The organism is Herbidospora sp. NBRC 101105, from assembly GCF_030269205.1.
Classification (GTDB): domain Bacteria; phylum Actinomycetota; class Actinomycetes; order Streptosporangiales; family Streptosporangiaceae; genus Herbidospora; species Herbidospora solisilvae.
Window position 1 is genome coordinate 284,129 of sequence record NZ_BSSX01000005.1, and the last position, 115,046, is coordinate 399,174.

At 70.4% G+C, this 115,046-nt stretch carries 104 protein-coding genes and 1 pseudogene (1 of these 105 cut by a window edge); 50 read left to right on the forward strand and 55 right to left on the reverse strand.

Features of this window, described 5'->3' with window-relative positions:
• Positions 1–5: 5 nt before the first annotated feature.
• Together xylB and xylA are read right to left on the reverse strand one after the other, a co-directional pair.
• Complete coding sequence (gene xylB / locus QSK34_RS21830; protein WP_285586085.1) at positions 6–1,367, reverse strand: xylulokinase; 1,362 nt, start codon at positions 1,365–1,367, stop codon at positions 6–8.
• The gene (gene xylA, locus QSK34_RS21835; protein ID WP_030456334.1) at positions 1,367–2,509 is read right to left on the reverse strand and encodes a xylose isomerase; all 1,143 of its coding nucleotides are present in this window, start codon (positions 2,507–2,509) and stop codon (positions 1,367–1,369) included. The genes xylB and xylA overlap by 1 nt, the downstream gene beginning before the upstream one ends.
• Before the next feature lie 119 nt (positions 2,510–2,628).
• On the opposite strand from xylA, the gene QSK34_RS21840 reads away from it, so the two are divergent.
• Positions 2,629–3,831, forward strand: a complete 1,203-nt coding sequence (locus QSK34_RS21840; RefSeq protein ID WP_285586087.1) for an ROK family transcriptional regulator — start codon at positions 2,629–2,631, stop codon at positions 3,829–3,831.
• Here QSK34_RS21840 and QSK34_RS21845 read toward each other — a convergent pair.
• Positions 3,800–4,012, reverse strand: coding sequence for a hypothetical protein (locus QSK34_RS21845; protein WP_161479701.1), 213 nt, complete (start codon positions 4,010–4,012; stop codon positions 3,800–3,802). The genes QSK34_RS21840 and QSK34_RS21845 overlap by 32 nt on opposite strands.
• Positions 4,013–4,110: 98 nt before the next feature.
• Here QSK34_RS21845 and QSK34_RS21850 point away from each other — a divergent pair, with 98 nt between their 5' ends.
• Complete coding sequence (locus tag QSK34_RS21850; protein WP_161479700.1) at positions 4,111–4,614, forward strand: VOC family protein; 504 nt, start codon at positions 4,111–4,113, stop codon at positions 4,612–4,614.
• On the opposite strand, the gene QSK34_RS21855 is transcribed toward QSK34_RS21850, so the two are convergent.
• The 8 genes and pseudogenes from QSK34_RS21855 to QSK34_RS21890 form a co-directional block, all read right to left on the reverse strand.
• A complete protein-coding gene (locus QSK34_RS21855) occupies positions 4,611–4,985 on the reverse strand; it encodes a hypothetical protein (protein ID WP_285586088.1) in 375 nt (124 codons plus the stop codon). The genes QSK34_RS21850 and QSK34_RS21855 overlap by 4 nt on opposite strands.
• Positions 4,982–5,371, reverse strand: coding sequence for a hypothetical protein (locus tag QSK34_RS21860; protein WP_285586090.1), 390 nt, complete (start codon positions 5,369–5,371; stop codon positions 4,982–4,984). The genes QSK34_RS21855 and QSK34_RS21860 overlap by 4 nt, the downstream gene beginning before the upstream one ends.
• A gap of 35 nt (positions 5,372–5,406) precedes the next feature.
• The gene (locus QSK34_RS21865) at positions 5,407–6,168 is read right to left on the reverse strand and encodes an aldo/keto reductase (RefSeq protein ID WP_285586706.1); all 762 of its coding nucleotides are present in this window, start codon (positions 6,166–6,168) and stop codon (positions 5,407–5,409) included.
• A 42-nt stretch (positions 6,169–6,210) separates the two neighbouring features.
• Positions 6,211–6,615 (reverse strand): annotated as a pseudogene (locus QSK34_RS21870) (GNAT family N-acetyltransferase); the annotation flags it as partial.
• A 2-nt stretch (positions 6,616–6,617) separates the two neighbouring features.
• Positions 6,618–7,148, reverse strand: a complete 531-nt coding sequence (locus QSK34_RS21875; protein ID WP_285586091.1) for a DUF305 domain-containing protein — start codon at positions 7,146–7,148, stop codon at positions 6,618–6,620.
• Positions 7,149–7,208: 60 nt separating this feature from the next.
• Positions 7,209–8,072, reverse strand: coding sequence for a lytic polysaccharide monooxygenase auxiliary activity family 9 protein (locus tag QSK34_RS21880; protein ID WP_285586092.1), 864 nt, complete (start codon positions 8,070–8,072; stop codon positions 7,209–7,211).
• A 187-nt stretch (positions 8,073–8,259) separates the two neighbouring features.
• Positions 8,260–9,777, reverse strand: a complete 1,518-nt coding sequence (locus QSK34_RS21885) for a ferredoxin reductase family protein (RefSeq protein WP_285586093.1) — start codon at positions 9,775–9,777, stop codon at positions 8,260–8,262.
• Positions 9,774–10,307 (reverse strand): DUF305 domain-containing protein, encoded by a 534-nt coding sequence (locus QSK34_RS21890; RefSeq protein WP_285586094.1) that lies wholly within the window; start codon positions 10,305–10,307, stop codon positions 9,774–9,776. The genes QSK34_RS21885 and QSK34_RS21890 overlap by 4 nt, the downstream gene beginning before the upstream one ends.
• Positions 10,308–10,510: 203 nt before the next feature.
• Here QSK34_RS21890 and QSK34_RS21895 point away from each other — a divergent pair, with 203 nt between their 5' ends.
• Positions 10,511–12,328: a sigma-70 family RNA polymerase sigma factor gene (locus tag QSK34_RS21895; RefSeq protein ID WP_285586095.1), complete on the forward strand. Its 1,818-nt coding sequence runs from the start codon at positions 10,511–10,513 to the stop codon at positions 12,326–12,328.
• On the opposite strand, the gene QSK34_RS21900 is transcribed toward QSK34_RS21895, so the two are convergent.
• Positions 12,325–13,932 carry a TROVE domain-containing protein gene (locus tag QSK34_RS21900; RefSeq protein WP_285586096.1) on the reverse strand — a complete coding sequence of 536 codons (1,608 nt, stop codon included), beginning with the start codon at positions 13,930–13,932 and terminating at the stop codon, positions 12,325–12,327. The two genes, QSK34_RS21895 and QSK34_RS21900, sit on opposite strands and share 4 nt — an antisense overlap.
• A 469-nt stretch (positions 13,933–14,401) precedes the next feature.
• Here QSK34_RS21900 and QSK34_RS21905 point away from each other — a divergent pair, with 469 nt between their 5' ends.
• A complete protein-coding gene (locus QSK34_RS21905; RefSeq protein WP_285586097.1) occupies positions 14,402–15,169 on the forward strand; it encodes a putative protein N(5)-glutamine methyltransferase in 768 nt (255 codons plus the stop codon).
• A gap of 41 nt (positions 15,170–15,210) precedes the next feature.
• Positions 15,211–15,570 carry a PASTA domain-containing protein gene (locus QSK34_RS21910; protein ID WP_285586098.1) on the forward strand — a complete coding sequence of 120 codons (360 nt, stop codon included), beginning with the start codon at positions 15,211–15,213 and terminating at the stop codon, positions 15,568–15,570.
• Here the strand turns inward: QSK34_RS21910 and QSK34_RS21915 are convergent.
• Complete coding sequence (locus tag QSK34_RS21915) at positions 15,567–16,190, reverse strand: class I SAM-dependent DNA methyltransferase (protein ID WP_161479690.1); 624 nt, start codon at positions 16,188–16,190, stop codon at positions 15,567–15,569. The genes QSK34_RS21910 and QSK34_RS21915 overlap by 4 nt on opposite strands.
• A 47-nt stretch (positions 16,191–16,237) precedes the next feature.
• Complete coding sequence (locus QSK34_RS37950; RefSeq protein ID WP_502875540.1) at positions 16,238–16,606, reverse strand: DUF8820 family protein; 369 nt, start codon at positions 16,604–16,606, stop codon at positions 16,238–16,240.
• 584 nt (positions 16,607–17,190) lie between these two features.
• On the opposite strand from QSK34_RS37950, the gene QSK34_RS21925 reads away from it, so the two are divergent.
• Positions 17,191–17,619: a hypothetical protein gene (locus QSK34_RS21925; protein ID WP_285586100.1), complete on the forward strand. Its 429-nt coding sequence runs from the start codon at positions 17,191–17,193 to the stop codon at positions 17,617–17,619.
• Positions 17,620–17,892: 273 nt separating this feature from the next.
• The gene (locus QSK34_RS21930) at positions 17,893–22,245 is read left to right on the forward strand and encodes a galactose-binding domain-containing protein (RefSeq protein WP_285586101.1); all 4,353 of its coding nucleotides are present in this window, start codon (positions 17,893–17,895) and stop codon (positions 22,243–22,245) included.
• A 149-nt stretch (positions 22,246–22,394) separates the two neighbouring features.
• Here the strand turns inward: QSK34_RS21930 and QSK34_RS21935 are convergent, their stop codons facing one another.
• Together QSK34_RS21935 and QSK34_RS21940 are read right to left on the reverse strand one after the other, a co-directional pair.
• Positions 22,395–22,835, reverse strand: coding sequence for an ester cyclase (locus tag QSK34_RS21935; protein WP_285586102.1), 441 nt, complete (start codon positions 22,833–22,835; stop codon positions 22,395–22,397).
• Positions 22,836–22,951: 116 nt separating this feature from the next.
• A complete protein-coding gene (locus QSK34_RS21940; RefSeq protein WP_285586103.1) occupies positions 22,952–23,503 on the reverse strand; it encodes a TetR-like C-terminal domain-containing protein in 552 nt (183 codons plus the stop codon).
• Between the two features lie 60 nt (positions 23,504–23,563).
• Between QSK34_RS21940 and QSK34_RS21945 the strand changes: the two genes are divergently transcribed.
• Positions 23,564–24,517, forward strand: a complete 954-nt coding sequence (locus QSK34_RS21945) for an NAD-dependent epimerase/dehydratase family protein (RefSeq protein ID WP_285586104.1) — start codon at positions 23,564–23,566, stop codon at positions 24,515–24,517.
• Here the strand turns inward: QSK34_RS21945 and QSK34_RS21950 are convergent.
• Positions 24,495–25,049 carry a DUF6461 domain-containing protein gene (locus QSK34_RS21950; RefSeq protein ID WP_285586105.1) on the reverse strand — a complete coding sequence of 185 codons (555 nt, stop codon included), beginning with the start codon at positions 25,047–25,049 and terminating at the stop codon, positions 24,495–24,497. The two genes, QSK34_RS21945 and QSK34_RS21950, sit on opposite strands and share 23 nt — an antisense overlap.
• 192 nt (positions 25,050–25,241) lie before the next feature.
• Between QSK34_RS21950 and QSK34_RS21955 the strand changes: the two genes are divergently transcribed.
• Entirely contained in the window at positions 25,242–26,741 is a 1,500-nt protein-coding gene (locus tag QSK34_RS21955; protein WP_285586106.1) for a glycosyl hydrolase family 18 protein, read from the forward strand.
• Between the two features lie 17 nt (positions 26,742–26,758).
• The gene (locus QSK34_RS21960; RefSeq protein WP_285586107.1) at positions 26,759–27,355 is read left to right on the forward strand and encodes a YoaK family protein; all 597 of its coding nucleotides are present in this window, start codon (positions 26,759–26,761) and stop codon (positions 27,353–27,355) included.
• Here the strand turns inward: QSK34_RS21960 and QSK34_RS21965 are convergent.
• Positions 27,309–29,105: an elongation factor G gene (locus QSK34_RS21965; RefSeq protein ID WP_285586108.1), complete on the reverse strand. Its 1,797-nt coding sequence runs from the start codon at positions 29,103–29,105 to the stop codon at positions 27,309–27,311. The genes QSK34_RS21960 and QSK34_RS21965 overlap by 47 nt on opposite strands.
• 282 nt (positions 29,106–29,387) lie before the next feature.
• On the opposite strand from QSK34_RS21965, the gene QSK34_RS21970 reads away from it, so the two are divergent.
• Positions 29,388–30,545 carry a Fic family protein gene (locus tag QSK34_RS21970; protein WP_285586109.1) on the forward strand — a complete coding sequence of 386 codons (1,158 nt, stop codon included), beginning with the start codon at positions 29,388–29,390 and terminating at the stop codon, positions 30,543–30,545.
• Between the two features lies 1 nt (position 30,546).
• On the opposite strand, the gene QSK34_RS21975 is transcribed toward QSK34_RS21970, so the two are convergent.
• Entirely contained in the window at positions 30,547–31,209 is a 663-nt protein-coding gene (locus QSK34_RS21975; protein WP_285586110.1) for a response regulator, read from the reverse strand.
• Entirely contained in the window at positions 31,206–32,768 is a 1,563-nt protein-coding gene (locus QSK34_RS21980) for an ATP-binding protein (protein WP_285586111.1), read from the reverse strand. The genes QSK34_RS21975 and QSK34_RS21980 overlap by 4 nt, the downstream gene beginning before the upstream one ends.
• 141 nt (positions 32,769–32,909) lie before the next feature.
• Here QSK34_RS21980 and QSK34_RS21985 point away from each other — a divergent pair, with 141 nt between their 5' ends.
• From QSK34_RS21985 to QSK34_RS21995, 3 genes are read left to right on the forward strand one after another with little or no spacing between them, the layout of a single operon-like run.
• On the forward strand, positions 32,910–33,872 hold the full coding sequence (locus QSK34_RS21985; protein WP_161479675.1) for a Bug family tripartite tricarboxylate transporter substrate binding protein: 963 nt from the start codon (positions 32,910–32,912) through the stop codon (positions 33,870–33,872).
• Complete coding sequence (locus tag QSK34_RS21990) at positions 33,872–34,354, forward strand: tripartite tricarboxylate transporter TctB family protein (RefSeq protein WP_285586112.1); 483 nt, start codon at positions 33,872–33,874, stop codon at positions 34,352–34,354. The genes QSK34_RS21985 and QSK34_RS21990 overlap by 1 nt, the downstream gene beginning before the upstream one ends.
• Position 34,355: 1 nt before the next feature.
• On the forward strand, positions 34,356–35,855 hold the full coding sequence (locus tag QSK34_RS21995) for a tripartite tricarboxylate transporter permease (RefSeq protein WP_285586113.1): 1,500 nt from the start codon (positions 34,356–34,358) through the stop codon (positions 35,853–35,855).
• A gap of 163 nt (positions 35,856–36,018) precedes the next feature.
• Here QSK34_RS21995 and QSK34_RS22000 read toward each other — a convergent pair whose 3' ends face one another.
• Positions 36,019–36,963, reverse strand: a complete 945-nt coding sequence (locus QSK34_RS22000) for a TetR/AcrR family transcriptional regulator (protein WP_285586114.1) — start codon at positions 36,961–36,963, stop codon at positions 36,019–36,021.
• A 69-nt stretch (positions 36,964–37,032) separates the two neighbouring features.
• Here QSK34_RS22000 and QSK34_RS22005 point away from each other — a divergent pair, with 69 nt between their 5' ends.
• Entirely contained in the window at positions 37,033–38,178 is a 1,146-nt protein-coding gene (locus QSK34_RS22005) for a cytochrome P450 (RefSeq protein WP_285586115.1), read from the forward strand.
• Here QSK34_RS22005 and QSK34_RS22010 read toward each other — a convergent pair.
• Together QSK34_RS22010 and QSK34_RS22015 are read right to left on the reverse strand one after the other, a co-directional pair.
• Positions 38,175–38,459: a hypothetical protein gene (locus tag QSK34_RS22010; RefSeq protein WP_285586116.1), complete on the reverse strand. Its 285-nt coding sequence runs from the start codon at positions 38,457–38,459 to the stop codon at positions 38,175–38,177. The genes QSK34_RS22005 and QSK34_RS22010 overlap by 4 nt on opposite strands.
• The gene (locus QSK34_RS22015; RefSeq protein ID WP_285586117.1) at positions 38,456–38,851 is read right to left on the reverse strand and encodes a hypothetical protein; all 396 of its coding nucleotides are present in this window, start codon (positions 38,849–38,851) and stop codon (positions 38,456–38,458) included. The genes QSK34_RS22010 and QSK34_RS22015 overlap by 4 nt, the downstream gene beginning before the upstream one ends.
• A gap of 54 nt (positions 38,852–38,905) precedes the next feature.
• Between QSK34_RS22015 and rraA the strand changes: the two genes are divergently transcribed.
• Complete coding sequence (rraA, locus tag QSK34_RS22020) at positions 38,906–39,382, forward strand: ribonuclease E activity regulator RraA (RefSeq protein ID WP_285586118.1); 477 nt, start codon at positions 38,906–38,908, stop codon at positions 39,380–39,382.
• Positions 39,383–39,387: 5 nt separating this feature from the next.
• A complete protein-coding gene (locus QSK34_RS22025) occupies positions 39,388–39,879 on the forward strand; it encodes a DinB family protein (protein WP_285586119.1) in 492 nt (163 codons plus the stop codon).
• An 11-nt stretch (positions 39,880–39,890) separates the two neighbouring features.
• Here the strand turns inward: QSK34_RS22025 and QSK34_RS22030 are convergent, their stop codons facing one another.
• Entirely contained in the window at positions 39,891–40,835 is a 945-nt protein-coding gene (locus QSK34_RS22030) for a hypothetical protein (protein ID WP_285586120.1), read from the reverse strand.
• Positions 40,836–41,059: 224 nt separating this feature from the next.
• Positions 41,060–41,590, reverse strand: coding sequence for a DUF4365 domain-containing protein (locus QSK34_RS22035; protein ID WP_285586121.1), 531 nt, complete (start codon positions 41,588–41,590; stop codon positions 41,060–41,062).
• A gap of 176 nt (positions 41,591–41,766) precedes the next feature.
• Between QSK34_RS22035 and QSK34_RS22040 the strand changes: the two genes are divergently transcribed.
• Positions 41,767–42,156 carry a DUF2255 family protein gene (locus QSK34_RS22040; protein ID WP_285586122.1) on the forward strand — a complete coding sequence of 130 codons (390 nt, stop codon included), beginning with the start codon at positions 41,767–41,769 and terminating at the stop codon, positions 42,154–42,156.
• Here QSK34_RS22040 and QSK34_RS22045 read toward each other — a convergent pair.
• Positions 42,138–43,415 carry a C40 family peptidase gene (locus tag QSK34_RS22045; RefSeq protein ID WP_285586123.1) on the reverse strand — a complete coding sequence of 426 codons (1,278 nt, stop codon included), beginning with the start codon at positions 43,413–43,415 and terminating at the stop codon, positions 42,138–42,140. The two genes, QSK34_RS22040 and QSK34_RS22045, sit on opposite strands and share 19 nt — an antisense overlap.
• Positions 43,416–43,619: 204 nt before the next feature.
• Here QSK34_RS22045 and QSK34_RS22050 point away from each other — a divergent pair, with 204 nt between their 5' ends.
• Complete coding sequence (locus QSK34_RS22050; RefSeq protein ID WP_285586124.1) at positions 43,620–43,994, forward strand: DoxX family protein; 375 nt, start codon at positions 43,620–43,622, stop codon at positions 43,992–43,994.
• On the opposite strand, the gene QSK34_RS22055 is transcribed toward QSK34_RS22050, so the two are convergent.
• The gene (locus tag QSK34_RS22055) at positions 43,982–44,593 is read right to left on the reverse strand and encodes a phosphatase PAP2 family protein (protein ID WP_285586125.1); all 612 of its coding nucleotides are present in this window, start codon (positions 44,591–44,593) and stop codon (positions 43,982–43,984) included. The two genes, QSK34_RS22050 and QSK34_RS22055, sit on opposite strands and share 13 nt — an antisense overlap.
• A gap of 90 nt (positions 44,594–44,683) precedes the next feature.
• Between QSK34_RS22055 and QSK34_RS22060 the strand changes: the two genes are divergently transcribed.
• Positions 44,684–45,913, forward strand: a complete 1,230-nt coding sequence (locus tag QSK34_RS22060) for a sensor histidine kinase (RefSeq protein WP_285586126.1) — start codon at positions 44,684–44,686, stop codon at positions 45,911–45,913.
• Positions 45,914–45,916: 3 nt separating this feature from the next.
• Here the strand turns inward: QSK34_RS22060 and QSK34_RS22065 are convergent, their stop codons facing one another.
• Complete coding sequence (locus QSK34_RS22065; protein ID WP_285586127.1) at positions 45,917–46,600, reverse strand: response regulator transcription factor; 684 nt, start codon at positions 46,598–46,600, stop codon at positions 45,917–45,919.
• Between the two features lie 82 nt (positions 46,601–46,682).
• Between QSK34_RS22065 and QSK34_RS22070 the strand changes: the two genes are divergently transcribed.
• Genes QSK34_RS22070 through QSK34_RS22080 form a run of 3 tightly spaced genes read left to right on the forward strand, consistent with a single transcriptional unit; the run spans position 46,683 to position 49,539 of the window.
• Entirely contained in the window at positions 46,683–47,717 is a 1,035-nt protein-coding gene (locus QSK34_RS22070) for a sensor histidine kinase (protein WP_285586128.1), read from the forward strand.
• A complete protein-coding gene (locus tag QSK34_RS22075; RefSeq protein ID WP_285586129.1) occupies positions 47,714–48,382 on the forward strand; it encodes a response regulator in 669 nt (222 codons plus the stop codon). The genes QSK34_RS22070 and QSK34_RS22075 overlap by 4 nt, the downstream gene beginning before the upstream one ends.
• Positions 48,383–48,414: 32 nt before the next feature.
• Entirely contained in the window at positions 48,415–49,539 is a 1,125-nt protein-coding gene (locus QSK34_RS22080) for an alpha/beta hydrolase (protein WP_285586130.1), read from the forward strand.
• A 74-nt stretch (positions 49,540–49,613) separates the two neighbouring features.
• On the opposite strand, the gene QSK34_RS22085 is transcribed toward QSK34_RS22080, so the two are convergent.
• The 3 genes from QSK34_RS22085 to QSK34_RS22095 all read right to left on the reverse strand — a co-directional run bounded on the left by QSK34_RS22085 (position 49,614) and on the right by QSK34_RS22095 (position 52,198).
• Positions 49,614–50,366: a hypothetical protein gene (locus tag QSK34_RS22085; protein WP_161479658.1), complete on the reverse strand. Its 753-nt coding sequence runs from the start codon at positions 50,364–50,366 to the stop codon at positions 49,614–49,616.
• A gap of 75 nt (positions 50,367–50,441) precedes the next feature.
• Entirely contained in the window at positions 50,442–51,536 is a 1,095-nt protein-coding gene (locus QSK34_RS22090) for a sensor histidine kinase (protein WP_285586131.1), read from the reverse strand.
• 14 nt (positions 51,537–51,550) lie between these two features.
• Positions 51,551–52,198: a response regulator transcription factor gene (locus QSK34_RS22095; protein WP_285586132.1), complete on the reverse strand. Its 648-nt coding sequence runs from the start codon at positions 52,196–52,198 to the stop codon at positions 51,551–51,553.
• A 124-nt stretch (positions 52,199–52,322) separates the two neighbouring features.
• On the opposite strand from QSK34_RS22095, the gene QSK34_RS22100 reads away from it, so the two are divergent.
• The 3 genes from QSK34_RS22100 to QSK34_RS22110 all read left to right on the forward strand — a co-directional run bounded on the left by QSK34_RS22100 (position 52,323) and on the right by QSK34_RS22110 (position 56,754).
• Entirely contained in the window at positions 52,323–53,636 is a 1,314-nt protein-coding gene (locus tag QSK34_RS22100; RefSeq protein WP_285586133.1) for an MBOAT family O-acyltransferase, read from the forward strand.
• 11 nt (positions 53,637–53,647) lie between these two features.
• A complete protein-coding gene (locus tag QSK34_RS22105) occupies positions 53,648–54,619 on the forward strand; it encodes an alginate O-acetyltransferase AlgX-related protein (protein WP_285586134.1) in 972 nt (323 codons plus the stop codon).
• Between the two features lie 113 nt (positions 54,620–54,732).
• Positions 54,733–56,754 carry a cellulase family glycosylhydrolase gene (locus QSK34_RS22110; RefSeq protein WP_285586135.1) on the forward strand — a complete coding sequence of 674 codons (2,022 nt, stop codon included), beginning with the start codon at positions 54,733–54,735 and terminating at the stop codon, positions 56,752–56,754.
• A 15-nt stretch (positions 56,755–56,769) separates the two neighbouring features.
• Here the strand turns inward: QSK34_RS22110 and QSK34_RS22115 are convergent, their stop codons facing one another.
• The 10 genes from QSK34_RS22115 to QSK34_RS22160 are packed head-to-tail and all read right to left on the reverse strand — an operon-like array spanning position 56,770 to position 67,726.
• Positions 56,770–57,483 (reverse strand): DUF1684 domain-containing protein, encoded by a 714-nt coding sequence (locus QSK34_RS22115; RefSeq protein WP_285586136.1) that lies wholly within the window; start codon positions 57,481–57,483, stop codon positions 56,770–56,772.
• Complete coding sequence (locus QSK34_RS22120; RefSeq protein ID WP_285586137.1) at positions 57,480–58,604, reverse strand: LLM class flavin-dependent oxidoreductase; 1,125 nt, start codon at positions 58,602–58,604, stop codon at positions 57,480–57,482. Before QSK34_RS22120 ends, QSK34_RS22115 begins: the two co-directional genes overlap by 4 nt.
• Complete coding sequence (locus QSK34_RS22125; protein WP_285586138.1) at positions 58,601–59,635, reverse strand: LLM class flavin-dependent oxidoreductase; 1,035 nt, start codon at positions 59,633–59,635, stop codon at positions 58,601–58,603. The genes QSK34_RS22120 and QSK34_RS22125 overlap by 4 nt, the downstream gene beginning before the upstream one ends.
• Positions 59,632–60,756, reverse strand: coding sequence for an LLM class flavin-dependent oxidoreductase (locus QSK34_RS22130; RefSeq protein ID WP_285586139.1), 1,125 nt, complete (start codon positions 60,754–60,756; stop codon positions 59,632–59,634). The genes QSK34_RS22125 and QSK34_RS22130 overlap by 4 nt, the downstream gene beginning before the upstream one ends.
• On the reverse strand, positions 60,753–62,075 hold the full coding sequence (locus tag QSK34_RS22135; RefSeq protein WP_161479649.1) for an NtaA/DmoA family FMN-dependent monooxygenase: 1,323 nt from the start codon (positions 62,073–62,075) through the stop codon (positions 60,753–60,755). The genes QSK34_RS22130 and QSK34_RS22135 overlap by 4 nt, the downstream gene beginning before the upstream one ends.
• Entirely contained in the window at positions 61,996–63,573 is a 1,578-nt protein-coding gene (locus QSK34_RS22140; RefSeq protein ID WP_285586140.1) for a dipeptide ABC transporter ATP-binding protein, read from the reverse strand. The genes QSK34_RS22135 and QSK34_RS22140 overlap by 80 nt, the downstream gene beginning before the upstream one ends.
• Entirely contained in the window at positions 63,570–64,349 is a 780-nt protein-coding gene (locus QSK34_RS22145; RefSeq protein WP_285586141.1) for an ABC transporter permease, read from the reverse strand. Before QSK34_RS22145 ends, QSK34_RS22140 begins: the two co-directional genes overlap by 4 nt.
• Entirely contained in the window at positions 64,346–65,269 is a 924-nt protein-coding gene (locus tag QSK34_RS22150; protein WP_285586142.1) for an ABC transporter permease, read from the reverse strand. The genes QSK34_RS22145 and QSK34_RS22150 overlap by 4 nt, the downstream gene beginning before the upstream one ends.
• Positions 65,266–66,897, reverse strand: coding sequence for an ABC transporter substrate-binding protein (locus QSK34_RS22155; RefSeq protein WP_285586143.1), 1,632 nt, complete (start codon positions 66,895–66,897; stop codon positions 65,266–65,268). Before QSK34_RS22155 ends, QSK34_RS22150 begins: the two co-directional genes overlap by 4 nt.
• 58 nt (positions 66,898–66,955) lie before the next feature.
• A complete protein-coding gene (locus tag QSK34_RS22160) occupies positions 66,956–67,726 on the reverse strand; it encodes an SDR family NAD(P)-dependent oxidoreductase (RefSeq protein WP_285586144.1) in 771 nt (256 codons plus the stop codon).
• 88 nt (positions 67,727–67,814) lie between these two features.
• Here QSK34_RS22160 and QSK34_RS22165 point away from each other — a divergent pair, with 88 nt between their 5' ends.
• Both QSK34_RS22165 and QSK34_RS22170 read left to right on the forward strand, forming a co-directional pair.
• Positions 67,815–68,393 (forward strand): TetR/AcrR family transcriptional regulator, encoded by a 579-nt coding sequence (locus QSK34_RS22165; RefSeq protein WP_285586145.1) that lies wholly within the window; start codon positions 67,815–67,817, stop codon positions 68,391–68,393.
• A gap of 128 nt (positions 68,394–68,521) precedes the next feature.
• Positions 68,522–70,192, forward strand: a complete 1,671-nt coding sequence (locus tag QSK34_RS22170; protein WP_285586146.1) for a choice-of-anchor P family protein — start codon at positions 68,522–68,524, stop codon at positions 70,190–70,192.
• A 58-nt stretch (positions 70,193–70,250) separates the two neighbouring features.
• Here the strand turns inward: QSK34_RS22170 and xynA are convergent, their stop codons facing one another.
• From xynA to QSK34_RS22190, 4 genes are all read right to left on the reverse strand, one after another.
• Complete coding sequence (gene xynA / locus QSK34_RS22175) at positions 70,251–71,216, reverse strand: endo-1,4-beta-xylanase XynA (RefSeq protein WP_285586147.1); 966 nt, start codon at positions 71,214–71,216, stop codon at positions 70,251–70,253.
• A 291-nt stretch (positions 71,217–71,507) separates the two neighbouring features.
• Positions 71,508–72,299, reverse strand: a complete 792-nt coding sequence (locus QSK34_RS22180; protein ID WP_285586148.1) for an alpha/beta hydrolase — start codon at positions 72,297–72,299, stop codon at positions 71,508–71,510.
• Complete coding sequence (locus QSK34_RS22185) at positions 72,296–73,117, reverse strand: alpha/beta fold hydrolase (RefSeq protein ID WP_285586149.1); 822 nt, start codon at positions 73,115–73,117, stop codon at positions 72,296–72,298. The genes QSK34_RS22180 and QSK34_RS22185 overlap by 4 nt, the downstream gene beginning before the upstream one ends.
• A 54-nt stretch (positions 73,118–73,171) precedes the next feature.
• Positions 73,172–75,895, reverse strand: coding sequence for an AAA family ATPase (locus QSK34_RS22190; RefSeq protein ID WP_285586150.1), 2,724 nt, complete (start codon positions 75,893–75,895; stop codon positions 73,172–73,174).
• A gap of 155 nt (positions 75,896–76,050) precedes the next feature.
• Between QSK34_RS22190 and QSK34_RS22195 the strand changes: the two genes are divergently transcribed.
• A complete protein-coding gene (locus QSK34_RS22195) occupies positions 76,051–77,328 on the forward strand; it encodes an esterase-like activity of phytase family protein (RefSeq protein ID WP_285586151.1) in 1,278 nt (425 codons plus the stop codon).
• Positions 77,329–77,524: 196 nt separating this feature from the next.
• Complete coding sequence (locus tag QSK34_RS22200; protein WP_285586152.1) at positions 77,525–83,161, forward strand: ThuA domain-containing protein; 5,637 nt, start codon at positions 77,525–77,527, stop codon at positions 83,159–83,161.
• Between the two features lie 42 nt (positions 83,162–83,203).
• Here QSK34_RS22200 and QSK34_RS22205 read toward each other — a convergent pair whose 3' ends face one another.
• Positions 83,204–84,388, reverse strand: coding sequence for an ROK family transcriptional regulator (locus tag QSK34_RS22205; protein WP_285586153.1), 1,185 nt, complete (start codon positions 84,386–84,388; stop codon positions 83,204–83,206).
• Positions 84,389–84,519: 131 nt separating this feature from the next.
• On the opposite strand from QSK34_RS22205, the gene QSK34_RS22210 reads away from it, so the two are divergent.
• From QSK34_RS22210 to QSK34_RS22255, 10 genes are all read left to right on the forward strand, one after another.
• The gene (locus tag QSK34_RS22210; protein WP_285586154.1) at positions 84,520–87,330 is read left to right on the forward strand and encodes a PQQ-dependent sugar dehydrogenase; all 2,811 of its coding nucleotides are present in this window, start codon (positions 84,520–84,522) and stop codon (positions 87,328–87,330) included.
• Entirely contained in the window at positions 87,330–89,432 is a 2,103-nt protein-coding gene (locus QSK34_RS22215; protein ID WP_285586155.1) for a ThuA domain-containing protein, read from the forward strand. Before QSK34_RS22210 ends, QSK34_RS22215 begins: the two co-directional genes overlap by 1 nt.
• Positions 89,433–89,564: 132 nt before the next feature.
• Positions 89,565–90,821, forward strand: a complete 1,257-nt coding sequence (locus QSK34_RS22220; protein ID WP_285586157.1) for an ATP-binding protein — start codon at positions 89,565–89,567, stop codon at positions 90,819–90,821.
• A 103-nt stretch (positions 90,822–90,924) separates the two neighbouring features.
• Positions 90,925–91,677: an SDR family oxidoreductase gene (locus tag QSK34_RS22225; RefSeq protein ID WP_285586158.1), complete on the forward strand. Its 753-nt coding sequence runs from the start codon at positions 90,925–90,927 to the stop codon at positions 91,675–91,677.
• A gap of 4 nt (positions 91,678–91,681) precedes the next feature.
• Positions 91,682–92,065 carry a cupin domain-containing protein gene (locus QSK34_RS22230; protein WP_285586159.1) on the forward strand — a complete coding sequence of 128 codons (384 nt, stop codon included), beginning with the start codon at positions 91,682–91,684 and terminating at the stop codon, positions 92,063–92,065.
• Positions 92,062–92,250, forward strand: a complete 189-nt coding sequence (locus QSK34_RS22235; RefSeq protein WP_285586160.1) for a hypothetical protein — start codon at positions 92,062–92,064, stop codon at positions 92,248–92,250. Before QSK34_RS22230 ends, QSK34_RS22235 begins: the two co-directional genes overlap by 4 nt.
• Complete coding sequence (locus tag QSK34_RS22240; RefSeq protein WP_285586161.1) at positions 92,247–92,945, forward strand: alpha/beta fold hydrolase; 699 nt, start codon at positions 92,247–92,249, stop codon at positions 92,943–92,945. Before QSK34_RS22235 ends, QSK34_RS22240 begins: the two co-directional genes overlap by 4 nt.
• 1 nt (position 92,946) lies before the next feature.
• A complete protein-coding gene (locus QSK34_RS22245) occupies positions 92,947–93,825 on the forward strand; it encodes an RNA polymerase sigma-70 factor (protein WP_161479630.1) in 879 nt (292 codons plus the stop codon).
• A complete protein-coding gene (locus tag QSK34_RS22250) occupies positions 93,822–94,454 on the forward strand; it encodes a sigma factor (RefSeq protein WP_285586163.1) in 633 nt (210 codons plus the stop codon). Before QSK34_RS22245 ends, QSK34_RS22250 begins: the two co-directional genes overlap by 4 nt.
• On the forward strand, positions 94,451–94,885 hold the full coding sequence (locus QSK34_RS22255; protein WP_285586164.1) for an Ohr family peroxiredoxin: 435 nt from the start codon (positions 94,451–94,453) through the stop codon (positions 94,883–94,885). Before QSK34_RS22250 ends, QSK34_RS22255 begins: the two co-directional genes overlap by 4 nt.
• Here QSK34_RS22255 and QSK34_RS22260 read toward each other — a convergent pair.
• Both QSK34_RS22260 and QSK34_RS22265 read right to left on the reverse strand, forming a co-directional pair.
• A complete protein-coding gene (locus tag QSK34_RS22260) occupies positions 94,857–96,038 on the reverse strand; it encodes an ROK family protein (protein WP_161479627.1) in 1,182 nt (393 codons plus the stop codon). The genes QSK34_RS22255 and QSK34_RS22260 overlap by 29 nt on opposite strands.
• 9 nt (positions 96,039–96,047) lie before the next feature.
• On the reverse strand, positions 96,048–96,509 hold the full coding sequence (locus tag QSK34_RS22265) for a lamin tail domain-containing protein (protein ID WP_161479626.1): 462 nt from the start codon (positions 96,507–96,509) through the stop codon (positions 96,048–96,050).
• A gap of 78 nt (positions 96,510–96,587) precedes the next feature.
• Between QSK34_RS22265 and QSK34_RS22270 the strand changes: the two genes are divergently transcribed.
• Together QSK34_RS22270 and QSK34_RS22275 are read left to right on the forward strand one after the other, a co-directional pair.
• A complete protein-coding gene (locus tag QSK34_RS22270) occupies positions 96,588–97,043 on the forward strand; it encodes a PPOX class F420-dependent oxidoreductase (RefSeq protein ID WP_285586165.1) in 456 nt (151 codons plus the stop codon).
• A 2-nt stretch (positions 97,044–97,045) separates the two neighbouring features.
• The gene (locus tag QSK34_RS22275) at positions 97,046–97,672 is read left to right on the forward strand and encodes a DUF6461 domain-containing protein (RefSeq protein WP_285586166.1); all 627 of its coding nucleotides are present in this window, start codon (positions 97,046–97,048) and stop codon (positions 97,670–97,672) included.
• Between the two features lie 32 nt (positions 97,673–97,704).
• Here the strand turns inward: QSK34_RS22275 and QSK34_RS22280 are convergent, their stop codons facing one another.
• The 6 genes from QSK34_RS22280 to QSK34_RS22305 form a co-directional block, all read right to left on the reverse strand.
• Positions 97,705–99,171, reverse strand: a complete 1,467-nt coding sequence (locus QSK34_RS22280; RefSeq protein ID WP_285586167.1) for an MDR family MFS transporter — start codon at positions 99,169–99,171, stop codon at positions 97,705–97,707.
• Positions 99,172–99,346: 175 nt separating this feature from the next.
• Positions 99,347–100,438 carry a CU044_5270 family protein gene (locus tag QSK34_RS22285; protein ID WP_285586169.1) on the reverse strand — a complete coding sequence of 364 codons (1,092 nt, stop codon included), beginning with the start codon at positions 100,436–100,438 and terminating at the stop codon, positions 99,347–99,349.
• Entirely contained in the window at positions 100,435–100,995 is a 561-nt protein-coding gene (locus QSK34_RS22290; protein ID WP_285586170.1) for an RNA polymerase sigma factor, read from the reverse strand. Before QSK34_RS22290 ends, QSK34_RS22285 begins: the two co-directional genes overlap by 4 nt.
• A gap of 31 nt (positions 100,996–101,026) precedes the next feature.
• Positions 101,027–101,599 (reverse strand): hypothetical protein, encoded by a 573-nt coding sequence (locus tag QSK34_RS22295; RefSeq protein ID WP_285586172.1) that lies wholly within the window; start codon positions 101,597–101,599, stop codon positions 101,027–101,029.
• Complete coding sequence (locus tag QSK34_RS22300) at positions 101,596–102,315, reverse strand: ABC transporter permease (protein ID WP_285586173.1); 720 nt, start codon at positions 102,313–102,315, stop codon at positions 101,596–101,598. Before QSK34_RS22300 ends, QSK34_RS22295 begins: the two co-directional genes overlap by 4 nt.
• Entirely contained in the window at positions 102,312–103,016 is a 705-nt protein-coding gene (locus tag QSK34_RS22305; protein ID WP_285586174.1) for an ABC transporter ATP-binding protein, read from the reverse strand. Before QSK34_RS22305 ends, QSK34_RS22300 begins: the two co-directional genes overlap by 4 nt.
• A gap of 110 nt (positions 103,017–103,126) precedes the next feature.
• Here QSK34_RS22305 and QSK34_RS22310 point away from each other — a divergent pair, with 110 nt between their 5' ends.
• The 7 genes from QSK34_RS22310 to QSK34_RS22340 all read left to right on the forward strand — a co-directional run bounded on the left by QSK34_RS22310 (position 103,127) and on the right by QSK34_RS22340 (position 111,821).
• Positions 103,127–103,945, forward strand: a complete 819-nt coding sequence (locus tag QSK34_RS22310; protein WP_285586176.1) for a sensor histidine kinase — start codon at positions 103,127–103,129, stop codon at positions 103,943–103,945.
• Positions 103,942–104,580, forward strand: coding sequence for a response regulator (locus QSK34_RS22315; protein ID WP_285586177.1), 639 nt, complete (start codon positions 103,942–103,944; stop codon positions 104,578–104,580). The genes QSK34_RS22310 and QSK34_RS22315 overlap by 4 nt, the downstream gene beginning before the upstream one ends.
• 200 nt (positions 104,581–104,780) lie before the next feature.
• Positions 104,781–104,870, forward strand: coding sequence for a K(+)-transporting ATPase subunit F (gene kdpF / locus QSK34_RS22320; protein WP_034385538.1), 90 nt, complete (start codon positions 104,781–104,783; stop codon positions 104,868–104,870).
• Position 104,871: 1 nt separating this feature from the next.
• Complete coding sequence (kdpA, locus tag QSK34_RS22325) at positions 104,872–106,518, forward strand: potassium-transporting ATPase subunit KdpA (RefSeq protein WP_285586179.1); 1,647 nt, start codon at positions 104,872–104,874, stop codon at positions 106,516–106,518.
• The gene (gene kdpB, locus QSK34_RS22330; RefSeq protein ID WP_285586180.1) at positions 106,518–108,521 is read left to right on the forward strand and encodes a potassium-transporting ATPase subunit KdpB; all 2,004 of its coding nucleotides are present in this window, start codon (positions 106,518–106,520) and stop codon (positions 108,519–108,521) included. The genes kdpA and kdpB overlap by 1 nt, the downstream gene beginning before the upstream one ends.
• Positions 108,521–109,303: a potassium-transporting ATPase subunit C gene (locus QSK34_RS22335; RefSeq protein WP_285586182.1), complete on the forward strand. Its 783-nt coding sequence runs from the start codon at positions 108,521–108,523 to the stop codon at positions 109,301–109,303. The genes kdpB and QSK34_RS22335 overlap by 1 nt, the downstream gene beginning before the upstream one ends.
• Positions 109,304–109,307: 4 nt before the next feature.
• Positions 109,308–111,821 carry a DUF4118 domain-containing protein gene (locus QSK34_RS22340; RefSeq protein ID WP_285586183.1) on the forward strand — a complete coding sequence of 838 codons (2,514 nt, stop codon included), beginning with the start codon at positions 109,308–109,310 and terminating at the stop codon, positions 111,819–111,821.
• Here QSK34_RS22340 and QSK34_RS22345 read toward each other — a convergent pair.
• A complete protein-coding gene (locus QSK34_RS22345) occupies positions 111,785–112,213 on the reverse strand; it encodes a hypothetical protein (RefSeq protein WP_161479616.1) in 429 nt (142 codons plus the stop codon). The genes QSK34_RS22340 and QSK34_RS22345 overlap by 37 nt on opposite strands.
• A gap of 218 nt (positions 112,214–112,431) precedes the next feature.
• Between QSK34_RS22345 and QSK34_RS22350 the strand changes: the two genes are divergently transcribed.
• On the forward strand, positions 112,432–115,046 hold the 5' portion of the coding sequence (locus QSK34_RS22350; protein ID WP_285586184.1) for a glycosyl hydrolase 115 family protein. It continues 376 nt past the right edge of the window; the window shows 2,615 of its 2,991 coding nt (coding positions 1–2,615); its start codon is at positions 112,432–112,434; its stop codon lies beyond the right edge, outside the window.

The window sequence follows — 115,046 nt, forward strand, 5'->3', positions numbered from 1 at the left end:
CGGGGTCACGCCGCGGCTTCTCTGTACCGTTCGCGCAGGCCGGGGATGGGGTCGCCCTCGAAGACGGTGACCTCACCGGAGGCCCACTCCGGCGGCTCCTCGCCACCGGTGAGCAGCCAGGCGGCCTGGCGGGCGGCGCCGTCGGCGACGTACTCCCCGGGCGGGGGCACGTGCACCGGCACACCGAACACGCTCGGCGCGATGGTGCGCACGGCCTCCGAGCGCGCGCCGCCGCCGATCAGCAGCACCCGGTTGGGCGCCAGGCCGAGGGCGTCGAGCGCGTCGGCGAGACCGCAGAGCATGCCCTCGACGGCCGCGCGGGCGAAGTGCCCCTGCGTCGCGTTGGCCAGCCGCAGCCCGTGGAAGGAGCCGGTCGCGTCGGGCCGGTTCGGAGTGCGCTCGCCCTCCAGGTACGGCACCAGCGTCAGCCCTCCGGCCCCGGGAGGCGCCCCCAGGGCCAGATCGCTGAGCTCGGCCGGACCGACACCCAGGACCCTGCCGACCGCGTCGAGCGTGCGGGCGGCGTTCATGGTGGCGACGAGCGGGAGGAACCGCCCGGTGGCGTCGGCGAAACCGGCCACGCCTCCGGAGGAGTCCGCCGACGGGTGCTCGGCGACGGCGAAGGCCGTGCCGGACGTGCCGATGGAGACGATCACGTCGCCGGGGTGGGCGCCGACGCCGAGGGCGGCGGCCATGTTGTCACCGGTGCCGGGCGCGAGCAGGGCCTGGTTGTACGTCCCGGCCTGCTCCCTCGGCCCGAGGACCTTGGCGACCTGCGGGGTGTGGCCGATGGCCAGCTTCAGCAGGTCGAGCCGGTAGGCCCCAGTGGCCGGGGACCAGTAGCCGGTCCCCGACGCCTCCCCGCGGTCGGTGGTGACGGTCGCGGGGGTGCCGCCGAGCTTCCAGGTCAGCCAGTCGTGCGGGAGGCAGACCGACGCGGTGCGCGCGGCGTTCTCCGGCTCGTGCTGGGCCAGCCAGCGCAGCTTGGTGACGGTGAACGACGCGACGGGCACGCTGCCCACCGCCTCCGCCCACTTCTCCGGGCCGCCCAGCTCCGCGATCAGGTCGCGGGCCGCCTGGGCCGACCGGGTGTCGTTCCACAGCAGCGCCGGACGGACCACCTCGCCGTTCTCGTCGAGGCAGACCATGCCGTGCTGCTGGCCGCCCACCGAGACCGACGCGACGTCGTCGAGGCCGCCCGCCTGGGCGATGGCCTCCTGCAGCGCCGTCCACCAGTGGCTCGGGTGGACCTCGGTGCCCTCGGGGTGCTTGGCCCTGCCTTCGCGGACCAGCGCGCCGGTCTCGGCGTCGCGCACCACGACCTTGCAACTCTGGGTCGACGAGTCGACCCCCGCGACGAGTGTCATTACCGCACGCCGAGCAGGTGCTCGAGGGCGAGCTGCGACAGACGGGTGAAGTGGAAGCCCTGGGCCGCCACGCCGTCGAGGTCGAACTCGTCGTTCAGCAGGTCCTGGAGGGTCTCGCCCTCGCCGAGGGTGCGGGCGCCCAGCTCGTCGACCTTGCTGGCGGCCAGCGCCTCCTGGACCTCCGGGTCGGCCCGGTAGGCCTTGGCCTTCTCCTTGAGGATCAGGTAGGTGCGCATGTTCGCCGCGACCGAGTCCCAGGCGTCCTGCTTGTCGTCGGTCCGGACCGGCTTGTAGTCGAAGTGGCGGGGGCCCTCGTAGCCGCCGTGCTCCAGCAGGTCGACCAGGAAGAACGCGTTCTGCACGTCGCCGTGACCGAAGATGAGGTCCTGGTCGTACTTGATGCCGCGCTGCCCGTTGAGGTCGAGGTGGAACAGCTTGCCGTGCCACAGCGCCTGCGAGATGGCGTGGAAGTAGTTCAGGCCGGCCATCTGCTCGTGACCGGTCTCGGGGTTGAGGCCGACCATCTCGGGGTGCTCGAGCTCGTTGATGAACGCCAGCGCGTGGCCCACGGTCGGGAGCAGGATGTCGCCGCGGGGCTCGTTCGGCTTGGGCTCGATCGCGAAGCGGATGTCGTAGCCCTTGTCGATGACGTACTGGCTCAGGATGTCCATGGCCTCCTTGTAACGGGAGAGCGCGGCGCGGATGTCCTTGGCGGCGTCGGACTCGGAGCCCTCGCGGCCACCCCAGCACACGTAGGTCTTGGCGCCCAGCTCGGCCGCGAGGTCGAGGTTGCGGATCACCTTGCGGATGGCGTAACGGCGGATCTCGCGGTTGTTGCTGGTGAAGCCGCCGTCCTTGAACACCGGGTGGGTGAACAGGTTGGTGGTCGCCATGGGCACCTTGAGGCCGGTGTCGGCCAGGGCCTTCTTGAAGTTCTCGATGGCCCGGTCGCGGTCGGGCTCCACGGCGAGCAGGTCGTCGTCGTGGAAGGTCACGCCATAGGCCCCGAGCTCGGCCAGCTTGTGCACGGTCTCGACCGGGTCGAGCGGGGCACGGGTCGCGTCACCGAACTGGTCGCGCGCCTGCCAGCCGACGGTCCACAGACCGAATGTGAACTTGTCCTCGGGTGAGGGGGTGTACACGGGGCGCCTCCGAATTAGTCTACGTTGTGGACTAAATATGGAACGGGGACTCGTGCCGGTCAAGTAGGCGTGTCTAGGATTTCGTCCAGATTTCTGGACCGGCAGTCAGGAAGGTGCGAATGGCGCAGGCCGTACGGCACGACGCGATGCGGGCGCGCAACCTCTCCCTCGTCCTGCGGGAGGTCCGGACGCATGGCTCGCTCACGCGCGCGTCCCTGGCCGAAGTCACCGGACTGACCAAGACGACCGTGTCCAAGCTGGTGGCAGACCTGCTCGACGCCGGGCTGGTGGTGGAGACCGGGGCCGTCAGAGGCGGCGAGCGCGGCCGTCCCGGGGTCGAGGTGCGGGTCAGCGGAGACCGCGTCGCGGCCCTCGGCCTGGAGCTCAACGTCGACTATCTGGCGGTCAGGGTGGTCGATCTGGCCCGCCGGGTCAGGCTGCGTCTGACACAGACGGTCGACAACCGCTTGTCAGAACCGCTCGACGTCATCGGCGACCTCCGGCGCCTGGCGCTGTCGGCGCTCGCCCAGGCCGAGGGGACCGGGTTGCGGGTCGTCGGGGCCGGTCTCGCCGTGCCCGGCCCGGTCGACGTCGAGTCGGGCGAGATCCACAACGCCCCCAACCTCGGCTGGCGGAACGTGCCCGTGGGCACCGCGCTCGACCTCGGGGTGCCGATCAGGGTGGAGAACGAGGCCAACCTGGCCGCCCTGGGCGAGCTCTGGTTCGGCGTCGGCCGGGCCGATTTCCTCTACGTTTCGGGCGAGATCGGCATCGGCGCCGGCCTGGTCGTCAACGGCGCCCTGTTCCGCGGCGCACGCGGCTTCGCCGGCGAGCTCGGCCACGTGGTCGTGACGCCGGAGGGCCCGCAGTGCCGTTGCGGCGCCCGGGGCTGCCTGGAGCAGTACGCCGGACAGGACGCCTTCTTCGAGGCGGCCGGCGACCGCAGCCCCTACGCCCACGGCATCGACGCGATCGTCGCCCAGCTCGAACACGGCGACGCCGCCACCCTCGCGGCCTGCGACAAGGCGGGCTGGGCCCTCGGGGTGGCGCTGTCGTCGGCGATCAACCTGGTCGACCCCCACACGATCGTCCTGGGCGGCATCTACGCGCCCCTGTTCCCGTGGATCGGCGGGGTCGTCGCCGAGACGATGGGCGGACGCCTGGCGCAACTGCGCGCCCAGGCCCCGCCGGTCGAGGTCTCCCAGCTCGGCTCGGAGGCGGCGGCGCTCGGCGCGGCCGGTCAGGTGCTGGAGACCGTCGTCGCCGACCCGGCCGCGCTCTCAGAGCGGCTCACAGACCGGAGGGATCCCGCCCCACGCTGATCTGCTCGGCGATCCGGCGCACCTCGTCTCCCGACAATCTGGGCGCCGGAGGAAGGTTGCGCAGCAGCGCCGCGACCACGTCGTCGACCGCGGCTCCGGCGTGGTCGCGCGCGACCTCGTGGACCGCCTGGAACAACAGCTGGTTCTCCGCGCGCTCCCGCGCCACGCGGTCGACGATCATCGTTCACGTCCCCCTTAGAAATGGCCGCCGACCACCCTAGGACCTGGGACCGACAGTTTCCCGGGAACAAGCGGAGATCCCCGGTTGCTGCTGGAGGCATGCCGGTTCAGCGACTCAACCACGCCGTGCTGTACGTCCGCGACGTCGCACGCAGCGTCGACTTCTACGAGAAGGCCCTCGGCTTCCGAGTGGTCATGGGCTTCCCCGGAGCCGCGTTCCTCCAGGCGGAGGGGTCGTCCAACGACCACGACCTCGGCCTGTTCGAAGTGGGCGCCGACGCGGGCCCCACCACCGCCGGGCGCGGCGCGGTCGGCCTCTACCACCTGGCGTGGGAGGTCGACACGCTGGCCGAGCTGGAGCGGATCCAGACCCGCCTGCTCGAACTCGGCGCACTCGTCGGCGCCTCCGACCACTCGACCACCAAGGCCCTCTACGCCAAGGACCCCGACGGGCTGGAGTTCGAGGTGTCGTGGCTGGTCCCGGCCGACCTCATCACCGAGGCCATCGCGGGCGGGAAGGCGTCGGTCCGGCCGCTCGACCTGACGAAGGAGATCGAGCGCTTCGGCGCGACGACCCCGGGCGGCATCGGGGTCTCCCGCTAGTCGGCCTCCGGGGGGACCACTCGATCGGCGTGGGTGGGATTCACCGGCGCCGCGGCATGGGAGGCGTCGATCATTATCGGCGCGGCCTGGCCGTTCGCGGCGATCAGCCAGGCCAGGACCGGCTCCGTGCCGTCGCCGTGCCGGAGCCGCCATCCTCCTCCCGGGATGGCGGCGATGGCGCGTCGCGTCTGCTCCAGATGCGAGAAGTCCGGCCAGTCCGTCACCGCGCGCATCTTTCCCAACTGGGGATCGACCACCAACGCGACACCAGTGGTCGAATCCCAGCCTTCCACCGGGACGCTTCTCGCCGGCTCGGTCTCCGTACCGCCGAAGACGGCGATCCAGCCCGTGGAGTTGAACGTGTACGTCATCTCGATCCCTGACTCGGTCGAGCCGGCGGGGTCACCCGGTCGGCGAGACTCATATCGTTGAAGAACACGAAGCCCATCAGATCCACCGTTACCGGGGTGGCGCCTCCGGAACTGGAGATCAGCCACGCCACCACGGCGCCGGGGCCGTCGTCTTCGTCGTCCAGTTCCCACCCTCCACCTGGCAGGGCGGCCATGAACTGCTCCGCTCGCTCCAGGTGGGAGAAGTCCTCCCAGTCGGTCACCGGCCGCAGCCGCCCCTGTTCGGGGTCGACCACGTAGGCGACACCCGTCTCGGTGTCCCACCCTTCGACCGGACGAGCCCGGCCAATCAGCTTCGCCGTCCCGGAGAAGAACGCGGTCCACCCGGTCATGTTGACGTAGAGCATTGATCACCTTCTGCCGCGTCGCGTCGCCACTAAGGTCAGCTGAGCCGTTTCCATTGGGCCTCGGTGAGCTGGATCGCACCGGCCGCGACGTTCTCCTCCAGGTGGGCGATCTTCGACGTACCGGGGATGGGCAGGATGACCGGAGAGCGGGCCAGCAACCAGGCCAGGCCCAGCTGGGCCGGGGTCGCGCCCGACTCGGCCGTGAGCCCGTCGACCGCGGGCAGCACCGGCCGCCACGGGAGGAAGGCGATGCCGGCCGCCTCGCAGGCGTCCACGACGGCATCGTGCTCTCGGTCGAGCAGGTTGTAGCGGTTCTGCACGCTCGCCACCTCGACGATCTCGCGCGCCTGCGCGAGCTGTTCGACGGTGACCTCGGAGAGCCCGATGTGGCCGATCTTGCCCTGGTCGCGGAGGTCCTTGAGGGTGCCGACCTGGTCGGCGAGCGGAACCTCGGGGTCGATCCGGTGGAGCTGGAGCAGGTCCAGCCGGTCCATGCGCAGGCGCGTCAGCGCCGCGTCCACTTGGGCGCGCAGTACCTCCGGCCGCCCGTCGAGCCGACCGGGCTGCGCGACTCCGACCTTGGTGGTCACGAGCAGTTCTTCTCTGTACGGCCACAGGGTGCGGGCCAGCAGCTCCTCGTTGGCGCCCCAGCCGTAGAGGTAGGCGGTGTCGATGAGCGTGACGCCGAGGTCGACGGCGCGTCTGACCACGTCGCCGTCGTTCTCGGACAGGTGCATGGCGCCGAAGCCCAGCCGCCGGACCCGGAGTTCGCCGGCGATCAGGAACTCGTCGTACAGATTGCGCCAGAACGAGGTCTCGCCGGTCTGGACGAAACCGGCGCGTTGCAGCACTCGCCGGGAGCCCCGGTTCGCCACGTCGGCGCCGGCCCTCAGGCTGCGCAGGCCGTAGCCCTTCGCGCGGTCGCACAACTCCCGGACCGCCGCGGTGGCCACGCCTCGGCCGGTCGCCTTCTCGGCTAGGCGGAAGCCCAGTTCGGCGGTGCCGTTCTCCAGGTCGTACAGGTTGAAGCGGCCCAGGATCTCGCCGTCGTCGGCGACCAGCACGTGGAAGCGCAGCGTGCCCTTGGCCTGGTCGTCGAGCACGGCCTGGTGATGGACGGGGAACGTGGTGAAGTAGTCGTCGCCCCGGTCCTCGACGGTTCGGGCGAAGAAGGCGCGGTTGTCGGTCTCGAAGGTCAGGAGCCGATCGGCGTGATCGGCACGCAGAAGCTGGAGTTCCGGCATGCCTATGAGTCAAGCAGGTCCAGCATGTAGGTGATCTGCGCCGACCGGGCGACGTCGATCTGCTCGGCCAGGTCGCGTGCTGCCGGGTTGGCGCCGCTGCCCTTCTCGTAGCGGGCGAACTGGATCGCGTCGTCCTGGTGGGCGATGAGGGCGTTCAGCAGTTCGCGGGGGAAGTCGGCGTCGGCGGTCCTGCGCAGCCGGGTCAGGTCCTTCTGGGCGTCGATCGCGGTGCCGCCGTGGGCGTGGTGGGCCTCCTGGTCCATCGTCAGCGGCTGTTCCCACTGGAGGAGCCACGTCGTCATCGTGCTCGTCTCGGTCGCCTGGGTCGCCCGCATCGCGGCGGCGAGCTGCTCGACCTTCTGGGGCAGCTCGCGGCTCTCGGCGAGCCGGGCCAGCTCGTGGCCCTGTTTGTTGTGCGCGACCATCATCTGCAGGAACATGACGTCGGCCGCGTTGACCGGGGCTTCTTCCTGGACGCCGGGCGGGGCGCAGGCCGTACAGGCAAAGAAGAGAACGATGAGCAGCCGGCGCATGCCCGCCTCCTTCGACGGCGGGCCGCGTCCGTCGGACGCGGCCCGCGTTCACTCACGGGATCAGACGCGCTGCCACAGGGCGGGCACGTTCGGCGGCTCCCAGCCGACGAGCGAGGTGTGCGGCTGGCGGCACTGGTAGGTGACACCGCCGTAGGTCACCCGGTTGCCGGTCTGGTAGGCCACACCGGGCGCCCAGGTGCCGCCGGGGTTCTGGGTGGGCGTGACCGTCGGGGTCGGCGTGGGTGTGGGGGTCGGGGTGACGGTCGGCGTCGGCGAGGGGGTCGGGTTCGGGTTGCCGCCGCCGAAGACCACGTCGGAGCAGGTGTAGAACGCCTCGTTGGAGCCGACCACCCGCTGCCAGATGGAGTAGAGGATGTGGCGGCCGGTCCGCTGCGGGATGTTGATGGTCCAGTTGGTGAACGTGGTCGGGTTGAAGTTGTTGAACGTCTGGATGTGCACCAGGTCCGACCACTTCAACGGCATCGACGGGTTCCAGCCCTCGCGGGTGATGTAGAACTCGAAGTTGCTGTTCGAGTGGGGCGCGGTGGCGTGGTAGGTGATGGTGCGCGGCCCGGCCGAGAACGGCGTGGCCGGCCAGTCGGTGCGCTGGAGGTCCAGCCCCCGGTACTTGTCACGGCCCGCGCTGCAGAGCTTCCCGTCGGGAATGAGCTGGCGGTGCCGGCCACCCGCTTCGAGCAGGCTGACCTCGTTCCAGTCGTAGAAGGCCTGGGTGCCGCCGGCCGCGACGGCGGCGGCGCAGGCGGCCGAGTCGGGCGACTCGGGGCCCTCGTTCTTGCACTGGTAGACCCGGCTCGGGGGGTTCGACATGGTGCCGTGGGCGCTGGCGGGCGCGGACGGCAGGACTACGAGCAGCGAACCGGCCATCAGGCCGGCGGCGGCTGCGGCCACCTTGTTACGTAACACCTGGCTCTCCTCCGTGGAGCGGATACGCGAACTCCGGCCACCTCATGAGGAGAGCCGGAGCCCATGGCGGAAGGATCAGCGGGGGAACGCGGGGTGACGGCCGCGGACTTCAGCTTTCTATAAAGAAACCTTCCTAAGAGAAGGATCACTCAGACTTCCTGACTCCGCAAGTCCGAGTTTCGGCGGCCTAGAAGTCGAAGTTCTCCAGGTGGATCTGCTGCTTCGGCACGCCCGCCCGCCGCAGCGCGTTGAGCGCCTTCTGCGTCATCCCGCGCGGCCCGCACACGAACACGTCGTAGTCGGCCAGATCGGGAATGGCGCGGGACAACGAGCGGCCCGTCAGCGGAACCGTCAGGTCCTCGTTCACCGTGTAGTGCACCCGCGCGCCCCGGGCCGCCGCGATGGCGTCGAGTTCCCCGCGCAGGACCAGGTCCTCGACCGTCCGGGCCAGGTAGAGCAGCGTCACCTGGCCGGGCATCGACTCGAACAGCGCCCGCAGCGGGCTGATGCCCACACCCCCCGCGATCAGCAGGACCCGGTCCGAACGCCCCCGGGCGGCGGTCAGCGCGCCGTAGGGGCCCTCGGCCCAGACGCGGGTGCCGGGGGCCAGGGAGAACAGGGCCCGACTGTGGGCGCCGGCCGCCTTCACGGTGATGCGCAGGTGCCGGCCGCTCGGCACCGCCGACAGGGAGTAGGGATTGGCGGCCCACCACATGCCCTTGGTCAGGAAGCGCCACCGGAAGAACTGGCCGGGCTCGGCGCCCAGCGACTCCAGGTCGTCGCCCGCGATGTAGACGGAGACCACGTCGGCCGACTCACGCCGGATCCCGGCCACCCTCAGGCGGTGCCGCCGGGATCGGATCACCGGCACGGCGAAGCGGTACCAGAGGAGGAGCGCGGCCACGCCCAGGTAGAGGCCCCGCCAGGCCCACGCGCCGACGCCTCCGAAGGACGGCCCGGTGAGCTGGTGGGCGAAGCCCAGGTAGATGGCCAGGTAGGTGAGGAAGTGGGCGTGGTGCCAGGCCTCGTAGGACATCCGCGACCGGATCGCCCGTGCCGAGATCAGACCCACGGCCAGCAGCAACGCCAGGGAGACGGTCGCTTCGAGGATGCCCGGGCCGTACAGGACGAGACCGAAGGTGCCCTCCCACACGCCAGAGCTGACCGCGCGGGCGGCCATGGCGAAGACCATGTGCGCCACCGACAACGCCAGCGTGCCGCGGCCTCCCAGGGCGTGCCAGCGGGAGAGGCGGTCCGAGCCGATCGTCCGGTCGAGGTAGGGGATGCGGGCCATGAGGGCGACCAGGATCGCCGCGCCGTAGCCGGCCAGCAGGCCGGTCAGGCGGCCCAGCCAGGCCAGGCCGTCGGCGGTGGAGGCGACTTCGGGCAGGTCGGCCCAGCAGCCGGCGGTCGCCACGACCGCGCCGGTCCAGAGCAGGGTGCCGACGAAGCTTCCCGGGCGACGCCGGGGAACCGGCTTCCTCTGAACGGCGGGCCGGGACCGGCGGCCGCGCTGCCTCTGTGCGGGGACCGGGTGCAGGCTGTCCGTCGCGGGGCCGTCGCCGCTCGCCCGCTCCCGGCGGGCGGGGCGGGGCCCGGCCGGGATCGGTCGCAGGCTGCCCGTGGCCGGTCCCTCCTCGTCGAGCAGGGACACCCAGCGGGCCTCCGACGGGGGGCGGAGCAGGGACTCCCAGTGGGTCGTCATCTCAGATCGGCCAGCGTCGCTTCGCGGGCGGCCGAGAGGGTCTTGGCGTACTGCTTCGTCGCCTCGTTCGCGCCGGATGTCTGTTCGCCTTTCGCGACCAGCAGGGACTGGGTCAGGAAGTCCTTCAGGTGTTTCCGGAACAGCTTGTCGAACGGCTCCGCGTTGAGACGTTGCGCTATCAACAGGTCGCTCTTCGTCACCATACCGGGCATGTCATGACCCTCGTGGACGTTTGTCGGCGGAAGCCCCGCTTCACGCAACAACCCACGTAGCCCCTCAAGTTGCTGCTGCTGTTCGGCCGCGACCTGGGACGCCATGGCCAGCACTGACGGGTTCGCTGTGCGTTCAGGCGCCAGGTCCGTCAGTGCCAGCACCGACTCGGTCATGGGGATCTCGAGCTGGATCCAGGCCACGTCCGTCGGGTTGAACGCGGCCGAGGGCCGCGCCACCGCAGAGGGCTGCACCGCCGCCGCAGCAGGAGCGTGAACCTGCGGGGCGGCGCAGCCCGGCACCAGGAGGGCCGCGAGCACGACCGCCCAGGGTGCGCCAGTCGTCAGTCGCACCTCACGTACCTCCCGGTGGGACTCAGTCGTTCTGAAATACCTCTTCTGTTACTGGAGACCCGCAGGTCACGGCAGAACAACAAAAAACCACCGAAAAGGTCAGTAGATTTTCGTAACCCCGGGCCCCGCCACGGGGTCTCCGAAGCACGGCCCTCAGAAGGGGATGCAGCATGCCAGCGAGGAGCGGACCCGACACGGCGATGGTCGCGGCGGCACGCGACGGGGATCAGGCTGCCCTCGACCGCCTGGTCGCCGATTCGCTGCCGCTGGTCTACAACATCGTCGGCCGGGCGCTGAACGGGCACAACGACACCGACGACGTCGTCCAGGAGACCCTGATCCGGATGGTCCGCGGGCTGCCGGGGCTGCGGGACCTCGACGCCTACCGGTCGTGGCTGGTGGCCATCGCGGTCCGGCAGGTACGCGACCACGAAGCCGAGAAGCGCACCGCCCAGCACCGCAGGACCGACCTCGACACGGCGACCGAGGTGGCCGACCCCGCCTCCGACTTCGCCGGGCTGACCATCCTCCAGCTGGGGCTGACCGACCAGCGGCGCGAGGTCGCCGAGGCGACCCGCTGGCTCGACCCCGACGACCGGGCGCTGCTGTCGTTGTGGTGGCTGGAGGAGACCGGGGAGCTCGGGCGGGCCGACCTGGCGTCGTCGCTCGGGTTGTCGGCCAAGCACGCGGCCGTGCGAGTGCAGCGCATGAAGGAGCAGATCCAGATCGCGCAGTCGGTCGTGCGCTGTCTCAACGCGCGCGCCCAGTGCCCCGAGCTCCGGGGCATGTTCCTGGGCTGGGACGGGGTGCCCTCGCCGTTGTGGCGCAAACGGTTCGCCCGGCACATCCGGGGGTGTACGTTCTGCGGCCGCCGCACCCAGGGCATGGTCCCCCTGGAGCGGTTGCTGCTCGGGCTGCCCCTCGTGGCGGTGCCGGCCGGGTTCATGCTCACCAAGCTCGTGCCGGTCACGCTCAAGACGACGGCCGTGGCGGCCAAGAACGTCTGGATCCCCCTCACGGCCGCCGGGGCGGCGGCGGTGACGGCCGGGGTGTTCGTGCTGCAGCCCTGGACGAGCGAGGCGCCGCCCCGGCCCGTCGCCGTTCCGCCACCCGTGGTGGTCACCGAGAGCCCGGCGCCGTCGAAGACGCCCGTCCGCGAGCCGAGCCCGAGCCCGTCGCCGAAACCGTCGAAGAAGCCCTCGCCCAGACCGTCGAAGACCCAGCAGCCGCCGCCTCCGCCACCCGCCGCCCCCGCGGTGAAGAAGGGCGTCGGGGTGTGGCCGATGAACGGGGTCAGCACCTCCCTGGCCAAGTCGGGGGCCCGCTGGTACTACACCTGGGCGACTCACCAGAACGGCGTGCGGACCCCGAGGAACGTGGAGTTCGTCCCGATGATCTGGGGCGCCGACAGCGTCACGCCGAAGGCGCTCGCGGAGGCCAAGAAGGCGGGTCCGTACCTGCTGAGCTTCAACGAGCCCGACCTGGCCCAGCAGTCGAACATGACCGTGGAACGTGCGCTGGAGTTGTGGCCGCAACTGGAGAAGGCCGGGAAGATCCTCGGCTCCCCCGGCGTGGCCTTCGGCGGCGACACCCCGGGCGGCTGGCTCGACCGCTTCATGAAGGGGGCCAAGGAGAGGGGCTACCGCGTCGACTTCGTCACCCTGCACTGGTACGGCGGCGACTTCCGGGCCGCCGCCGCGACGCAGCAGCTCAAGAGCTATCTGCAGAAGGTCTGGCAGCGGTACAGGAAGCCGATCTGGCTGACCGAGTACGCCCTGATCGACTTCTCCGGCGGCGCCAAGTACGCCAGCGACGCCGAACAGGCCGCCTTCCTCGCCGCCTCGTCGAAGATGCTCGCGTCACTGCCCTATGTGCAGCGGTACGCGTGGTTCGGCCTCCCCGCCAAGGAGGCCGAACCCAACAGCGGCCTGTTCACCGAGGACGGCGTCGCGACCCGGGCCGGCAAGGCGTTCCAGCAGGCCCGTTAGCGGACGAAGCCGTTCACGATCAGCGGCAGCGACGCGTCGAGGCCGGCCACGTTGAGCGCGTTCGGGTCCTGGTGGTCGACGACCGAGTAGCCGGCCGCCGTCATGGCGGCCACGACCACCCGGGCGTCGCGGTTGACCGTCTTGCGGTAACGCGCCAGGGCGTCGGCCGGGGCGCCCCGGCCCGCCCACGTCTCGTTGTCGGTGAAGACGACGACGCCGTCGACGTTCATGCGCTCGCCGAGCAGGTGCTTGAACGGCAACGACAGGTCGGTGCCGCCGCCCGACGGCCGCCACTTGGCGATGTCGCGGAGGTTGGTCCGCGCGCTCACCTTCGAGGCGTGCACCTTCGTGTCGACCTCGATGGCGTGCACGTTGCCCTTCTCGATGCGCGCCAGCATGACCGCCATGGCCGACCCGACCTCGTAGGGCGTGCCGACGGGCGAGCCGCCGACCACACACTGCGCGTAGGCCATCGAGCCCGACGAGTCGACCGCGAGCAGCAGCCTCTTCCCGGTCGGCTGGACGAAGCCGAACGACTTCTCGTACGCCTCCTCCAGCGCGTCGAGGATCGCCGGGACCGGCGTCCACGTCGTGCCGTCGCGGCCCTGGCCCGAGGCGTAGACGCGCATCGCCAGCCACACGTCCAGCGGGTGGATCCGCGCCTTGCGGAGCTGGTGGAAGGCGGTGAGCCGGGCGACCACGCGCCGGGTGGCGTCGCCGAGCGGCACGAGCGTGCCGATGCGGGTCATCCGGGCGAGGTTGCGCAGCAGCGCGGTCATGCCGATGGTGTCGACGAGGTGGTCCCAGACCTTCGGCTCGGTGAGCATCGCGTCGGGCAGGAACTCCCACGGCACGTCGAGCCGGGTCGCCTCCTCGACCGTGGTGACGGCCTTGGCGGTGAGGAACCGGTCGACCGAGGGCAGCGCCGCGCGGGCCACGTCGTCGGCCACGTTGCCGGCGATCCAGCCGAACAGCACCTTGCGCTGGTCGGTGTCGCCCGCCGGGTGGGCCATCCGCAGCACGTCGCGCAGCGCGAACGACTCACCCGACGGGGTCTTGCGCTGACCCGCCTTGCAGACCTTGAACGCCACGTCGTCGGCCTCGCCCTGCAGGAACCACGAGCCGAGCGCGGACCGCAACGAGCGGCCCATCACCGGACTGGTGCCCCGCGAGGTGCGCTTGCCGCCGAGGTTCTTGTAGTAGCCGAAGAAGGTCGCGAGGTGGTCGGTGGTGCGGGCGACCTTGGGCAGCGCCGCCTTGGCGGCCCGGCGGGTCGCCTCGTCACCACGCGCGTACGCCGCCGCGAGCGCGAAGAGGGCGGGCTGGTTCTTGGGCGCGCGGGGCGGGCGGGCGGTGGAGATCTCGGTGAGCAGCTCGACCACACGCGGGCCGTCGGTGTGCAGCGCCTTGTAGAGGACGCCGACGTTGATCTCGGTCAGCTTGCCGCCGTCGACGTAGTAGGTGCCGCCCGTGGTGCCGAGAATGAGGAAGTCCTCGACCCGCTGCCACAGGTCCTTCTCGTACACGACGCCGCCGGCGGCGTTGCGCACCTTCTTCGCGCCGATCTCGGAGACGTCGGCGAGGGGGTCACGAATGTCGTTCACGGCGATTCCTCCGTAATGGAAAAGTGGACGGATATGGTGGCGCCGACCGATGTCACGGAGCTCTTCCATTTGAGCTGGAGCTCGATTTCTCGAACCCGCGGGATTCGAACCCGCAACCACCGCGTTGAGATAACCGACCGGCTTCGACCCGTCCGACGCCGGTGCGAGAATGGCGCGGATATGGTGCTGACAACCGGCATAAGCGCTCTCCCGCTGAGCTACCGGGGCAGGTGGCACCCCGGGCGGGATTCGAACCCGCGACCTCTCGATCCGAAGTCGATAACCGATTGTCTTCGACCCGCGCCATTCGCGAACCGACGTTAAAGACGGTACAGATCACCGTTCAATTCGCCCACCCGTTTTCTGGGCCCGGCCGGGCGTGCGGTAGGGTGATGGCGTTTCGTAGTCAGCTCTCGGATGAGGAGGTGAGACCCATTCCCGCCCAGTTCCGCCAACGAAGGCAGGTCTCGTGTCCCTCTCATCGGTCGTCTCCGAACTCCGTACCGCCGGCTGCGTCTTCGCCGAAGACGAAGCGCGGCTGATCCTCTCCACCGCCGGCTCCCCCGAAGAAGTGCGCCGCATGATCGGCGAACGGGTGGCGGGGCTCCCCCTCGAACAGGTGCTCGGCTGGGCCCGGTTTCGCGACCTGCGTGTCCTCGTCGATCCCGGGGTCTTCGTACCCCGGCGGCGGACCGAGTTCCTGGCCGGTGAGGCCATCGCGCGGGCCCGGCCGGGGTCGGTCGTCGTCGATCTCTGCTGCGGCACGGGCGCCGTGGGGGCCGCCGTCGCCGCCGAGGTGCCGGGGGTGATCCTGCACGTCTCCGACATCGACCCGGCGGCCGTCGCCTGCGCCCGGCGGAACGTGCCGCAGGCGCTGGTCCACCAGGGCGACCTCTACCAGGCGCTGCCGCTCCTCCTGCGGGGGCGCATCGACGTGCTGGTGGCGAACGCGCCCTACGTGCCGACCGAAGAGGTCGACTTCCTCCCGCCCGAGGCGCGGCTGCACGAACCCCTGGTGGCCCTCGACGGGGGTGAAGACGGGTTGGAGCTGATCAGGCGGGTGTTCCGGCTGGCGCCCGAATGGCTGGCGCCGGGCGGATCGGTGCTCGTCGAGACCTCCGAGGAGCAGGCGGCCGGGGCGTGCTCGGCGGTGCTGAAGGCCGGGCTGGAGCCCTTCATCACGTCTTCCGAGGAGCTTGACGCGACTGTCATCGTCGGGCAAATGCCGATTCGATAACAGGTGTTTCCGCCGGTCCCCAACAACGTCAGATTGTCTCCATGAACGACACCGCCCCGCCGCTCCGCGAGCGCGACCGCTCCTCCGTGATCATGGCCGTGGTGCTCGCGACCCTCATCCTGGCCGGCGGGTGCGGTGTGCTGATCGGCTCCGTCGACGGTTACTACGCCAGCCGCGCCGAAGCCAGGGAACAGCTGGTCAGGAAGGGCGGAACGCTGCCCGACGTGACCGGCCTGCGGTGGGCGGAGGCCGTCGGGCGGCTCCAGGGCTCGGGTTACTGGCTGCTCAACCGGAGCGGGGTGACGATCTCCGACGAGTCGCGGTTCGTCACCCGGCAGGATCCGGTGGGGGGCACCCAGGTGCCCTTCTCCACACGGATCACCCTGTACACCGGCAATTAACCGAGCACCGCTTGGCCCGCTCGGGCCAGCAGCCAGGCCTGCGGGACCTTCTCCGTCTCCCGCGGCTCCCTGCTCCCCTGGGCGACCGGCGTGAACCCGGCCTCGGCGAGCAGCCCCGTGACCACGGCCGGGTCGAGGCGGCGGAAGTCGATGTCCCGGACCCGCAGGATCTCGTCGCCGACCTGGAAGGCGACCAGCAGCAGGCCGCCGGGCGCGAGCACCCGCCGGAACTCGGCGAAGACGCCGGGCAGGAGCTCGGCCGGGATGTGGATGATCGAATACCAGGCGACCAGGCCGCTCAGCGAGGCGTCGGGGACGTCGAGCGAGCGCATGTCGCCCTCACTGAACACGATGTCGGGGAAGGTCGCCCGGGCGTGGGCCAGCATTCCGGGCGAGAGGTCGACGCCCGAGATGTCCAGGCCGCGCCGGTGCAGCCACGAGGTGATCCGGCCGGGCCCGCACCCGGCCTCCAGGACCTTGCCGGGCGGGACGAGATCGGTGAACAGCTGGAGGACCGACTGGTCGAACGGGTTGGTCTCCAGATCGTCCATGAACAGATCGACGTATTCGGCGACGAGGGCGTCGTATCCGGCGCGGGTCTCGGTGAGGAAGTCGGGCACACCGGCACCCTAAGGGCGGACCGGCCCGGCCGGTCCGCCCCCCGGGGTCAGTCGAAGACCGGCAGTTCCACCGTCCTGCGCCATTCGCGCTGGCGATGGGTCACATAGCTCCCCGGCGCGAGCCCGGTCGCCCCGTGTTCGGGGTGCATCAGGTAGACGGGGGCGGTGGCGGCGAACACCCGGCCGTCGGGGCCGTCGGTCCAGCGGCAGGTGCCGGGGTCGGCCACCAGCACGTGGGGGTGCACCCCGTCGAGCAGGACGAGCCCCTCCGGCGGCACCGGACGCCAGTCGGAGGCCCCCAGCAGGACGGCCGGGATGACCAGGAGGTCTCCCTGAGCCTGGAGCCCTTCGAGGACCGGGATGGTCAGGCTCCGGTCGAGATGGTCGTCGAACGCGTGTCCGGTACGCGCGGACAGGTTGGCGAGTCCTGGGGACCCGGTTGGGTGTGGACGATCGCCGGGCGGTCCACCACCAGCCGCCCGCTCGGGCGGCCCGGTCCCACAGGTCGATGCCGTCGACGCCGGGGGCCCAGGGCAGGCAGTCGTAGTAGGCCGGCCACGACACGTCGTGGACGTCCGGCCAGTCGCGGTCGTGGTCGTACACGACCAGCCTGAAGGGGAGGCGGCTGCGACTGAGCGGCCAGACCACCTGCCGGCGGACCTGCTCCCTCCGGCGCTGGGTCACCACGATGGCGGCGTCGAGGTCGCGGGTCAGCTGCCGCCGTCGCCCGGAGAACAGGCGGGTCAGCGGCGCACCATCGACATGCGGGAGGCCGGCCGGGGAGGGCACCCAGTGGAACCGGGGCGGGGGAAGCCCGTTCAGCCGGTAGAGGCCCGTGATGGCGGCTTCGGCTTCGGGGCGGTCGGCGGGCTCGGTCGACAGGGCGACCCGGAGCCAGTCTTCGCGGATGGAGGCGGCGTCTCGCCGCGTCGTGACACTCACCTGATGGAGGTGGTGTCGTCCTTTCCAACGATCATGTTTTCGATCATAACCTGATCGAATGCGCTCGAACTTAACGATTTACCTCATCCTCGGGCTCGTCGTCGTCGCCGGGGTCATCTCGTTCGGCACGCTGACGTCGCAGACGATGACGTCGTTCGGGGTCGGCTCGGGTGTGGTGACCTCGATGAGCGCCCTCATCTCCTCCCTCGCCGCCGGTATCTCGGCCGTCGCGGCCTGGCGGACCAGCCTCCGGCCGCCCGCCGAGGACGACGAGGCCGTCGTGCGGCTGCTCGACATCGCCGAGCGGGCCGACGGCGAGATCAGGAAGCTGGCGCTCGCCGAGCTGAACCGGGCGATCCCGCCGCTGCTCCGCAAGCGCCTGGCCGGCCGCGACCGGGCCCCCGTCATGGCCATGCTCGACGGGCTGCTCACGCGAGAGGACGTACCGCGCCTGCGGCTGTTCCTCGCCGTCTACGGGATCTCCTGAGGAACCACTCGGCCACGGTCCTCCTCGGCGCGGAGCGGGACATGCCCGCGGAGATCGCCGCTCATCAAGCTCGCAGCGCCTCATCCGCAGGTGACTGGAACATTGACGGCCCCGTAGCACATATGTAACATTCGACCAGCACTACGCAAGAATCTTGCAATTTGTCGTCTAATTTCTCTCTGTTTCTCGCAACTCTTCAGGGAATGCACTGCGTCCGTGCTCCCGCCCCCATCCGTGTCTCCACCTGTCGACCCTGACGAGAGAAGAACGCGAATGAGAAAGCTGCACGGACCCCTGAGGCTGGTGGCGACCGTCGTCGCCGCCGGCCTCGTCGCGTCTGGGCTCCTCGCCCCGCCCGCGTCCGCCGCCGGCGGGCCCAACCTGTCTCTGGGCAAGGCCACCGCGGTGTCCAGCTCGACCGCGGGCCAGCCCGCCTCCGCCCTCAACGACGGCAACCAGTCGACCTACTGGGAGAGCGTCAACAACAGCTTCCCCCAGTGGGCGCGCATCGACCTCGGCAGTGCCACCGCCGTGGACCAGATCGTGCTCAAGGTGCCCGGCGCCTCCGCCTGGCAGACCCGCACCCAGACGCTGACCGTCCAGGGCAGCGCCGACGGCAACACCTTCTCCACCGTCGTGGCCTCGGCGAACTACACGTTCAACCCGGCCACCGGCAACTCCGTCACCATCAACTTCGGCTCGGCGACGCACCGCTACTGGCGGGTCAACGTCACCGCCAACACCGGCTGGCCGGCCGCCCAGATCTCGGAGTTCGAGATCTACGCCACCGACGGCGGCGGCAACACCGGTGGAAATCTTGCCTCCGGCCGTACGATGAGCGGCAGCTCGGTGTCGCAGAATTACGTCGCTTCGAACGCGAACGACAACAACCAGGCCACCTACTGGGAGAGCAACAACAACGTCTTCCCCGAGTGGCTCCAGGTCGACCTGGGCGCGTCCACCTCGGTCAACCGGGTGGTGCTGAAGCTCCCCGCCTCCGGCTGGGCGACGCGGACCCAGACCCTGGCCGTCCAGGGCAGCACGAACGGCACGTCGTTCACCGACATCGTCGGGTCGGCGGGCTACACCTTCAACCCGGCCAGCGGGAACACGGTGACGATCAACTTCACCGCGACCTCGACCCGGTACGTGCGCCTGAACATCACCGGCAACACCGGCTGGGCCGCCGGGCAGATCTCCGAGTTCGAGGTGTACGGCCCCACGACCCCCGGTGACACCCAGGCGCCCTCCACCCCGGGCACGCTGAGCTTCACCGAGCCGGCCGCCAACCAGATCAGGCTCGCCTGGGGCGCCTCGACCGACAACGTCGGGGTGACCGGCTACGAGATCTTCCGGGGCGGCGCGCTCGTCACGACGGTCGCGGGCAACGTGCTGACGTACACGGACACCCAGCCCTCGACGGCCACGGTGACCTATCACGTGCGCGCCCGCGACGCCGCCGGCAACACCTCCGGCAACAGCAACTCGGTCACCCGTCAGGGGCAGTCGGGCGGCGACACCCAGGCGCCCTCCGCGCCGGGCACGCTGAGCTACACCGAGCCCGCCTCCGGCCAGATCCGCCTGGCGTGGGGCGCGGCGACCGACAACGTCGGCGTGGCCGGATACGAGATCTTCCGCGGCGGCGCCTACGTCGCGCAGGTCGGCGCGGGCGTGCTCACCTACACCGACAACCAGCCCGCCACGGCCACCGTCTCCTACCAGGTGCGGGCCAAGGACGCGGCCGGCAACATCGGCCCGTTCAGCAACTCGGTGACCCGGACCGGCACCAACCCGCCGACGGGCACCAACCTGGCCCAGGGCAAGGAGATCACCGAGTCGGGGCACGTCCACACGTTCGTCGCGGCCAACGCCAACGACAACAACCTGGACACCTACTGGGAGGGCGCGTCCGGCGTCTGGCCCAGCGTGCTCACGGTCAAGCTGGGGTCGAACGCCGCCGTCACCTCGGTGGTGCTGAAGCTCAACCCGTCGTCGGCGTGGGGCTCGCGTACGCAGAACATCCAGGTCTTCGGACGCGACCAGGCCGCCACCACCTACACCAGCCTGGTCGGCGCGACGGCCTACACGTTCAACCCGGCCGCGCAGAACACGGTGACCATCCCGGTCACCGCGACCACGGCCGACGTGCAGCTCCGCATCACGAGTAACACCGGCGCCCCAGCGGGCCAGATCGCCGAGTTCCAGGTGTTCGGCACCCCGGCGCCCAACCCCGACCTCCAGGTCACCGCGCTGAGCTGGTCGCCCACCTCGCCCAACGAGACCCAGGCGATCACGGTCACCGGCACGGTCCGCAACAACGGCACCTCGGCCTCCCCGGCCGACAGCGTGAACGTCACCGTCGGCGGCAGCCTCGTCGGCACGGTCAGCATCCCGGCCCTGGCGGCCGGCGCGCAGGCCACGTTCACCCAGAACGTCGGCGCCCGCCCGCAGGGCACCTACGCGGTCGCCGCCACGGTCGACGCCGACGGCACCGTGTTCGAGCAGAACGAGGCCAACAACACCTTCACCGCGCCGACCCAGCTCACGGTCGCCCAGGCCCCCGGCCCCGACCTGCAGGTCACCGGCGTGACGTCCAACCCGGCGAACCCGGCCGTCGGCCAGGCCGTCAGCTTCACCGTCTCGGTCAACAACCGGGGCATCGACCCGGCGGGCGCGAGCACCACCCGCGTCACGGTCGGCTCGACCACCCTGAACGGTTCCACCGGCACGATCGCGGCGGGGGCCACGGCCACCGTCTCGATCAGCGGAACGTGGACGGCCACCAGCGGCGGCGCGACCATCACCGCCACGGCCGACGCCACCGGCGCGGTCACCGAGACCAACGAGTCGAACAACACGTTTACGCAGGCCATCGTGGTCGGGCGCGGCGCCGCGGTGCCGTACACCGAGTACGAGGCCGAGGCCGCTCAGCACAACGGGACGGTCCTGACCGCCGACGCGCTGCGCACCTTCGGGCACACGAACTTCGCCTCGGAGTCGAGCGGCCGCAGCTCGGTCCGCCTGAACAGCACCGGCCAGTACGTCGAGTTCACCTCGACCGTGCCGTCGAACTCGATCGTCATCCGCAACTCGATCCCGGACGCCGCCGGCGGCGGCGGCCAGGACAAGACGATCAGCCTCTACATCGACGGCACGTTCAACCGGAAGATCACCCTGTCGTCGAAGCACTCGTGGTTGTACGGCTCCACCGACGACCCTGAGGGCCTCGTGCAGACCCCCGGCGGCGACGCCCGGCGCCTGTTCGACGAGTCGAACGCCCTGCTCAGCCAGACCTACCCGGTCGGCACCAAGTTCCGCCTCCAGCGGGACGCCGGTGACGACGCCGCGTTCTACATCATCGACCTGATCGACCTGGAGCAGGTCGCTCCCCCGCTGAGCCAGCCCTCGAACTGCACCAGCATCACCCAGTACGGCGCGATCCCGAACGACGGCCAGGACGACACCCAGGCCATCCAGCGCGCGGTCACCGACGATCAGAACGGCGTCATCAGCTGCGTGTGGATCCCCGCCGGTCAGTGGCGGCAGGAGCAGAAGATCCTGACCGACGACCCGCTGAACCGCGGCAGCCACAACCAGGTCGGCATCAGCAACGTGACGATCCGCGGCGCCGGCATGTGGCACTCGCAGCTCTACACGCTCACCGAGCCGCACCTGGTCCAGGGCGGCATCAACCACCCGCACGAGGGCAACTTCGGCTTCGACATCGACAACAACACCCAGATCTCGGACATCGCGATCTTCGGCTCGGGCCGCATCCGCGGCGGACCCGGAGGAGCCGAGGGCGGCGTCGGCCTGAACGGCCGCTTCGGCCAGAACACCAAGATCACGAACGTGTGGATCGAGCACGCGAACGTGGGCGTCTGGGCCGGCCGCGACTACACCAACATCCCCGAGCTCTGGGGCCCCGGCATCGGGGTGGAGTTCAGCGGCATGCGCATCCGCAACACCTACGCCGACGGCATCAACTTCGCCAACGGCACCCGCAACTCCAAGGTGTTCAACAGCTCGTTCCGCACCACCGGCGACGACGCGCTGGCCGTCTGGGCGTCCAAGTACGTCAAGGACCAGTCGGTCGACATCGGCTCCAACAACCAGTTCATCAACAACACGATCCAGCTGCCCTGGCGCGCCAACGGCATCGCGGTCTACGGCGGCTTCGGCAACAAGATCGAGAACAACCTGATCTACGACACCGCGAACTACCCCGGCATCATGCTGGCGACCGACCACGACCCGATCCCGTTCACCGGGACGACGCTGATCGCCAACAACGGCCTCTACCGGACCGGCGGGGCGTTCTGGAACGAGGACCAGGAGTTCGGCGCGATCACCCTGTTCGCGCAGGGCGCCGGCATCCCGGGCGTGACCATCCGGGACACCGACATCGTCGATTCGACCTACGACGGCATCCAGTTCAAGACGGGCGGCGGCGAGGTCACCGCCCAGATCACCAACGTGAAGATCGACAAGTCCAACAACGGCGCGGGCATCCTGGCGATGTCCGGAGCCCGGGGCTCGGCGACCCTCACGAACGTGACCATCACGAACTCGGCCGACGGGGACATCGTCCGCGAGCCCGGCACCCAGTTCGTCATCAACCAGTGACGCCCTGACCACCTGACAGGACCAGCCGTGGGCCCGGGGGCTCACGGCTGGTTCTTTTATGTACGTTTGATGCGATGGACCTGCGCCGGTCCTCGTGTGGCGCGACTGGTCAGCGGCCGGTGACCGGCATCAAGTCGCCGGCCTGAGGTTCACGCGGCGGACTCGCCCATCTCCAGGTGCATACCGAGCTGCGAGTACAGCTCCAACTGGTCGAAGTACTCCCGGTGCGTGACGATCTTTCCGTCCTCGACGAAAGAGGCGCAGGTGCCACGCAGGGTGATGCGGCGACCCGTCGGTTCCAGATCCCGTCCGTCGGGCAGCAGGAACGGCCCCGTGTGCGTGCCGACCGCCGTCCACTCGACCACCAGGGGATTGTCAGTCTCGGTCCCCTCGTACCAGACCGCGAGATGAAGATCCGGGAAGCCCCGGAAGAACTGCTCGAACAACCACACGATCTGCTCGGATCCCTCCGCCACTCCGGCGGGCGAGACATAGGCGGCGTCCTTGGCGAAAAGATCGAGCATCCGCGGCACGTCGTGGTCGTTGATCGCGTCGGCCAGGTCACGCTTGACCTGCCACTTGTCGACCATGGATGTTCCCCTCCCTGGTCACGACATCAACCCATATGTGACGTTACCTATGGGCAGGCAGACCGCGACCCACGTGGCCGTCGCGGGCAGGTCATGGAATGCCCGCGAAGGCAAACTCAGCCCTTTCGGGTCAGCAGCGGCAGCACGACCTCGTCGACGAGCCGCTCGGCCATCCCCGGCGTGTCGCCGAGCCAGAGTGCCTCGGCGACCAGCGGGCCGATGAGCAGCCGGTCGACCATGTCGAGGATCGGGTTGTCCGCGTCGATCTCGCCCGCCGCCACGTGGCGCTCCAGCGCCCGGCGCAGCACCGCCAGCTCCGGCTCGATCATCAGCTCGTGGAAGGCGGCCCGCAGCTCCTCGTCGACGAGAACTGCCTGGGCCAGCCCGGTCAGCGGTCGCGGCACCGTCCCCCGGCGGGTCGCCTCCAGCAGGTCTCCGCGGAGCGTGCCGGTGTCGATCTCGGCCGGACGGGCGGGCTTGCTCACCTTGACCGCGGTGATGACCATCTTCGCCTTCCCGCCCCACCGCCGGTAGAGGGTGGCCGTGCTGGCGCGGGCGGCCCTCGCGATGTCGTCGATGGTCACCTCGTCGTAGCCCCGCTCGCGGACGAGGGCCAGGGCGATGCCGAGCAGTTCGTGTTCGCGCTCCTCGGTCAGGCGGCTGCGCATGAGAGCTCCTTATCGAAAACGCGTTTTCGACTGTCCGTTTTCTATCGTATCGTCGTAGGCATGGAGACAGTTCTGATCACCGGCGGGACGGGCTTCCTGGCCACCCGTGTCATCGCCGCCGCCCAAGAGGCGGGGTACCAGGTGTGCACCACCGTCCGCCACACCCCCGTCGACGGCGTGCCCTCGGTCGTCGCCGACCTCACGTCCGACGAGGGGTGGGACGAGGCCGTGGCGGGCTGCGACTATGTCCTGCACGTCGCCTCCCCCCTGCCGTCGGCCCAGCCCGCCGACGAGAACGAGGTGATCATCCCAGCCCGCGACGGCACCCTTCGCGTCCTGCGCGCGGCACGCGACGCCGGAGTCCGGCGCACGGTCGTGACCTCGTCGTTCGCCGCCATCGGCTACGGACACCCGGAGACCGACCGGCCCTTCACCGAGGACGACTGGACCCGGCCCGACGCCGACATCGCGGCCTATCCCAAGTCCAAGGTGATCGCCGAGCGGGCCGCCTGGGCGTTCGACCGGGGGGCCATGGAGCTGACGGTGGTCAACCCGACCGGGATCTTCGGCCCCGTCCTGGGGCCGCGATACGCCAGTTCGATCGGCATCCTGGCCGGGCTGCTCGACGGCGGCATGCGCGCCATCCCGAACATGTGGTTCGGCATGGTGGACGTCCGCGACGCGGCCGACCTGCACCTGCGCGCCATGACCTCGCCGAAGGCGGCCGGGGAGCGGTTCATCGGGGCGTCGGGCGACGCGGTGTCGATGGCCTACATCGCCCAGGTCCTCCGGGAGCGCCTCGGCGCGACCACCCCCACCGAGCTCCTGCCCGACGAGGTGGTCAGGGAGCTGGCCGAGACCGACGACCGCATGGCGGAACTGGCCAGGAACGTGGGGCGCGTCCGCCACCTGTCGAACGCCAAGGCCCGGTCGCTGCTCGGCTGGAACCCCCGTCCGACCGAGGACGTCATCGCCGACACGGGCCGCAGCCTCATCGAAGGCGGCTACGTGTGACCCGGCCTCCCACCAGGGGCTCGGCGAACAGACCCGTCGTGAAGGACACGCCGGTGACCTCGGCCGCCAGCGCGAGGGCCGCCGCGTCGGGGTCGGGGTGGTCGTCGGCGTAGATCAGGTCGCCGAGCGCGTCCGGGGCCGCGCCCCAGCGGGTGCCCGGTTCCCTGACCAGGAAATGGGTGCGCGACCTGCCGTCGACGCTGTGCGCGAAGTGCCCGTGGGAACGGTCGTGGCGCATCACCGAGACGGCCTCGCCGCCGTCGCGGGTCACCTCGTTCAGCTCGCCGTCGAAGGCGAACCACCAGCCGCCCACCTGGAGGGCCACCACCCAGTCACCCGCCGGGGCGACCACGACGAGGTCGCTGTGCCCGTTCGTCCCGGAGTCGCGCCGGTACAGGTCGGCCCAGGTGAGGGCGGCCACGTCGGCCACGCCGAGGCGTTTCAGGGTGTCGTGTACGTCCCATCCGCGCACCCAGGTGACGGTGTAGACCGGCCGGTTCATTAAAGCGGTGCCGTCCGCAGTAATGATCATGGCGCGCAGTCTGGCAGTCGAGTCCGACAAATCCTCCTATGGACGTATCCACGATCAACGTCAGATAATTCGACTGCTGTTGCTCGCGAGCCCCAGTCACCGTGGCCCGCACCCCACTCCCGGTGATCTGCGCTGCCCGGGCGACAGAAGGGTTTCCTCGTGAAACGTGCTGTGTTCTTGACGTTGGCCCTGGTGGCCGCACTCTTCATCCCCTCGCAGGCCAACGCGGCCAACCTGCTCGCCAACCCCGGGCTCGAATCGGGCTCGCTCTCCCCCTGGACGTGCACGGGAGGCCTCGGGTCGGCGGTGGCCTCCCCGGTTCGTACCGGAACCAGAGCGCTTGCCGGTGCGGCCGGCGCCTCCGACAACGCCCGGTGCAGCCAGAACGTGTCGGTGCGCCCGAACACGGCCTACGTGCTGACGGCGTGGGTCCGGGGCAACTACGTCTACCTGGGCGTGCAGGGCGGCGCCTCGGTCTGGACGTCGTCGGCCGACTGGCGGCTGCTGACCCTGAACTTCACCACCGCCGCCGGGCAGACCACGGCCCAGGTCTACCTCCACGGCTGGTACGGCCAGGGCACCTACTACGCCGACGACATCAGCTTCGACGGCCCCGGCGGCACCAACCCGTCGCCGTCGCCCTCGCCGTCGCCGTCACCCTCGCCGTCTCCCTCGCCCTCCCCGACGCCGACCGCCAGCCCCTCGCCGACCCCGACGGTCACCCCCACCGTGGGCCCGACCTGCGCGGTCAAGGGCAAGCCCGCCGGGAAGGTGCTCCAGGGTTACTGGGAGAACTGGGACGGCGCGGTCAACGGCGTGCACCCGCCGCTCGGCTGGATCCCGATCACCGACGCGCGCATCAAGCAGCACGGCTACAACGTCATCAACGCCGCCTTCCCGGTCATCCGGTCCGACGGGACGGTCCTGTGGGAGGACGGGATGGACGCCACCGTGAAGGTCGCCACCCCGGCCGAGATGTGCGCCGCCAAGGCGGCGGGCGCGACGATCCTCATGTCGATCGGCGGCGCCACGGCGGGCATCGACCTGTCGTCGGCCACCGTGGCCGACCGGTTCGTCGCGACGATCGTGCCGATCCTCAAGCGCTACAACTTCGACGGCATCGACATCGACATCGAGACCGGCCTCACCGGCAGCGGCAACATCAACACGCTGTCGACCTCGCAGGCCAACCTGATCCGCATCATCGACGGCGTGCTCGCGCAGATGCCGTCGAACTTCGGCCTGACCATGGCCCCCGAGACCGCCTACGTCACCGGCGGCAGCGTCACCTACGGCTCGATCTGGGGCGCCTACCTGCCCGTCATCAAGAAGTACGCCGACAACGGCCGGTTGTGGTGGCTGAACCAGCAGTACTACAACGGCTCGATGTACGGCTGCTCCGGTGACTCCTACTCGGCCGGGACGGTCCAGGGCTTCGTCGCCCAGACGACCTGCCTCAACAACGGCCTGGTCATCCAGGGCGTGACGATCCGGGTGCCGTACGACAAGCAGGTCCCCGGCCTGCCCGCCCAGATCGGCGCGGGCGGCGGCCACATGTCGCCGTCGCTGGTGTCGCAGGCCTGGAACAGCTTCAACGGCCAGTTGAAGGGCCTGATGACCTGGTCGATCAACTGGGACGGCTCCCGCAACTGGACCTTCGGCGACAACGTGAAGGCGCTGCAGGGCCGTTAGGGGGTACGTCCCCTGACATGCGGATCATGTGGGGCACGACCGCGCTGGCCTGCTGCGCCGGCGCGGTCGACCTCTTCACCTTCCTCGAACTCGGCGGCGCCTTCGCCGGCATCATCACGGGCAACGTGGTGACGGCCGCCTCGGGCAAGTGGCTCGCCGCCCTGACGGCGGTGGCCGGCTTCGGCGCCGGCGCCTACGCCTGGGCGGCGACCTTCCGCGACCGGCGGACCTTCGGCCTGATCGCCGAACTGGTCCTGCTCGTCATCGTGGCCGTCGGCTGGATCGGCACCGGCACCCACCCCGACCTGTCGGGGCGGCTGACCCTGCTGGCCCTGGCCGGGATCGCGATGGGCGGCCAGAGCGCGATGATGCTGGGCCTCCACCCGAACACGACGTACATGACCGGCGTGCTGACCACCTCCCTCCACGACCTGGCGACCGGCCGGAGGGACACCTTCGTGACGGCCCTCCGGCAGATCGGCGCGTTGGCGATCGGCGCGGCCTCGACGGCCATGCTGCTGACGGCCGCCCGCCCGTTCGCCCCGGTTCTGGCGGTCCTCCTCCTGATCACCGCGATCTTCCTGCTACCGCATAGCCCGCAGGCCGCGTCGTGAAGGCGCCGCGGCCCTGGGTGCGGCTGCGGAGCCGGGTCGCGTAGCCGAAGACCTCGGCCAGGGGCACCGTCGCCGTGATGACGACCGTGCCCGGCCGGGCCTCGGTGCCGGAGACCTGGCCCTTTCGTGCGGCGAGGTCGCCCAGCACGCCGCCCGCCAGGTCGTCGGGGACCGTCACCGTCACCTCGGTCACGGGTTCCAGGACGGCCATCCGGCACGAACGCAGCGCCTCGCGGAGGGCGAGGCGGCCGGCCGTGCGGAAGGCCAGTTCCGAGGAGTCCTTCACGTGGGTCGCGCCGTCGGTCAGGGTCACCCGCAGGCCCATGACCGGGTGGCCGCCGAGAGGGCCTTCGGCCAGGGCGTCGCGGCACCCCTGTTCGACCGCCTTCACGTACTCCTTCGGCACCCGGCCGCCGACGACCGTGCTCGCGAAGGCGAACGGCTCGTCGCACGGTTCGACGTCGATGCGGACGTGGGCGTACTGGCCCGCGCCGCCGTCCTGTTTGACGTGGCGGTAGAGCACGCCGGTCACGCCCTCCACGACGGTCTCCCGCAGGGCGACCTGCGGGGCGCCGACGCGGATGGTGAGGCCGCGGTCGCGGCGGATCTTCTCCACGGCCACCTCCAGGTGGAGTTCTCCCAGGCCGGACAGGATGGTCTGGCCGGTCTCGGGGTCGGTTCGTACACGAATGGATGGGTCTTCGTCGGCCAGGCGGGCCAGCGCGACGGCGAGCTTCTGGTGCTCGGCCCGGGTCTCGGCCTCGACCGCGACCGAGACGACCGGTTCGGTCGTCGAGGGCGGCTCCAGCACGAGCGGCGCCGCCGGGTCGGCCAGCGTCGTGCCCGTCCGCACGACCTTGGGCCCGGTGACGGCCACGATGTCGCCCGCCTCGGCGCGGTCGATGTCGATGTGCCGGTCGGCCTGGATCCGCAGGATCCGCGACACCCGCTCGGTCTTCCCGGTCGTCGTGTCGAGGACGGTGTCGCCCTTGCGCAACGTGCCCGAGTAGACCCGCAGGAACGCGGTCCGCTCGGCCACCTTGAACACCAGCCCCGAGAAGGGCCGGGCTTCGACCCTCGGCTCGGGCAGGTAGGCCACCACGGCGTCGAGCAGCGCCTCGATGCCCTGGTTGCGGTAGGCCGACCCGCTCAGCACGACGACCACCTCGCCGGAGAGGGTCAGCTCGCGCAGTGCCCTCTGGAGCGTCGCCGGGGAGACGTTCGGGTACTCGTCCAGGACGTCGGGATGTCGCTCCGCCACCTGTTCGACCAGGCCGGGCCGCCCGAGCACGAGCGGCACCGGATGCAGCCGCCGCCGGATCGCCTCGACGGTCGCGTCGAGGTCGGCGCCGGGCCGGTCCATCTTGTTGACGAACACGATCCGCGGCACGCCATACCGATCGGCCCGCCGCCAGACGGCCTCGCTCTGCGGCTCCACCCCCGCCACCGCGTCGAACACCGCGACCGCCCCGTCGAGCACCCGCAGCGACCGCTCGACCTCGTCGGAGAAGTCGACGTGCCCGGGGGTGTCGATCAGGTTGATCTGGGCGCCCCGCCAGTGACAGGTCACCGCCGCCGCGAAGATCGTGATCCCGCGGTCGCGTTCCTGCGAATCGAAGTCCGTGACGGTGGTGCCATGGTGCACTTCACCCTGCTTGTACGTCGCCCCGGTGGCGAACAGGACGCGTTCGGTGACGGTGGTCTTGCCGGCGTCGACATGGGCGAGGATGCCGATGTTGCGGAGAGTCATGGCCGTTTCTCTTTCGAGAGTGAATCCGGAAAGGACGGCGCGATGAAGCCTTCTACGAGAAGGCGGACAACCGGAATCGGGCGCGCAGCCGAAGCCGGGCACCGGAAGACACGCGGATCACCTCATGACCGAAGGGAGGAACGACGGCACGCGTGGCGTGGCGCATGATCTCCCCCTCTCTCGGTTACGGGAGGAGGGTAACGACCAGGATCTTACGGACGCGACCGATTTATTGAGGTCGATGTTTAGTTCAACCAGTCATGCAACGCCTAAAATGACGACGTGAAGGCGTCAATCTATGGAACCCCGGGGCTGACCAGCGAAGATCGCGCAGTACTGGCCGAAATCCACCAGATGCGCAAAGAGCTGCGCCATGTCCTGCGCACACCGAAGCGCTGGCAGGGCGGGCTGCGCCGATCGGCGCTCGCGCGGGCCATCCGCGGCTCCAACAGCATCGAGGGTTACCAGGTCGCCGTAGATGACGCGGCCGCTGCTCTCGACGATCAGGAACCCCTGAGCGCCGATGAGAAGACGTTTCTGGAGATCCAGGGCTATCGGCACGCATTGGGCTACGTCCTCGCCATGGGCGAGGACGACTACGCCAGCCTGAACACCACCGAACTGTGCGCGATGCACTACATGATGCTGGGCCACGACCCCGCGAAGTCGCCGGGCCGATTCCGCAAGGGGCCTGTCTTCGTCCACGACGACCGCACCGACCGTGTGGTCTATGAAGGACCCGACGCCGCGACAGTGCCCGCGCTCATGGACTCGCTGATCGAGAGCATCCACACAGGATCGGATGTCGATCCGGTCGTGCGGTCGGCGATGGCCCACTTGAACCTGGTGATGATCCATCCGTTCCGCGACGGCAACGGCCGGATGGCGCGCGCCCTCGCCACCTCCGTGCTGACCAGGTCGGATATCGGCGAGCCTGAGTTCTCCAGCATCGAAGAATGGCTGGGGGCCAACACCGATGACTACTACGCCGTGCTCGCCGTCACCGGGCAAGGCGCATGGAATCCACGCGACGACGCCCACCTCTGGGTCTCCTTCAATCTGCGGGCCCATCACATGCAGGCCCAGACCGTCGCCCGGCGCGTGCGTGAGGCGAGCGCCGTCTGGGAGGAGCTCGACGAACTCATCGCGGCGAACTCGCTGCCGGAGCGGACCTTCGACGCGATGTTCGAGGCGACGCTGGGCTGGCGGATCAGGCGGGCGGGTTACCGGAAGCGTGCCGACGTCGAGGAGCAGACGGCGACACGTGATCTGTCGGCACTGGCGAAGTCGGGCATTCTGGTGCCCCACGGAAGCGGGCGGGGTCGCTACTACACGGCCGGTGAGCCGCTGCTGCGTCTGCGCCGGGCCCAGCGGGAACAGCGCGCCCCGCTGACCGATCCCTACCCGTGGATGCGCCCGAAGCTGGCGGAACCTCGCTGAGTCAGGTCGTCCAGCGGTAGCGGTGTTCCGGGCGGCCCGCCGTCCCGTATCTCGGTCTCAGTTCCGCCTGGCCCGTCGCGCACAGATACTCCAGGTACCGCCGCGCGCTCACCCGCGACAACCCCGTCACCGCAGCCGTCTCGGCCGCCGACAGGTCGCCGCCGTTGGTGCGCAGCGCGTCGGCCACCAGGGCGCACGTCGCCGTCGACAGGCCCTTGGGCAGCACGGCCCGGTTCGTGCCGCCGAACAGGCGGTCGATGTCCTCCTGGACGGCCGGTCCCGGCATGGCGAGCCGCCGCCGGGATTGGGCGTACTGGTCGAGGCGTTCGGTCAGTTCTGCCGCGGTGAAGGGCTTGACCAGGTAGTTCACCACGCCGGCCCGCAGGGCGGCCCGGACGGTGTCCATGTCGTTCGCGGCGGTGATCATCAGGATGTCGACCGGGTGGGCGAGGCCGCGCAGGTGGTGCAGGACGCCGAGGCCGGACATGTCGGCCATATACACGTCGAGCAGCACCAGGTCGGGCCGGAGTTCCTCGACCGAGGTGATGGCCGCCCGGCCGCCGTGGGCGGTGCCGACGACGGAGAAGCCCGGGATCCGGCCGACGTACCCCACGTGGATGCGGGCCACCATGAAGTCGTCGTCGACGACGAGAACCTTGATCATCCTGACCGCCTCGGCAGCAGCGCGGTGAAGACGGCGCCGCGCTCGTTGTGCACCCTTACCCAGCCGCCGCGCCGTAGGCAGGCCTGCCTGGTCAGCGCCAGGCCCAGGCCGCGCGGGCCCGACTGCGCCGCCTTGGTGGTGAAGCCCTCGCGGAACACCTCTTCGGCCAGGTCGGCCGCTATGCCGGGGCCGTCGTCGCCGACCCTCACGTGCAGGCCCTCCTCCGTCGTCCGGACGCAGACCTCCACGGTCCCGCCCCGGCCGTCGAGGGCGTCGAGGGCGTTCGCCACCAGGTTGCCGACGACGAGGACGGCGTCGTGGGGGTCGCCCAGGGTGCCTTCTTCGACGCACGCGTCGGGGGCCAGGCGGAGGGCGGCGCCGCGTTCGGCCGCCTGGGCCGACTTGGCCAGCAGCAGGGCCGCCAGGGTCGGGTCCTTCACCTGTTCGCGGATGTCGGTGGCGTACTGGCCGCCGGCCGATTCGGTGATGTAGCGGACGGCCATCTCCTGTTCGCCCAGCTCCAGGAGGCCGACCACGGTGTGCATGCGGTTGGCGAACTCATGCGCCTGGGCGCGCAGCATGTCGGTGGTGTTGGTGGCCTCGTCCAGCTGATGGGACAGGCGGATCAGCTCGGTGCGGTCGCGTAGTGTCACCACCCAGCCGCGGTGCTGGCCGCGCACCTCGACCGGGGTGCGGTTCAGCACGAGCGTGCGGCCGTGGCGCAGCACGATCCGGTCCTCGCCGACGTCGTCGCCGGCCATGACGTCGCGGAGGCGGTCGTTCGACGGGAGGTCGTCCAACGATCCGCCGACGTCGCCGAGGAGTTCGTGGGCGGCGTCGTTGATCAGGGTCATCCGGCCGTCGAGGTCGAGGGCGACCACGCCCTCCTTCACGCCGTGCAGCACGCCTTCGCGCTGTTCGAGCAGGGCGGCGATCTCCCTGGGTTCCAGGCCGAAGGTCTGGCGGCGGACCCGCTGGGTGATGAACGCCGCCGCCGCCGAGCCCAGGACCAGCACGCCGAAGACCGTCCAGATGAGCGGCGGGAGGGCGTCGCCGAGTTCGGCGGCGACCGTCTGCTCCAGTATTCCGACGCTGGCCAGGCCGATGACCTGCCCGTCGAGGCCGAAGATGGGCGCCTTGCCGCGCACCGAGGTGCCGAGGGTGCCGGTCTGCACGCCGGTCCACTCCTGGCCGGTGGTCATCACCTCGGTGCCGTCGGTCGACAACTTCTGGCCGATCAGGGCGGCGTTCGGGTGGGCGTAGCGGATCTCGTCGCGGTTGGCGATGACGACGTAGTCGGCGCCGGTGGCCTTCTGGACGCTCAACGCGATCGGCTGCAGCGTCTGCTCCGGGTGGGGGTCGTCGAAGGCCTCCCGGACCCCGGGCAGCCCGGCGACCGACTCGGCGATCGCGAGGGCCCGCTGCTCGTGCTGCTCGTTGAGCTGGCGGCGGGTGTGCCCGACCCAGACGGTCGCGGTGCCGACGACCGTGAGCAGCACGATCACCATTTGGAGGACGAAGAGCTGGGTGCCCAATGAGGCGTTGAGCAGCCGTTTCACGCGTTCACTATAGGAGCCGTGCGGAAAACCGGGTCATGACCAATACGACCTATATGACGTCAATCACATAAAGGATCGACGGATCGTGCGGGTTCGCTCAGCATCCTCACCACGTTCAGGTAACCAGTGTGGGAGTCGGCGATGCGACGAACTCTGATATTGGCGGCGGCGTTGCTGGCCGCCGTCGCGGCATGTGGGGCCCCGTCGTCCGGCGGCGGAACCTCGGCCCTCAAGATCATGGCTCCGGCCGCGCCCGGCGGCGGGTGGGACACCACGTCCAGGACCGCCGAGCAGGCCTTCAAGTCGGCCGACCCGAACCTCAAGGTCGAGGTCTACAACGTGCCCGGCGCCGGTGGCACGATCGGCCTCACCCAGCTCGTCGGGGAGAAGGGCAACGGCAACCTGCTCATGACGATGGGCCTGGTCATGGTGGGCGCCATCGAACAGAACAAGTCCCAGGTCACGCTGGCCGAGACGACGCCCATCGCCAAGCTGACCGAGGAGTACGAGATCGTCGTCGTACCCGCGAACTCGCCCTTCCAGACCCTTCAGGACCTCGCGACCGCCTGGAAGACCGACCCCGCCAAGGTCGCCGTGGCCGGCGGTTCGGCCGGCGGCACCGACCACATCCTGGCCGGGCTGATGGCCAAGGCGGCCGGGGTCGACCCGAAGCTGGTCAACTACATCGCCCACTCGGGCGGCGGTGAGGCGCTGAACTCGCTGCTCGGCGGCAAGGTCGCGATCGGCATCTCCGGCATCGGCGAGTTCGCCGAGCACGTGAAGTCGGGCAAGCTGCGCGCGCTGGGCGTCTCGTCGCCCGACCGTCTGGAGAGCATCGACGCGCCGACGCTGAAGGAGGGCGGGCTCGACGTCGAACTCGCCAACTGGCGCGGGTTCGTGGCCCCGGGCGGGCTCGACGACGCCGCCAAGCAGTCGCTCACCGACCTGGTGACCAAGATGCACGACTCGGCGGCGTGGAAGGACGCGGTGGCCAAGAACGGCTGGATCGACGTCTTCCAGACCGGGCAGCCGTTCGCCGACTATCTGAACTCCGAGTCGGCCCGGGTGAAGGGCATCATCGCCGAGATGGGGCTCGTGTCCTGATGAGGTGGAGGAACCCGGAACTGCTGCTCGCGGGGGCCGTGCTGGCCCTCGGCGTGTTCGTCATCGTCGGCACCGCCGACGTGACGGCGGCGGCTTCGACGCTCGGGCTGGGACCGCGGTTCTTCCCGATCATCGTCGGCTCCGCCATGATCGCGACCGGCGTCTTCTATGTGGTCGACGTGCTCCGGGGTGGTCAGGGCGACCCGGAGGAGAGCGAGGACGTCGACCCGTCGGCGACGTCCGACAAGAAGTCGGTCGCCCTGATCAGCGTGATCTTCCTGGCGTTCGCCGTGTCGGTCGACCTGCTGGGCTGGATCGTCGCGGGCGCGCTGCTGTTCTTCGGGGTGTCGTGGGTGCTCGGCGCCGAGAACCGGCTGCGGGCCGGGGCGCTGGCGATCGTGCTGGCCGTGGCGTCCTACCTGGCCTTCGTGAAGGGCCTCGGCGTCACGCTGCCCGGCGGGCCGCTGGAGGGGCTGATCTGAGATGGACTCGCTCCAGCTGCTGCTCGACGGCTTCGCCACGGCGTTCACGCCGGTCAACCTCCTGTACGCCCTCGTCGGCGTCACCCTCGGCACCCTCGTGGGCGTGCTCCCCGGCATCGGCCCCGCGATGACCGTGGCGCTGCTCCTGCCGATCACCTTCAACGTGCCGCCGGCCAGCGCGTTCATCATGTTCGCCGGGATCTACTACGGCGGCATGTACGGCGGTTCGACCACGTCCATCCTGCTGAACACGCCGGGCGAGAGCTCGTCCATGATCACGGCACTGGAGGGCAACAAGATGGCCCGCCGGGGCCGCGCCGCCCAGGCGCTGGCCACGGCGGCGATCGGTTCGTTCGTCGCCGGTACGATCGCCACCGCCCTCCTGGTGGTGGCCGCCCCTCTCGTGGTCGACTTCGCGATCTCCTTCGGCCCGGAGGACTACCTCGCGCTGGCGATCCTGGCCTTCACGGCCGTGTCGTCGGTGTTGTCGCGGTCGGTCGTCCGCGGCCTCGCGTCGCTGGGGATCGGCCTGGTCATCGGCCTGATCGGCATCGACCAGCAGACCGGCCAGGCCCGCCTGACCCTGGGCATCCCGCAACTGCTCGACGGCATCGACGTCGTCGTGGTGGCCGTGGGCCTCTTCGCCCTGGGCGAGGTCCTGTACGTCGCCTCCCGGCTCCGCCACGGCCACCCCGAGGTGATCCCGGTGGGCCGCGCGTTCATGGGCCGCTCCGACTGGGCCCGCTCGTGGAAGCCGTGGTTGCGCGGCACGGCACTGGGCTTCCCCTTCGGCGCCCTGCCGGGAGGCGGGGCCGAGATCCCGACGTTCCTGTCGTATTCGGTGGAGAAGCGCCTGGCCAAGGGACACGAGTTCGGCGAGGGCGCGATCGAGGGCGTGGCCGGTCCGGAGGCGGCCAACAACGCCTCCGCCGCCGGAACCCTGGTGCCGTTGCTGACCCTGGGCCTGCCGACGTCGGCCACCGCCGCCATCCTCCTGGCCGCCTTCCAGCAGTACGGCCTCCAGCCCGGCCCCCAGCTCTTCGACCACAACCCCGCCCTGGTCTGGGGCATGATCGCGTCTCTCTTCGTGGGGAACGCGATGCTGCTCGTGCTGAACCTGCCGCTGGCCCCCGTGTGGGCCAGGGTGCTGCACATCCCCCGGCCTTACCTCTACGCGGGCATCCTGCTGTTCGCGGCCCTGGGCGTCTACGCGCTCAACGCCTCGTGGGTGGACCTGGTCGTCCTCTACCTGCTGGGCCTGATCGGCTTCGCGATGCGCAGGTTCGGCCTGCCGCTCGCCCCGGCGGTGATCGGCCTGATCCTGGGGCCGATGGCCGAGATCCAGCTCCGGCGCGCCTTGGCGATCGGCGCGGGCGACGCGACGGTCCTGGTGACCAGCCCGATCGCGGCGATCCTGCTGACCCTGTCGGCGCTGATCCTGGCGGCGCCCCTGGTGCGCCGCCTTCTGTCACGCCGCAAGCGGGAGGCAGTGCGGACCTGATTTCCACAGGCTGTGGACGGCCATCGCGGAAACGTCGGCCGGACGGGAGAACCTGACCCCATCCCGGGCGGGCGGGCGCGGCATCCGGGGTCGTCGTCCACAGGCTGTGAACAGCCGGCGGGAAACCGTCGGCCACCGATCTCCGGGCGCCCGTTGTCTCAGGTCACAGCAGCGGGCGCACCGGATGTGATGCGACGGCGTGGCAGGCGCCGAAACCCTCGGCCCTGGCCACGATGCGGCCGTTCGTGACCCGGACGGCCGTCTCCGTCGTACTCACGCCCTCCGGCCCGTAGAGCACCCGCAACGGCGGGGCGGCCCGGAGGGGCTCCAGGCAGTGCAGGGTGTCGCCGATGACGAGCTGGGCCAGCAGCGCCAGCTCCTCGCCCGCCGCCACGATGAGGGTCACGTCGTCGGAGGTGGCCCGCATGGCCTCTTCGACGGCCGACACCCGATGGGGCGCGAGGGTGACCACGACGCCCTCGGGCAGGTCGCCGGCCGGTTCGTCGACCACGTCGACCTTGGCCGCGAACGCCAGGTGGGGCGGCGGCCAGGAGTCGCCGAGGTCGAGGGCGGCGAGGTGTTCGCAGGCGCGGACCACGTCGAAGAGGTCGGTGAAGCCGCTGAACTGGCCGGCGCCGTGGAGGATCGTGAGCGCCTGTTCGGCGACGCGGACCTGCCGGCCTGCGCCCGGGTCGAGGCGTTCGAGGGTCAGGCCGAGCAGGATCGCGCTCAGCTTGACGAGCTGGGCGAACGGCTTGCGGGTCGCCTCGTCGGCCATGACCTCGGGCAGCAGGTCGCGGCCCAGCCACGCCTCCGAGCTGATCGGCACACCGGCCAGCCAGGCGCGGGCGAACTCATGGAGGGCCTCGGCCCGGGTGGTCGCGGGCGCGGCCGTCACGGCGGGACGTTCGGCGGCCAGGACCGCGAAGTAGAGCGCCCGTTTGCCGGGGAAGTTGGAGTAGACCGCGCCCCGGGTGAGCTCGGCCCGCTCGGCGATGTCGTCTATCTTCGCGTCGCGGAAGCCGTACAGGAGGAATTCGGCGCGCGCGGCGGCGAGCACCTTCTCACGGGTGAGCCGCTGGTGCTCCACACGGGACAGCCGAGCCATTTCGCCTCCGCCTTGCCGGACCGACACCGCCCAGGATAGCGTCGCCATCCAGATGTTCTTATCATCTGAATGTCCGGAGGGCTCGTGTACGAGATCGACCTCGCCGCCACCATGGGCGACCCGTTCGGCGTCTACGGCCGGGCCAGGGAGGCGGGCCCGCTCGCCGTCCTCCGGATGCCGGGCGCCCCGGAGTGGATGGTCGTCACCCGCTACGACGACATCCGGGCGGCGCTCACCGATCCCCGGCTGGAGATCCGGCCGGAGAGCTTCATGCGTCCCGACGTGCCCGACGACTGTCTCCCGTACATGCGGACCATGAGCGAGATGAACGGCGCCGAGCACGCCCGCCTGCGCAAGGCCGCCGCCCCGGCCTTCACCCCACGCCGGGCCGAGGCGTTCCGCACCCGGATCACCGAGATCGTCGGCCGCCTGCTCGACCCGCTCGACGGCGAGACCGACCTCATCCCCGCCTTCACCCGTCCGCTGCCCATGGACGTCATCTGCGCCCTGGTCGGCGTCCCCGAGGACGACCGCGAGCGGTGGCGCGCCCACGGCCGGGTCGTCGACACGCCCGGCGGCCCCGGCTTCGCCGCGGCGATCCCCGGCATCATGGACGGCGCGAAGGCGGCGGTGGCCCGGCGGCGCGCCGAGCCGGGCGACGACCTGCTGTCCGACCTGGTGGCCACGGAACTGACCGACCAAGAGCTCGTGACCCTGGTCTGGCACCTGATCCTCGCCGGCCAGACCCCCACGAACCTCATCGCCAACGCCGTGCTGGCCCTGCTCACCCACCCCGCCCAACTGGCCGTGCTCCGCGACCGGCCCGGCCTGATGCCGCGAGCGGTCGAGGAGCTGACCCGGTTCTGCGGCCCGACGATATTGTCGATCCCCCGGTACGCCCGCGAGCCTATGGACCTGTGCGGGGTCGAGATCGCCGCCGGCACCCCGGTGACCTGCGCGCTCGTGGGCGGCAACCGCGACCCCCGGGTGTTCGACGACCCCGAGGAGCTCGACGTCACCCGCGAACGCGCGCCCCACCTGGGCTTCGCGCACGGCCCGCACTTCTGCGTCGGCGCCTCGATCGCCCGGGTGACCACCCAGGTCGCGCTGACCGAACTGCTCAAGCGCGACCTGGAGCTCGCCGCCGACCCGGCGACGCTGCGCACCCCCGACCCGGGCACCTACCGGCTGACCGCGCTGCCGGTCCGGCTCTAGTGTTTGCGCTTCCCGCCGATGACGATGATCTTCTGTCGGCCGTCGGCGAAGTTCGAGGCGACCGACGCGTTCACGCTGTTGGCCGACCCGTTCACGTTGGAGAAGTTGCCGCTGTTCACGCCGTTCCTGCGATTGCGGTAATTGCCGCTGTTGTAACTGTTGCCGACGTTGGTGATGGCGCCGCGGTCCTTGGTGACGTTGGTGATGCCGGCCGACGCGATCGGCCCCGGGCCGCCGCCCATCAGGGCCGGGACGATGGCGAGCGTCGCGATGATCATCATTTGACCAGACCCCCGACCTTGGTCTTCTGAGGCCCGTTGGCGAGGTTCGCGCTGTTGGAGGAGTTGTTGCTGCTGGTCGCCCCGTTGGCGTTGGAGAAGTTCCCGCTGTTCACCGGATTCCCCTTGTTGCTGTAGTTGCCGCTGTCGACCGAGTTCCCGCTCGCGATGGCCCCGTTGACGCACAGCGTCGGCGAGTTGTCCACGGGCGAGTTGTAGTTGATCAGCCGGTTGCCGCAGACCAGGCTCGGCACCAGTCCGACCACCGAGCCCAGGTCGGCCCCGACGATCCCGCCGAGCAACGAGGGCTCGGGATCGGCGTGCGCGGCGGGCACGCCCAACACCACACCACCGGCGGCCACGAGGGCCACGAGAGCCCGAAGCAAGAACCTCATGGACCGGCACCCTAGTGACTGCACGGTCACCCATGGTGACGGCATGCGAGGATCATGCACATGTCCACCGCCGATCTTTACGACGAGCATGGCGAGGCCCTGCAGTCGTGCAGCCTCCAGTTCCGTCAGTACGGCGCCCGCCGCGCCTTCCACGGCCTGATCACGACGCTCCGCTGCCACGAGGACAACGCGCTGCTCAAGGCGATCCTGGAGGAGCCCGGCGAGGGCCGGGCCCTGGTCGTCGACGGCGGCGGCTCCCTGGAGGCCGCCCTGCTGGGCGACGTCATCGCCGGCACGGCCGCCGCCAACGGCTGGGCGGGCGTGGTCGTCAACGGCGCCGTCCGCGACGTGGTCGCCCTCGGCGCCATCGACCTGGGCGTAAAGGCGCTCGGCAGCAACCCGCGCAAGAGCCACAAACACGGTCTCGGCACCCGCGACGTCGCCGTCATCTTCGGCGGCGTGCTGTTCCACCCCGGCGCGACGATCTACAGCGACGACGACGGCATTCTGGTGACCACCCGAGGAAGATGACCGACATGACCACAGAGCAGGAACGCGCCGACCTCATCGAGTCCCTCGCCGCGCAACGCCGCTTCCTCCGCCACGCCGTCGACGGCCTGACCGACGACCAGGCCCGCCTCCGCCCGACGGCCAGCGACCTGTGCCTCGGCGGCATCGTCAAGCACGTCGCCCTGATGGAGGCCGCCTGGGCCCGCTTCGCCTCGGGCGGCGCGGCGGCGATGCAGGCCGTCCAGGTCGACTGGACGAGCCAGTTCCGCATGGAGGACGACGAGCACCTCGACGACCTGCTGGCGATCTGGGAGGGCACCGCCACCGCGACCGACGACCTGGTCCGCACCCTCGACCTCGACCAGGTCCACGAACTGCCCCGCGCACCGTGGTTCCCGCCGGGCGCGACCCGCTCGGCCCGGCGTGCCTTCACCCACCTGATCGGCGAGATCGCCCAGCACGCGGGCCACGCCGACATCATCCGCGAGACCATCGACGGCCAGAAGACGATGGGCTGACCGGACGGCGGTCAGCCCTCGTCGCGGGCCATGGGCAGCGTACGCAGAAAGCTCGAATCCACCGCGATGTCACCCTGAAGCCGCCAGGCACGGCGTTCGAAGACCAGATCACCGCTGACGGTGAAGGGTACGCGCGATCTGTAGGCGATGATCGCCCAGTCATGATCAGGGCCGTCCAGAGTCATATGGACGTTTCTGTATCGCCCGTTCACCTCGGCATGCAGAATGACCGCTCCGGACTCGTTCTCGTCACGACCGCCTTCTCTGGTGAGAGATTTGACCGTCCCGATGAGCGTTACCCGTCGTTTCGGCTCTTCTTGCCGGATGAGCCGCTCCCGTACCCGCCCCAATTGGGGGATGACCTGTCGTTCCAATTTGATGGGTGTGTCTCCGACCAGCGGCCTCTCCAGCGCGGCGGCCCACTCGAAGGACAGGTCGATGGCTCTCAGCGCTTCAGGTTCGGCCATGTCCTCGATGGCCTCGACCAGCCCTGCGCTGAGCCCCCAACGCGACGGTTCGTCGAACGCGGCGAGGTCTCGCCCTTCAGTGATGTTCCTGGTGGTCTCCAGCCCTCTGGCCAACGTCTCCATCACACGGCGTTGGAATGGCGGAGCAAGCTGGCCGGACTCGGATGCTTCGTTTTCACCGAGCCGGGAGACGACGGTGAAGACGAAACTTCCGCGTTTGGTGTGACCGAGACGAACATCGTCTTCGAGGAAATCGGTTACGGCCGCGGGCCTTCGTCCCAGATGCGAATGGTCGGGATTGGCCGCGGTGGTGGCCGCCGCACGGAGCAGTTTCCAGATGCCCTCGATGGTGAGTTCGGCCTGGCGGAGCGGAATGGTCCCGTCGGTCATCGCCTGATCGAGTCGCACGAAGAAAAGGTCGGCCCGCGTCGCGATGATGTGCTCTTGGAGGACTTCGGGATCCCAGTCGTTCACTTTGCCGATCGTCACCAGCGCGTCATAGAAGCGATCTGCGAAGTCCAGATAACTGGAGTCGAGGGGTAGGAGCAGGCGCCCTCGGAGCCTTCCGTCGTCTGAGGGGAGCGACCAGACCTCACGGACGTGATCGACCCTTGACTCCAACCGCCATGACTCCGTTGCCAGAAACTGCGATACCGCGGCAGGCGAGAGGCTGTGTGCCATCTCCAGGATCGAGGGGTCCTGAGCAGAAGCAGTCACAGGTCACCCCCCTCGCCGATCGACTTCATGATCCCGTGAAGCCCTGGTACGTCCAACAGATTACTGCGGGGCAGGTGGACGGTTTTGGTAGCCCGATCGTCCTCTATGACGCCGAGATCAGCGGCCCGCTGTACATAAAGACGGCTGCCGCTGAACAGCCCGCGCTCGTCCTGCGACAACCAGGGGCCTTCCGGCAGAAGAAGGACGCCAAGATAGGCCGGAATATAGCGCTTGGGATGGGTCAACTTGGCGAATGGCTTCGCTTCCATCCGCCAGACCAGGTGATCGTCCTTCAGCAAATGCTGCTGCGAGGTCGCCTTGAGTTGGAGTTCGAACTCGGGGGCGTAGTAGAGCTCGTATTCGGCCGACGCCGCGATCGTGATGTCGACGCCGTCGTAGTCCGTCGTGTGTTTCTTGATCGACATGCGGGCAGCCGCAACGAGCATCTGCACATACGCAAGGCTGAACTGGGCCTTGGCCTCGCTGAGAGGGAGCCCGTCGGGAACTTCGGCAGCCGGCCCGCTCATGGACCACCGAAAGCTTCCGTCATGCGGTCTCCAACCGGGACACGATCAACGATGACCGATCAAGGAGATTACTCCGTAACCGGCCTTGGAGATCCGCTTTGCCGATATCCGCCGGCGTACGGCTCACCGGCGAGCCTCCGGCTCTCGCCCGGGGGCGCGGCGGAGCATTGACGACCATGACATGGACTCAGGACGAGCTCGTCGCCATCGGAGAGGCCGAGGAGCTGGAGATCTCGCCTCAGCGGGCCGACGGCAGTTTCCTCAAGCCCGTCACCGTCTGGGTCGTCCGGCACGACGACGACCTCTACGTCCGCTCCTACAAGGGCGAGGGCGGCCGGTGGTTCCGGGCCGCGCGCGAGCGGGGTGAGGGGCACGTCAGCGCCGGTGGGGTCAGCAAGGACGTCGGGTTCGTGCTCGAGGGCGACTCGACGGTCAACGACGGGATCGACCTGGCGTACCGGATGAAGTATCGCGACCAGGACGCCGCCTACGTCGACCCGATGGTCGCCGGTCCGGCCAAGGAGACGACCATCCGGCTCGTGCCCCGTCAGGCCGCCACGCGGTAGAAGCCGGGCAGGCGGTCTCTGCTCACGTCGATCGGGTCGACCCGGATCACCGTTCCGGTGCGCAGGGCGTTGATGACCTTGCCGTCGCCGATGAAGACGGCCACGTGGCGGGTGTCCGACGGGCTGCGGCCGTAGAAGACGAGGTCTCCGGGGCGGCCCGTCGTCGACCTGGTCAGCTTCCTGAGCTGGCCGTTGGTGTTCTCGCCGCCCAGGACGTCGCGGCCGTAGGCCAGGTGGTAGACCCAGCGGGCGAAGCCCGAGCAGTCGACGCCGAACGTCACGTCGGCGCGGCACGGGAGCGGGCCGGTGTACCAGTTGCAGGTGCCGAACGACGGGCCGGGGGCCGAGCCGTGGCCGCCGCCCCACGCGTAGGGGACGAAGCCGCCCTGCCAGCCCTGCATGGCGCGGCCGTCCTTGATCGCGGTGGCGATCCGCACGATCTCCGAGCCGGGGGTGGGCTCGGGCGGGGCGCAGTCGGCGGCCGTCGTGACGGCGTTGCCCATGAAGCCGTCGGTGCCGAAGGTGAAGACGGCGCCGTCGCCCGCCGCCAGGGTGTAGCCGTCGGCGGTGGCCGCCGCGACGCCGATGATCGGCTTGGTGAGCCGCAGGGACGCCGCCGAGCCGTGGAAGGCGGCTCCGGCCAGGGCGAACACCGCGCCGTCTGCGCCGGCGAGCACCAGTCCGGCGCCCGCCGAGGTGGCGGAGACGACGGGGGCCTTCAGGTTCGAGGGCTTCTTCGGCACGGCCGCCGCGTCCCCGTACGCCCAGACCGAGCCGTCGGCGGCGACGAGCCAGTAGCCCTTCCCCGACGCGGTGGCCACGATGTCGACGACCGCGTGTCTGCGCGCCGTGAGGGTGCCGTCGGGGGCGACCACGGTGCCGTCGGCGGTGGTCAGCCACAGGCCGCCCTCGGTACGCGTCGACCCGACGACCGGGGAGGTCAGCGCGGGCGTGGTCGTGCGGGCGACCTTCGCGTCCCCGTACGCCCAGACGGTGCCGTCGGCGGCGGCGAGCCAGTAGCCCTCCCCCGACGCGGTCGCCTCGATGGCGACGGCGGGCCTGCCGGGGGAGCCGAAGAGCTTCGCGGTGCCGTAGGCATGCACGCGGCCGTCGCGGCCGGCCAGCCAGTAGCCGCCGTCGAGTGACGTGATGCCCGCGATCTCGCCCGGCGGGCACTCGTCGGGCGGGGTGGCGGCGCGGGCCGGAACCCCGACCAGCAGGGCGAGCAGCAGGACACAGGCGAGCACGATCCTTCGCATGAAGCGGAGCATGCCGGGCCATCACCGGCCTTAAGGGTCACTGGTGACGATTGGTATGACAGGGAACCGGACGGACACGTCACGACGTCTGACCCGGATGCGCATAGGGCATGCCCGGCTGATCGGCGCGGCAATCAGCGGGGGCGGGCGCCGTCCGGAATGGGCTAGGTTTCAGTTGAATCTTCAAGTCAAAAGGAAACCCCCATGAACATAGTCCTCTGGGTCGTCGCGGCCCTCCTCACCCTCGCCTTCCTCGGCGCGGGCGCGATGAAGATCGGCCGCCCCAAGGAGGAACTGGCCAAGTCGGGCCTCGCGTGGACCGAGGACTTCTCGGCCGGGCAGGTCAAGGCGATCGGCGTGGTCGAGGCGCTGGGGGCGCTGGGGCTGGTGTTGCCGGGGGTGACCGGGATCGCGCCGATCCTCGTGCCGGTCGCGGCGACCGGGCTGGCCGTCGCCATGGCGGGCGCGGTGCTCGTCCACGTGCGCCGCAAGGAGCTTCCGCAGGCCGTCCCGGCGGCTGTGCTGCTGGTGCTGGCGGCGTTCGTCGCCTGGGGACGCTTCGGCCCCTACCCGCTCTGAGTTCTCCCCAGGCTGTGGACAACCTCGCGGGCCGTGTCGTGGAGCACGATGATCGACGACGCCGCCACCGCGAGCACCGCCGCCAGCACGTCGGTGGGGTAGTGCACCCCGAGGTAGACACGGGCCAGCATCTGCCCCACCACGAGCACCGCGCCGACCGCGACCACCCAGGGCCGGCGGGCCAGCACCCAGGCGGCCACGGCCACGGCGGCCGTCAAGCAGACGTGCCCCGAGGGGAAACTCGTGTCGCCCATCTCGCCGAGCATCGAGAAGGCGACCGGCGGCCGGGGCCGGTCGAACACGACCTTCAGCAGCGCCCCGAGCCCCCACCCGGCCAGCACCACCAGCAGCGCCCGCACCGCCTCGGGCGTCCGCACGACCAGCACGAACACCCCCATGGCCAGGGAGATGACGATCCCCGCCTCGGTGCCGAAAAGCAGGTTGAGGATCAGGGCGATCCCGGTGAGAACGGGGTTTCTCACGTCGTGGACGACCTGGACCAGCGCCCCGTCGACGGCGGTCCAGGCGGGGATCTCGGCGACGACGCCGAGCACCGTCACGAGAACCAGCAGCGGCAGCCCGGCGACAAACCTGATCACCATTTCACGCTAGGGAGCACCTGGTCAGCGGCCGATGAGGGTTCGGTTAACCCTCCGTTCACTTTCCCGACCGCCTGGGACGATAGCGACATGACGCCCGAAGGGACCCCACTGCGGCAGCGTGCCCTCGCCGCGATCCTCGGGGTGACCGCCCTCGCGATCGTGTTGTTCGCGGTGCCGCTGGCGGTGCTGACCAACGACCGCTACCACGACCGGACCGCCTCCGAACTGGCCCGCAGCGCCTCCCGCCACGCCACCGCACTCCGCGACGACCCCACGGTGCTGCCCCGCGAGGACGACGAGGACATCGTCATCGGCATCTACTCCCACGAGGGCGCGCTGACCCGGGGCGCCGGCCCGGCGACCTCCCCCCTCGCCGCCCGCACCATCCGCGACGGCCTGCCCCACCAGGGCGAGGAGGGCGCCGACTACGTCGCGGCGGCCCCCATCCCGTCCGGGACGGGCGTGGTCAGGGTGTCCACCCCCTCCGAGGAGGTCGACGAGGAGGTGTACGAGGCCTGGCAGCTCATCGCGATCCTGGCGCTGGCCGCGCTCGGCGTCGGGGCGGCCGTGGCCATCTACCTGTCGCGGCGGCTGGCCATCCCCCTCGAACGGCTCACCGGCGCCGCGCAGGCCCTGGGCGACGGCGATTTCACCGTACGGGCCCCCAAATCAGGTGTCCTGGAGGTCGACCAGGCGGGCGAGGCCCTCGCGGCCACGGCCAGGCGGCTCGGCGAGGTGCTGGCCCGGGAGCGGGCGTTCAGCGGCGAGGTGTCCCACCAGCTCCGCACCGGCGTGACCGGCCTGATGCTGGGCCTGGAGTCGGCCCTCGACCGGCCCTCGCCCGAGAAGGTGGCCAGCGCCATGGCGCGGGCCGAACGGCTCCAGACCATCATCGAGGACCTGGTGACGCTCTCCCGCGACACCGGCCACGCCCCGCTCGACCTGCCGGTCCTGATCGCCGAGATCCGCGCCGACTGGGAGGAGGTGACGATCCGCGTCGACGACGACCTGCCCGAGGTGACGGCCTCGACGGCGGCGGTGCGCCAGATCCTCCTCGTGCTGCTCGACAACGCCCGGCGGCACGGCGCGGGCGAGATCACCCTGACCGTGACCGACGTCGGCGCGGGCATCGCCGTGAACGTCTCCGACGAGGGCGACGGCGTGCCCGAGGGCCGCGACATCTTCGGCCGCATCCCCCGCGACGGCCACGGCATCGGCCTCGGCCTGGCCCGCTCACTGGCCGAGGCGGAGGGCGGAAGGCTGATCCTGCGGCGCGAACGCCCGCCGACCTTCAGCCTCCTGCTGCCGAGCCGCTGACCGTCAGGCCTCCATCCGGTAGCCGCGCCCCCGGACCGTCGTGATCCGGGGCGCCCGGCCGCCGGGCTCCTCCAGCTTGCGCCGCAGCGCGAACACGTGGACGTCGAGCGTCTTGGTCGAGCCGAACCAGTTCTCGTCCCAGACCCGGTCCATCAGCTCCTCGCGCGTCACGACCTCGCCCGGCTGTCCGGCCAGCACCGCGAGCAGGTCGAACTCCTTGGGCCTGAGCGACAACTCGACCCCGTCGAGGTAGGCCCGCCGGGCCGCGACGTCGAGCCGCAGCCCGCCCACCGACAGCGCCCGCCCCGGCGACACCACGGCCTGCCGCCGCAGGTGGGCCCGCAGCCGGGCCATCAGCTCGGCCAGCCGGAACGGCTTGGTCAGGTAGTCGTCGGCCCCCGCGTCGAGGGCCACCACGACGTCGAGCTCCTCGGTCCGGGCGGTCAGCACCACGATCACCGCCTCGGGCGCGGCCAGCCGCAACTTCCGGCACACCACCACGCCGTCGACGTCGGGCAGCCCGAGGTCGAGCAGCACCAGGTCGGGCACTCCGTCGTGGGCGAGATCGATGGCCGACCGCCCGGTGACGGCCAGCACGGGGACATACCCGTTCACGCCCAGGGCCTCGACCAGTTCGGCCCCGATCACCGGATCGTCCTCGACGACGAGCACCTTCGCAGCAGCCACCCGTTCATCCTGCCGGATCAGGCCCGCCACCCCTACCTGAGAGTGACGCGGACCAGCCGCCCGCCTTTCTACCGTTGGTGCCATGAGGTTCGGACCGCTTCCCCGCGCACTGGTCGTCGTGGCCGCCGTGCTCCTGGCCATGACGGGCGACGACCAGTTCGCCCAGATCGTGGCCGTCGTGCACGCCGCGATGCTGGTCGCGGCCCTGTGGTGGCCGGTGCCGGCCTGGGCCGCGTCGAGCGTGCTGCTCGTCTGGGTGCAGCTCACCCATCCGCCGGGCGCCAACGACACGATGTACGGGTGGCTCGTGCAGGCCGGGATCGTCCTGCTGGTGGCCCTCCGAGTCGACACCAGGCTCGACGCCGGGAAGGCCGCCCTGTTCACCGCGGCCGGCGTGCTGCCGGTCCTGCCCGGCGGCCCGCTCGCCGTGGTCGCGGTCGCGGGGGCCGGGGCGGCCGGGTGGCTGATCCGCAGCCGCCGGGACACCCAGGCGGCGCTCGCCGAGGAGCGTGGTCAGCGGGCCCTCCTCGAAGAGCGGGCCCGGATCGCCAGGGAGCTCCACGACGTGGTCGCCCACCACATGTCGGTGATCGCGATCCAGGCCGACGCGGGCCCCCACCGGGTCGCCGACCCGCCGCCGGAGCTGACCGAGGCGTTCGCCACGATCCGCTCGACCGCGTTGGAGGGGCTCGGCGAGCTGCGCCGCCTGCTCGGCCTGCTCCGGGCCGAACCCGATGTCAGCCCGCAGCCGTCGCTCACGGACCTCGACCGGCTGGCCGCGGGCGCGACCCTGGAGACCACCGGTGACCTGGGGGACGTCCCGCGCGGGGTAGGGCTGAACGCGTACCGGATCGTGCAGGAGGCGCTGACCAACACGATGCGGCACGCACCCGGCGCGGCCGTCACGGTCCGGGTCGTCCGCGACGATCGCGAGCTCCGGATCGGCGTCACGAACACCCGTCCGCACGACCCGCCCAAGGCCGGGCCCGGGGCCGGGCACGGCATCCTGGGCATGCGGGAGCGCGCGGCCATGCTGGGCGGCACCCTCACCACCGGACCCACCGCCGACGGCGGCTACGCCGTCAGCGCCGTGTTGCCCCTCACGGAGACGTCATGACCATCCGCGTGCTCATCGCCGACGACCAGGCCATGGTCAGGGAGGGCTTCTCGATCCTGCTCGGCGTCCAGCCGGGGATCGAGGTGGCCGGCACGGCCGTCGACGGCGCCGACGCCGTGGCCAAGGCCGCCGCGCTGGCGCCCGACGTGATCGTCATGGACGTCCGGATGCCCGGCACGAACGGCATCGAGGCGACCCGGGAGATCACCCGCACCCTCCCGGCCCGCGTGCTCATCCTCACCACGTTCGACCTCGACGAGTACGTCTACGAGGCGCTCCGCGCCGGAGCCAGCGGCTTCCTGCTGAAGGACGCCTCCGGCGACCGGCTCGCCGAGGCGATCAGGGTGGTCGCGGCGGGCGACGCGCTGCTCGCACCGGCCGTGACCCGCCGCCTGATCAGCCAGTTCGCCCGCCAGGGCGGGGTCGCGCCGCCCGACGTCACCGAGCGGATCGCCGGCCTGACCGAACGGGAGACCGAGGTGCTGGTCCTGGTCGCCCGGGGCCTGTCGAACACCGAGATCGCCGCCGCCATCCACGTGGCCGAGCAGACCGTCAAGTCCCACGTCGGCCGCATCCTGTCCAAGCTCCACCTGCGCGACCGCACCCAGGCGGCCGTCTTCGCCTATGAGACCGGCCTGGTCACCCCCGGCCGGATGACCTTCTAAGGAACCCCCTCATGACAAGAGTTCTCTTTCGCATGCTCAGAATCCTGATCGCCCTCGTGGCCTCGCTGCTCGCCTTCGTGGCCGGGGCGCTCGTCCTCGGCGGCTACGTCCCCGCGATCCCGAAGGCCGGCATCATCGGCCCGGTCCTGACCGGCCAGTATCCGCTGCACGTCGCCCTCATCGGGCTGGCCGGCCTGCTGCTCGGGCTGCTGGCGCTGCGGCTGGGCCTGCGGCGGTGGGGCCGCGTGCTGACCGTGGTCACCTCGGTCGCGACCGCCGGGGCGGTGGTCGTGGCGGGCCTCCAGGCCAAGGCGGCCTACGAGGCCGGGACCGACGTCCAGTGGGCGGAGATGTTCACCCAGATCGCCTACCCCGGGGTGCGGCCCGACGTCACCGAGACGTTCGCCGGAGACCTCCAGGCCGACGTCTACCTGCCGCGCGGCGCCTCGGCCAGGACGCCCGCCATCGTGCTGGCCCACGCGGGCGGCTTCCACACCTTCGACCGCGGTGACCTGCGCGGCACCGGCCGCTGGCTGGCCGACCACGGCGTGGCCGCCATCGCCGTCGACTACCGCCTGTCGGCTCCGGGCGCGCCCACCTGGGACAGGGCCCCGCAGGACTTCGTCTGCGCTCTGGCCTGGACCCGCGCCAACGCGACCCGTTTCAACCTCGACGTCGACCGGTTGTCGATGGGCGGCATGTCGGCCGGCGGCGGCCTGGCGCTGAACGCCGCCTACCGTCTGCGGACCGGGGAGATCACGTCGAGCTGCGGCGACGTCCCGCCACCTCCGGCGAGCGTGGTCGGGTTCTACCCGGTCACCGACGTGTCGGAGATGTGGACCCGGAACGTCGACGGCAGCCGGAACGCGGCGGTGCTCTACACCGGCGGCAGTCCGTCGGAGTTCCCCGGCCGCTACCGCGAGGTCTCCCCGAAGACGTTCGTCCGGCCGGGCCTCATGCCGACCCTACTGGTCGTCGGAGACCGCGACCGCAGCGCCCGCCCCCAGGACGTGACCGCCTTCGCCCGGCTGCTGGAGGACAACGGCGTCCCGGTGACCACGAAGATCCTCCCGTTCGCCGAGCACTCCCCCGACGACGCCTACGGCAGCCTCCCCGCCCAGCACAGCCGCCAGATCCTCCTGGACTTCCTTTCATAGCCTTATTGATTTGGTTACCATACAAACTAAGATCCAGGGCCCCGCCGCACTCTCCCCGGCGGGGCCCTTACGCCTCACTCGTCCGGTAGCAGATAGCGCCACGACAACACGAACACACCCGACTTGGTCTCGAAGATCGGCAGGCCCGCGTCCGGAACCGGCGGGGCGGCCTTGACCAGGGCCGGGACCTCCGCGCCCGTCAGGTCCTTCTGCCACACGGGGTCGATCTGGCCCGACGGCTCCGGCACGCCCGCAGGCCACGGCGTGCGCTTGCCCTCGGCGGTCGGCACCGACTCGGCGACCACGCGGACCCGGTCGGAGGTGTAGGCCTCCTTCTTGTCGGCCGCCTTGGTCGCCAGGCCGTCGAGGAGCTTCTTGGCCTCGACGAGTTCCTTGGGGTAGAAGTCGGCGACCTGGTCGAGCGCCTCGGCCCGCACCTCGATCAGCTTGCCGTCGTCACCGGCCACGGCCAGCACGGTCGCCGGGATGTCGGTCACCATCGGCGCGCCCGGCTTCGGCGTGGCGGTGGGCGGCTGCCCGGTCAGGTACTTCCGCAACGCGTCGACGGTCTGGGTGACCTCGGCCTCGGGGATGGTCATCCGGTACGCCGCGTCGGCGATCACCAGGCCGTCGCCGTAGACGACGACCCGGGGGGCGCGCAGCACGTTCATGCTGGCGGTGACGAACCCGCCTTCGGCCCGCAGCACCGCGACCGGCGTGGCCGGGGCGCTCTTCTCCGGCTCGGCCGCGGTCGCGGTCGGTTCGCCGCCGCCACAGGCCGTGACCAGCGACAACAGGGCCACCAGCAGGGTGGTTCTCAGTCTCATGCCCCAGAGACGTAAGGCCGGTCACGGTGGTTCAGGCGGGAGTCGCATGTCACAGGATCGGGTCTGATCACGCACTCAGCTCGCACAGTGCCGCGACAGCCGCACGGTCACCACGAGCCCGCCGCCCTCCCGGGGACGGGCGGCGACCGTGCCGCCGTGGGCGGTGGCGATGGCCCGAACGATCGACAGGCCGAGGCCGGTGCCGCGCTCCGAACGGCGGCGGAACGGCTGGAAGAGGGTCTCGACGTCGTACGCGGGCACGACCGGGCCGGTGTTCTCGACGGTCAGCTCGACCCCCTTCGCGTCGGCACGCGTGGTCAGCCACGCCCGCCCGCCGGGCGTGTTGTGCCTGACGGCGTTCTCGAACAGGTTCTGGACCAGCCGTTCGACCAGCACGGGATCGCCCTCGGTCACCGCTTCGGCCACGTCGTGGCCGACGGTCACCGCACGTTCCAGGGCCTCGGCCGCCCCCAGGTCCACGACGTGTTCGACCACGTCGGCCAGGTCGAACGTGCTCGTGTCGGTCAGCGCCTGCTCCCCCTGCGCGAGCGCGAGCAGGCCGTCGATGAGCCGTTCGTGCCGTTCGTTGACGACGAGCAGCGACTCGCCCAGCCGCACCACCTCCTCACTGGCCCCGGCCCGGCCGACGGCCACGTCGACGAGGGTCCGGTTGACCGTGAGCGGGGTGCGCAGCTCGTGGGAGGCGTTGGCGATGAAGCGGCGCTGGCCCTCGTGGGCGCGGGCCAGCCGCCCGAGCACCCCGTCGAAGATGTCGGCCAGTTGCCGGATCTCGTCGTCGGGGCCGTCGTAGCCGACACGTTCGGTCAGGTCGTGGCTGAGCGCCACCCGCCGGGCCGCGACGGTCACCCGGCGGGCCGGGCGCAGCGCCCATCCGGCCGCCCACCATCCGGCCGCCGCCGCGATCAGGGTCGCCGCGAGCACGACCAGGCCGCCGAGGTCGCGCACCCGGTCCTGGGTCTGCGCCAGGTAGGCGCGCTTGACGGCCAGTTCGTAGAGCCCCGAGAACGAGGGCTTCCCGCCGTCGGAGGAGAAGACCAGCGTCGTCATCTCCTGCGGCAGCGGGCCCATCGAGCCCCGGACGACGAGGAACACGCAGCCCAGCAGGACCGCGCCGATGACCAGCATCGTCCCGCCGAACAGCAGCGCCATCCGGGCCCTGATGCTCAGAGCAGGCGATAGCCGACGCCGGGCACGGTCTCGATGACCGCCGGTTCGCCCAGCTTGCGGCGGAGCTTCATCATCGTGGTCCGCACCGTGTTGGTGAACGGGTCGGTCTGTTCGTCCCACACCTTCTCCAGGAGTTCCTCGGCCGACACCACCCCGCCCCGCGCCCGCAGCAGCACGGCCAGCACGCCGTACTCCTTGCGCGCCAGCGGCACGTACCGCCCGGCCCGGAACACCTGCCGGTGGGCCGAGTCGAGGCTCAGGTCGCCGCGCCGCAACACCGGCGGGTCGGCCGGGCCCGACCGGCGGCCCAGGGCCCGGACCCGGGCCACCAGTTCGGCGAACACGAAGGGTTTCGGCAGGTAGTCGTCGGCCCCCAGGGCGAGCCCGGCGATCCGGTCGTGCACGCCCCCGAGCGCGGTCAGCATCAGCACCCGCACGCTCCCGGCGACCGCGCGGCAGATCTCGTCGCCGTGCACACCCGGCAGGTCGCGGTCGAGCACCAGCACGTCGTAGTCGCCGGCGGCGAGCAGGGTCAGCGCGGCGGCGCCGGTGTAGGCGACGTCGGCCGTCATGGTCTCGGCCCTCAGCCCGGCCACGACGGCGTCGGCGATCATTCGTTCGTCTTCGGCGACCAGGACCCGCATCCGGCCCAGGATGTCAGAGGGCGAATAACGCGGGCATAACCAATTCTGTTTATGCCGTACAGATGACAATTCTGGTGGACTCCCGGCGATGTCATTCGCCGCGCCACTGTTTCTGTGGTTCTTCATGCCGGTCACGCTCGTGGCCTATTGGCTGCTGCCCCGGTTCCGGAACGGGATCGTCGCGGTGGCCAGCCTGGTTTTCTACGCGTGGGGCGCGGGGGCGTACACGCTCCTGCTCTTGTCGGCCATCGCCGTGAACTACGCCGCGGGGCGGGTGCTCGACCGGATCGAGCGCCGCCGCACGATCGTGCTCGGCGCGGCGGTCGGGTGGAACCTGGCGATCCTGGCGGTCTGGAAGTACGCCGGATTCGCCACCGAGCAGCTCCGCGCCCTCGGGATGGAGGGCGTGCCGCTGGTCGAACTGGCGCTGCCGATCGGCATCTCGTTCTTCACCTTCCACCACATCTCCTACGTCGTGGACGTCTACCGGCGCAGCACGCCGGCGCAGACCAGCGTGGTCGGCTTCGTGACGTACATCGCGATGTTCCCGCAGCTCGTGGCGGGTCCGATCGTCAGATATCACGAGATCTCGGGGCAGCTGGCGAAGCCCGTCGAGGGCGGGCTCGCGGCCGGGTTCCCGAGGTTCGCGCTGGGGCTGGCGAAGAAGGTGGTCATCGCCGACTCGCTGGCGCCGATCGCCGACGCCGCGTTCGCGCCCGGCGCGGAGATGTCCACCGTGACGGCGTGGGTGGGTGCGCTGGCGTACACGCTGCAGATCTATTTCGATTTCTCCGGCTACTCGGACATGGCGATCGGGCTGGGGCTGATGATCGGATTCCGGCTGCCGGAGAACTTCGACCGGCCCTATTCGGCCCATTCGATTACCGATTTCTGGCGGCGCTGGCACATGTCGTTGTCGCGGTGGTTCCGCGACTACGTCTACATTCCGCTCGGCGGCAACCGGCACGGCCCGTGGAAGACCTATCGCAATCTGCTCACCGTTTTCGTGTTGTGCGGCCTGTGGCACGGCGCCGACTGGACCTTCCTCGTCTGGGGCCTCTACCACGGCGTCCTGCTGGTCGCCGAACGGGTGCTGGGCTTCCGTCCCGGCCGTCTGGTCACGTTCCTGCTGGTCGTGTTCGGCTGGGTGGTGTTCCGCGCCGAGAGCATGCCGGCCGCGTGGCGCATGCTCGGCGCGATGGTGACGTGGCGGCCCGGCCCGCTCGACGAGTTCGTCGCCCACGCCGCCAACCCGCAACGCCTGGCCGTCTTCGCACTGGCCCTGCTCATCGTGTTCCTGCCCGGCCGCCCGCTCGGCCCGCTGGTCGCGACCGGCCCGCGCCCGCTCCGCGCGGCGGTGACCTGGCTGGCGGCCCCCTACGCCGCGCTGCTGGTCGCCGCCGGCACGTTCAGCCCGTTCCTCTACTACCAGTTCTGAGGTGTACGCCCATGCGCACCCGCCTGGCCGCCCTGCTCTTCTTCTTCGCCCCCGCCATCGCCTTCGCGGCCGGCGAACGCGCCGTGGAGATGGAGAACAAGCCGCTGCCGCCGCTGCCCGCCCTCGGCGGCGACTGGACCGCGTGGGCCACCGCCCACCTGCCCTTACGCGACGAGGCGGTGCGCGCGAACGTCTTCCTGACCGAGTCGCTGTTCGGCCACGCCCCCGCCTACGGCTTCGGCTACCCGAAGGTCATCGAGGGCGAAGACGGATGGCTCTACTTCGGCGACGACGTGACCGAGGCCTGCCGGCCGAAACGCCCGATCGCCGAGACGATCGAGGCGCTGCGCCGCCTGGGCGAACGTGTCGAGGCGGCCGGCAAACGCTTCGTCCTCACCGTCGCCCCCGACAAGACGACGGTCTCCCCCCAGTGGCTCCCGTCGCGTTTCCCCGGCCGGGACTGCCTGCGGGAACGCAAGAAGGAGTTCTGGGCCGCGCTCCGAGAGGCCGATCTCCCCTGGTACGTCGACCTGCGCGCCCCCTTGGAGGAGCTCCAGCGCACCACCGGGCAGCCCGCCTACTGGCGTACCGACAGCCACTGGACCGACCGCGCCGCCGCCACCTACGCCGCCGAACTGGCCCGCGTCCTCGACCCGGCCCTCGCGGCCGGCACCCGCCTGGAGTTCACCGGCCGCGAGTCGCGCGAGGGCGACCTGGGCCGGCTGCTCGGCTCTCCCCGGGAGGAGACGATCGACCGCCACCGGCTCGACCGCACCGGCGCGGCGCTCTACGAGCCGAAGACCGTGCTGATCGGCGACTCGTTCACCCGCAACTCGATGCCGTGGTTGCGCCCCTACTTCGCGAACCTGACCTATCAGCGCAACGACGGCCCGGTGACGTGGGACGACGCCGAGACGGTGATCGTGGAGATCGTCGAACGCCACCTGGTCGGCGGCAGCTCGCCCCTGCTCGGCCCAAACTGAAATTTTCACCCCCGCCGCCAGGTCAGCGCGGTGTTCCGGGAACCCGTCGTGTACACCTTCGCCGCGCCCGGCCAACCATGTGAGCGCTCCCGACAGCCCATGGAGGCTCGACGATGAAGAGACTGCGTCTCACGGTGGCCGTGCTGCTCGCCACCCTCGGGGTGGCCGTCATCCCGCCCCCGGCCCAGGCGGCGGTCGCCTGCTCGGTGACGTACACCAAGACCTGGGACAGCGGCGGCGGCTTCGGCGCCAACATCACCATCAGCAACGTGGGCGACCCGGTCAGCCCGTGGACGCTGCGGTTCGCCTGGCCGGGCAACCAGCAGGTGGGCCTGGGCTGGAACGGGACCTGGACCCAGTCGGGCCAGAACGTGACCGTGACGGCGCCCTCCTACGCGCAGTCGCTCGGTTCGGGCGCGAGCGTGACGGTCGGCTTCAACGGGACGTACAGCGGAGCCAACGCCGCGCCCAGTTCGTACACCCTGAACGGGGTGACCTGCGGTGGCAACCCGTCGCCTTCGCCGTCACCGTCGCCCTCGCCGTCTCCCTCGCCCAGCGACGCCCTGGCGGTGGTCACGGCGATGCAGCCCGGCTGGAACCTCGGCAACTCGCTCGACGCGACCGGTCAGGGCGAGACCTCCTGGGGCAACCCGGCGATCACCCCGCAGCTGCTGGACAACATCCGCGCCCAGGGCTTCAACAGCATCCGCATCCCGGTCACGTGGGGCCAGTACCTCGGCGGCGCGCCCGGTTACACGATCAGCCCCGCCCACCTGAACCGGGTGAAGGAGGTCGTCGGCTGGGCCCTCGCCGACGGCTTCTACGTCATGATCAACGTCCACCACGACTCGTGGCAGTGGATCAACACCATGCCGACGGACCGCACGAACGTGCTGGCCAAGTACAACGCCGTCTGGACGCAGATCGCCGCGGCCTTCCGCGACCACTCGCCCAAGCTGCTCTTCGAGAGCGTCAACGAGCCCCAGTTCACCGGCGCCTCGGGCGACGCCCAGAACGCCAGTCTGCTGAACGAGCTCAACACCTCGTTCCGCACAATCGTCCGGAACTCCGGCGGCGGCAACACCAACCGCCTGCTGGTGCTGCCGACCCTGCACACCTCCGCCGACCAGGCCAGGATCGACGAGCTGAACAGCACGTTCCTCGCCCTGGACGACCCCAACCTGATGGCCACCGTGCACTTCTACGGCTACTGGCCCTTCAGCGTGAACGTCGCGGGCGGCACCCGCTTCGACACGACCGTCCAGCAGGACCTGAACGGCGTCGTCGACCGGGTGTACAACGGCTTCGTCAGCCGGGGCATCCCCGTGATCATGGGCGAGTACGGCCTGCTCGGCTTCGACCGCCACACCGGCACCGTCCAGCAGGGCGAGAAGCTCAAGTTCTTCGAATACCTGGGCCACTACGCCCGCCAGCGCGGCATCACGACCATGTTGTGGGACAACGGCCAGCACTTCGGCCGCACGTCGTTCCAGTGGTCCGACCCCGAACTCGCCGCCCAGATCAAGTCGAGCTGGACGACCCGCTCCGGCACCGCCTCCTCCGACCAGGTCTACGTCCCCCGCACCGGCACGATCACCGCGAAGTCGCTGACCCTGAACCTCAACGGCACCACCTTCCAGGGCATCACCGGACTGACGCAGGGCGCCGACTACACGGTCTCCGGCTCCACCCTCACCCTGACGGCCTCGGCCCTGACCCGCCTGGCCGGCTCCCGCGCCTACGGCGTGAACGCCAACGTGTCGGCCCGGTTCTCGACCGGCGTCCCGTGGCGGATCAGCGTCATCACCTACGACACCCCGCAGGTCGCCCCGGCCACGGGCACGACGAGCGCCTTCGCCATCCCGACGAGTTTCCGGGGAGACCAGCTCGCGACCATGGAGGCGAAGTACGCCGACGGCACCTTCGCCGGTCCGCACGACTGGACCTCGTTCAAGGAGTTCGACGTCGCCTTCGCCCCCGACTACACGGGGAACAGGATCACCCTGACCCCGGCCTTCTTCGCCGAGGTCGCCGACGCCCGGAAGGTCACCCTGACCCTGCACTTCTGGAGCGGCGCCCAGGTGACCTACCACGTGACGAAGTCGGGCACGACGGTGACCGGCACGACGACCTGATCCACCCCGGCACGGTCAGACGACGCGCTTCTCCCCCGCCGTCACCTTCACGTCCAGGCGGTTGCCCGGCGGGGGGAAGAAGCACAGGAAGTGGTCGGTCAGGGCGCACGGCGGCAGGTGCGCCCTGTTGAAGTCGGCCTCCAGCGTCCCGTCCGGCCCCGGCGCGGGCAGCGGCAGGGTGCGGAAGCGGAAGGTCTCCTCGCCGTTCGTCAGGTCGCCGAACTGGGCCGACAGGCCGCCGGGGGCCTCGGTGACCGCGAGGGTGCGGCTGCCGCCCGGCAGGTCGACGACGACCTCGCCGACCAGGAGCAGGTCGCGGTCGCGGCCGTCGGCGGTGGGGACCGTCTCCGGGCGGGTCTCCCCGTAGGGGCGGAAGACGGCCGGGCGGATCCACGCCGGGTCGTGGGGATAGGACTCGATGCCCGTGAAGGCGCGCAGCGTCGCGGCGTCGGGGTCCCACGTGCGGATCGCGGGCAGGCCGTCGCGGATGACGAGCTGGATCCTGACGCGGCCGAAGAACAGGGCCTCCACGTCGGGGGTGATGACGACCGGGCCGGTCACGGGTTCGCCGTCGATGGTCAGGCCGTCGTCGAGGCCGGCCTTCAGCTCGACGCCGCCGCCGGTCGGGCTCCACACTCCGGGCACGCCCGGGACGACGGTCTCGCCGTCGATCCAGGTCGTGCCGGTCAGGGTGAGCAGGTCCCGCACCTCGTCCTCACGGGTGGTCATGAGAGCTCCTTCCAGGCCCGGCCGAGCAGTTCGGCCGAGCGCACGCGGTCGGCGTGGTCGTGGGTGATGGTGGTGACGAGCAGTTCGTCGGCGCCCGTGACGTCTCGGAGCACCCGCAGGCGCTCGACGACCTGGGCGGGCGTGCCGACGAACTGGGTGTCGAGGCGGTCGGCGACCAGTTCGCGGTCTTCGGGCGACCACTCGTGCGCGAGCGCCTCCTCGGGCGTGGGGAACGGGATCGCCCCGTCCCCGGTACGGATGCTGCGCACCCACAGGCCGTACGGCGCGGCGATCCGCTTCGCCTCAGCCTCCGTCTCGGCCACGACGACGTCGGCCGAGACCATGACGTGGGGCTTGGAGTGCAGCTCCGACGGCTTGAACGCGTCGCGGTAGGCCTCCACGGCCTCCAGCACCGACGACGGGCTGACGTGGTAGTTGGCCGCGAACGGCAGGCCGCGTTCGGCGGCGACCTGGGCGCTCTGGCCGCCGCTGCTGCCGAGGATCCACAACTCCAGCTCGGCGCCCTCACCCGGGTTGACGTGCGCCTCCACGCCCTCCGCCGACCGGTAGGTCCCAGCGATGAACGCCCTGATGTCGTCGACCTGCTCGGCGAAGTCGGGCGCCTCCGCGCCGGGCTGCTGGAGGAGCTGCGCCCACAGGGTGAAGATCGATTTGTTGGCGATCGAGGCGAACGAGAACGGCTTCGGGATGAGCAGGCCGTCGACCACCCGCGCCTCCTGCGGCGGTGGCGGGGGCGCGTCGGCGGCGGCGCGGAACTCCTTGGCCCGCTGGCCCGACCGGCCGAGACCCAGGTCGATGCGGCCCGGGTGGAGCGCGTCGAGGGTGCCGAACTGCTCGACGACGCCCAGCGCGGTCTGGTGCCCGAGTTGCACCGCGCCCGAGCCCACGCGGATGGTGCTGGTCGCGGCGGCGACCGCGCCGATCAGCACGGCGGGGGCCGAGCTGGCCACGCCGGGCGTGAAGTGATGCTCGGCCAGCCAGTAGCGGTGATAGCCGGACGCTTCGGCCGTGCGGGCCAGGTCGAGGGTGTTGGCGAGGGCCTGCCGGGCGTCGCCGCCGGAGACGATCGGGGCCAGGTCGAGGATGGACAGCCGGGTCATGCGAGCCCTCCCAGGGGTCTGCTGGGGATTTCGGCGCGGAGCACGGGCGCGATCTCCGCTTGGAACAGTTCGAGCGAGGCCCGGTGCCGCGCGTCGGGAAGCCCTTCGGCCTCGGCCGAGATGTGCGTCACCTCGTGGCCGAGCCGGTCGTGGTAGCGGTGGACCTTGTCGATGATCTGCTGGGGACTGCCGACCAGGATCGAGCTGCGCTCGATGGCGTCCTCCAGGTTGTGGAAGACCGGGTCGAGGCCGCGCGCGGCGAAGAACTTCAGCCGCGCGTCGAAGACCGGCCGGTACGTCTCGATCGCGTCCTGCGACTTCGGGGCGCTGTAGTAGCCGGCCGTCCCGGCGCCGACCACCACGTCCTTGGGATCGTGGCCGTGGTGCTCCCAGCGTTCCCGGTAGTAGGCGACCAGTTCGGCGTACGGCTCGACCGGGTTGGAGACGTTGGCGGAGAACAGCGGGTCGCCGTAGAAGGCGGCCAGGTCGACCGACTCGCGGCTGGTGGCGCTGCCGTGCCAGACCCTGATCGGCTGCTGGAACGGGCGGGGCAGCACCTCGGCGTCGTCGAGCGAGGGGCGGAAGCGGCCCTCCCAGGTGACCCGGTCCTCCCGCCAGAGGCGGCGGAACAGCTCGTAGCCCTCCCGGTTGCGGTCCCACTGGTCGGCCTCGGTGACGTGGAACAACTCGGCCTGGGCGGTGCCGTTGCCCTTGCCGATGATCAGTTCCAGCCGGCCGCCCGACAGGTGGTCGAGGGTCGAGTAGTCCTCGAAGGCCCGGACGGGATCGAGCAGCGCGAGCGTGGTGACCGCGGTGAAGAGCCGGATCGTGGACGTTTTCGCCGCGATGTGGCTGAGCACCACGGTCGGCGCCGACGACAGGAACGGGCGTTCGTGGCGTTCCCCGAACGCGAAGCCGTCGAAGCCCAGTTCCTCGGCCACGACCGCGCTCTCGACGATCTCGCGGAAACGCTGGTTGACCGTCTTGGCGGGGTCGTTGTGGAAGCCCAGCGTGAGCGCGAGGAACTTCACGACACCCTCGCATACCGGCTGGCCGGGCGGCCGAGCCCGAGCCGTCCACGCAGGTCGGGGGTCTCGTACGCGGTCCGGAACGCCCCCCGCGCCTGGAGCTCGGGCACCAGGCCGCGGGTGATGGCGGTCAGGTCGTGCGGCAGCACCCCCGGGCGGAGCCGGTACCCCTCGAAACCCCAGTCGAGCAGCAGGTCGGCGAGTTGGGCCGGGGTGCCCTCGAAGACGTGGGCGTCCGACTCCAGCGGGGCGCCGTCGAGCTCGTCGAGGCGGGCCTTGTGGTCGCCGAGGAAGACGACCAGGTCGGCGAAGACCTTCAGGCCGGGGTTGAGCTCGCGTACCTCCTCGACGATCCGCCGCGCGTCGTCGCGGTCTTTCGGGGTCACGTAGAGGACGTCGGCGTTCTTGGCGGCGAACTCGTACGGCGCGGTGGAGTGGCCGAGCGCGGTGATGAGCGGCTGGCCCTGCGGCGGCCGGGGAGTGATCGACGGGCCCTTCACGGAGAAGAACTCGCCCTGGAAGTCGATGTAGTGCAGCCGGTCGCGGTCGATGAACCGGCCGGTCGTGGCGTCGCGGATCTCGGCGTCGTCCTCCCAGCTGTCCCAGAGGCGGCGCACCACTTCGACGGCGTCGGACGCCTCCCGGAAGAGCGCGTCGACGAACTCCGTGTTGCCGGGGTCGAACGGCGGGAACTCGCGGCGGCCGAAGTGCGCCGCCTCGTCCGGACGCCCCGACACCCGCGGACGCCAGCCCGCGCGGCCCTTGCTGGCGTAGTCGAGGGAGGCGATGCCGATCGCCACGTGGAACGGCTCGGTGTGGGTCACGCTGGTGGTCGGGATCAGGCCGATCTTCGAGGTCAGCGGGGCGACCGCGGCGGCCAGCAGCACGGCGTCGAGCCGGCCGCGCACCTGGTCGAGGCGGTCGTCGGGGGCGTCGTACCGGGACGACTGGAGGCTGAGGGAGTCTTCGAAGGTGACCCAGTCGAGCAGGCCGCGTTCGGCCTCGATGACCAGGTCGGCCCAGTAGCCGGCGGTGAACAGCCGGTCGGGTTGAGCACCTTCGGCCCGCCAGGCGGCCGGGTGCCATCCGGCGCCGTCGAGGGCGACCGCGAGATGCAGGCTCATGAGAGCTCCTTCAGTCCGAGGTGGTGGCGCAGGGTCGGGCCGGTGTAGTCGGCCCGGAAGACGCCCTTCTCCTGGAGCAGCGGCACGACCTTGTCCACGAGGTCGTCGAGGCCACCCGGGGTGAGGTGCGGCACGAAGATGAAGCCGTCGGCGGCGTCGGTCTGCACGAAATGGTCGATCTCCTCCGCGACCGAGAGGGCGGTGCCCACGAAGGTCTGCGGGGCGGCGGTCTCGATGACGAGCTCGCGGATCGAGAGGTTCTTCTCCTCCGCCAGCGCCCGCCACTTGGCCGCCGTCTCGGCGCGGTCGCGGCGGAACTGGGCCCGGCCCTTCGAGACGTCGGTCGACAGGTCGGGCTCGATGTCGGGGAGGGGGCCGTCGGGGTCGTACCCGGACAGGTCGCGGCCCCAGATCGCCTCCAGGAACAGGATCGCGGTCTGCGGGCCGACCTGGGCGCGGCGGATCTCGGCCGCGCGCTCCTCGGCCTCCTCCTGAGTGTCGCCCAGCACGTAGGTGACGGCCGGGAGGATCTTCAGGTCGTCGGCGGTGCGGCCGTACTTGGCGAGGCGGCTCTTGACGTCGCGGTAGAACGTGCGGCCCTCCTCCAGCTTGCTGTGCCGGCTGAAGATGACGTCGGAGGAGGAGGCGGCGAACTCGCGGCCCTCCTCCGAGTCACCGGCCTGGATGATCACCGGGTTGCCCTGCGGCGGCCGGGGCACGTCGAACCGGCCCCGGATGTCGAAGTGCTGCCCGGTGTGCTCGAAGAAGCCGATGCCGCCGGGCCGGACGAACCGCCCGTCGGCCCGGGGCAGCGCGTCGGAGGCCCAGGAGTCCCACAGTTCGCGGGCCGTCTGGAGGAACTCCCTGGCGCGGGTGTAGCGGTCGGCCTCGGCCAGGTAGCCGCCGCGCCGGAAGTTCTCGCCGGTGAAGGCGTCCCAGCTCGTCACGACGTTCCAGGCGGCCCGGCCGCCCGAGAGGTGGTCGAGGGTGGCCAGCCTCCGGGCCACCTCGTAGGGCTCGTTGAAGGTGGAGTTGACGGTCGCCGCGAGTCCCAGGTGCGTGGTCACCGCCGACAGGGCCGACAACACGGTCAGCGACTCGGGCCGCCCGACGACGTCGAGGTCGTGGATGCGGCCCTTCATCTCGCGCAGCCGCAGCCCCTCGGCGAGGAAGAAGAAGTCGAACTTGCCGCGTTCGGCCGTCTGCGCGAGGTGCTTGAAGCTGTCGAAGTCGATCTGGCTACCCGACCTGGGGTCGGACCAGACGGTGGTGTTGTTCACGCCCGGGAAGTGCGCGGCGAGATGGATCTGCTTGGTCATAGTGCCCTCCTGGCACGGCTGCGAGCAGTTCTTGGGTGTACGGGTCGGCCGGCGCCGTGAAGATCTGGTGCGCGTCGCCCGACTCGACGGCCCTGCCGTCCTTCAGCACCAGCACGTGGTCGCTGACGTGGTGCACCACCCCGAGGTGGTGCGAGATGAACAGATAGGCGACCCCGAGTTCGGCCTGCAGCCCGGTGAGCAGGTCGAGCACCTGGGCCTGGATCGACACGTCGAGGGCCGACACCGGCTCGTCGCAGACGATCACGCGGGGGCGCGGGGCCAGCGCGCGGGCGATCGCCACCCGCTGCCGCTGCCCGCCGGACAACTTCAGCGGCCGCCGGTCGAGCACGCTGTCGTCGAGCCCCACCTGTTCCAGCAGCTCGACCGAGCGCTTCACCCGCTCGCGCCGGGGCGTCCCGCCGACCTCCAGGGCCTCGTCGAGGATGCGGCGTACCGAGAAGCGGGGGTCGAAGGAGCTGAGCGGGTCCTGGTAGACGACCTGCGTCTGCCGCCGGTCGACCTCGACGGTGCCCCGGTCGGGCCGGAGCAGGCCGAGCACCAGCCGGGCCGTAGTGGTCTTGCCCGACCCCGACTCCCCGACGACGCCGAGCGTCTGCCCGGCCCGCAGCTCGAAGGAGACCCCGTCGACCGCGGTCCGGCCCTTGAACGTCTTGACCAGGCCCTCGGCCCTGATCACCACGTCACCGGCGACGGTGTTCCGCGAGCCCGGCCCCGGGATGGCGTCGAGCAGGCTCTTCGTGTACGGATGTCCGGGCGCCCCCAGCACCTGCGCGGCCGTGCCGTCCTCCACGACGACGCCGTCCTTCATGACCAGGATCCGGTCGGCCAGCTCGGCCACCACCGCGAGGTCGTGGCTGATCAGCAGCAGCGCCTGACCGGCCCGTTTGCGTTCGGCCAGCAGCCGCAGGATCTGCGCCTGCACGGTGACGTCGAGCGCGGTGGTCGGCTCGTCGGCGATGAGCAGCCGGGGCCCGCAGGCGATGGCCGAGGCGATCAGGGCCCGCTGCCGCAGGCCGCCGGAGAGCTCATGCGGATACTGCTTCGCCCGCACCTCCGGCTCGGGCACGCCGACCTCGGTCAGCAGGTCGATCACCCTGCGGGGGATCTCGTGCCGGGGAGCCGCGCGGTGCAGCTTCAGCGTCTCGGCGATCTCCTTGCCGACCGGGCGCAGCGAGTCGAGGGAGACCAGCGCGTCCTGGAGGACGTAGCCGATCTTCCGCCCCCGGATCGAGCGCCACTGGCGTTCGCCGAACCCCGAGGCGTCCACTCCTTCGATCGCCAGCCGCCCGGCGGTGACGGTCGCCTCCTCCCCGGTCAGCCCGAGGAGGGTGCGCGCGGTGACGCTCTTGCCCGACCCCGACTCGCCCACGACGGCCACGCACTCGCCCGGGTGGACGGCGAGCGAGACGCCGCGGACGGCGTGCACGCCCGGGAAGCTCACGTGCAGGTCGGTCACCTCGACGACGGGTGTGCTCACGCGATCCTCCGCTGCAGCCGGCGTCCGACGACGGTGATGGACAGGACGGTCAGCGTGATCGCCACCCCGGGGAACACCGCGATCCACCACGCGACCGAGAAGTAGTCGCGCCCGGCCGAGAGCATCGCCCCCCATTCGGGCGCCGGCGGTTGCGGCCCGAGCCCGAGGTAGCTCAGCGAGGCGGCGGCCACCAGGGCGGTGCCGACCTCGATGGTGGCCAGCACCACCAGCGGCTCGAACGCGTTGGGCAGCACGTGCCGGGTGACGATCCGGCCTCTGCTGAGCCCGAGCGAGACGGCCGCCTCCACGAACCCGGCGTTGCGGATGACCATGGTCTGGGCGCGCACCAGCCGGGCGTAGCTGGGCGCGGTGTAGAGGGCGATCGCGAAGATCACGTTGACCGTGCCGGGCCCGGTGACCGTGATGACCAGCAGCGCCAGCAGCAGCGTCGGCAGCGACAACACGATCTCGACCAGGCGCATCACGATCTCGTCGACCACCCGCCCGCCCAGCGCGGCCAGCAGGCCGAGCGCCGTGCCGACGACCACCGCGAGGGCGGTCGCGCCGAGACCGGCCAGCAGGGAGGGCGCGGCGCCGTACACGATGCGGGTGAAGACGTCGCGGCCGTTGGCGTCGGTGCCGAGCAGGTGGTCGGCGCTCGGCCCCTGGAGGGCGGCCAGCGCGTCGGCGGCGTCGGGGGTGCCGCCCGTGAGCAGGCCGGGCGCGAGCGCGGCCAGCGTGACCAGGGCCAGGAAGGCCACGGCGAAGATCCTCACGTGGCACCCCGCAACCGGGGGTCGATGAGGAGGTAGAGCACGTCGACGATGATGTTGACCACGACGTACAGCACCGCCGTGAGCAGCACCACGCCCATCACGACCGGCAGGTCCTTGCCGCCGACGGCGGTCAGGGTGAGCTGGCCGATGCCCTGGCGGGAGAAGATCTGCTCCACCGCGACCATCGCGCCGACCGTCAGGCCGACCAGCCAGCCGATCAGCGTCACGGTCGGGACGAGCACGTGCCGCAGCGCGTGCCGGAGCCGGACCCCCAGGTCGGACATGCCGCGGGTGCGGGCGGTCAGCACGAAGGGCTGCTCAAGGGTGAGCTCCAGGCCCTCGCGCATCATCTGGGTGAGCATGGTCGTGATCGGCAGCGCGACCGCGATGACCGGCAGCACCAGCGTGGCGAAGCCGTCGGCGCCGACCGCGGGGAACCAGCCGAGCTGGAAGGAGAAGATCGTCAACAGCAGGATCGCGGTCCAGAACGTCGGGATCGACACCCCGATGAGCTCCAGGTTCGACGACAACCCCCGGATCCACGGCCGCCGGCGCGCGGTCAGGATCGCCAGCGTCGTCGACACCACGACGGCGACCAGCAGCGAGGCCCCCGCGAGCTGCAGCGACGGCCCGAGCTGCGCCCCGATCGCCGAGGCGACCGGTTCGTGCAGCTGGTACGACTGCCCGAGGTCGCCCCGCAGCACCCGCCCCAGATAGGTGGCGTACTGGACGAACAGCGGCTCGTCGAGCCCGTAGTCGGCGATGATCTGGGCCCGCACCTCGGGGGTGACGATGCTGCTGCCGATCAGCACGTCGACCACGTTGCCGGGCGTCAGGTGGAGGGCGGTGAAGGAGACCGTCACCGCCCCCCAGAGCACCAGCACCGAGGTGCCGAGCCGGGTGAGGATGCGGCGGATCATGCCTTCGACACCCAGGCGTCGTAGAAGACCGGGAAGGCCTGCGGCTCGAAGGTGATGTCCTGGACGTTCTTCGACGCGCCCAGCAGGTAGGTGAAGACGTAGACCGGGATGATCGAGGCCTCGGCGTTGGCCTTCTGCTGGACCTTGGCGTAGAGCGCGGCCCGCTCGGCCAGGTCGGTGGTGCGCAGCGCGTCGGTCAGCCAGCCGTCGACCTCGGGGTCGTTCCAGCGGGCCAGGTTCTGGCCGAAGAAGTCGGGGCGGGGGATGTTGGAGATCGCGAACAGGTTGCGCAGCGCGTCACCGTCGGCCCGCTGCCAGCTGAAGTCGATGAGGTCGTAGTCGCCGGCCAGCGCCTTCGGGGTGAAGTCGTTGGGCGTGACGTCGACGAACTGGACATCGAAGCCGGCCTTCTTGGCCTCCGCCTGCACCTGTTCGGCCAGCGTGCCGCGCTGCTCCCGGGCCAGCGCCTTGAGGAAGGGCCACTCGACCGTCAAGCGCTGCCCGTCCTTGGTGCGGTAGCCCTCGGCGTCCCTGGCCGACCAGCCGGCCTCGTCGAGCAGCCGGGCGGCCCCTTCGGGGTCGTACCTCCACTGCGTCTCGGTGGCCTTGTCGTATCCGGCCGTCGCCGGGGAGATCGCGCTGAACGCGGGGTCGAAGGTGCCGAAGTAGAGCTTCTCGACGACGGTGGCGAAGTCGATCCCGTCGCGGAACGCCTGCCGGACCCTCTGGTCGGCGAAGACCCCCTTCTCGTTGTTCGGGTAGTAGTTGTAGTTCCCGCCCGGGGCCTGCTTGCGGATGATGGTCAGCTTCGGGTTGGCCTCGACCTGCGTGACGTTGACCGGCGGCACACTGGCGATGGCGTCGATCTGCCCGCTGGTCAGCGCGCCGAGCCTGACGGCGTCCTCGACGATGACCTTGAACTCCAGGCGTTCGAGGTAGGCCGGGCCGGTGTGCTTGGCGATCGGCGGCGCCCAGTCGTAGTCGGGGTTGCGGTGGTAGGTGATGCCCTGGTGCGGCGTGAACGCGTCGATGACGAACGGCCCCGTCCCGACGACCTTCTTGGCCAGCGCCTCGGGCCCGAGCGCGAGCTGCTTGGGTGACTGGATGCCGAAGTAGGCGGTGGCCAGGGCCGCCAGGAAGGGCGAATAGGGCTCCTTGAACGCGACTTCGATGGTCTGCGGGTCGACGACGGTGCTCTTCTCGTACGGCCCGAACGCGGCCGCCGCGAGTTGCGACTTGGTCGCCGGGTCGACGATGTGGTCGAGGTTGGTCTTCACGGCGGCGGCGTCGAAGGGCGTGCCGTCGCTGAAGGTGACTCCGGTGCGGAGCTTGAAGGTGTAGGTGCGCCCGTCGTCGGAGATCTTCCACGAGCTGGCCAGCCACGGGTGGATGTCGCCCTTGTCGTCGAGGGCGACCAGCGAGTCGAGGACGGGCCGGGTGAAGAGGCCGGTCACGTCCTGCGGGCTGGCGTGGGGGTCGAGGTTGAGCGGCTCGGTGTTGACGCCGAAGACGAGCGAGCCGCCCTTGGCGGGGCTTCCCTGGGGGACGCTGGTCTCACCGCATCCGGCGAGCAGCGGAAGTAGCAGTAATGCGGCAAGGGGGGCGCGGAACCGGCGCACGGAGATCACCTCTCAGTTTCCTACTTTTAATGTAGGAAATGGGGGAATCTCCGTCAAGCGGGTGTGTCTAGTGCCACCCTCCGTCGACCCGCAACGTCGCGCCGGTGACGTAGGCGGAGCGGGGGCTGGCCAGGAAGGTCACCATGTCGGCGTACTCCCTCGGCAGCCCGATCCGCCCGAGGTCGACCATGGTGGTGAGCCGCCTGCCCGCGGTCTCGGCCATGTCCTCCCAGGTCTCGCCCCAGCCCGACTGCCGCCCGAGCTCGGTCAGCCGGACCTTCGCCTTCGGCGTGAGGATGCCGCCGGCGGCCACCGCGTTCGAGGTGACCCCCGAGTCCTTCAGCTCCCGGGAGAGCGAGGCGGCCAGGTTGTTGCGGGCCGCGTTGGTCGCGGCGTAGTGGGGCTGGGTGTCCATCGGGTAGTCGGACAGGGCGCTGCTGATCTGGATGACCCGCCCCCAGCCCCGCTCCCTCATGCCCGGGACGAACCTCTTGATCATCCGTACCGACGCGACGACGTTGACGTTGTAGATGTCGTTCCAGTCGCCCGCCGACAGGCTGTCCCAGGTCAGCGAGGGATCAAAGACGCCCAGGTTGTTGACGAGGATGTCGATCTCCTTCGCCGCCTCCGCCACGGCGTCGGCCCCCTCGTCGGTGGCGAGGTCGCCGATGGCGATGGTCCCGCCGATCTCCTTCGCGATCGCCTCGGCCCTGTCCCGGTCTCTGCCGTGGACGACGACCGCGACCCCCTCGGCGGCGAGGGTCCGGGCGATCTCCTCGCCGAGACCGCCGGTCGATCCGGTCACCAGGGCGCGCTTGCCCGTGAGCTGCAGGTCCATGAATGGGTTCCTTTCAAAGTGGACTGTGCAGTCCAAAATGCCACCACAAAAATGGACTGTCAAGTTCACTTTTTGCTAGAGTACCCAGGTGAGAGCACTGACTCCGAAGGGCGCCGCCACCAGGCAGCGGATCGTCGAGGGCGCCGCCAAGCTCATCCGCGACCACGGTCCTGCCAACGTGGGCCTCGACGACATCCGGGCCGCGACCGCCACGAGCAAGAGCCAGCTCTTCCACTACTTCCCCGACGGCAAAGCCGACATGCTGCTCGCCGTGGCCGCCCACGAGGCCGAACTCGTCCTCGAAGAACAGCAGCCCTACCTGAGCGACCTGACCTCGTGGGCACAGTGGGAGGCCTGGCGCGACCGCGTGATCGCCCGCTACGCCGCCCAGCGCCGCCGCTGCCCGTTGTCGGCGCTGACGGCCCAGTTGGGCCTGGCAGATCCGGCCGTCGAAGAGATCATCACGGGCATGTACGCCCGCTGGCAGCGCCACGTGGCCGACGGCGTGCGGGCGGTCCGCCCAGACGCCGACGCCGAACGCGTGGCAACCCAGCTCATCGGCGCGATCGCGGGCGGGGCGACGATGCTGGTCGCCACCGACGACATCCGCTACCTGGAGATCGGCCTCACGGAGGCCATAGAGAACCTGCGCCGGGGAGCGCCCTGAGCAATGTCACTCTAAGCATTCTCCAATTGCACAGAGTATGCAGGAGCGCTTTCTTGACAGAGAGTGATTCATCGGAGACTTTGTGTACGAACTGAGGACCGCCAGTTCGCCACGAAGGGATTCCACCTTTGCGACGCATCGTCCCTGCGGTCGTGCTCACCCTCATCCCGCTGACCGCGGTCCTGTCACCCCGGGCGGCCACCGCCGCGCCCGCCGATCCGCAGGTCGTCTTCAGTGAGGAGTTCGAGAACGGCATGGGCACGGCGCCCGTGATGGTCACCGACTACACCGGGCCCGCACCCCACGCCATGACCTACGCCGCCGACCCCGCCTGGCTGACCTCGTGCAACGGCCTCATCGCCAGCCGCCTCAACCCCGCCGTCGCGCCTCCGCTCGCGCAGCAGTGCGGCGGCTGGTGGCCGGTCGTCCGGGATCTCGCCGGCGCGCTCGGCCAGTGGGCGGGCGGCGACCCGGCCACGAACCACGCCGTCACGGCCTTCACGCACACGCCGCCCGGCTCGGGCAAGGTGCAGCTGGAGACGGAACATCCGGTGTCCATCGGGAGCGGCAACCGGTTCGTCACGTTCTCGGTCGACGCGGCGGCGGTCAACTGCAACGTGGACCATCCGCTGATGGTGTTCTACCTGCTCGACGGGAACACCGCGATCCCGACGTTCAGCCAGCCCATCGACACCTGCGCCAACCCCGGGGCGGTGATCGGCGGCATCTCGGTCGGCACCTACACGAGCAACGCGCCCGTCCTGTTCTCCGGCTCGCAGCTCGGCATCCGCCTCGTCAACACCCAGGGCGGCACCAACGGCAACGACGGGGCGATCGACAACGTGCGGGTGCTCGACGTGACCCCGGCGCTCGGCGTCTCCTACTCGCCGGGCAGCCCCGCGATCGGGCAGACCGCCACGCTCAAGCTGACCGTGACCAACACCTCGGAGCTGCGGGAGAAGAACGGCTGGTCGTTCAAGGTCGCGCTGCCCGACGGGCTGACCCCGGCGGGGACGCCGACGAGCGACTGCGCCCAGCCGTCGGTGTCGGTCGCGAACGGGGTCGTCTCCGCCGGCGGCGGCATCGGCGACGGCGTGACGAGCTGCACCATCAACGTTCCGGTGAAGGCCGGGGTCATCGGCGAATACTCGACCTGCCCGGCCGACGTCTCCGACCGGGTCGGCATGAACAACGCGACCGCGTGCGCCTCGGTGAGGTTCGTCGCGCCGGAGCACAAGTTCGACGCGCACGCCCACGCCGCCAAGGTCACCGCGCCGCTGATCGGCGGCCCGGCACTGGTCCCGTCCGACGTCACCTGCACGGCCACGCCCGGCTCCGACCACGACTCGCTGCTGACCGCGGTCCTCCCGGCCGTCGCCTCGCTCGGGGTGCTCACCACGGAGGCCTCCGGCACGGTGGGGCCCGACGGGCTGCGTACCGCCAGGGCGAAGGCCACCACCGCGAAGCTGAACCTGCTCAACGGCCTGGTCACGGCGGAGGAGATCACCGCCCAGGCGACGGCGGCCGCCACCGGGAGCGGGACGGTCACCACCTCGGGCACGACCACCTTCACCGCGCTCAAGGTCAACGGATCGGCCATCACGAACCCGCCGGTGAACCACACGATCACCATCCCGCTGGTGGCGAAGATCGTCCTCAACGAGCGGGTGCCCTACGGGAACGGCACCGGCATCAAGGTCAACGCCGTCCACGTCACGACGATCGCCGGGGTGGACGTCGTCATCAGCCACGCCCGCGCCTCGCTGACCCTGCCCGGCCAGTCCTGCCCGTCGGCCTAGTTCACAACAGGCGGAAAGCCCAGGCGCCGATCACCTGGGCTTTCCGTCGGTCGACGGGTCAGCCTGCCTGGCAGGACACCGTCGGCCACGTGTTGTTGCCGTTGCGCATGATCGTCACGCCCCAGTTGTTGCCACTGCCGTTGGGCCGTGCCGTCAGGGTCTGCGCGTTCGGGTAGGACGCGGTGATGTTCCACGTCGAGCTGATCTTCGCGGGTGACGGCACGTTCATCGTCACCGTCCAGTTGCTCGAACCGCTGACCGAGACGTTCAGGTTGTAGCGGTCACTCCACGACTGGCCCGCCGACAACGACGCCGTGCAGCCGCCTCCGCCGCCGCCACCGCCGGTGGAGGTCGGGGTGGGCTGCGGGTTGGTGCCGCCGCCGCCGATCGTGATGTTGGAGCTGCCGCTGCTCTGGTAGCCCTCGGTCGCCATGATCATGTAGTCGTGGTTGCCGAGCTGCATGCCGGCCCGCGACCACGCGTCGAAGTGGTTGCCCGCGGTGATGGTGCCGCCGGTCTTCTTCTGCTGGCGCACGCTCCAGAACTGCTTGAACGTCCGGGTGCCCTCGATCGAGGGCGCGTTGGTGCGGGTCGTCTCGTAGATGTCGTAGGTGCCGCCGTCGCTGCTCACCGTGCCCTTGAAGGTGCCGGTCGGGCGGTAGGTGCCCCAGTTGTCGACGATGTAGTACTCGATCAGCGGGTTACGAGTCCACCCGTAGAGGGTCAGGTATGCGTTTCCCGACGGGTTGAAGCTGCCCGAGTAGGACACCGTCCTGCGACCACCGGTCTGCCAGCCCTTGCCGGCGACGAAGTTGCCGGTGTTGCGCCACGAGGTGCTGTAGTTGCCGCCGGAGCCGAGTTCCATCGAGACCGTGCCCTGGGCGTCAGTCCAGAAGGAGTACCAGTAGCCGTTGTTGGTACCGGTCTGGTTGGTGGTCACGGCCGCCTGGGCGATGCCCGGCAACATCGTGATCATGGCCATCACCGTGGCCCAGACACCTACGGCCGCTAAGCCTTTTTTCATGGAAGTGCTTCCTCCCTGCCTTGGGGGCTCGGTACGACCGACGGGAGCGGATCGGTATCCCCGAAAGTGTCGGCGGGAGCACCCGGGCTGTCAACAACTTTCAGAAACATCTCCGAAATCTGAACGTGCAGCTCAGCAGCGAATACGCAGGTCAAACCCCCTCAACAGAATGACTTTGCTCGATGTAACCAGATGAACGGGACACCTCTGCCGGGCAGCGATAAAGAAACTTTCGGACTCGCAGCGAAAAGCCCGCTCCCCCACGGGCGGGGAAGCGGGCTCCGCGGAACGTCAGCGCCTGTGCTTCAGGGCCCACTCCAGGGCGTAGTCGGCGACGGCCTCCCAGCCGGGGGCGCCGCAGGTCCAGTGGTCGCGGCCCTCGAACTCGTGGTAGTCCGTCAGGGCGGGCGAGTTCTTGTAGTGCTTGGCGTTGGACCTGTTCACCGACGGCGGCATGATGTGGTCCTTCTCCCCGGCGATGAACAGCAGGGGCGCGCGGTCGGCGTCGTAGTCGACCCACGTGTCCTGGTGGCCGGGCTTGAAGTTGGCGAACAGGCCGTACTCCCAGACCCAGTAGCCGGGGGCGGCGATCGCGTACCGCTCCCAGACGGCGCGTGAGTCCTCCTCCGACAGGGTGTTGGTGAAGGCGTAGTGCCACTCCTCCGGCGTGAAGCCGACGGCGCGGTGCCGGTTGGCGGGGTTCTTCAGCGCCGGGAACAGCGACCTGGCCTGCGAGATCGGGTTGACCCGCACGCCCTCGGTCGGCGCGGAGTCGATCACGACGCCGGCCGCGCCCAGCCCCTTGGCCAGCAGCAGCTGGGTGAGCGTGCCGCCGAACGAGTGGCCCATGATGATCGGCGGCTCGGGCTCGGCCTCGATCACCGAGGCCAGGTGGGCGACCGTCTCGGTGACGGTCAGGTTGGCGATGACGTCGGGGTTCTCCCGCAGCGCCTCGACCTCGATCTCGAAGCCGGGGTAGCCCGGGGTGAGCACCTTCACGCCCTTGGACTCCAGGTAGGGGACCCACTGCTCCCAGCTCCGGGGCGTGACCCACAGGCCGTGGACGAGTACGACGGTCGTCATGAGATGAACTCCAGGAGGTCGGCGTGGAGACGGTCGCGGTCGGTGTCGGGCAGGGCGTGGCCGCTGCCCTCGTACACCTTGAGGACGGCGCCGTCGATCAGGGCGGCCGAGCGCTCGCCGCCCACCTCGAACGGCACGATCTGGTCGTCGTCCCCGTGGATGACCAGCGTCGGAACGTCGATCTTGGCGAGGTCGGGACGGAAGTCGGTGGCCGAGAACGCGGCGATGCACTCGTAGGCTGCGCGGTGCCCGCAGGCCATGCTCTGCAGCCAGAACGCGTCGCGGAAACCCTGTGCCACGTCGCCCCTGCGGTTGTGGCCGAAGAACGGGCCGTCGGCCAGGTCGCGGTAGAGCTGCGAACGGTTCGCCAGCTCACCGGCCCGGATCCCGTCGAACACCTCGATCGGCAGGCCCTCGGGATTGTCGTCGGTCTTCAGCATGAGCGGCGGCACCGCGCCGACGAGCACGACGCGGGCGACCCGCGCGGTGCCGTGCCGGCCGATGTAGTGCACGATCTCGCCGCCGCCGGTCGAGTGGCCGACGAGAGTGAGGTCGCGCAGGTCGAGGTGCTCGATCAGGCAGGCCAGGTCGTCGGCGTAGGTGTCCATCTCGTTGCCGTGCCAGGTCTGCGACGAACGGCCGTGGCCGCGCCGGTCATGAGCGACGGCGCGGTGGCCGTTGTTCGCCATGAACAGGGCCGAGGCCTCCCAGGCGTCGGCGTTCAGCGGCCAGCCGTGGCTGAACAGGACCGGGGAACCCCCGGTCCCCCAGTCCTTGTAGAAGATCCGCGCACCGTCATCCGCGGTGACAAAGGGCACTGTGGCCTCCTTGGCTCGAGTGGGGTGACTCGAGCGTCGCGCGGAGGAGGGTGCCTACGTACCACGCGATTCACGTAGTTTGTCGGCGAGTTGGCGGCGGGAGGAGATGCCGAGTCGCTGGAACACCTTCCGCAGGTGGTAGTCGACGGTGTTGGCGCTGATGAAGAGCGTGGCGGCGATCTCGGCGTTGGTGTGGCCCTGCCCGGCCAGCCGGGCGATGGTCAGCTCCTGCGTGGTCAGGTCGGGCAGCTCCGACCCGCTCCGGGCCGCCGCTTTCAGGCCGACCGCTTCGAGTTCCGCCTTCGTCCTCGGTACGAACATGTCCGCGCCGTTCCGTTCGAAGAGCCCGATCGCGAGCTGGAACTGCTCCCCGGCCTCCCGTCTGCGGCGCTGGCGGCGGAGCCATTCCCCGTAGAGAAGGTGGGTCCTGGCCAGGTCGATCTCCACGGTGGTCGTGCCGAGGGCCTCGACCGCCGAGGTGTAGCAGGCCTCGGCGGCGGCGGCGTCGCTGATCAGGGCCAGGGACCGCTGGGCCACGCCCCGGCACCACGCCGACCCGTTGGCCTCGGCCCTCGCCAGCAGCTCGTCGACGACGGGCCGGGCTTCGGCGGCGTGCCCGCTGCGGACGGCGGCCTCCACGAAGTCGGGGTACTCGATCGGCGTCACCTGCAGGAACGGATTGACGATCAGCGGCCTGAGCCGGTCGTACGCGTCGCGGTAGGCGCCTTCGGCGAGGTCGCGCAGCCCGACGGCCCCGACGGCGGTGGCGCCGACCCCGCCGAAGCCGAGCGCGTTGGCCCCCTCCGCGATCGCGAGCACGACGTGCCGGGGGGAGCCGGTCCAGCTCATCAGCGAGGCGTTGATGACGTGCTCCGCGTCGTAGCCCATCGCCAGGCGCACTTCCCGGACCTGCTCCATCGCCTCCTGCGCGAGGCGGATCGAACCGCCCATCAGCTCGGCGAGGGAGATCACCCAGAGCAGGGTGTCGAGGGCCTGCAGCGCGCCCATCTCCCGGGCGGCCGCGGCGGCGCGGGCGAGCCCCGCGCGGCGTCTGCCGTCGTCCCACAGGAACGCGCCGAGCGCGGCGATGGCCGAGCCCATGTGCATCATCTCGTGGTCGGGCAGCGTCAGGATCGTGTCGAACGCGGCCCGGACGCGCGGCACCGCCTCCTCGTAGGGCAGCAGGATGAGCGCGCCGATGCCGGCCAGGATCTCCGCGTAGGGCCCGCCGCCGGCCGCACCGGCGCTGATGCGCCGCCCCAAGTCCTCCTGGCTGATCCCGGCCGTCAGGCGGTCGCTGACGGCGCAGGCCTCATATGCCCGCAGCAGCGCGCGCCGCTCCCGTTCGAGGTCACGGCCCTGGAAGGCGTCGGCCGCCCGGACCAGCTCGGCCGCCGCCGAGGGCAGCAGCCGCGCGTCGGCCGAGAACATGGCGAGCGCGCACCGCACCACGATCGCCCGGCCCTGCTCGACGGGCCCGGCGGTGCTCTCGTCGACGTGGGCGAGCAGATCGCCCGCGACCTTCACCGCGCCCACCGCGAGCGCCGCCTCGGCCGCGCCGACCAGGCGGGAGTTCCTGACCGGCCCCGACGGGGTGAGCTCGGCGGCACGGGTGAGGATGCTGGCCCGGGACGCGAAGCCGCCTCGGCGGGCGGCCAGGTCGGCGGCGTGCTCCAGCCGGTCGGCCACCCGGGCGTCGGTGCCGACGGTGGCCTTGGCGGCATGCCAGGCTTCGAGCTCGACCATGCCCAGCGCGGCGGCGGCCTTGGCGAGCCCCCGGTGGGTGCGCCTGCGGTCGGTGCCCGACGAGGCGTTGTAGGCGGCCGACCTGACCAGCGGGTGCCGGAACCGGACGGTCTCGTGCAGCTCGACCAGCCCGATCGCCTCGGCTCGCTCGGCGACCTCGTCGTCGAGGCCCAGCTCGCGGGCGGCCGAGGTGATCAGGTCGAGGTTGCCGGTGGTGTCGGCGGCGGCGAGGAGGACCCAGAGGCGTACCCGCGGATCGGTGTGGCCGAGGCGGCGGGCGTAGTGGGCCTCCAGGCGGCGGCCGACCGGGATCGGGTCGTCGCCGAAGCCCAGGCCGGTCATGTCGCGGGCCTCTTCGGCCAGGTCGATCAGCGCGAGCGGGTTGCCGCCGGTGGCGCGGGCGATGGCCGCCGCCGACGCCGGGTCGATCGGGGCCGACAACGACCGGAGCAGCAGCGCGGTCGCCGACTCCTGGGCGAGCCCTTCGAGCAGGAGCTCGGGCACCCCGGCGAGCCGGGAGGCCAGGCCGTCCTCGTCACGGGCGGCGAACAGCAGCGCCACCGGCTCGACCGCGATGCGCCGCGCCACGAACGCCATGACGTCGAGGCTCTCCTGGTCGAGCAGGTGGGCGTCGTCGACCGCGCACACGATCGGCACCTCGCCCGCCGCCGCCGCGAACAGCCCCAGCACCCCGAGGCCGACCAGGAAGCGGTCAGGCGGCGGCCCCTCGGCCAGGCCGGAGGCGACCCTGATCGCCTCACGCTGCCGGTCGGGCAGGGCCGGGAAGTGGCCGCTCAACGGGATCGTCAGCCGCTGGATGGCCGCGAACGGCAACTCCATCTCCGACTCGAACCCGTCGAGCCGGATCAGCCGGAGCCCGGCCGCGCCGGTGGTCGTCGCCTCCAGCAGGGCTGTCTTGCCGATCCCGGGCTCACCAGTGATCAGCAACGACCCGCCATGACCGTTGCGCGCGTTGCCGAAGAGGAGTTCCAGCCGACGTTGCTCGTCATCCCGCCCGAGGAGCCTCAACACGGACCAATCACACCAGATCTCTCCGGCGGGCCGGAAGGCACGATCCCCCGACAGCCCACCCGCCGGTTTCCCTTCATCGGGATGAGGCCCACTGTTCAATATCGGTCATTACGGTGGTCGGCTGGCAATCTTGTGACATAACGGAAGGTACGCCGATGTTCCGTCCCGCCCTCGCCGGTCTGGCCCTGGCCGCCGCGACGCTCGCCGTCCCTGGTACGGCCGCGGCGAAGCCCGTCCCCGCCCCGGTCGTCGTCGCGGACGTCACCATCCCCTCGATCCCGTTGCAGGAGCTCCAGTCGTCGATCGCCGACGACCGGGGCGTGAAGCTGGGCGGCGTCGGTTCCGGGTTGTTCCCCGCCTCCCGGAGCGGCGAGTTCTGGATGGTCACCGACCGCGGCCCCAACGGGCAGCCGACGATCGCGGGAGAGAAGCGGCGTACCTTCCCGATCCCCGAGTTCGCCCCGGCCATCGCGCGTGTGTCGACCCGGCACGGCGTCGAGGTCAAGCAGTGGATCCCGATCACCGGCCGGTCGGGCCGGCCCGTCACCGGCATGTCGAACCAGGCGGGCCACGACGAGCTGCCCTACACCTGGGACGGCCTGACCAAGCTCGGCTACAACCCCAGCGGCGTCGACACCGAGGACGTCGTGGTCGACCGGCACGGCGACTTCTGGCTGGTCGACGAGTACGGCCCGTCGCTGCTGCACGTGTCGTCGAAGGGCCGGGTCATCGCCCGGTACGTGCCCGAGGGCCTGAACCTGACCGGCGCCGACTACCCGGTGAAGGACGTGCTGCCCGGCATCCTCGCGCTCCGGCCGCAGAACCGCGGCTTCGAGGGCCTGGCGATCAACGGGAACACCCTCTACCTGGCGGTGCAGAGCCCGCTGCAGAACCCGACGAAGGCCGTCGGCGACACCTCGCGAACCGCGCGCATCCTCACGTTCGACCTCCGGCGCGGCCGGGTCACCGGCGAGTACGCCTACCGGTTCGAGGACATCAGGACCTTCGACCCGTCGTACAACGGCGACCAGAGCCAGATGAAGATCTCCGGCCTGGCCCACGTAGCGGGTGACCGGATCCTGGTCGACGAGCGCACCGACCGGGTCGCGCACGTCTACGAGATCGACCTGGCCAAGGCCAAGAACCTCCTCGGCGGCCGGTACGACCAGACGTCCACCACCCCCTCGCTGGAGGCGCTGACCGACCTGACGCAGGTGCGCCCGGCGCCGAAGACGCTGGTCGCCGACCTGTCGAAGGTGGCCCCGACGCTGCCGGGCAAGGTCGAGGGCCTGGCCGTGCTCGACCCGAGGACCATCGTGGTGGCCAACGACAACGACTTCGGGCTGGGCGAGTTCGGGGCCGACGGACGCCTCGTCGACAGCGGTGTGAAGAGCCGCATCGTGACGATCAAGCTGCCGAAGCCGCTGCACTGATCGCAATCGTTACCTGATCACCCCTGTGCCCAGCGGAAACATCCGTGTTACAAACCTCATTAATCACCCGGGGAGTGGCATCTCCGGCTAACTGAATACGTGGCAGCGTGATCGGCGCGCGCGCTTTGCCTGACTGTCTCCCTCCTGTCAGGAAAGGTCTCTCATGCCTTTTCGAAGGCTGGCCAAGGTTCTCCTCTTGGCCGCTGCCCTCGTGCTGCCTTTGACGCCGCCGGTGGCCGCGCACGCCCAGGCGCAGGCCGCCGCAGCGGCGGCTGATCCCGAGTTCAAGATCCTCGTCTTCTCCAAGACGACCGGTTTCCGGCACGACTCGATCCCCGACGGCATCGCCGCGATCCAGAAGCTCGGCACGGAGAACAACTTCGCCGTCGACGCCACCGAGAACAGCGCGGCCTTCACCGACGCCAACCTCGCGCAGTACGCGGCGGTCGTCTTCCTGTCGACCACCGGCGACCCGCTGAGCAACGCGTCCGAGCGGGAGGCCCTGGAGAAGTACATCCAGGGCGGCGGCGGTTTCGCGGGCATCCACTCGGCCTCCGACACCCACTACAACTGGGAGTGGTACGGCAAGCTGGTCGGCGGCTACTTCAAGTCCCACCCGGCCACCCAGCAGGCCACCCTCAGGACCGAGGACCCGGCCCACCCGTCCACGGCGCACCTGCCGACGACCTGGACCCGGGTCGACGAGTGGTACGACTACCAGACCAACCCGCGCAGCACCGTGCACGTGCTGCAGTCGCTCGACGAGAAGTCCTACACCGGCGGCACGATGGGGATCGACCACCCGATCTCCTGGTGCCAGGACTACGACGGCGGCCGCTCCTGGTACACCGGCCTCGGCCACACCAAGGAGAGCTTCACTGAGGCCAACTTCACCAAGATGCTGCTCGGCGGCATCCGCACGGCGGCGGGCGTCGAGAAGGCCGACTGCGCGGCCTCGCAGAGCTCCAGCTTCGAGAAGGTCACCCTCGACGACAACACCTCGAACCCGATGATGCTGGACGTCGCCAAGGACGGCCGCGTCTTCTACATCGACCGCCTCGGTGACTTCCGCATCATCAAGCCCAGCGGCGCCACCGTCACGGCCGCCCGGTTCAACGTCTACACCGCCAACGAGGCCGGCCTCATGGGCCTGGTGCTGGACACGAACTTCGCCACCAACGGCTGGGTGTACGTCTACTACTCCCCCGCCGGCGTCAACGTCGACCGCCTGAGCCGTTTCACGGTCACCGGCGACACCCTCGACCTGTCGAGCGAGGTCCAGGTCCTCAACATCCCGGTCCAGCGCGCCGAGTGCTGCCACCACGGCGGCGGCCTGGCGATCGACCACAAGACCGGCGACCTCTGGCTGACCACGGGCGACAACACCAACCCGTTCGCCTCCGACGGCTACACGCCGATTGACGAGCAGGCCGGCCGCGCCGCCTGGGACGCCCAGCGCACCGCGGGCAACACCAACGACCTGAGCGGCAAGGTCCTGCGCATCCGCCCGCAGGCCGACGGCACGTACACGATCCCCGAGGGCAACCTGTTCCCCCCGGGTACCGCCCAGACCCGTCCCGAGATCTACGCGATGGGCTTCCGCAACCCGTTCCGCGTGGGCCTGGACGCCAAGACCGGCCTGCTCATGGTGGCCGACTACGGCCCCGACGCGGGCGCCGCCAACCCCAACCGCGGCCCGCAGGGCACCGTGGAGTGGAACCTCGTCAGCAAGCCGGGCAACTACGGCTGGCCGTACTGCGTGGGCGGCAACACGCCGTACATCGACTACAACTTCGGCACCCGGGTCTCCGGCCAGGCGTTCAACTGCGCGAACCTGGTCAACAACTCGCCGAACAACACGGGCCTGACCAACATCCCGCCCGCGATCTCGGCGAACATCCACTACGTCAGCCAGACCAACCCGAACAGCTTCCCCGAGCTGAACGGCGGCGCCCCCATGGCGGGGCCGGTGTACCGCTTCGACCCGGCGATCGAGTCGGACCGCAAGTGGCCGGCCTACTGGGACGGCAAGGCGATCATGGGTGAGTGGAACACGAACAAGATGTTCTCGTTCCTGCTCGACGAGCCCGGCACCAGCCAGGTCAAGATCAACCAGATCCTCGGCTCGATGGCGTTCAAGCGGCCGATGGACATCAAGTTCGGCCCCGACGGCGCGCTCTACCTGATCGAGTGGGGCTCCGGCTTCGGCGGCGACAACGCCGACTCCGGCATCTACCGCATCGACTACGTGAAGGGCACCCGCCCGCCGATCGCCCGGATCACGGCCGACAAGACCGACGGCCCGACCCCGCTGGCCGTGCAGTTCTCCAGCCAGGGCTCCAGCGACCCCGACGGCAAGCCGCTGACCTACGCCTGGGACTTCGACGGGAACGGCTCGACCGACTCGACGGAGCAGCACCCGAGCCACACCTACACCCAGGCCGGCCAGTTCAGCGCCGTGCTCACGGTGACCAACCCCGACGGCCTGACCGGCACCGCCAACCTGCCGATCAACGCCGGCAACACCCGCCCGACCGTCACCCTCGACCTGCCCCCGAACGGCGGCTTCTTCGAGTTCGGCGACCAGGTGAACTACAAGATCACCGTCACCGACCCCGAGGACGGCACGATCGACTGCGACGACGTCAAGATCCAGGCCTACCTGGGTCACGACAGCCACGGTCACCCGCTCGACCAGCACGAGGGTTGTTCGGGCACCATCCAGACCCTGACCGACAGCGGTCACGGGATCGACGACAACCTCTTCTACATCCTTGAGGCGACGTACGCCGACAAGGGCGGCCAGGGCGGTTCGCAGTCGCTGACCGGCCGGGCCGAGGTCATCCTCCAGCCCAAGCGCAAGCAGGCCGAGCACTTCTCGGGCACCGGCCGCGTCGCCGACGGGGTGGGCACCGACGCCCCGGGCGTGCAGATCGAGAACACCGGCGACACCCAGGGCGGCAACCAGAACATCGGGTTCACCCAGGACGGCGACTGGTTCTCCTTCACCCCGATCAACCTGGGCGGCATCTCCCAGATCCGGTTCCGCACGGCCTCGGCCGGCGTGGGCGGCACCGTGCTCGTGAAGACCGGCAACCCGGACAACGGCCCCGTGGTCGGCCAGATCGACATCACCCCGACGGGGGCGTGGCAGACGTACAAGGACGTCACGCTGACCCTGAACAGTGCTCCGGCGACGACCGGGCCGCTGTTCTTCGTGCTGCGCAAGCCGGCCAGCGCGGCCGCGGGCGACTCGCTGCTCAACTTCAACTGGATCGACTTCATCGGCAAGGGCGTCACCGAGAACCAGCGCCCCGTCGTGACGGTCACGGCCAGCCCGCTGTCGGGCACGGCTCCGCTGAAGGTCGACTTCACCGCCACGGCGACCGATCCCGATGGGGACACGCCGCTGACGTACAAGTGGAACTTCGGGCCGACCACCGCGACGGCGAGCAACACCTACGCGGCCCCCGGCACGCACACCGCCTCGGTGACCGTGACCGACGCCCGCGGCGCGGCCACCACCGCGTCGGTGGCCATCAGGGTCGACGCGGTGACCAGCACGTGCTTCTCGGGTCGTTCCGACGACTTCCTGGGCACGTCGCTCGACCGTGACCGCTGGTCGGTCATCCGCGAGGACCAGAACCTGCGGGTACAGGACGGCAAGGTCATCCTGCCGACCTCGCTGACCGACATCTACGGCACCAACAACACGGGCACCCCGAACATCGTGCTCCAGCCCGCGCCGCAGGGCGCGTGGACGGCCACCGCGAAGTTCACCATGGACGCCCGCAACCAGTACCAGCAGGCGGGCCTGCTCATCTACGGCGACGACGACAACTACGCCAAGATGGTGCTCCAGGCGCGCGGCACGAACGACCACGCCAACCGCGTGTTCCAGTTCATCCGCGAGGAGAACGGCGTGCCGAACGAGGTCGCCGCCAGCAACTCGCCCACCCTCGGCGACGCCTACTCCGACACCGTCTACGTGCGGTTCGTCAGCGACGGCGCCAACATCACCGCGCACTACTCGCAGGACGGCGCGACCTTCACCGCGATGACGCAGACCAAGTCGCTGGCCGGGATCGCCAACCCGCGCATCGGCCTGGTCTCGCTGGCCGGTTCGGGCACCCGCCCGATCGTCGACGCCGCCTTCGACTGGTTCCACATCACCCCCGACGACAAGGCCGTCAAGCCGGGCCCGAACGACGAGTTCGACGGCACCGCGCTCGACGTCTGCCGGTGGAACGCGGTCGTCCGTCCGGACGCCGCCACCCACCGCGTCGCCGGCGGCAACCTGGAGATCGACACCGCGCAGGGTGACATCTACGGCACGGCCAACACCGCGCCGAAGAACTTCATCCTCCAGACCGCGCCCTCGGGCGACTGGACCCTGGAGACCAAGCTCGACGGCTCGGCGTTCAACGAGCAGTACCACCAGGGTGGTCTGATCGTGCACGTCGACGACGACAACTACGTGAAGTTCGACTTCCTCACCGACAACACGGCCGGCTCGGCGGTCACCCGCCGCATCGAGCTGCGCAGCGAGGTCGGCGGTTCGGTGCAGAACCCGCAGCCCGGGGCGAACAACCTCACCCAGGGCGTCTGGTACCTGCGCCTGCAGAAGACCGGCACCACCTTCCGCGGTTCCTACTCGGCCGACGGCACCACCTGGACGAACATCGCCGAGGCCGTGACCAACACGGCGGTCGGCGCGGGCCGGATCGGCCTGTTCGCCCTGGGCGCCAACCAGACGGCGGCGAAGCCGGCCAAGTTCGACTACTTCAAGGTGACCCAGCCGAGCAGCGACACCACCGCCCCGGCCACGACCGCGACGCCGAACCCGGCGCTCCCGGCCAGCGGCTGGTTCACCAGCCTGGTCCAGGTGGCGCTGGCCGCCACCGACAACGCCGGCGGCAGCGGTGTGGAGAAGACCGAGTTCCAGCTCGACGGCGGCGCGTGGACGACGTACGTCGAACCGGTCGTGGTGACCGGCGACGGCCCGCACACGCTGAACTACCGGTCGGTCGACAAGGCCGGCAACGTCGAGCCGGCCAGGTCGCTGGCCCTGAAGGTCGACGCGACCACCCCCCTGACCACGGCGGACTTCCTGCCGGGGAACCAGGTGGCGCTGGCCGCGACCGACGCCACCTCGGGCGTGGAGAAGATCGAGTACAGCCTCGACGGCGGCGACTGGACGACCTACACCGCCGCGGTCGCCGTGACCGGCGTGGGCGACCACGAGCTCCGCTACCGGGCGATCGACAAGGCGGGCAACGTCGAGGAGACCAAGGCCGCGACGATCACGATCGAGGACACCGAGCCGACGATCGTGATCACCGGGATCGAGGGCGGCGGGACCTACGGTGACGGCTCCGACGTGACGATCGCCTGGGAGGTGGCGGGCGCCGGCGTCAAGACGGTGACCGGCACGCTCGACGGCCAGCCGTACGTCTCGGGCTCGATCCAGCCGCTCCACAAGCTCGCCCTGGGCGAGCACATCCTCCTGGTGACCGTCACGACCGAGGCCGGCGGGACGTACTCCAAGGAGGTCAGGTTCACGACCACGACCTCGACCGACGACATCTCGCTCCTGATCGAGCGGTTCCAGGCAGCCGGGAAACTCTCGGCGACCGGGGCCGCGAAGCTCCAGGACGACATCGCGAAGGTCATGGTGTCGGAGGACAAGGGCCGCGACCGCGACAAGCCGAAGATCATCAAGAAGCTTGAGCGGTTCGTCGAGGCGGTGAACGATCCCAAGATCGTCGACAACGCCGAGGCGAAGGCGACCTTCCTCCGGGACGCCGAGGCTCTGATCGAGTACTACAGCTAGTCCACGAAGCCGGGGCGCCTCTTCGGAGGCGCCCCGGTTCTCTCATGCGGAGTACACGTGGTCGCTGATGAGCCGGGCGGCGCCCACCACACCCGCGACGTCCTCCAGCTCCGACAACACGATCGGCAGGTTGCCGGTCGCCAGCGGCAGCGACCGGCGGTAGACGACGCTGCGGATCTCGGCCAGCAGGATGTGCCCCAGGCGGGCCACCCCGCCCGCGATGATCACCAGGCCGGGGTTGAAGAAGCTGACGAGCCCGGCGAGCACCTGGCCGACCCGGCGCCCGCCGTCCCTTATCAGCTGGATGGCCACCGGATCGCCCTGGGCGGCGGCGATGGCGACGTCTTCGGCGGTCACCGACCCCGTGGCGGCCAGGCGCGCGGCCAGATGGGGTGAGGTCCCGTTGCGGGCGGCCGACTCGGCCTGGGCGGCCAGCGCGGAGCCGCCGAAGTAGGCCTCCAGGCAGCCGATGTTGCCGCACGGGCACAGCGGCCCGTCTTCGTCGACCATCATGTGGCCGATGTCTCCGGCGCTGCCGGACACCCCTCGGTAGATCCGGCCGTCGACCACGATGCCGCAGCCGACCCCGGTGCCGATCTTGACCAGCAGGAAGTCGTCGACCTGACGGGCGACCCCGGCGTGCAGCTCGCCGAGCGCCATCAGGTTCACGTCGTTGTCGAGCATCGCGGGGCACGCGAGTTCCTGGCTGACCGTCTCGCGCAGCGGGTAGCGGTTCCAGCCGGGCATGATCGGCGGCACCACCGGCACGCCCTCGGCGAAGCTCACCGGTCCCGGCACGCCGATGCCCGCCCCGTTGAGCTGCCGGTAGAGCCCCTGCTCCCGGAGTTTGCCGACGAGGTCGAAGACCCGGTCGAGCACCGGGGCGGGGCCGTTCCTTATGTCGATCGGCTCGCTGACGTGGCCCAGCACGTTGAGCTCCCCGTCGGTGACGGCGACGTCGACCGAGGTGGCGCCGATGTCGATGGCCGCGAAACGGGTGGTGGCCGACAACCTGACGAGGCCGGACCGACGGCCGCCCCGCGACTCGGCGAAGCCGTCGGGTTCGGCCAGGTCGAGCTCGATCAGGCGGTCGAGCTCGGCGTTGAGCTTGGACCGTGACATCCCGTCGGAGGTGAGGTCGTTGAGCTGGGCTCGGGACCTGGGCCCGTCGCGGAGAAGGCGCAGCAGCGCGGCCTGGTGCGGGTTCTCCGGGCGGTTGGTCTTCACGGGAAAAAACTACCTCACAAGCTACTTTCGTCTGAAAAATCAAAAGATTAGTTGGACTGTACGTAACTTCTAGACCATGTCCCCGAAACAATTTACGCTTCGATCGAGTCAAGTCCGCCTTAAGGATGCACATGAAACACCGCCGCAGGTGGCTGATCGCCACCGCATCACTGCTCCTCCTGTCGGGCGTCACCGCCGTCCCCGCACAGGCCCACACCATCAACGCGACCGACTTCCAGCAGGTCACCCTCGCCAAGGGCGAGCCCGAGATGGGTGAGCCGATGTCGCTCGCCGTGTTACCCGACCGCTCGGTCCTGCACACGGCCCGCAACGGCACCCTGCGGCGGACCGACGCCGCGGGCAACACCTCCGTCATCGGCACGCTGCCGGTCTACACCCACGACGAAGAAGGCCTGCAGGGCGTCGCCGTCGACCCCGGCTTCGCCACCAACCGGCACATCTACCTCTACTACGCGCCGCCGCTGAGCACCCCGTCCGGCGACGCCCCCGCCTCCGGAACCGCCGCCACCTGGACGACGTGGACCGGCGTGAACCGCCTGTCCCGGTTCACGCTCAACGCCAACTTCACCCTCAACATGGGCAGCCAGGTCAACGTCCTGGACGTGCCCGCCAACCGCGGCATGTGCTGCCACGTCGGCGGCGACATGGACTTCGACGCGGCCGGCAACCTCTACCTGTCGACGGGTGACGACACCAACCCGTTCGAGTCGGCCGGCTACTCGCCGATCGACGAGCGGACCGAGCGCAACCCCGCCTACGACGCCCAGCGCAGCGCCGGCAACACCAACGACCTGCGCGGCAAGATCCTTCGCATCAAGGTGAACGCCGACGGGACCTACTCGATCCCGTCGGGCAACCTGTTCGCCCCGGGCACCGCGGGCACCCGTCCCGAGATCTACGCGATGGGCTTCCGCAACCCGTTCCGGATCAGCGTCGACAAGGCCACGGGCATCGTCTACGTCGGCGACTACGGCCCCGACGCGGGCTCCACCAGCTCGACCCGGGGTCCCTCGGGCCAGGTCGAGTTCAACCGGGTCACCAGCCCCGGCAACTACGGCTGGCCCTACTGCACCGGCACGAACACCACGAGCGAGACGTACAACGAGTGGAACTTCGCCACCAACTCGACCGGTGCGAAGTTCAACTGCGCGGGGCAGCCGACCAACAACTCCTTCCGCAACACCGGCCTCCAGACGCTGCCGCAGCCGCGCCCGGCCTGGATCCGCTACGGCGGTGACGCGGGCACGCCCGCCGCGTTCGGCGGCGGCAGCGAGTCGCCCATGGGCGGCCCGGTCTACCGCTACAGCGCCTCCAACACCTCGGCCACGAAGTTCCCGCAGTCGTTCGACGGCCAGTTCTTCGCCACCGAGTTCGGCCGCGGCTGGGTCAAGCCCATCCACGTCAACACCGACGGGTCGGTCGGCACGATCGACACCTTCCCGTGGAACGGCAAGCAGGTCATGGACTCGGCGTTCGGCCCCGACGGCGCCTACTACGTGCTCGACTACGGCACCGGCTACTTCAACGGCGACGCCAACAGCGCCCTCTACCGCTACGACTACGTCGGCGGCGGCAACCGCGCCCCGAACGCCGTGGCGAGCGCCAACCGGACCTCGGGCGCGGCCCCGCTGGCCGTGACGTTCTCCTCGGCCGGCTCCAGCGACCCCGAGGGCGGCGCGCTGACCTACTCGTGGGCGTTCGGCGACGGCACCACCTCGACGGCGGCCAACCCGACCAAGACCTACAGCACCAACGGCACCTACACGGCCACGCTGACCGTCCGCGACCCGCAGGGCGCGACCGGCACCGCGAGCGTCGTGATCAGCGTCGGCAACACCGCCCCGACCGTGACGATCAACCTGCCGGCCTCCGGCCAGCTCGCCTCCTTCGGCGACAGCGTGCCGTGGAGCGTCACCGTCACCGACCCCGAGGACGGCACGGTCACCTGCTCGCGGGTGACCATGACCTACCTGCTCGGCCACGACCAGCACGCCCACCAGATCACCGCGCAGAACGGCTGCTCGGGCACGATCACCATCCCGGTCGACGGCGAGCACGACGACGCGGCCAACATCTTCCCGATCTTCGACGCGTCCTACACCGACAACGGCGGCCTGACCACCCACACCCAGCACCTGCTCCAGCCGCGCAAGCGCCAGGCCGAGCACTACAAGACCTCGTCGGGCGTCGCGCCGATGACCAAGACGACCGCCGACGGCGGCCGGACGGTCGGCGACATCCACAACGGCGACTGGATCCAGTTCGACCCGTACAAGCTCGACAACGTGACCTCGTTCACCGCCCGGGTCTCCTCGGCCGGGATCGGCGGCACTCTCCAGTTCCGCACCGGCTCGGCGACCGGCCCGATCATCGGGCAGGCGGCCGTCGCGCCGACCGGCGGCTGGGAGACCTTCGTCAACGTCACCGGCACGATCTCAGGCGCGCCGTCGACCGCGACCTCGCTCTATGTGACCTTCGCCGGCACCGGCACCGGGGCCCTGTTCGACCTCGACAGCTTCACCTTCACGACCGGCACCCCGCCCGCCGGCGGTCGCGTCACCGGTCTGGGCGGCAAGTGCCTCGACGTCCGGGGCGGCACCGCCACCGACGGCACCCAGGTGCAGATCTACACGTGCAACGGCTCGGCGGCGCAGACGTGGACCCGTACCGGACAGACCTTCCGGGCCCTCGGCAAGTGCCTCGACGTCTCGGGCGCCAGCACCGCCAACGGCGCGAAGATCCAGATCTACACGTGCAACGGCACCAACGCCCAGAACTGGACGGTGAACAGCGACGGCACGATCCGCAACGTCGGATCGGCCAAGTGCCTCGACGTGACGGGTAGCAGCACCGCCGACAGCACCGTCGTGTCCCAGCAGACCTGCACCGCGGCCGCGAACCAGAAGTGGACGGTTTCCTGATGCGGAAGTTACTGACGGCAGCCGGGGCCATCGCCCTGGCCGCCACCACCCTGACGGCGTCACCGGCCCAGGCCGCCGACGCCCCCTACGACGTGCTCGTCTTCTCCAAGACAGCCGGCTTCCGGCACGACTCGATCGCGGTCGGCACCCAGGCCATCCGCGACCTGGGCGCGGCCAACAGCTTCACGGTGACCGCCACCGAGGACGCCGCCGCCTTCACGACGGCCAACCTCGCCCAGTACGAGACGGTCGTGTTCCTCAACACGACCGGCGACGTGCTGAACGCCACCCAGCAGACGGCGTTCGAGAGCTACATCCGCGGCGGCGGCGGCTACGTCGGCGTGCACGCGGCGGCCGACACCGAGTACGCCTGGCCGTTCTACAACACGCTGGCGGGCGCCTACTTCGCCAGCCACCCGGCGATCCAGCAGGTGACCTCGCGGACCGAGAACCGGGCCCACCCGGCGACCGCCCACCTGCCGTCGGCGTGGACCCGCACCGACGAGCTGTACAACTACCAGACCAACCCGCGCTCGACCGCCCGGGTCCTGGCCACGCTCGACGAGTCGACCTACTCAGGCGGCTCGATGGGCGCCGACCACCCGATCACGTGGTGCAAGGGCATCGACAACGGCCGCTCGTTCTACACGGGCTTCGGCCACACCCAGTCGACGTACGCCGAGGCGGGCTTCCGCAGCCAGCTCCTCGGCGGCATCCGGTACGCCGCCAAGCGCGCCGACGCCGACTGCCGCCCCGAGACGGGCTACACGACGCTCTACAACGGCTCGACCACGGGCTGGTCGCAGTCGGGACCGGGCAGCTTCTCCAACTCCGACGCGACCCTGTCGTCCGTCGGCGGCATGGGCCTGTTCTGGTACAACGCCAAGCAGTACACCAGCTACTCGCTCAAGGCCGACTGGCGGCTCACCGGCGACAGCAACTCGGGCATCTTCATCGGCTTCCCGAACCCCGGCGGCGACCCCAACATCGCCGTCAACCAGGGCTACGAGATCCAGATCGACGCCACCGACACGGCCGACCGCACCACCGGCTCGATCTACGGCTTCAAGTCGGCCGACATCGCCGCCCGCGACGCCAACCTGAACCCGCCGGGCGAGTGGAACACCTACGAGCTGCTGGTCGAGGGCCAGCGTGTCCGGGTCTACCTGAACGGCGCGCTGATCAACGACTTCACCAACACCGACGCCGCCCGCAACCTCGACGGCTACATCGGCCTCCAGAACCACGGCTCCGGCGACCAGGCGTCGTTCCGCAACGTCCGGATCAAGGAGCTGGGCGGGCAGCCGACCTGCGACGTGCGCGTGCACGCCGAGTCGTTCACCTCGGTGAACGGCGCCCAGGCCTTCACCAAGGCGGGCGCCAACAACGGCCAGACCCTCGGCTACATCGAGCCGGGCGACTGGGCGGGCTACAACAACATCACCGTCGGCGGCGCGACCGCGATCCGGGCCCGCGTCGTCTCCGGCGGCAACGGCGGCCAGATCCAGGTACGCACCGGCTCCCAGACGGGCCCGATCCTGGGCACCCTGACGGTCCCGAACACCGGAAGCTGGGACACCTACGCCGACGTGCTGGCCCCCCTGAGCGGCGTCCCGGCGGGCACCGCGAACATCTTCCTCACCTTCACCGGCACGGGCACCGGCCTGTTCGACGTCGACGACTTCACCTTCCTCCGGCCCTGTACGCCGACCGTCACCAACCTCGCCCTGAACAAGCCGGCCACGGCATCGAGCGTGGAGGCGGCCGCCTACCCGGCCTCGGCCGCGGTCGACTCCTCGGCCACGACGAGGTGGGCCAGCGCCTTCGCCGACCCGCAGTGGATCCAGGTCGACCTGGGCCAGACGTACACGATCAACCGGGTCCGCCTGCTGTGGGAGGCGGCCTACGGCTCGGCGTACCAGATCCAGACCTCCACCAACGGATCGACCTGGACCACGGCCAGATCGGTGACCGGCGGCAACGGCGGCGAGGACGACAACACGGGCCTGAACAACCAGGCCAGGTACGTCCGGATCTACGGCACGACCCGAGGCACGGCCTGGGGCTACTCGCTCTTCCAGTTCGAGGTCTACGGCAGCTAGACAAGATCCAAAAGGGGGGCGCCGGGCGACCGGCGCCCCCCTTTCCCGTTGCGACCGATTCACCACGACACCAGCGACCAAATCACCATGAGACGAGCGACCATCTCACCACGGGATGCCATCATGGGGTGTATGGTCGCCACGCCATTGGGCCGTCTCATCCGTCGGCACGCCGAGCAGGCCGTCGCCGACGCGCTCGCCGACACGCGGGTCGTCCTGATCAACGGCGCACGTCAATCGGGCAAGAGCACACTGGTCCGGCAACTCGCCAAGGCGGGCGAGTGGCGTGATCTCGACGATCCCCTCACCCTGCAGGCCGCACTCTCAGACCCGTCCGGCTTCGTCGACTTCCCAGAGCGGATGGTCATCGACGAGATCCAGCGTGCTCCCGAGCTTCTGCTGGCCATCAAGTCCCAGGTGGACGCCGATCCCCGGCCTGGCCGGTTCCTGCTGACCGGGTCGTCCCGGCTGCTGGCCCTGCGTTCGCTCCCGGACACCCTGCCCGGCCGCATGGAGACGATCGAGCTCTGGCCGTTCTCCCAAGGCGAGATCGACGACCGTCCCGACCGATTCATCGACGCGGTCTTCGCCGACGGCTCCGCGTTCCGGCACACATCAGAGCTCACCAGGGCCGACTACGCGAACCGCCTGATCCGCGGGGGCTATCCCGAGGCCGTCGCCCGCGACAACCCCAGGCGCAGGCAGCGGTTCTTCGACTCCTACGTCGGCGACCTGATCAACCGTGACGTGATGCGGTTGTCGGAGATCGAGCGCACCGCCGAACTCCGCGCGCTGATCAGAACCCTCGCGGCGAGGTCGGGGCAGTTGCTCGTCATGCAGTCGCTGGGCCGGGATCTCGGACTGCCCGGCACGACCACCGCCCGGTTCCTCGCCCTCCTCGAGGAGGTCTTTCTGGTCAAGCGAGTGCCCGCGTGGTCGAGGAACATCAGCAACCGGGCCGTGCACACTCCCAAGGTCGCCTTCGTCGACTCGGGCGTGGCGGCCAGTCTTCTCGGTGTCGACGCCCGTAGCCTCCTCCGTCCCGGCGGCCCGTTCGGGCCACTGCTCGAAGGCTTCGTCCTGATGGAGCTGGCCCGCCAGGCGACCTGGTCCGAGACGCTCGTCGAGCTCTACCACTACCGGACCAAGGACAAGGTCGAGGTGGACGCCGTCCTGCAGAACCGCCAAGGCCAGGTGATCGGCATCGAGGTCAAGGCGGCCTCGACCGTACGGCCCGACGACTTCGCCGGGCTCCGTCATCTCGCCGGGCGGGTCGGCGGTGACTTCGTGGCGGGGATCGTTCTGCACACCGGCGCCCAGACCTTCTCCTTCGGCGACGGGATGCTCGCCGTGCCGGTCGGCGCCCTCTGGGAGGCGCCTGTCATATAAACCCAGGTCACTGGGTATCTGAAAAGAAGTTCGCGGCTTTTGTCACAACTTCAGGCTCTCCCCTGTCCTAGCTGACGTCCGGCAACGAAAGAAGGGGAAGGCCATGAAGATCGTCGTCATCGGGGGCACCGGGTTGATCGGGTCCAGGATGATCGAGAAGCTGGAGGAGCACGGTCACCAGGGGGTCGCCGCCGCGCCCAGCACGGGGGTGAACACCCTCACCGGTGAGGGGCTGGCGGAGGTGATGGAGGGCGCCGACGTCGTGGTCGACGTGTCGAACTCGCCGTCCTGGAAGCGGGAGGACGTGTGGAACTTCTTCACCACGTCCACCTCGAACCTCCTTGAGGCCGAGAAGGCCGCCGGGGTCGGGCACCACGTCGCCCTCTCGATCGTCGGGAGCGAGCGGCTGCCCGACAACGACTACTTCCGGGCCAAGATCGCCCAGGAGAAGCTCATCGAGGGCGCGGGGGTGCCCTACTCGCTCGTCCACGCCACCCAGTTCTTCGAGTTCGTCAAGGGCATCGCCGACGAGGCGACCCGCGACGACGGCGTGCACGTCGCGCCGGTCCGGTTCCAGCCCATCGCGGCGGCCGAGGTGTCGCTGAACGTCGCCAAGGTCGCCGTCGGCGCGCCGCTGAACGGGCGGCTGGAGATCGCCGGGCCCGACCAGTACCAGATGGACGAGTTCATCGGCGAGGCGCTCAAGGCCCTCGGAGACCCGCGCACGGTCGTGACCGACGTCCACGCCCGCTATTTCGGCAGTGAGCTGGAGCAGCGCACGCTCGTGCCCGAGGACGGGGCGACCCTCGGCCGGATCGGCTATTTCGACTGGCTCAAGGACAACCAGGGGAAGTGATCACATGTCCGAAGCATGGAAGACCGCGCTGACGGTGCTCCAGGAGGTCGACCCTCCGTTCATCCCGCAGGGGGCGCACGCCTCGACCATCGTCATCGAGTATCCGCCCGGCGACCCCGGAACTCCGCCCCACCGCCACTCGGGCCCGGCCTTCGGCTACGTCATCGAGGGGGAGATGCGGTTCGAGCTGCAGGGGCAGCCGGTCAGGATCATCAAGGCCGGCGAGGTCTTCTGGGAGCCGGGCGGCGACCCCATCCACTTCCAGGACGGCAACGCCCGCGACGACATGCGGCTGAAGTTCACCGTCACGATGTTCTGCGCGCCGGGCACGCCGATGCTCACCTTCGTCGAACAGGACGAACTCGACCGCCTGGGATGGTCGCGATGAACGAGGAATTCCTGGAGGCCGAACTGGCCATGGCCGAGAACAGCCACCCGGAGGAGCTCGCCGAAGAGCCGATCACCGAGTGGTTGTACGACCCGGCCGACGCCGAACGCGAGGAGATCGGCCTCCGCGGCCTCATCGGCACCGTGGAGGTGCTCGAAGAGGACGTCATCTGGGACGCCCGATGAATCCCACCGTCGTCCTGGTCCACGGCGCCTTCACCGGGTCGGGCGGCTGGAAGCGCGTCATCCGGCGGATGCACGCCAACAGGCTGCCCGTCGTCGCGGTGGCGAACCCGCTGCGCGACCTGGAGGGCGACGCCGCCTACGTCCGCGACGTGGTCGACGGCATCGGGGGGCCGGTCGTCCTGGTCGGCCACTCCTACGGCGGCATGGTGATCACCGAGGCCGTCCATCCGGCGGTGAGGGCGCTCGTGTACGTCTCGGCCTTCGCCCCGGAGACGTGCGAGAGCGCCCTGACGCTGGCGCAGAAGTTCGAGGGCGGCACCCTGGCCGAGAATCTGGTCTCCTACCCGGTCGCCACCGGCGGCGTCGAGTTCCGCATCGCCGCCGACCGGTTCCACCGGCAGTTCTGCCACGACGTCGACCCCGAGTGGGCGGCGGTGACGGCGGTGCTGCAGCGCCCGGTCACCGAACGGGCGCTGACCGACCTGGCCACCAGGGCGGCCTGGCGGGAGACGCCGTCGTGGTTCGTGTACGGGGAACGCGACGCGACCATCCCGGTCGAGGCGATGCGCTTCATGGCGGAACGGGCCGGTTCCATGGGCACCCGGGAGATCTCCGGCGCCTCCCACGCGATCGCCGTCTCGTGGCCCGACACGGTGACGCGGACCATCCTCGACGCCGTCACCCACGTCCGATGAAGTGAGGCTCGTGGATTCGCTGGAGAACGCCGCATCGGTCTTCACCGAGCTTCGGCCGCGCCTGTTCGGCATCGCCTACCGCATGCTGGGCAGCGCGGCCGAGGCCGAGGACGTCGTCCAGGACGTCTGGTTGCGCTGGCAGGACACCGACCGGTCGGCCGTGCAGAGCCCACCGGCGTTCCTGGCGACGATCGCCACCCGGTTGTCGATCAACGTGGCGCGGTCGGCGCGGGCGCGGCGGGAGTCCTACATCGGGCCGTGGTTGCCCGAACCGGTCGACACCAGCGCCGACCCCACCCTGGGGGCCGAGCGCGGGGAGGCGCTGGAGTTCGCCTTCCTGCTGCTGCTCGAACGGCTCACGCCGACCGAGCGGGCGGCCTATGTGCTGCGGGAGGCGTTCGTCTACCCGTACGAGCAGATCGCGGAGATCATCCAGGTCAGCGCGGCCAACGCGCGCCAGCTCGTGAGCCGGGCCCGCAAGCACCTGGCGGCCGGGCGGCACGAGCCCATCGACAAGACCGAGCACCGCCGCCTGCTGGAGACCTTCCTGGACGCCGCCCAGTCGGGCGACGTCGTGGCCCTGGAGCACCTGTTCGCCGAAGACGTCGTGAGCCTGACCGACGGGAACGGCGTCCGGGGCGCGGCCCGCCTGGTGATGCACGGCGTCCCGCGCGTGACCAAGTTCGTCGCCTCCTTCGCCCCCCGCTTCTGGCCCGGCGCGACGGTCACCTTCGTCGAGGCGAACGGCGCCCCGGCCGTGTTCGTCCCGGCCCGGGAGAAGACCGGCGGGGCCCTGCTCGTCCTCGACGCCTCACGCGACGGCATCCACCAGCTGCTCTGGGTCATGAACCCCGACAAACTCGCCGGCTATTCGAAATGACCGATTCCCTGACGGAGATGCTCGACGAGCGCCGCCACCTGATCGACGTCGCGACCTGGTTGTTCGGCTCCGAGACGGCCGCCGACCAGATCGTCCAGGAGACCTACCGCCGCTGGTACGCCCTCACCGAAGCCGAGCGCGCCGCGATCACCAGCCCACGGGCGTGGCTGACCCGCGTGGCCGGGGGCATCTGCCTGGAGCTCCTGGCCGCCGGCGCCCCGCACCCGCCACCCGTGCCGCGGACCGCGCCACGGCCCCGGCGCGGCCTCGTGCCCTCGGTCCGGCACGATCACGTCGCCCACCGCTTCGCCGCCGCCTGCTCCACCGGCGACGCGCCCGCGCTGCGGGCGGTGTTGTCCCCGGACGTCCTGGTCGTCAGCGACGGCGGCGGCAAGGTTCGCGCCCCGCTCGATCCGACCCACGGCGCCGAGGCCGTCACCCGGTACCTGTCCCGGCTGCTGGCCGGGGTCGAGGCCGCCGTCGAACCGGTGAACGGGCGGACCGGCCTGGTGCTGCGGCAGAACGGGCGGGCGGTCGCAGTGGTGAGCGTCAGCGTGGCCGCGACCGACGTGACGGCGGTGTGGATCGTGCTCAACCCCGACAAGCTGGAGGGCTGGCACCGGCCATGACTCTGTACGTCACGAGCGTCACCGTGACCGGCGGCAGTTCGGCCCACGGCCGGGCCACCGGCCGGGCGGTCTCGGCCGACGGCGCGCTCGACCTGGAGCTGCGGCTGCCCCGGGAACTCGGCGGCGACTCCGGCGGGCCGAACCCGGAGCAGCTCTTCGCCGCCGCGTACGCGGCCTGTTTCCAGGCGGCGCTGAGCCTGGCGGCCCGGCGGCACCACCTCGACCCCTCGTCGATCAGCGTGGCGGTGACGGTGGCCTTCGGCCGCGACCCCGGCGACGACGGCTACCAGGTGCGGGCCGACCTGGCGGTCACCTGGCCGGACGCCGACCCCGACCTGGCGGCCCTTCTCGTGGCGCGGGCGGAGGCGCTCTGCCCGTACACGAAGATGAGCCCGGCGACGATCAGCCTCTCGGTCGATGGGCCCGCCTGACGGCCTGCGCCGGATCGTCCAGCAGCCCCGCGAAGCCCAGTTCCGCCCCGCCCACCAGCGTCGTGTCGTCGCCGAGTGCGGCGATGCGCAACTCCACCCGCTCCCGCGACACCGGCAGGACGTTGGCCTCGATGCGGGTGCGGACCTGCTCGGCCGAGCCCCGGTAGACGTCGCGCAGCATGCCGCCGAAGACGATCACGCCCGGGTTGAACAGGTTGATCAGGTTGGCCACCCCGACCCCCAGCCAGTCGCCGACCCGGTTGAGCGCCTCGCGGGCGGTCCGGTCGCCGCGTTCGGCGGCGTGCACGACCGAGGCGACGGCGTCGCGGCCGACGCTGCCGTGGGGCCAGCCGGCCAGGTCGAGCAGGGCGCTCTCGCCGACCTCCGCCTCCAGGCAGCCCCGCGAACCGCACAGGCACGGCCGCCCGTCGAAGGGGTTCACGACCATGTGCCCGGCCTCGGCCGCGTAGCCGTCGTTGCCGCCCAGCCGCTTGCCGTCGACGATCACCCCGCCGCCCACGCCGACGTCGCCGTGCAGGTAGATGAGGTCGCGGAAGCCGATCCCGGCGCCGCGCTGGTTCTCGGCGACCGCGCCGAGGTGCGCCTCGTTGCCCACCCTGACGGGCAGGTCGAGGGGCAGCCGGCGTTCCAGCTCGGGCCCGAAGGCCTGGTCGACCCAGCCCGTCTTGGGGCCGTACCTGACGGTGCCGTCGTGGGGCCGGATCATGCCGCAGAACGAGGCCCCGACCCCCACGCAGACCGCGCCGTCGGGCACGTCGCGCAGGAGCTGGCGGGCGAACTCGGCCAGCGTGCCGACGACGTCGTCGAGGTCGGGGAACCGTCGTTGCCGCACCGCCGCCCGCCGGTCGAGGATGACGCCCCCGAGCCCGACCCGCGCCGCCACCAGCCAGTCGACCGCCACGTCGAAGGCGAGCACGAACACCTTCTCGCTCTCGGGGCTGACCACCAGCGAGGGCCGCCCGGCCTTCTGGACGTCGTCGGGCAGCTCCTCCCTGACCAGGCCCAGGGCGGCGAGCTCGGCGGTCAGCGCCATGGTCGTGCTGCGGTTCAGCCCGAACTCCTCCGTCAGCGCGGCCCGCGAGGTCGGCCCGTTGAGGTGGATGTGCCGCAGCAGCGCCCCCAGGTTCTTCATGACCTGAGTTCAGCAGATGACGTAGTCATCCCGCGACGAGTCATAGGAGCAGGAGTCGACCAGTTTGCCGGACGCGTTGTGCAGGTAGCCGGTGTCGGACGTCTGGTTCCAGATGTAGGTGAAGGTCCCCTGGCCGCTGCGCTGCCAGTAGCGGGTCGTGGCGGTGTCCTTGCCCTTGCCCGACCGCAGCGTGACCGTCTTGCCGGGCTTGAGGGTGAACACGCCGAACGTGTAGACGTGGTCGGCCCGCCTGGTCTCGTCGCGGACCGTCCAGCCCTTCAGGCTGACCGCCTTCTTGGAGAAGTTCCTGAGCTGGATCCACTCGCCGTTGACGCTGCCGTTCGCGCCGTTGTCGGGCGAGCCGGGCGAGTCATAGAAAATCTTGGTGATCTGTACGGCCGGAGCCTTCGCCTGGGCCGGCTGGGCGAAGACCGCGGTGCCTAACAGCGCGACCGCGAGCACACGCTTCATGGAACGCTCCAAGAGGGAGGGGGACTTGCCGGGTTTCGAATGATATGGAGAAGTGGCCCCCGCGCCTAGAGTGACACCATGAAGATCGCGAAGAACGACACCGTCACCCGGGAAGAACTCCTCGACTTCCTGCGCCCCCGCCACCACGCGATCGTCATCACGGCCCGCCGCGACGGCCGCCCCCAGGCCTCCCCGGTCTCCTGCGGCGTCGACACCGAGGGCCGGATCGTGATCTCGACCTACCCCGAACGCGCCAAGACCGCCAACGCCCGCCGCAACGAGCAGGTCAGCGTGATCGTCCTGTCGGACGACTGGGACGGCCCGTGGGTCCAGGTCGACGGCGACGCGGAGGTCCTCGACCTCCCGGAGGCCCTCGAACCCCTCGTGGAGTACTTCCGCTGCATCTCCGGCGAACACCCCGACTGGGACGAATACCGCGAGGCGATGGTCCGCCAGGGCAAGTCCCTGCTCCGCATCACCCCGACCCGCTGGGGCCCGGTCGCGACGGGCGGCTTCCCGGCCCGCCTGGCCTGACCATGATGGAACTCGACCCGGCTTCGCCCGCATATCTCTACCGCCTGCTGGCCCACACGATCTTCGTCGAGGGCGTCGACGAGGACACCGACCTCGGGATGCTGGGCTTCGAGGCCGTGTGGATTCAGGGAACCGACGTCGCCACCCTCGCGGCGGAGCTGGAGCTCGACATGGACACCCGGTTACCGTGCCACCTGAGCGAGATCCTCGATCACCACATCGACGACGGTTCCCGCTGGGTGGCCGAAGCCGGCGGCTGGATCTGCGTCGTGCCCGCGCCCTTTGAGGGCGACGAGTTCATGAAGCACGTGACCGCCGGGGGCAGACAGGCCATCAGCCTGGGCATGGACATCGGCAACCACGAATACGTCAAGTACGCCCGCGACGGCCGCCTGATCACCGCCTTCGAACCGGCGTCCCCCTCGCACGCCTACGGCGACGACCCCCGCGCGCTCGACCACCTGATGGAGGGCCTGCGGTTCGAGGTCAACGTCGAGGGCGACCGCGAGACCTGGGTCGAGATGGACGAGAGCATCAGTTCGGCACTCCAGCTCATCGCCCGGCTGACCGGAACCGACATGGCCGCCGACTGGTTCGAGGCGCGGCATTCGCGAATGCGTGACCGCTGAAGCCCGCCCGGCGAGGGCGGGCCACCGCGACGTCAGTGGTGCACGGGAGCGCCCTTGCCGTGGTTGGCGGCTCGGGCCGGGAGGATGACCGCGGTAATGATCACCGCGATCGAGATCACCGCGCTGATGAGGAACGACAGGCGCATGCCGCCGAGGAGCGCGGCGTCGGCCGTGGCGCCGGCGGTGTGGAGGGTCTCGGCGCGGGCGCTCATGACCGTGATCACGAGGGCGGTGCCGATGGCCGCGGCCACCTGCTGCAGCGTGCTCAGGATCGAGCTCGCGTGGCTGTAGAGCGACGACGGGACGGCGCCCAGGCCCAGGGTGAAGACGGGGGTGAAGGTGCCGGCCAGGCCGATCATCAGCAGGGCGTGGAGGCCGAGGATCTGCCAGTAGGGCATCGTCATGGTGATCTGGGTGAAGCCGGCCAGCGACAGGGCGATCGCGACCGCTCCCGGGATCACGAGCACCCGGCCGCCGAAGCGGTCGAACAGGCGGCCGACGGTCGGGCCGAGCAGGCCCATCGCGAGGCCGCCGGGCATCACCAGGAGGCCCGTCTGCAGGGTGGTGAGGCCGCGGATGTCCTGCAGGTAGAGCGGGAGCAGCACCATCGAGCCCAGCATCGCCATGAACGCGACCGCCATGAGGATCAGCGAGATCGTGTAGGTGCGGTGGGTCAGCGTGCGCAGATCGAGCAGCGGGCCGCCGCGCTTCTGCAGCCGTAGCTGCCGGAACACGAACACGGCGATCAGCACCAGGCCGCCGGCGACCATCGAGCCCGCCACGGTGGCGTCGCCGCCCTCGAAGCGGCTCAGGCCGTAGACCAGGCCGCCGAAGCCGGCGGCGGCGGTGACCACGCTGAACCAGTCGATCGTGCCGACCTTGGTCTCGCCGACGTTCTTGAGCTGCCGCAGGCCGAAGTAGGTGATCAGGGCGGCGATCGGGAACACCACGGCGAACAGCAGCCGCCACGGGCCGAACTGGAGGATCACGCCGGAGACCGTCGGGCCCATGGCGGGGGCGACCGAGATGGCCAGCGAGACGTTGCCCATCACCCGGCCCCGCTCCGATTCGGGCACGACCTGCATCAGCGTCGTCATCAGCAACGGCATCATGACCGCGGTGCCCGACGCCTGGACGATCCGCCCGGCGAGCAGCACCTCGAAGACGGGGGCCGCCGCCGCGAGAGCCGTACCGAACAGGAAGAGTCCCATCGCGGTCGTGTAGGCGACGCGGGTGGTCACCCGCTGCAGGAACCAGCCGGTGATCGGGATGACGGCCGCCATGGTGAGCATGAAGGCCGTCGACAACCACTGGGCGGTCTGCGCGGTGATCTGGAGAGCCTTCATCAACTCCGGAATGGCGTTGATCATGATGGTCTCGTTGAGAATGACCACGAACGTGGCCAGCACCAGCAGCCTGATCACGGGCGGGGTGCGACGTGGGGGTTCGGTCGCGGCTTGGGCGGGTGAGTCGAGCTGGTCAAGTTGTGGGCTGGACACGGTACCTCAATCAGGGGAACGGAAACTGAGTTGCGGCCATGGTCAGGATGGCCCGCGCCACCGACAAAACTCGTCTCGCCCACTCAGAATTCCGGAAGCCGCCTCCGGATGTCACCTGAATTTCCCGCGCCCTTCCTCTTCCGCCCCCACGTCGTCGCAGATCAGCGCGGTCGGCTCAGCACGGGAGTGTGACGTGCGACACCTTTTCCGCCAGCGGCGGATGCGCGTCGGCGAGGCCGATGCCGACGATCGCGAAGGCATCGGTGACCACGCCGTTCGGGGTCGTGACGACGAACTCGCGGTCCTGGCGCATCTCCTCGGCGCGTTCTCTGGCCTTCTCGGGAGTGTCGCCGAACTTCACCATCGTGGCGGTCACCTCTTCGATACGTTCCGGGGTGCTCTTGGGCATTTCCATACGCTTGGTCCGTTCCTCGGTGGTGACGGTCCGGCTGCCCAGGAAACGGTAGGTGTCGCGGTCGAAGACGAGTTCCGACCGGAGGCCGTCGTACCGGAAGGAGACCGCGACCCCCGGCCGCCCCAGCGCGTCGGCGGCCCTCTCCGTCAACGTGATGCCCGGCAGGTCGGCGGCCAGCCGGTAGAGGGCGGCGGTCAGCGGGGGCCGGAACGCCGACTCCCTGATCAGCCGGGCGGTCGTGTGCCATAGGCGCTCACGCGCCGGGATGGCGGTCGCCTTGGCCGCCTCGCGCTCGACGAGAGGCCGCAACGCGGCAGGGTCGGTGGGCCAGTGGGCCAACCGTGCCAAAGTGAGGGTTCCCGCCGAATCGCAGGAAGTGGTGTGAACGGTGTCGTTCACCCCCTGATCCCACATCGGGTCGAGAGACCTTTCCCGCAACAACCACGGTCTGCCCGCGTCGGCGGGCTCCCACCGCTCCTCCCGGTAGGGGATGGAGAGTTGCCGAGCCTGCGAGCCGGGGCCCAGCTGGGTGGTCATCCGGAGGGTCCGCATCTCGGTGTGGACGTACTGACCCGGCCCGGGGGTCAGGTCCGGTTGCTCCGCCGCCGCCAGGGCGGCCCGTTCCAGCAGGTCGGCCGCGTTCTCCGGTGGTCCCGTGTCGGTCAGGCCGACGCCGATCTGCACCGCCGCCACGGCCCCCGCCGTCACCAGGGCGACCCGGAGGAGCAGCCGGCGCGGTCGTCGCCTCCCGTCGATCTCCGTCAGCAGCCTGGCCCGCGACGGGGCCAGGTCGGCCGGGGTCCCCTCGGGGACGTCGTCCCAGAGGCGCCTGATCTCGGTCATCTCGTTCATCCGCCGGTCTCCTCAAGTTTCGTCCGCACCTTCGACCGGGCCCGGTTGAGCCGCGAGCGCACCGTCCCCACCGGGATGCCGAGCGCCAGCGCCACCTCCTCGTAGGTCAGCTCCGCCCACGCCACCAGCAGCAGCACGTCCCGGTCCCCCCCCCGCAACCCCGCCAGCGCCGCGACCAGGGGCCGGTTGACGGCGAGGGTCGCGACGTTCTCCTCGACCAGGCCCTCGTCGGCGGGGTAGGCCCCCGACCGGGCGTGCGCCCGCAGCCGGGCCAGCTCGGCGCGGCGGCGTTTGCCGATGACGTTGGAGGCGATGCCGTACAGCCACGGTCTGGCCTGCGAGTGGCGCAGGTCGTAGCGGCGGCGGTGCTGGAAGGCGGCGAGGAAGGTCTCCGAGACGACGTCCTCGGCCTGGTCGGGGCCCAGCCGGCGCACCACGTAGCGGTGGAGCTGGGCGGCGTACCGGTCGAAGAGGGCGGCGAAGACCTCGGGTCGCTCCAGCGATCTCCGGATCAGCTCCGCGTCGCCGGTCTCGACGGCCGTTTCCGTTTCGGTCACACCCGTACTTACCGGCTCCTTCGTGGAAGGTTCACGCGTCCCGGCGTCGATAGGCCAGTGCCGCCACGATGAGGAGGACCGGGGTCGAGACGACGAGGGTGACCATCTCGTCCGGCAGGTACTCGTGCAGGAACGGAGCCGCGACGAAGAGGCCTCCCAGGAGCAGGCCGACGCCCGCGAGCGTGTGCCGGAGCAGCACCCCCACGGCCGCGCTGAGCAGCGTCAGCAGCGTCAGGTACGCCGTCACCTCCGCCACCTGCCAGAGGCCGACCGGCGTGCCGAGCACGGCCAAGATGATCAACGGTCCTGACAGGGCCACGACCAGGGCGGCCGGGAGCGTCACCACCGCCAGCGCGGCGTGTTTGGCCGCGAGCTGGCGCACCCGGCGGGGCATCACGGTCAGGGTGGTCCTGATCTGGCCGCCCGTGTATTCGGAGCAGGTCGCCAGCACCCCGAGGACGATGAACCCGGCCCGCGAGTAGGCCACCGGCGTGTCGCCGACGGCGATCATGAAGGTCAGCAGCACGTTCGCCGCCAGCGTCGAGCCGAGTGTCGTCCACGTCGCCGGGAGGGAGACCAGCTTCGACAACTCCGCCCTGATCATGCGTCCCTCCGGGTGAAGACGGCCCCGGCGAGGGCCAGCAGTCCGGCTACCCAGGCCGACATGACCAGCAGGCCGACCAGCGGGCTGATCACCACCTGGTCGTCGGCGATCTCGCCGACGAACATCCGCATCCCGGCCATGTCCGGGAAGTAGTAGGCCAGCGGGGTGACCTTGGTGAGCAGGAAGGTCACGCTCACCACCGAGGTGTTGACCAGGAGCACCGTCAGCGGGACGATCCCGTGCCGGAGCAGCACCGTGATCGCGAACGCCAGCAGCGCCGTGTACGTCCAGTAGCAGACCACCCCCGCGAGCCGCCCGGCGTCGAGGGCCGCGGCCCGCTCGGCGAGCGTGACGTGCACGATCCCCATCGTCGCCGCCGTGGCGGCGAACGCCAGCGGCACGGCGACGAGCACGACGGCCGCGGCCTTGGCCGCCAGGAAGCGCACCCGCGACGGCACCGCGGTGAGGCTGGTCGTGAGCTGCCGGCCGCCGCCCGCGTCGGCCCCTTCGGTCAGGTACTCGCTGCTGACGGCCACGACCCCGAGCACGATCACGCCCAGCACGCCGAACGCCAGCTCCTGGTAGCCCCGGTCGGGGCCGTGGACGCGGCTGTTGAGCAGCGCGATCCCGGCCGGCACGACCAGCGCCAGCGCCCCGGCCAGCCACACCGACGGCAACGTGCCCAGCTTGGCCAGCTCCGCCCTGACGGCCCTCATCGCCCGCTCCCCGAGGTGAGCGCGAAGAACGCGTCCTCCAGGTTCCGGTGTTCTCCGGTGACCTCGGCCAGCGTGCCCGAGGCGACGATCCGGCCGCGGTCGATCACCACGACGTCGTCGACGGTCTCGGCGAGCTCCCCCATGAGGTGGCTCGACAGCAGGACGGTCCGCCCCGACCGGGCGCGTTCGCGCAGGAAGGTCCGGACGAACCGGATGCCCTCCGGGTCGAGCCCGTTGAGCGGCTCGTCGAGGATCAGCACGGAGGGGTCGCCCAGCAGCGCCGTCGCCAGGGCGAGCCGCCGTCCCATGCCCAGGGAGTAGCCGCCCACCCGCTTGGCCGCCGCGTCGGTCAGCCCGACGAGCGCCAGCACCTCGTCGACCCGTGACAGCGGGAGCGCGGCCGACCGGGCCACCCAGCGCAGGTGGGCCCGCCCGGTACGGGACCGGTGCGCGCCCGACCCGTCGAGCACCGCCCCGACGGTCCGGACCGGGTCGGCCAGCCTCGCGTAGGGCACTCCGTCGACCAGCGCCGTGCCCGAATGAGCCCGGTCGAGGCCGAGCAGGATGCGCAACGTGGAGCTCTTGCCCGCGCCGTTGGGCCCGAGGAAACCCGTCACCCGTCCCGGCCGGGCCTCGAAGCCCACCCCGGCCAGGATCTCCTTGCCGCCCCGCCGCTTGACGAGGCCGTCGATGGTAATCACGCCGCCCAGCCAACCGGCGGGCCGCCGGAACCACATCGGACCGGGGTCCGGACCCGCGTCTCGGACCCTGGTCCGATGCGTAGCACCGAAACGGTTCCTAGACTTCGGGCGTGGTGGCGATTCCGAAACGCGAGCGGCGGGTCTGGCCTCCGATCACCGCCGTTTACGTCCTCCTGCTGCTGGTCCTGCTGTCCGCCGGGGGCGACGGGCCCGGCGTCGTCATCGTGCCCGCCGTCATCGCGGCCGTGGCGCTGGCCACCACGGTCTGGGCGCTGATCCGTGGACGCCGCCAGCGTGCCGCCTACGAAGCCCAGCTCACCGCGTGGGCGGGCGAGCGGGCGGCCCAGGCCGAACGGCTGCGCATCGCCCGTGATCTGCACGACCTCGTCTCCCACGGCCTCGGCCTGATCACGGTCAGGGCGACCACCGCCCGCTACGTCCACGACGATCCCGACGCGGCGCTGGAGGACATCGAGCGCATCGGCCGCGAGACCACCACGGAGCTGCGCCGCATGCTCGGGGTGCTGCGCGACAACGGCGCGGCGGCGCCGCTGCGCCCGGCCGACAAGCTCAGCGACCTGCCCGGCATCGTCGGCGAGGCCGAGCGGGCGGGCCTGCGGGTCACCCTCGACCTTGACGACGTCGGCGAGGTCAGCCCGGGGGCGCAGCTGGCGGTCTGCGCGGTCGTGCGCGAGGCGCTCACCAACACCGCCCGCCACGCCGGTCCGACCGGGGTGGCGGTCCGGGTCCGCCGCGACGGCGGCTGGATCGTCGCGACCGTCCACGACGACGGGCCGGTCGACGGCTGGGTCGCCCACCCCGGCGCCGGTCACGGGCTCGACGGCCTCAGGGAACGGGTGACCACCCTCGACGCCGGGCCGGTCGACAACGGCTTCCGGGTCAGCGCCCGCGTTTCCGGGGCGTCATGACGATCCGCGTGGTCATCGCCGACGACCAGCCGCTGCTGCGCCACAGTCTGGCCGCGGTGATCGGCGCCCAGCCCGACATGGCCATGGCCGGCGAGGCGGGCACCGGCGACGAGGCCGTCGCGGTCTGCGCCACGACCCGTCCCGACGTCGTGCTCATGGACATCCGGATGCCCGGCATGGACGGCATCGAGGCCACCCGCCGCATCCTGGCGGCCGGTGCCGAGACCAGGGTCATCGTCCTGACGATGTTCGAGCTCGACGAGTACGTCAGGGCCGCGCTGCTGGCGGGGGCGAGCGGCTTCCTGCTCAAGGACGCCCACCCCGACCGCCTGCTCGACGCGATCCGCCGTGTCCACCAGGGCGAGTCGCTGCTGGCCCCGAGCGTGCTGGAGCGCCTGATCGAGTCGTACGTCAGCCGCCCCGCCCCCGCGAAGTCGGTGAAGACGCTGACCGAGCGGGAGACCGAGGTGCTCACCCTCGTCGGCCACGGCCTGTCGAACGACGAGATCGCCGCCCGCCTGACCATCTCGATCAAGACGGTGAAGACCCACATCGGCAACCTGCTGAGCAAACTGCACGCCCGCGACCGGGCGCATCTCGTCATCGCCGCCTACGAGAGCGATCTCGTGGGTTAGCCGTCAAGAATCTCGGCACCCGCATATGGAAGCCATCAAGATCTCCTGAACCGCCCGGAAGTGCCGTTTTCCTGGACGTCGTACCGCCCGGAAAACGGAACTGAGGAGCAGTGAACAGAGATGGGTGACCTCATCTTCGTCGCCCTGACGATCGCGATCTTCGTGGTCTTCGGGTTCGTGGTGAAGGCGGTGGAGCGCCTGTGAGCGCGATCAACGCCGCCGGCCTCGTCGTGGCCATCGGCCTGGTGATCTTCATGGTCGCCGCCCTGCTGTTCCCGGAGCGGTTCTGACATGGGCTGGCTCTTCATCCTGTCGCTGATCGTGGCCCTGGCCCTGGTCTACCGGGTGCTCGGCGACCACATGCACCGCGTCTACACCGGCACGAGGCACAACGCCGTCGAGCGGGTCGTCTACCGCCTGCTCGGCGTCCGGCCCGGCAACGAGCAGCGCTGGGGCGCCTACGCCCGGAGCCTGCTGGCCTTCTCGATCGTCTCGATCTTCTTCGTGTACGCCCTCCAGCGTCTCCAGGACAGGCTCTGGTTGTCGCTGGGCTTCGCCCCGGTGCCCGACCACATCGCCTGGAACACCGCCATCAGCTTCGTGACCAACACGAACTGGCAGGCGTACTCGGGTGAGAACACGATGGGCCACCTGACCCAGATGGCCGCCCTGGCCGTGCAGAACTTCGTGTCAGCGGCGGTCGGCATGGCGGTGGCCATCGCGCTGGTGCGCGGGTTCGCCCGGCGGAACAGCGACACGATCGGCAACTTCTGGGTCGACCTGGTGCGCGGCACGTTGCGCATCCTGCTGCCGATCGCCTTCGTGGGCGCGCTCGTGCTGGTGGCGGGCGGGGTGGTGCAGAACTTCGCCGGTCCCCACGAGATCACCACCCTCACCGGGAACGTGCAGAACGTGACCGGCGGGCCGGTAGCCAGTCAGGAGGTCATCAAGGAGCTGGGCACCAACGGGGGCGGCTTCTACAACACCAACTCCGCGCACCCGTACGAGAACCCCACCGCCTGGACCAACTGGTTCGAGATCTTCCTGATCCTGCTCATCCCGGTCGCGCTGACCCGGACCTTCGGCCGGATAATCGGCCAGCTCCGCCAGGGCTACGCGATCCTCGCCGTGATGGGCGTGATCGCGCTCGCGTCGATCGTGCTCACCAACGTCTTCGAGCTGGCCGGGAACGCGACCGTGCCGCAGGCGGTCGGCGCGGCGATGGAGGGCAAGGACGTCAGGTTCGGGGTGGCCAACTCGGCCACGTTCGCGGCGGCGACCACGCTGACCTCGACGGGAGCGGTCAACTCCTTCCACGACAGCTACACGCCGTTCGGCGGCATGATGACGCTGTTCAACATGATGCTGGGCGAGGTCGCGCCCGGCGGCGTCGGCGCGGGCCTCTACGGCATGCTGATCCTGGCCGTCATCACCGTGTTCGTCGCGGGCCTCATGGTCGGCCGGACGCCCGAATACCTGGGCAAGAAGATCGGCTCACGCGAGATCAAGCTCGCGTCCCTCTACTTCCTGGTCACCCCGGTGCTCGTCCTGGTCGGCACGGCCGTGGCCATGGGCAACGCGGCGGGCCTGGCCGCGATGCTGAACAGCGGGCCGCACGGCTTCTCCGAGATCCTCTACGCCTTCACCAGCGCCTCGAACAACAACGGGTCGGCGTTCGGCGGCGTCACGGTGAACACGCCCTGGTACGACGTGGCGCTCGGCATGTGCATGGTGCTGGGCCGGTTCCTGCCGATCATCTTCGTGCTCGCCCTGGCCGGTTCGCTCGCGAAGCAGACGCCGGTCCCGGAGTCGGCCGGCACCCTGCCCACGCACCGGCCCCAGTTCGTCGGCCTGGTCGTCGGCGTGACGATCGTCCTCGTCGCCCTGACCTTCCTCCCCGCCCTCGCGCTGGGCCCCATCGCGGAAGGACTGCTCTGATGACCTGGATCGCGTCGTTTCCCGACGCCGTCAAGAAGCTCAACCCCGCGACGCTCTGGCGCAACCCGGTCATGCTGATCGTCGAGGCGGGCGCGGTGTTCACCACCGTGCTGGCGATCCTGGAGCCCGGGGTGTTCGCCTGGGCGATCGTGGTCTGGCTCTGGCTGACCGTGTTGTTCGCCAACCTGGCCGAGGCGGTCGCCGAGGGCCGGGGCAAGGCCCAGGCGGCCACCCTCCGCGCGACCAAGCGCGACACCATGGCCGTGCGGGTGTCGGGCGAGCGGGTCAGCGCCACCGAGCTGCGGCAGGGCGACGAGGTCGTGGTCGTGGCCGGGGAGATCATCCCGGGCGACGGCGACGTCGTCGAGGGCATCGCCTCGGTCGACGAGTCGGCCATCACCGGCGAGTCGGCCCCGGTCATCCGCGAGTCCGGCGGCGACCGCAGCGCCGTCACCGGAGGCACGAAGGTGCTGTCCGACCGGATCGTCGTGCGGATCACCCAGAAGCCCGGCGAGAGCTTCGTCGACCGCATGATCGCCCTTGTCGAGGGCGCCAACCGGCAGAAGACCCCCAACGAGATCGCGCTGAACATCCTGCTGGCGGCGCTCACGATCATCTTCCTGGTCGCCACGGTGACCATGCAGCCGATGGCCGTCTGGGCCAAGGGCGCCAACCCCGGCATCCCCGACTCGCTCGCCCTGACGGGCGACGGCGTCAGCGGCATCGTGCTGGTCTCGCTGCTGGTCTGCCTGATCCCCACGACGATCGGCGCGCTGCTGTCGGCCATCGGCATCGCCGGCATGGACCGGCTGGTGCGGCGCAACGTCCTGGCGATGTCGGGACGCGCCGTCGAGGCCGCCGGAGACGTCTCGACGCTGCTGCTCGACAAGACCGGCACCATCACGCTCGGCAACCGGCAGGCCGCCGAGTTCCTCCCGGTCTCCGGGGTCGGCGAACACGAGCTGGCCGAGGCGGCCCAGCTCTCGTCGCTGGCCGACGAGACCCCCGAGGGCCGCTCGATCGTGGTCTTCGCCAAGGAGCGCTACGGCCTGCGGGAGCGCGACGTCCACGACGCCGAATGGGTGCCGTTCACCGCGCAGACCCGCATGTCCGGCGTGAACGTCGGCGGGCGCGAGATCCGCAAGGGCGCGGCGACCGCCGTGATGAAGTGGGTCCGCGACCACGGCGGCCACCCGACCGAGCAGGTCGGGGCCATCGTGGACGCCATCTCCGGCAGCGGCGGCACCCCGCTGGTGGTGGCCCAGAAGGACCAGGTCCTCGGCGTCGTCCACCTGAAGGACACCGTCAAGCCCGGCATGCGGGAGCGCTTCGACGAGATGCGCCGCATGGGCATCAGGACCGTCATGATCACCGGCGACAACCCCCTCACGGCCAAGGCCATCGCCGACGAGGCGGGCGTGGACGACTTCCTCGCCGAGGCCACCCCCGAGGACAAGCTCGCCCTGATCAAGCGCGAGCAGGAGGGCGGCCGGCTGGTCGCCATGACCGGCGACGGCACCAACGACGCCCCCGCGCTCGCCCAGTCGGACGTCGGCGTCGCCATGAACACCGGCACCAGCGCCGCCAAAGAGGCCGGGAACATGGTCGACCTCGACTCCAACCCGACCAAGCTCATCGAGATCGTGGAGATCGGCAAGCAGCTCCTCATCACCCGGGGCGCGCTCACGACCTTCTCCATCGCCAACGACATCGCCAAGTACTTCGCCATCATCCCGGCGATGTTCGCGGCGGTGTATCCCGGCCTCGACGCGCTGAACGTCATGCGCCTGGACTCGCCCCAGTCGGCGATCCTGTCGGCGGTCGTCTTCAACGCGCTCGTCATCGTCGCGCTGATCCCGCTGGCGCTGCGCGGCGTGAAGTACCGCCCGTCGAGCGCCTCGAAACTGCTCAGCCGCAACCTGCTCGTCTACGGCCTGGGCGGCATCGTGGCCCCCTTCGTCGGCATCAAACTCATCGACCTTCTGATCGCGGGGATCGTGTGATGAATCGTCTCCCCAGCTGGATCAGGCAGCACCTGGCGGCCCTGCGGGCCGTGGCCGTGCTGACGCTGATCCTCGGCGTGGCCTACCCGCTCGCCACGACCGGCGTGGCCCAGGCCCTCTTCGACGAGAAGCCCGAACTGATCGGCCAGTCGTTCACCGACGCCGAGGGCCACCCGGTGGCGAAGTACTTCCAGTCCCGCCCGTCGGCGGCCGGCTACGACATGCTCGCGACGGCGGCCAGCAACCTCGGGCCGGAGGACGTCCTCGACGCTCCCGGCAAGCCGAGCCTGCTCACCCAGGTGTGCGCGAGATCGGCGGCGGTCGGCCGGCTCGAAGACGTCAGCGGCGCCCGCCCTTACTGCACGTCCGACGCGGTCGGCGCGGTCCTGAAGGTCTTCCCGGCCCTCGGCACACCGACCCGCGCGGTCAGCGTCAATCAGGCCTGCCCCGCCCAGCCGTTCGTCGCCACCTACCAGGGCGTCACGGTCGAGTGCGGCAAGCCCGGCGAGGACTACAGCGCCGGGCGCACCGTCCCCATCAGGGGCGACGCCCAGGCGGTCGTGCCCGCCGACGCGGTGACCGCGAGCGGTTCGGGGCTCGACCCGCACATCTCCGTCGCCTACGCCGAGCTGCAGGCTCCCCGGGTCGCCAGGGAGCGCGGTCTCCCGGTCGAGCGGGTGACCACGCTGATCAAGCGGTACACCACCGGCCGTCCGCTCGGCTTCATGGGCGAACCCGGGGTCAACGTACTGGAGCTCAACCAGGCGCTCGACAAGGGGTGACGAGGTGCCGCGCGGCCGACTGAGGGTGTACCTGGGCGCGGCGCCCGGGGTCGGCAAGACCTTCGCGATGCTCGGCGAGGGCCGGCGGGCGAAGGAGCGCGGCCGGGACGTGGTCGTGGGGATCGTCGAGACCCACGGCCGTGTCCAGACCGCCGCCCAGCTCGATGACCTGGAGATCCTCCCGCGCAGGTTCATGGAGTACCGGGGCGGGACCTTCACCGAGCTCGACGTCGACGCCGTCCTCGAACGCGCGCCGAAGGTGGTGCTGGTCGACGAGCTGGCCCACACGAACGTGCCGGGCTCCCGCAACGCCAAACGCTGGCAGGACGTCGAGGAGATCCTGGACGCCGGCATCCACGTGGTCACCACGGTCAACGTGCAGCACCTGGAGTCGCTGAACGACGTCGTCCACGAGATCACCGGGGTGCCGCAGCTGGAGACCGTGCCCGACGAGATGGTCCGGCAGGCCGACCAGATCGAGCTGGTCGACATGTCGCCCGACGCGCTGCGGCGGCGGATGGCCCACGGCAACGTCTACGCGCCGGAGAAGGTGGACGCGGCGCTGTCCAACTACTTCCGCGTCGGCAACCTGACGGCGCTGCGGGAGCTGGCCCTGCTGTGGGTGGCCGGGAAGGTCGACGAGCAGCTCGACCGCTATCGCGAGGAACACGGCATCCGGGGCACGTGGGAGGCCCGGGAGCGGGTGGTGGTGGCCCTGACGGGCGGCCCCGAGGGCGACACGCTGATCAGGCGCGCGGCCCGGATCGCCGACCGCAGCAAGGGCGCCGACCTGCTGGCCCTGCACGTCATCAGCGCCGACGGCCTGACCGGCGGCGACCCGGCCAACCTGGCCCGGCAGCGCACGCTGACCGAATCGCTGGGCGGGACCTACCACCAGGTCGTCGGCGACGACATCCCCACGGCGCTGCTCGACTTCGCGAGCGGGGTGAACGCGACCCAGCTCGTGCTGGGGGCCTCGCGACGCGGCCGGTTCGCCCAGATCCTCTCCCGGGGCGTGGGGGTCGAGACGACGGCGCAGTCGGGGTCGATCGACGTCCACATGATCACCCACGCGGAGGCGCGGCAGGGCCGCGCGCGCCGCCAGCGCTCCCGGGCCGCCCTGACGCGACGGCGGCGCGTCACCGGCTGGATCCTGGCGCTGGCCGGCATGCCCGCCCTGGCGGCGGTGCTGCTGCCCTTCCGCGCCGAGTTGTCGCTGCCGAGCGAGATCCTCTTCTTCCTGATGCTCACGGTGGGCGTGGCCCTGGCGGGCGGCACCTGGCCCGCCATCACCGCCGCCGTCGGCGGCTCCCTGCTGCTCAACTACCTCTTCACCCCGCCCCTGTACGAGTTCACGATCAACGACCCGGAGAACCTGTTCGCCCTGGTCGTCTTCGTGATCGTGGCCGCCGCCGTGGCCGCGATAGTCGATCTGGCCGCCCGGCGCACCCGGCAGGCCGCCCAGGCGAGCGCGAACGCCGAGATCCTGTCGGCCCTGGCGGGACACGTGCTGCGCGGCGAGTCGGCGCTGCCGTCGTTGCTGGCCCGGCTGCGCGAGACCTTCGGCCTGACCTCGGTGACGCTGCTGGAACGCGCGGCGGAGCCGAAGACCTGGAACATCATCGCGACCACGGGCGGCCCGCCCTGCGTGAAGCCGTCGAGCGGCGACACCGATGTCATCATCGACGACGACCTGGTGCTCGCCGCGCGGGGAGCACCGCTCGACGCGTCCGACCGGCGTGTGCTGGAGGCGTTCGCGGCCGAGATCGCGGTGGCCCTGCGTCAGCAGCGCCTGGCCGAGGCGGCCGAGAGGGCCGAGCCGCTGGCGGCGGCCGACAAGATGCGCACCGCCCTGCTCGCGGCGGTCAGCCACGACCTGCGCACCCCGCTGGCCTCGGCCAAGGCGGCGGTCGAGTCGCTGCGCAGCGAGGAGATCGTCTGGTCTCCGGGCGACCGCGCCGAACTGCTGGCCACCGCCGACGAGTCGCTGGTGAAGCTCGACCGCCTGGTGTCCAACCTGCTCGACATGAGCCGTCTCCAGGCCGGGGTGCTGGGCGTGACCCTGGAACCGCTGGCCCTCGACGAGATCGTGCCCCGCGCGGTCGACGACCTCGGCGCCCGCATCGAGACGACCGTCCCCTACGACCTGCCGGAGGTCGTCGCCGACGCCGCCCTGCTGGAGAGGGTGCTGGTCAACGTGATGGGCAACGCCGTCCGCTACGGCCCGGCCGTGCTGGTGACGGCCAGTTCGGTCGGCGACCAGGTGGAGGTCCGGGTGATCGACCGGGGGCCGGGCATCCCGCCCGACGCGCACGACCGTGTCTTCCAGCCGTTCCAGCGTCTGGGCGACCGCGACAACCACACGGGGGTGGGCCTCGGCCTGGCGTTGTCGCGGGGGCTGACCGAGGCGATGGGCGGCACGCTCACCCCGGAGGAGACGCCGGGCGGCGGCCTCACCATGGTGTTGCGCCTGCCGGCCCGTCAGGGCAAGTGGCCGCAGTCGGGCTCGCCGATGTAGACGTTCACGCCCCACTTGCCGGAGACCTCGTTGGTCTTCACGTAGTAGAGCCGGGCGTCGGGCGTGCGCATGCGGGCCTCCACGTAGATCTCGTCGCCGGCGAGGTCCTCGTTGAGGAGCTGGGAGTCGATCACGCGGGTCCAGATCAGCGAGTGGGCCTGGCAGACCTTCTGGGTGTCGTCGCCGTCGGGCCAGTCGGCGCCCTTGATGGTCACGTAGTCGATGCGGTCGCCCTCGGCGCGCGGGGTGCACTGGACGGTGATCGTGGTGTCGTCCTCGGTGTCCTTCGGGGTGATGGTGAGGGTGCACTTGGCCGTCGCGGCCGCCTCGGCGTGCGGGACCACGACCAGGCACAGGGCAAGGGTCGTCAGCAGGGCGCTGATGCGTTTCATGTCAGGGACTCCATTGTTTGGAACGGTCCCTCTATGGGAGCAATCGCACCGCCGCCGCGACGAGCACCACTAGGGCGGCGGAACGGGCGGCCAGCGGCCCGATGAACCGTACATTCCTTACCTCGGCCTTTGCTGATCGTGGTTGACGTTGTCAGCCCGCTGATAGAAAGTTTCCAGCCCACGGCGAAAGTTATCGAAGGAGCGAAGGAGCCACCCCCATGCTCTTACGAACAGTGCTGGCCGCCACCCTCGTCTTCACGACGCTGGTGGCGCCCGCGCAGGCCCATGACGTCTCGTCGGGCTCGTACATCAAGAGCACTCCCGGCCACGGCCGGTTTCCGCTGGTCGCCGACGGCAGAGCGGCGGCGATCCACGTCAGCCAGGCCGACTTCCCGGGAGTGACCCGGGCCGTCGGCGACCTCCAGACCGACGTCGAGAAGGTCACCGGCGTCAAGCCGGTCGTCTCGACCGCCCCGCCCGCCGGGGGCGAGGTCGTCATCGTCGGCACGCTCGGGCGCAGCCCGCTGATCGACCAGCTGGTCGCACGCGGCAAGCTCGACGTGTCGGGCATCCGGGGCAAGTGGGAGACCACGATCGAGCAGGTCGTGCGCGACCCGCTGCCCGGGGTGCGGAGCGCCTTCGTGATCGTGGGCAGCGACCAGCGCGGCACCATCTTCGGGGTCTACGACGTCTCGAAGGAGATCGGCGTCTCACCCTGGTACTGGTGGGACGACGTGCCCGTACAGAAGAGGAACGCCCTCTACGTCGAGCCGGGGCGGCACACCCAGGGCACCCCGGCGGTCAAGTACCGGGGGATCTTCATCAACGACGAGAACCCGGCGCTCGGCACCTGGGGGCCGGAGTTCTTCGGGCCGGGCCTGGCCCCGGGCTACCCGGGCGGGTTCAACCGGCACCTCTACGCCAAGGTCTTCGAGACCATGCTCCGGCTGAAGGCCAACTACCTGTGGCCCGCCGTCTGGGGACGCGCGTTCGCCGAGGACGACCCGGCCAACCACGCGACGGCGAAGGCGTACGGGATCGTCATGGGCACCTCCCACGAGGCGCCGATGATGCGCGGCATCGAGGAGTGGAACCGGCACGCCGTGGCGGGCACGAGCGACCCCTACGGCGGCAACGGCGACTGGAGCTTCCGCCGCAACCGCGAGGCCATCACGCAGTACTGGCGCGACGGCATCCAGCGGATGAAGAACGAGGACTTCGAGGGTGTGGTCACCCTCGGCATGCGCGGCAACGGCGACGTCAGCCTGCCCGACGGCGACGGCATCGACCTGATGACCGACATCGTCGGCACGCAGCGCGAGCTGCTGGCCGCCGAGGGCATGACCGACGTGCCGCAGGTGTGGACGCTCTACAAGGAGGTCCAGCGCTACTGGGACCGCGGCATGCGGGTGCCCGACGACGTGACGGTCGTCTTCACCGACGACAACTGGGGCAACATGCGCAAGCTGCCCGACCGGAGCGCGCCGCCCCGGGCCGGGGGTTACGGGCTCTACTACCACTTCGACTACGTGGGCGGCGGCCGGAACTACAAGTGGGTCGACACCAACCAGCTGCCGAACATCTGGGAGCAGCTCAACCTGTCGTACACCTACGGAGTCGACCGGCTCTGGGTGGTCAACGTGGGCGACTTCAAGAACGAGGAGCTGCCGACGCAGTTCTTCCTCGACTACGCCTGGAAGCCCATCCCGCTGGAGAAGATCACGGACTGGGAGCGCGGCTACGCCGCCCAGAACTTCGGCGCCGGCCAGGCCAGTGAGATCGCCGAGGTGCTGCACGACTACGCGGCCCTCCAGTCGCGCCGCAAGCCCGAGCTGCTCAACCGGCTGATCAGCCTCGATCCCACCAAGGACCTGCCGACCGACTCCTCCGCGGTGGTCTACGACGACCAGGCCAGCCCCTACAGCCTGACCAACTACCGGGAGGCCGAACGGGTGACGGCCGAGTGGGCCGCGTTGTCGGCACGCGCCGAGAAGATCGCGAAGAGGCTGCCGCAGAACGCCCAGGACGCCTACTTCCAGCTGGTCCTCTACCAGGTGAAGGCGACCGCGAACCTCTACGCCCTCCGTCTGGCCCAGTTCACCAACATCCGCTACGCCGCCCAGGGCCGGGCCGCCACCAACGACCTGGCCGACGTCGCCGAGGCCCGCTTCGCCGACGACCAGGCCACGTCCGACCACTACAACACCGGCCTCGCCGGCGGGAAGTGGAAGAACTGGCAGCTCCAGCCCAAGATCGGTTACGGCGACGTCGAACGCTACGGCCCCAACGCCCCCTGGCAGCAGCCCGAACTCAACCACGTCGCGCTGCCCGACGCCTTCTACCCCGCGCTCCGGCGCATCACCGTCCCGGCCGTCGCCGAGATGGGCGTGGAGCCCGCGACGCTGCCGGAGTTCAGTCCCTACCAGAGTGCGCCCGACCAGTACATCGAGGTCTACAACAAGGGCACCGTGCCGTTCGAGTACCAGATCAGGCCGTCGGTGCCGTGGTTGCGCGCCGAACCCTCCAGAGGCCGGCTCGACAAGCAGGTCCGCAGCACGCTGAAGGTCGACTGGTCGCGCGCCCCGCGCGGCACGACCGAGGTGCCCATCACGGTGACCGGCCCGAACGGCTCGACCTCGGTGGTGCGGGCCGTGGTGAAGAACCCGTCGGGCCCGGTGAAGGGCTTCGTCGAGGCCGGCGGGTACGTCTCCCTCGAAGCCGCCCGCCCGTCCAAGACGGTCGGCTCGTGGAAGAGGATCCCCGGCATCGGCCGCACCGGCGACGGCCTCACCCCGTGGCCGGTCACCGCGCCCCGCCAGACCCCCGGAGGGAA

Coding starts and splice junctions, on each gene's coding strand:
- QSK34_RS22300 (WP_285586173.1), bottom strand. CDS start 102,315: ATGAGGGCCGTCAGGGCGGAGCTGGCCAAGCTGGGCACGTTGCCGTCG.
- QSK34_RS22195 (WP_285586151.1), top strand. CDS start 76,051: ATGTTCCGTCCCGCCCTCGCCGGTCTGGCCCTGGCCGCCGCGACGCTC.
- QSK34_RS21930 (WP_285586101.1), top strand. CDS start 17,893: ATGAGAAAGCTGCACGGACCCCTGAGGCTGGTGGCGACCGTCGTCGCC.
- QSK34_RS22260 (WP_161479627.1), bottom strand. CDS start 96,038: ATGAAGAACCTGGGGGCGCTGCTGCGGCACATCCACCTCAACGGGCCG.
- QSK34_RS22050 (WP_285586124.1), top strand. CDS start 43,620: ATGAACATAGTCCTCTGGGTCGTCGCGGCCCTCCTCACCCTCGCCTTC.
- QSK34_RS22000 (WP_285586114.1), bottom strand. CDS start 36,963: ATGGCTCGGCTGTCCCGTGTGGAGCACCAGCGGCTCACCCGTGAGAAG.
- QSK34_RS22025 (WP_285586119.1), top strand. CDS start 39,388: ATGACCACAGAGCAGGAACGCGCCGACCTCATCGAGTCCCTCGCCGCG.
- xynA (WP_285586147.1), bottom strand. CDS start 71,216: ATGAAAAAAGGCTTAGCGGCCGTAGGTGTCTGGGCCACGGTGATGGCC.
- QSK34_RS21990 (WP_285586112.1), top strand. CDS start 33,872: ATGAGGTGGAGGAACCCGGAACTGCTGCTCGCGGGGGCCGTGCTGGCC.
- QSK34_RS21860 (WP_285586090.1), bottom strand. CDS start 5,371: ATGCTCTACGTCAACATGACCGGGTGGACCGCGTTCTTCTCCGGGACG.
- QSK34_RS21940 (WP_285586103.1), bottom strand. CDS start 23,503: ATGCGCAGCCGCCTGACCGAGGAGCGCGAACACGAACTGCTCGGCATC.
- QSK34_RS22105 (WP_285586134.1), top strand. CDS start 53,648: ATGCGCACCCGCCTGGCCGCCCTGCTCTTCTTCTTCGCCCCCGCCATC.
- QSK34_RS22285 (WP_285586169.1), bottom strand. CDS start 100,438: ATGAACGAGATGACCGAGATCAGGCGCCTCTGGGACGACGTCCCCGAG.
- QSK34_RS22160 (WP_285586144.1), bottom strand. CDS start 67,726: ATGGACCTGCAGCTCACGGGCAAGCGCGCCCTGGTGACCGGATCGACC.
- QSK34_RS22315 (WP_285586177.1), top strand. CDS start 103,942: ATGACGATCCGCGTGGTCATCGCCGACGACCAGCCGCTGCTGCGCCAC.
- QSK34_RS21995 (WP_285586113.1), top strand. CDS start 34,356: ATGGACTCGCTCCAGCTGCTGCTCGACGGCTTCGCCACGGCGTTCACG.
- QSK34_RS22345 (WP_161479616.1), bottom strand. CDS start 112,213: ATGAAACGCATCAGCGCCCTGCTGACGACCCTTGCCCTGTGCCTGGTC.
- QSK34_RS22135 (WP_161479649.1), bottom strand. CDS start 62,075: ATGACCAAGCAGATCCATCTCGCCGCGCACTTCCCGGGCGTGAACAAC.
- QSK34_RS21985 (WP_161479675.1), top strand. CDS start 32,910: ATGCGACGAACTCTGATATTGGCGGCGGCGTTGCTGGCCGCCGTCGCG.
- QSK34_RS22085 (WP_161479658.1), bottom strand. CDS start 50,366: ATGAGACTGAGAACCACCCTGCTGGTGGCCCTGTTGTCGCTGGTCACG.
- QSK34_RS21850 (WP_161479700.1), top strand. CDS start 4,111: ATGCCGGTTCAGCGACTCAACCACGCCGTGCTGTACGTCCGCGACGTC.
- QSK34_RS22230 (WP_285586159.1), top strand. CDS start 91,682: ATGTCCGAAGCATGGAAGACCGCGCTGACGGTGCTCCAGGAGGTCGAC.
- QSK34_RS21935 (WP_285586102.1), bottom strand. CDS start 22,835: ATGGTCGACAAGTGGCAGGTCAAGCGTGACCTGGCCGACGCGATCAAC.
- QSK34_RS21840 (WP_285586087.1), top strand. CDS start 2,629: ATGGCGCAGGCCGTACGGCACGACGCGATGCGGGCGCGCAACCTCTCC.
- QSK34_RS22150 (WP_285586142.1), bottom strand. CDS start 65,269: ATGATCCGCCGCATCCTCACCCGGCTCGGCACCTCGGTGCTGGTGCTC.
- kdpB (WP_285586180.1), top strand. CDS start 106,518: ATGACCTGGATCGCGTCGTTTCCCGACGCCGTCAAGAAGCTCAACCCC.
- QSK34_RS21960 (WP_285586107.1), top strand. CDS start 26,759: ATGCGGATCATGTGGGGCACGACCGCGCTGGCCTGCTGCGCCGGCGCG.
- QSK34_RS21855 (WP_285586088.1), bottom strand. CDS start 4,985: ATGACGTACACGTTCAACTCCACGGGCTGGATCGCCGTCTTCGGCGGT.
- QSK34_RS22275 (WP_285586166.1), top strand. CDS start 97,046: ATGATGGAACTCGACCCGGCTTCGCCCGCATATCTCTACCGCCTGCTG.
- QSK34_RS21945 (WP_285586104.1), top strand. CDS start 23,564: ATGGAGACAGTTCTGATCACCGGCGGGACGGGCTTCCTGGCCACCCGT.
- QSK34_RS22180 (WP_285586148.1), bottom strand. CDS start 72,299: ATGACGACCGTCGTACTCGTCCACGGCCTGTGGGTCACGCCCCGGAGC.
- QSK34_RS22040 (WP_285586122.1), top strand. CDS start 41,767: ATGACATGGACTCAGGACGAGCTCGTCGCCATCGGAGAGGCCGAGGAG.
- QSK34_RS22110 (WP_285586135.1), top strand. CDS start 54,733: ATGAAGAGACTGCGTCTCACGGTGGCCGTGCTGCTCGCCACCCTCGGG.
- QSK34_RS21925 (WP_285586100.1), top strand. CDS start 17,191: ATGCGCTCGAACTTAACGATTTACCTCATCCTCGGGCTCGTCGTCGTC.
- QSK34_RS22225 (WP_285586158.1), top strand. CDS start 90,925: ATGAAGATCGTCGTCATCGGGGGCACCGGGTTGATCGGGTCCAGGATG.
- QSK34_RS22120 (WP_285586137.1), bottom strand. CDS start 58,604: ATGACCCGGCTGTCCATCCTCGACCTGGCCCCGATCGTCTCCGGCGGC.
- QSK34_RS22095 (WP_285586132.1), bottom strand. CDS start 52,198: ATGCGGGTCCTGGTCGCCGAAGACGAACGAATGATCGCCGACGCCGTC.
- QSK34_RS21975 (WP_285586110.1), bottom strand. CDS start 31,209: ATGATCAAGGTTCTCGTCGTCGACGACGACTTCATGGTGGCCCGCATC.
- QSK34_RS22090 (WP_285586131.1), bottom strand. CDS start 51,536: ATGGCGCTGCTGTTCGGCGGGACGATGCTGGTCATCGGCGCGGTCCTG.
- QSK34_RS22295 (WP_285586172.1), bottom strand. CDS start 101,599: ATGATCAGGGCGGAGTTGTCGAAGCTGGTCTCCCTCCCGGCGACGTGG.
- QSK34_RS22015 (WP_285586117.1), bottom strand. CDS start 38,851: ATGAGGTTCTTGCTTCGGGCTCTCGTGGCCCTCGTGGCCGCCGGTGGT.
- QSK34_RS22265 (WP_161479626.1), bottom strand. CDS start 96,509: ATGAAGCGTGTGCTCGCGGTCGCGCTGTTAGGCACCGCGGTCTTCGCC.
- QSK34_RS22240 (WP_285586161.1), top strand. CDS start 92,247: ATGAATCCCACCGTCGTCCTGGTCCACGGCGCCTTCACCGGGTCGGGC.
- rraA (WP_285586118.1), top strand. CDS start 38,906: ATGCACATGTCCACCGCCGATCTTTACGACGAGCATGGCGAGGCCCTG.
- QSK34_RS22035 (WP_285586121.1), bottom strand. CDS start 41,590: ATGAGCGGGCCGGCTGCCGAAGTTCCCGACGGGCTCCCTCTCAGCGAG.
- QSK34_RS22130 (WP_285586139.1), bottom strand. CDS start 60,756: ATGAGCCTGCATCTCGCGGTCGCCCTCGACGGCGCCGGATGGCACCCG.
- kdpA (WP_285586179.1), top strand. CDS start 104,872: ATGGGCTGGCTCTTCATCCTGTCGCTGATCGTGGCCCTGGCCCTGGTC.
- xylB (WP_285586085.1), bottom strand. CDS start 1,367: ATGACACTCGTCGCGGGGGTCGACTCGTCGACCCAGAGTTGCAAGGTC.
- QSK34_RS22080 (WP_285586130.1), top strand. CDS start 48,415: ATGCTCAGAATCCTGATCGCCCTCGTGGCCTCGCTGCTCGCCTTCGTG.
- QSK34_RS22045 (WP_285586123.1), bottom strand. CDS start 43,415: ATGCGAAGGATCGTGCTCGCCTGTGTCCTGCTGCTCGCCCTGCTGGTC.
- QSK34_RS22215 (WP_285586155.1), top strand. CDS start 87,330: ATGCGGAAGTTACTGACGGCAGCCGGGGCCATCGCCCTGGCCGCCACC.
- QSK34_RS22335 (WP_285586182.1), top strand. CDS start 108,521: ATGAATCGTCTCCCCAGCTGGATCAGGCAGCACCTGGCGGCCCTGCGG.
- QSK34_RS21895 (WP_285586095.1), top strand. CDS start 10,511: ATGCCAGCGAGGAGCGGACCCGACACGGCGATGGTCGCGGCGGCACGC.
- QSK34_RS22270 (WP_285586165.1), top strand. CDS start 96,588: ATGAAGATCGCGAAGAACGACACCGTCACCCGGGAAGAACTCCTCGAC.
- QSK34_RS22115 (WP_285586136.1), bottom strand. CDS start 57,483: ATGACCACCCGTGAGGACGAGGTGCGGGACCTGCTCACCCTGACCGGC.
- QSK34_RS22220 (WP_285586157.1), top strand. CDS start 89,565: ATGGTCGCCACGCCATTGGGCCGTCTCATCCGTCGGCACGCCGAGCAG.
- QSK34_RS22010 (WP_285586116.1), bottom strand. CDS start 38,459: ATGATGATCATCGCGACGCTCGCCATCGTCCCGGCCCTGATGGGCGGC.
- QSK34_RS21950 (WP_285586105.1), bottom strand. CDS start 25,049: ATGATCATTACTGCGGACGGCACCGCTTTAATGAACCGGCCGGTCTAC.
- QSK34_RS21965 (WP_285586108.1), bottom strand. CDS start 29,105: ATGACTCTCCGCAACATCGGCATCCTCGCCCATGTCGACGCCGGCAAG.
- QSK34_RS22070 (WP_285586128.1), top strand. CDS start 46,683: ATGAGGTTCGGACCGCTTCCCCGCGCACTGGTCGTCGTGGCCGCCGTG.
- QSK34_RS22255 (WP_285586164.1), top strand. CDS start 94,451: ATGACTCTGTACGTCACGAGCGTCACCGTGACCGGCGGCAGTTCGGCC.
- QSK34_RS22210 (WP_285586154.1), top strand. CDS start 84,520: ATGAAACACCGCCGCAGGTGGCTGATCGCCACCGCATCACTGCTCCTC.
- QSK34_RS22060 (WP_285586126.1), top strand. CDS start 44,684: ATGACGCCCGAAGGGACCCCACTGCGGCAGCGTGCCCTCGCCGCGATC.
- QSK34_RS21910 (WP_285586098.1), top strand. CDS start 15,211: ATGAACGACACCGCCCCGCCGCTCCGCGAGCGCGACCGCTCCTCCGTG.
- QSK34_RS22250 (WP_285586163.1), top strand. CDS start 93,822: ATGACCGATTCCCTGACGGAGATGCTCGACGAGCGCCGCCACCTGATC.
- QSK34_RS22005 (WP_285586115.1), top strand. CDS start 37,033: ATGTCCGGAGGGCTCGTGTACGAGATCGACCTCGCCGCCACCATGGGC.
- QSK34_RS21875 (WP_285586091.1), bottom strand. CDS start 7,148: ATGCGCCGGCTGCTCATCGTTCTCTTCTTTGCCTGTACGGCCTGCGCC.
- QSK34_RS21885 (WP_285586093.1), bottom strand. CDS start 9,777: ATGACGACCCACTGGGAGTCCCTGCTCCGCCCCCCGTCGGAGGCCCGC.
- QSK34_RS22235 (WP_285586160.1), top strand. CDS start 92,062: ATGAACGAGGAATTCCTGGAGGCCGAACTGGCCATGGCCGAGAACAGC.
- QSK34_RS22100 (WP_285586133.1), top strand. CDS start 52,323: ATGCCGGTCACGCTCGTGGCCTATTGGCTGCTGCCCCGGTTCCGGAAC.
- QSK34_RS22075 (WP_285586129.1), top strand. CDS start 47,714: ATGACCATCCGCGTGCTCATCGCCGACGACCAGGCCATGGTCAGGGAG.
- QSK34_RS21845 (WP_161479701.1), bottom strand. CDS start 4,012: ATGATCGTCGACCGCGTGGCGCGGGAGCGCGCGGAGAACCAGCTGTTG.